The 115,343-nt window shown below is 40.0% G+C and carries 110 protein-coding genes and 1 other RNA gene (2 of these 111 running past the window's edge); 89 read left to right on the plus strand and 22 right to left on the minus strand.

Annotation, left to right across the window (positions count from 1 at the left end; all coding sequences use genetic code 11):
- Positions 1-162, plus strand: the 3' end of a protein-coding gene (locus HMPREF2957_RS01555; RefSeq protein ID WP_004251962.1) for an SPFH domain-containing protein. It extends 735 nt beyond the left edge of the window; only the last 162 of its 897 coding nucleotides appear in the window; its start codon lies off the left edge, out of view; the stop codon is at positions 160-162.
- A 105-nt stretch (positions 163-267) separates the two neighbouring features.
- Positions 268-483: a capsule biosynthesis transcriptional regulator gene (locus HMPREF2957_RS01560; RefSeq protein ID WP_004251963.1), complete on the plus strand. Its 216-nt coding sequence runs from the start codon at positions 268-270 to the stop codon at positions 481-483.
- A gap of 85 nt (positions 484-568) precedes the next feature.
- Here HMPREF2957_RS01560 and HMPREF2957_RS01565 read toward each other — a convergent pair whose 3' ends face one another.
- Both HMPREF2957_RS01565 and HMPREF2957_RS01570 read right to left on the minus strand, forming a co-directional pair.
- On the minus strand, positions 569-1,309 hold the full coding sequence (locus HMPREF2957_RS01565; RefSeq protein WP_004251965.1) for an amino acid ABC transporter ATP-binding protein: 741 nt from the start codon (positions 1,307-1,309) through the stop codon (positions 569-571).
- Entirely contained in the window at positions 1,309-2,874 is a 1,566-nt protein-coding gene (locus tag HMPREF2957_RS01570; RefSeq protein ID WP_070677074.1) for an ABC transporter substrate-binding protein/permease, read from the minus strand. Before HMPREF2957_RS01570 ends, HMPREF2957_RS01565 begins: the two co-directional genes overlap by 1 nt.
- A gap of 130 nt (positions 2,875-3,004) precedes the next feature.
- Here HMPREF2957_RS01570 and HMPREF2957_RS01575 point away from each other — a divergent pair, with 130 nt between their 5' ends.
- Together HMPREF2957_RS01575 and HMPREF2957_RS01580 are read left to right on the plus strand one after the other, a co-directional pair.
- Complete coding sequence (locus HMPREF2957_RS01575; protein ID WP_070677075.1) at positions 3,005-4,900, plus strand: DUF2207 domain-containing protein; 1,896 nt, start codon at positions 3,005-3,007, stop codon at positions 4,898-4,900.
- 61 nt (positions 4,901-4,961) lie between these two features.
- Positions 4,962-5,807 carry an undecaprenyl-diphosphate phosphatase gene (locus HMPREF2957_RS01580; RefSeq protein WP_070677076.1) on the plus strand — a complete coding sequence of 282 codons (846 nt, stop codon included), beginning with the start codon at positions 4,962-4,964 and terminating at the stop codon, positions 5,805-5,807.
- 36 nt (positions 5,808-5,843) lie between these two features.
- On the opposite strand, the gene dinB is transcribed toward HMPREF2957_RS01580, so the two are convergent.
- Positions 5,844-6,905: a DNA polymerase IV gene (gene dinB, locus HMPREF2957_RS01585; protein WP_070677077.1), complete on the minus strand. Its 1,062-nt coding sequence runs from the start codon at positions 6,903-6,905 to the stop codon at positions 5,844-5,846.
- A 238-nt stretch (positions 6,906-7,143) separates the two neighbouring features.
- On the opposite strand from dinB, the gene pflB reads away from it, so the two are divergent.
- On the plus strand, positions 7,144-9,459 hold the full coding sequence (gene pflB, locus HMPREF2957_RS01590; protein WP_004251975.1) for a formate C-acetyltransferase: 2,316 nt from the start codon (positions 7,144-7,146) through the stop codon (positions 9,457-9,459).
- A gap of 405 nt (positions 9,460-9,864) precedes the next feature.
- Positions 9,865-11,967 carry an AAA family ATPase gene (locus HMPREF2957_RS01595; RefSeq protein WP_070677078.1) on the plus strand — a complete coding sequence of 701 codons (2,103 nt, stop codon included), beginning with the start codon at positions 9,865-9,867 and terminating at the stop codon, positions 11,965-11,967.
- A 59-nt stretch (positions 11,968-12,026) separates the two neighbouring features.
- Here HMPREF2957_RS01595 and HMPREF2957_RS01600 read toward each other — a convergent pair whose 3' ends face one another.
- A complete protein-coding gene (locus tag HMPREF2957_RS01600) occupies positions 12,027-12,509 on the minus strand; it encodes an S-ribosylhomocysteine lyase (RefSeq protein ID WP_004251981.1) in 483 nt (160 codons plus the stop codon).
- A 205-nt stretch (positions 12,510-12,714) separates the two neighbouring features.
- On the opposite strand from HMPREF2957_RS01600, the gene HMPREF2957_RS01605 reads away from it, so the two are divergent.
- A complete protein-coding gene (locus tag HMPREF2957_RS01605) occupies positions 12,715-14,691 on the plus strand; it encodes a peptide ABC transporter substrate-binding protein (RefSeq protein ID WP_070677079.1) in 1,977 nt (658 codons plus the stop codon).
- Between the two features lie 76 nt (positions 14,692-14,767).
- On the opposite strand, the gene pbp1a is transcribed toward HMPREF2957_RS01605, so the two are convergent.
- Both pbp1a and recU read right to left on the minus strand, forming a co-directional pair.
- Entirely contained in the window at positions 14,768-16,897 is a 2,130-nt protein-coding gene (gene pbp1a, locus HMPREF2957_RS01610) for a penicillin-binding protein PBP1A (RefSeq protein ID WP_070677080.1), read from the minus strand.
- Positions 16,894-17,490, minus strand: coding sequence for a Holliday junction resolvase RecU (gene recU / locus HMPREF2957_RS01615; protein WP_006150093.1), 597 nt, complete (start codon positions 17,488-17,490; stop codon positions 16,894-16,896). The genes pbp1a and recU overlap by 4 nt, the downstream gene beginning before the upstream one ends.
- A 67-nt stretch (positions 17,491-17,557) precedes the next feature.
- Between recU and HMPREF2957_RS01620 the strand changes: the two genes are divergently transcribed.
- The 16 genes from HMPREF2957_RS01620 to tig all read left to right on the plus strand — a co-directional run bounded on the left by HMPREF2957_RS01620 (position 17,558) and on the right by tig (position 32,543).
- Positions 17,558-18,085 (plus strand): SLOG family protein, encoded by a 528-nt coding sequence (locus HMPREF2957_RS01620; RefSeq protein ID WP_006147973.1) that lies wholly within the window; start codon positions 17,558-17,560, stop codon positions 18,083-18,085.
- A gap of 69 nt (positions 18,086-18,154) precedes the next feature.
- On the plus strand, positions 18,155-18,490 hold the full coding sequence (gene gpsB / locus HMPREF2957_RS01625; protein WP_070677081.1) for a cell division regulator GpsB: 336 nt from the start codon (positions 18,155-18,157) through the stop codon (positions 18,488-18,490).
- Between the two features lie 18 nt (positions 18,491-18,508).
- Positions 18,509-18,890: RNase P RNA component class B (rnpB, locus tag HMPREF2957_RS01630), an RNA gene on the plus strand.
- 82 nt (positions 18,891-18,972) lie between these two features.
- Positions 18,973-20,151: a THUMP domain-containing class I SAM-dependent RNA methyltransferase gene (locus HMPREF2957_RS01635; RefSeq protein ID WP_070677082.1), complete on the plus strand. Its 1,179-nt coding sequence runs from the start codon at positions 18,973-18,975 to the stop codon at positions 20,149-20,151.
- Positions 20,144-21,583, plus strand: a complete 1,440-nt coding sequence (locus tag HMPREF2957_RS01640) for a cell division site-positioning protein MapZ (protein ID WP_070677083.1) — start codon at positions 20,144-20,146, stop codon at positions 21,581-21,583. The genes HMPREF2957_RS01635 and HMPREF2957_RS01640 overlap by 8 nt, the downstream gene beginning before the upstream one ends.
- A gap of 76 nt (positions 21,584-21,659) precedes the next feature.
- A complete protein-coding gene (gene gndA, locus HMPREF2957_RS01645; RefSeq protein ID WP_045614364.1) occupies positions 21,660-23,084 on the plus strand; it encodes an NADP-dependent phosphogluconate dehydrogenase in 1,425 nt (474 codons plus the stop codon).
- Positions 23,085-23,095: 11 nt separating this feature from the next.
- Positions 23,096-23,785, plus strand: a complete 690-nt coding sequence (locus HMPREF2957_RS01650) for a response regulator transcription factor (protein WP_049510160.1) — start codon at positions 23,096-23,098, stop codon at positions 23,783-23,785.
- Between the two features lie 95 nt (positions 23,786-23,880).
- Positions 23,881-24,798: a PspC-like choline-binding domain-containing protein gene (locus tag HMPREF2957_RS01655; RefSeq protein WP_070677084.1), complete on the plus strand. Its 918-nt coding sequence runs from the start codon at positions 23,881-23,883 to the stop codon at positions 24,796-24,798.
- A 122-nt stretch (positions 24,799-24,920) separates the two neighbouring features.
- Positions 24,921-25,799, plus strand: coding sequence for a mevalonate kinase (mvk, locus tag HMPREF2957_RS01660; RefSeq protein ID WP_070677085.1), 879 nt, complete (start codon positions 24,921-24,923; stop codon positions 25,797-25,799).
- A complete protein-coding gene (mvaD, locus tag HMPREF2957_RS01665; protein WP_070677086.1) occupies positions 25,781-26,734 on the plus strand; it encodes a diphosphomevalonate decarboxylase in 954 nt (317 codons plus the stop codon). The genes mvk and mvaD overlap by 19 nt, the downstream gene beginning before the upstream one ends.
- Positions 26,721-27,734, plus strand: coding sequence for a phosphomevalonate kinase (locus tag HMPREF2957_RS01670; protein ID WP_070677087.1), 1,014 nt, complete (start codon positions 26,721-26,723; stop codon positions 27,732-27,734). The genes mvaD and HMPREF2957_RS01670 overlap by 14 nt, the downstream gene beginning before the upstream one ends.
- Entirely contained in the window at positions 27,712-28,713 is a 1,002-nt protein-coding gene (gene fni / locus HMPREF2957_RS01675; RefSeq protein ID WP_070677088.1) for a type 2 isopentenyl-diphosphate Delta-isomerase, read from the plus strand. The genes HMPREF2957_RS01670 and fni overlap by 23 nt, the downstream gene beginning before the upstream one ends.
- A gap of 98 nt (positions 28,714-28,811) precedes the next feature.
- A complete protein-coding gene (liaF, locus tag HMPREF2957_RS01680; protein ID WP_070677089.1) occupies positions 28,812-29,510 on the plus strand; it encodes a cell wall-active antibiotics response protein LiaF in 699 nt (232 codons plus the stop codon).
- Positions 29,507-30,496, plus strand: coding sequence for an envelope stress sensor histidine kinase LiaS (locus tag HMPREF2957_RS01685; protein WP_070677090.1), 990 nt, complete (start codon positions 29,507-29,509; stop codon positions 30,494-30,496). The genes liaF and HMPREF2957_RS01685 overlap by 4 nt, the downstream gene beginning before the upstream one ends.
- Before the next feature lie 18 nt (positions 30,497-30,514).
- The gene (locus HMPREF2957_RS01690) at positions 30,515-31,147 is read left to right on the plus strand and encodes a response regulator (protein WP_070677091.1); all 633 of its coding nucleotides are present in this window, start codon (positions 30,515-30,517) and stop codon (positions 31,145-31,147) included.
- Between the two features lie 112 nt (positions 31,148-31,259).
- On the plus strand, positions 31,260-32,543 hold the full coding sequence (tig, locus tag HMPREF2957_RS01695) for a trigger factor (protein ID WP_070677092.1): 1,284 nt from the start codon (positions 31,260-31,262) through the stop codon (positions 32,541-32,543).
- A 44-nt stretch (positions 32,544-32,587) separates the two neighbouring features.
- Here the strand turns inward: tig and HMPREF2957_RS01700 are convergent, their stop codons facing one another.
- From HMPREF2957_RS01700 to rnhC, 3 genes are all read right to left on the minus strand, one after another.
- Positions 32,588-34,954 carry an SF1B family DNA helicase RecD2 gene (locus tag HMPREF2957_RS01700; protein ID WP_070677093.1) on the minus strand — a complete coding sequence of 789 codons (2,367 nt, stop codon included), beginning with the start codon at positions 34,952-34,954 and terminating at the stop codon, positions 32,588-32,590.
- 88 nt (positions 34,955-35,042) lie between these two features.
- Positions 35,043-35,657 carry a signal peptidase I gene (lepB, locus tag HMPREF2957_RS01705; protein WP_070677094.1) on the minus strand — a complete coding sequence of 205 codons (615 nt, stop codon included), beginning with the start codon at positions 35,655-35,657 and terminating at the stop codon, positions 35,043-35,045.
- A 3-nt stretch (positions 35,658-35,660) separates the two neighbouring features.
- Positions 35,661-36,542, minus strand: a complete 882-nt coding sequence (gene rnhC / locus HMPREF2957_RS01710) for a ribonuclease HIII (protein WP_070677095.1) — start codon at positions 36,540-36,542, stop codon at positions 35,661-35,663.
- A gap of 86 nt (positions 36,543-36,628) precedes the next feature.
- On the opposite strand from rnhC, the gene zapA reads away from it, so the two are divergent.
- The 4 genes from zapA (at position 36,629) to HMPREF2957_RS01730 (ending at position 41,017) form a co-directional block, all read left to right on the plus strand.
- Positions 36,629-36,931 (plus strand): cell division protein ZapA, encoded by a 303-nt coding sequence (zapA, locus tag HMPREF2957_RS01715; protein ID WP_004252047.1) that lies wholly within the window; start codon positions 36,629-36,631, stop codon positions 36,929-36,931.
- Positions 36,928-37,476: a CvpA family protein gene (locus HMPREF2957_RS01720; RefSeq protein WP_006147991.1), complete on the plus strand. Its 549-nt coding sequence runs from the start codon at positions 36,928-36,930 to the stop codon at positions 37,474-37,476. Before zapA ends, HMPREF2957_RS01720 begins: the two co-directional genes overlap by 4 nt.
- A 109-nt stretch (positions 37,477-37,585) precedes the next feature.
- Entirely contained in the window at positions 37,586-39,922 is a 2,337-nt protein-coding gene (locus tag HMPREF2957_RS01725; RefSeq protein WP_070677096.1) for an endonuclease MutS2, read from the plus strand.
- 198 nt (positions 39,923-40,120) lie between these two features.
- Positions 40,121-41,017, plus strand: coding sequence for a TDT family transporter (locus HMPREF2957_RS01730; RefSeq protein ID WP_070677097.1), 897 nt, complete (start codon positions 40,121-40,123; stop codon positions 41,015-41,017).
- 85 nt (positions 41,018-41,102) lie between these two features.
- Here HMPREF2957_RS01730 and HMPREF2957_RS01735 read toward each other — a convergent pair whose 3' ends face one another.
- The 5 genes from HMPREF2957_RS01735 to HMPREF2957_RS01755 form a co-directional block, all read right to left on the minus strand.
- A complete protein-coding gene (locus HMPREF2957_RS01735; protein ID WP_049494196.1) occupies positions 41,103-41,642 on the minus strand; it encodes a DUF3278 domain-containing protein in 540 nt (179 codons plus the stop codon).
- Between the two features lie 26 nt (positions 41,643-41,668).
- Entirely contained in the window at positions 41,669-41,995 is a 327-nt protein-coding gene (locus HMPREF2957_RS01740; protein ID WP_049494195.1) for a hypothetical protein, read from the minus strand.
- 10 nt (positions 41,996-42,005) lie between these two features.
- On the minus strand, positions 42,006-42,548 hold the full coding sequence (locus HMPREF2957_RS01745; RefSeq protein WP_049494194.1) for a DUF3278 domain-containing protein: 543 nt from the start codon (positions 42,546-42,548) through the stop codon (positions 42,006-42,008).
- 15 nt (positions 42,549-42,563) lie between these two features.
- A complete protein-coding gene (locus tag HMPREF2957_RS01750; RefSeq protein WP_001082478.1) occupies positions 42,564-42,758 on the minus strand; it encodes a helix-turn-helix transcriptional regulator in 195 nt (64 codons plus the stop codon).
- Between the two features lie 121 nt (positions 42,759-42,879).
- Positions 42,880-43,689: an amino acid ABC transporter substrate-binding protein gene (locus tag HMPREF2957_RS01755; protein WP_070677098.1), complete on the minus strand. Its 810-nt coding sequence runs from the start codon at positions 43,687-43,689 to the stop codon at positions 42,880-42,882.
- Between the two features lie 231 nt (positions 43,690-43,920).
- On the opposite strand from HMPREF2957_RS01755, the gene HMPREF2957_RS01760 reads away from it, so the two are divergent.
- The 5 genes from HMPREF2957_RS01760 (at position 43,921) to brnQ (ending at position 48,350) form a co-directional block, all read left to right on the plus strand.
- The gene (locus HMPREF2957_RS01760) at positions 43,921-44,526 is read left to right on the plus strand and encodes a nitroreductase family protein (protein ID WP_004252083.1); all 606 of its coding nucleotides are present in this window, start codon (positions 43,921-43,923) and stop codon (positions 44,524-44,526) included.
- A 9-nt stretch (positions 44,527-44,535) separates the two neighbouring features.
- A complete protein-coding gene (gene pepV / locus HMPREF2957_RS01765) occupies positions 44,536-45,936 on the plus strand; it encodes a dipeptidase PepV (RefSeq protein ID WP_070677099.1) in 1,401 nt (466 codons plus the stop codon).
- 53 nt (positions 45,937-45,989) lie between these two features.
- On the plus strand, positions 45,990-46,580 hold the full coding sequence (locus HMPREF2957_RS01770; RefSeq protein ID WP_004252092.1) for a uracil-DNA glycosylase family protein: 591 nt from the start codon (positions 45,990-45,992) through the stop codon (positions 46,578-46,580).
- Positions 46,577-46,858: a rhodanese-like domain-containing protein gene (locus tag HMPREF2957_RS01775; protein WP_004252096.1), complete on the plus strand. Its 282-nt coding sequence runs from the start codon at positions 46,577-46,579 to the stop codon at positions 46,856-46,858. Before HMPREF2957_RS01770 ends, HMPREF2957_RS01775 begins: the two co-directional genes overlap by 4 nt.
- Positions 46,859-47,024: 166 nt before the next feature.
- Positions 47,025-48,350 carry a branched-chain amino acid transport system II carrier protein gene (gene brnQ / locus HMPREF2957_RS01780; RefSeq protein ID WP_004252098.1) on the plus strand — a complete coding sequence of 442 codons (1,326 nt, stop codon included), beginning with the start codon at positions 47,025-47,027 and terminating at the stop codon, positions 48,348-48,350.
- Between the two features lie 37 nt (positions 48,351-48,387).
- On the opposite strand, the gene HMPREF2957_RS01785 is transcribed toward brnQ, so the two are convergent.
- Complete coding sequence (locus tag HMPREF2957_RS01785) at positions 48,388-48,924, minus strand: DUF1307 domain-containing protein (protein ID WP_004252101.1); 537 nt, start codon at positions 48,922-48,924, stop codon at positions 48,388-48,390.
- A 132-nt stretch (positions 48,925-49,056) separates the two neighbouring features.
- Here HMPREF2957_RS01785 and HMPREF2957_RS01790 point away from each other — a divergent pair, with 132 nt between their 5' ends.
- The 12 genes from HMPREF2957_RS01790 to HMPREF2957_RS01845 all read left to right on the plus strand — a co-directional run bounded on the left by HMPREF2957_RS01790 (position 49,057) and on the right by HMPREF2957_RS01845 (position 62,805).
- Positions 49,057-50,094 (plus strand): M42 family metallopeptidase, encoded by a 1,038-nt coding sequence (locus tag HMPREF2957_RS01790; RefSeq protein ID WP_004252105.1) that lies wholly within the window; start codon positions 49,057-49,059, stop codon positions 50,092-50,094.
- 1 nt (position 50,095) lies between these two features.
- Positions 50,096-50,557 (plus strand): HIT family protein, encoded by a 462-nt coding sequence (locus HMPREF2957_RS01795; protein WP_004252106.1) that lies wholly within the window; start codon positions 50,096-50,098, stop codon positions 50,555-50,557.
- Between the two features lie 11 nt (positions 50,558-50,568).
- Entirely contained in the window at positions 50,569-51,285 is a 717-nt protein-coding gene (gene ldcB, locus HMPREF2957_RS01800) for an LD-carboxypeptidase LdcB/DacB (protein ID WP_070677146.1), read from the plus strand.
- Positions 51,286-51,562: 277 nt separating this feature from the next.
- Positions 51,563-52,609: a phenylalanine--tRNA ligase subunit alpha gene (gene pheS, locus HMPREF2957_RS01805; protein WP_070677100.1), complete on the plus strand. Its 1,047-nt coding sequence runs from the start codon at positions 51,563-51,565 to the stop codon at positions 52,607-52,609.
- The gene (locus HMPREF2957_RS01810; RefSeq protein ID WP_070677101.1) at positions 52,609-53,118 is read left to right on the plus strand and encodes a GNAT family N-acetyltransferase; all 510 of its coding nucleotides are present in this window, start codon (positions 52,609-52,611) and stop codon (positions 53,116-53,118) included. Before pheS ends, HMPREF2957_RS01810 begins: the two co-directional genes overlap by 1 nt.
- Before the next feature lie 76 nt (positions 53,119-53,194).
- Positions 53,195-55,600 (plus strand): phenylalanine--tRNA ligase subunit beta, encoded by a 2,406-nt coding sequence (gene pheT / locus HMPREF2957_RS01815; RefSeq protein WP_070677102.1) that lies wholly within the window; start codon positions 53,195-53,197, stop codon positions 55,598-55,600.
- A gap of 196 nt (positions 55,601-55,796) precedes the next feature.
- Positions 55,797-56,690 (plus strand): ABC transporter ATP-binding protein, encoded by an 894-nt coding sequence (locus HMPREF2957_RS01820; RefSeq protein ID WP_070677103.1) that lies wholly within the window; start codon positions 55,797-55,799, stop codon positions 56,688-56,690.
- Positions 56,687-57,886, plus strand: coding sequence for an ABC transporter permease (locus HMPREF2957_RS01825; RefSeq protein WP_070677104.1), 1,200 nt, complete (start codon positions 56,687-56,689; stop codon positions 57,884-57,886). The genes HMPREF2957_RS01820 and HMPREF2957_RS01825 overlap by 4 nt, the downstream gene beginning before the upstream one ends.
- Positions 57,887-58,063: 177 nt before the next feature.
- Positions 58,064-58,639, plus strand: coding sequence for a DNA-directed RNA polymerase subunit delta (gene rpoE, locus HMPREF2957_RS01830; RefSeq protein WP_004252124.1), 576 nt, complete (start codon positions 58,064-58,066; stop codon positions 58,637-58,639).
- A 267-nt stretch (positions 58,640-58,906) separates the two neighbouring features.
- Positions 58,907-60,466 carry a CTP synthase gene (locus HMPREF2957_RS01835; RefSeq protein ID WP_070677105.1) on the plus strand — a complete coding sequence of 520 codons (1,560 nt, stop codon included), beginning with the start codon at positions 58,907-58,909 and terminating at the stop codon, positions 60,464-60,466.
- Between the two features lie 144 nt (positions 60,467-60,610).
- Positions 60,611-61,564, plus strand: a complete 954-nt coding sequence (locus HMPREF2957_RS01840) for a class I SAM-dependent methyltransferase (protein ID WP_070677106.1) — start codon at positions 60,611-60,613, stop codon at positions 61,562-61,564.
- Between the two features lie 50 nt (positions 61,565-61,614).
- Positions 61,615-62,805, plus strand: coding sequence for an acetate kinase (locus HMPREF2957_RS01845; protein ID WP_049494173.1), 1,191 nt, complete (start codon positions 61,615-61,617; stop codon positions 62,803-62,805).
- A gap of 62 nt (positions 62,806-62,867) precedes the next feature.
- Here HMPREF2957_RS01845 and birA read toward each other — a convergent pair whose 3' ends face one another.
- On the minus strand, positions 62,868-63,803 hold the full coding sequence (gene birA / locus HMPREF2957_RS01850; protein ID WP_049494172.1) for a bifunctional biotin--[acetyl-CoA-carboxylase] ligase/biotin operon repressor BirA: 936 nt from the start codon (positions 63,801-63,803) through the stop codon (positions 62,868-62,870).
- A 212-nt stretch (positions 63,804-64,015) separates the two neighbouring features.
- On the opposite strand from birA, the gene HMPREF2957_RS01855 reads away from it, so the two are divergent.
- A complete protein-coding gene (locus HMPREF2957_RS01855) occupies positions 64,016-65,206 on the plus strand; it encodes an O-antigen ligase family protein (protein ID WP_049494171.1) in 1,191 nt (396 codons plus the stop codon).
- Positions 65,207-65,248: 42 nt separating this feature from the next.
- Here HMPREF2957_RS01855 and HMPREF2957_RS01860 read toward each other — a convergent pair whose 3' ends face one another.
- Positions 65,249-65,797, minus strand: a complete 549-nt coding sequence (locus HMPREF2957_RS01860) for an NADPH-dependent FMN reductase (protein WP_049494170.1) — start codon at positions 65,795-65,797, stop codon at positions 65,249-65,251.
- A 268-nt stretch (positions 65,798-66,065) separates the two neighbouring features.
- Between HMPREF2957_RS01860 and HMPREF2957_RS01865 the strand changes: the two genes are divergently transcribed.
- From HMPREF2957_RS01865 to HMPREF2957_RS01885, 5 genes are all read left to right on the plus strand, one after another.
- Positions 66,066-66,554 (plus strand): cell wall elongation regulator TseB-like domain-containing protein, encoded by a 489-nt coding sequence (locus tag HMPREF2957_RS01865; protein ID WP_070677107.1) that lies wholly within the window; start codon positions 66,066-66,068, stop codon positions 66,552-66,554.
- The gene (locus HMPREF2957_RS01870; protein ID WP_004252146.1) at positions 66,551-67,729 is read left to right on the plus strand and encodes a pyridoxal phosphate-dependent aminotransferase; all 1,179 of its coding nucleotides are present in this window, start codon (positions 66,551-66,553) and stop codon (positions 67,727-67,729) included. The genes HMPREF2957_RS01865 and HMPREF2957_RS01870 overlap by 4 nt, the downstream gene beginning before the upstream one ends.
- Positions 67,730-67,877: 148 nt before the next feature.
- Entirely contained in the window at positions 67,878-69,221 is a 1,344-nt protein-coding gene (gene asnS, locus HMPREF2957_RS01875) for an asparagine--tRNA ligase (RefSeq protein ID WP_070677108.1), read from the plus strand.
- A gap of 224 nt (positions 69,222-69,445) precedes the next feature.
- Positions 69,446-70,645, plus strand: coding sequence for an MFS transporter (locus HMPREF2957_RS01880; RefSeq protein ID WP_070677109.1), 1,200 nt, complete (start codon positions 69,446-69,448; stop codon positions 70,643-70,645).
- A gap of 67 nt (positions 70,646-70,712) precedes the next feature.
- Positions 70,713-71,480, plus strand: a complete 768-nt coding sequence (locus HMPREF2957_RS01885) for an epoxyqueuosine reductase QueH (RefSeq protein ID WP_006150335.1) — start codon at positions 70,713-70,715, stop codon at positions 71,478-71,480.
- Between the two features lie 70 nt (positions 71,481-71,550).
- On the opposite strand, the gene HMPREF2957_RS01890 is transcribed toward HMPREF2957_RS01885, so the two are convergent.
- From HMPREF2957_RS01890 to HMPREF2957_RS01900, 3 genes are all read right to left on the minus strand, one after another.
- Entirely contained in the window at positions 71,551-72,084 is a 534-nt protein-coding gene (locus HMPREF2957_RS01890; protein ID WP_004252157.1) for a nucleoside tri-diphosphate phosphatase, read from the minus strand.
- Between the two features lie 87 nt (positions 72,085-72,171).
- Entirely contained in the window at positions 72,172-72,948 is a 777-nt protein-coding gene (gene recX, locus HMPREF2957_RS01895; protein ID WP_070677110.1) for a recombination regulator RecX, read from the minus strand.
- Positions 72,949-72,958: 10 nt separating this feature from the next.
- A complete protein-coding gene (locus HMPREF2957_RS01900) occupies positions 72,959-73,735 on the minus strand; it encodes an aminoglycoside 3'-phosphotransferase (RefSeq protein WP_070677111.1) in 777 nt (258 codons plus the stop codon).
- A gap of 55 nt (positions 73,736-73,790) precedes the next feature.
- Between HMPREF2957_RS01900 and rlmD the strand changes: the two genes are divergently transcribed.
- The 12 genes from rlmD (at position 73,791) to whiA (ending at position 86,339) form a co-directional block, all read left to right on the plus strand.
- Positions 73,791-75,158 carry a 23S rRNA (uracil(1939)-C(5))-methyltransferase RlmD gene (rlmD, locus tag HMPREF2957_RS01905; protein WP_070677112.1) on the plus strand — a complete coding sequence of 456 codons (1,368 nt, stop codon included), beginning with the start codon at positions 73,791-73,793 and terminating at the stop codon, positions 75,156-75,158.
- A gap of 117 nt (positions 75,159-75,275) precedes the next feature.
- On the plus strand, positions 75,276-76,034 hold the full coding sequence (gene tpiA, locus HMPREF2957_RS01910) for a triose-phosphate isomerase (RefSeq protein WP_070677113.1): 759 nt from the start codon (positions 75,276-75,278) through the stop codon (positions 76,032-76,034).
- 230 nt (positions 76,035-76,264) lie between these two features.
- Complete coding sequence (locus HMPREF2957_RS01915) at positions 76,265-78,001, plus strand: ABC transporter ATP-binding protein (protein WP_036757118.1); 1,737 nt, start codon at positions 76,265-76,267, stop codon at positions 77,999-78,001.
- Positions 78,002-78,011: 10 nt separating this feature from the next.
- A complete protein-coding gene (locus HMPREF2957_RS01920; protein ID WP_070677114.1) occupies positions 78,012-79,793 on the plus strand; it encodes an ABC transporter ATP-binding protein in 1,782 nt (593 codons plus the stop codon).
- 149 nt (positions 79,794-79,942) lie between these two features.
- Positions 79,943-80,461, plus strand: a complete 519-nt coding sequence (locus HMPREF2957_RS01925) for a Dps family protein (protein ID WP_070677115.1) — start codon at positions 79,943-79,945, stop codon at positions 80,459-80,461.
- Between the two features lie 127 nt (positions 80,462-80,588).
- A complete protein-coding gene (locus HMPREF2957_RS01930; protein ID WP_070677116.1) occupies positions 80,589-81,095 on the plus strand; it encodes a dihydrofolate reductase in 507 nt (168 codons plus the stop codon).
- A 201-nt stretch (positions 81,096-81,296) separates the two neighbouring features.
- Complete coding sequence (gene clpX, locus HMPREF2957_RS01935; RefSeq protein ID WP_007555413.1) at positions 81,297-82,529, plus strand: ATP-dependent Clp protease ATP-binding subunit ClpX; 1,233 nt, start codon at positions 81,297-81,299, stop codon at positions 82,527-82,529.
- 8 nt (positions 82,530-82,537) lie between these two features.
- A complete protein-coding gene (gene yihA, locus HMPREF2957_RS01940; protein ID WP_070677117.1) occupies positions 82,538-83,125 on the plus strand; it encodes a ribosome biogenesis GTP-binding protein YihA/YsxC in 588 nt (195 codons plus the stop codon).
- A gap of 9 nt (positions 83,126-83,134) precedes the next feature.
- Positions 83,135-83,515: a RidA family protein gene (locus tag HMPREF2957_RS01945; RefSeq protein ID WP_001140424.1), complete on the plus strand. Its 381-nt coding sequence runs from the start codon at positions 83,135-83,137 to the stop codon at positions 83,513-83,515.
- 51 nt (positions 83,516-83,566) lie between these two features.
- Entirely contained in the window at positions 83,567-84,457 is an 891-nt protein-coding gene (gene rapZ, locus HMPREF2957_RS01950; protein WP_070677118.1) for an RNase adapter RapZ, read from the plus strand.
- A complete protein-coding gene (locus HMPREF2957_RS01955) occupies positions 84,454-85,431 on the plus strand; it encodes a YvcK family protein (RefSeq protein ID WP_070677119.1) in 978 nt (325 codons plus the stop codon). The genes rapZ and HMPREF2957_RS01955 overlap by 4 nt, the downstream gene beginning before the upstream one ends.
- Positions 85,428-86,339, plus strand: a complete 912-nt coding sequence (gene whiA / locus HMPREF2957_RS01960; RefSeq protein ID WP_070677120.1) for a DNA-binding protein WhiA — start codon at positions 85,428-85,430, stop codon at positions 86,337-86,339. Before HMPREF2957_RS01955 ends, whiA begins: the two co-directional genes overlap by 4 nt.
- Positions 86,340-86,371: 32 nt before the next feature.
- Here the strand turns inward: whiA and HMPREF2957_RS01965 are convergent, their stop codons facing one another.
- Complete coding sequence (locus HMPREF2957_RS01965) at positions 86,372-87,340, minus strand: NAD(P)/FAD-dependent oxidoreductase (RefSeq protein ID WP_070677121.1); 969 nt, start codon at positions 87,338-87,340, stop codon at positions 86,372-86,374.
- Positions 87,341-87,472: 132 nt separating this feature from the next.
- Here HMPREF2957_RS01965 and cdaA point away from each other — a divergent pair, with 132 nt between their 5' ends.
- The 12 genes from cdaA to HMPREF2957_RS02025 all read left to right on the plus strand — a co-directional run bounded on the left by cdaA (position 87,473) and on the right by HMPREF2957_RS02025 (position 99,043).
- Positions 87,473-88,330, plus strand: coding sequence for a diadenylate cyclase CdaA (gene cdaA, locus HMPREF2957_RS01970; RefSeq protein WP_070677122.1), 858 nt, complete (start codon positions 87,473-87,475; stop codon positions 88,328-88,330).
- Positions 88,317-89,096, plus strand: a complete 780-nt coding sequence (locus tag HMPREF2957_RS01975) for a CdaR family protein (protein ID WP_070677123.1) — start codon at positions 88,317-88,319, stop codon at positions 89,094-89,096. Before cdaA ends, HMPREF2957_RS01975 begins: the two co-directional genes overlap by 14 nt.
- Positions 89,097-89,128: 32 nt before the next feature.
- Positions 89,129-90,478 (plus strand): phosphoglucosamine mutase, encoded by a 1,350-nt coding sequence (gene glmM, locus HMPREF2957_RS01980; RefSeq protein WP_070677124.1) that lies wholly within the window; start codon positions 89,129-89,131, stop codon positions 90,476-90,478.
- 66 nt (positions 90,479-90,544) lie between these two features.
- Positions 90,545-90,919 (plus strand): DUF1149 family protein, encoded by a 375-nt coding sequence (locus HMPREF2957_RS01985; RefSeq protein WP_004252208.1) that lies wholly within the window; start codon positions 90,545-90,547, stop codon positions 90,917-90,919.
- 4 nt (positions 90,920-90,923) lie between these two features.
- A complete protein-coding gene (locus tag HMPREF2957_RS01990) occupies positions 90,924-91,772 on the plus strand; it encodes a DegV family protein (RefSeq protein WP_070677125.1) in 849 nt (282 codons plus the stop codon).
- A 373-nt stretch (positions 91,773-92,145) separates the two neighbouring features.
- Positions 92,146-92,913 (plus strand): 4-hydroxy-tetrahydrodipicolinate reductase, encoded by a 768-nt coding sequence (dapB, locus tag HMPREF2957_RS01995; RefSeq protein WP_006148044.1) that lies wholly within the window; start codon positions 92,146-92,148, stop codon positions 92,911-92,913.
- Positions 92,910-94,109 (plus strand): CCA tRNA nucleotidyltransferase, encoded by a 1,200-nt coding sequence (locus HMPREF2957_RS02000; RefSeq protein ID WP_006148045.1) that lies wholly within the window; start codon positions 92,910-92,912, stop codon positions 94,107-94,109. Before dapB ends, HMPREF2957_RS02000 begins: the two co-directional genes overlap by 4 nt.
- Positions 94,106-95,974, plus strand: a complete 1,869-nt coding sequence (locus HMPREF2957_RS02005; protein ID WP_070677126.1) for an ABC-F family ATP-binding cassette domain-containing protein — start codon at positions 94,106-94,108, stop codon at positions 95,972-95,974. The genes HMPREF2957_RS02000 and HMPREF2957_RS02005 overlap by 4 nt, the downstream gene beginning before the upstream one ends.
- Entirely contained in the window at positions 95,974-96,567 is a 594-nt protein-coding gene (locus HMPREF2957_RS02010) for a hypothetical protein (RefSeq protein WP_070677127.1), read from the plus strand. The genes HMPREF2957_RS02005 and HMPREF2957_RS02010 overlap by 1 nt, the downstream gene beginning before the upstream one ends.
- A gap of 141 nt (positions 96,568-96,708) precedes the next feature.
- The gene (locus tag HMPREF2957_RS02015) at positions 96,709-97,221 is read left to right on the plus strand and encodes an adenine phosphoribosyltransferase (RefSeq protein WP_001049312.1); all 513 of its coding nucleotides are present in this window, start codon (positions 96,709-96,711) and stop codon (positions 97,219-97,221) included.
- Between the two features lie 194 nt (positions 97,222-97,415).
- Positions 97,416-98,360, plus strand: a complete 945-nt coding sequence (gene metA / locus HMPREF2957_RS02020) for a homoserine O-acetyltransferase MetA (RefSeq protein WP_070677128.1) — start codon at positions 97,416-97,418, stop codon at positions 98,358-98,360.
- A gap of 8 nt (positions 98,361-98,368) precedes the next feature.
- The gene (locus HMPREF2957_RS02025) at positions 98,369-99,043 is read left to right on the plus strand and encodes a DnaD domain-containing protein (RefSeq protein ID WP_070677129.1); all 675 of its coding nucleotides are present in this window, start codon (positions 98,369-98,371) and stop codon (positions 99,041-99,043) included.
- 46 nt (positions 99,044-99,089) lie between these two features.
- On the opposite strand, the gene HMPREF2957_RS02030 is transcribed toward HMPREF2957_RS02025, so the two are convergent.
- The gene (locus HMPREF2957_RS02030; protein ID WP_070677130.1) at positions 99,090-100,541 is read right to left on the minus strand and encodes an alpha-amylase; all 1,452 of its coding nucleotides are present in this window, start codon (positions 100,539-100,541) and stop codon (positions 99,090-99,092) included.
- 261 nt (positions 100,542-100,802) lie between these two features.
- On the opposite strand from HMPREF2957_RS02030, the gene HMPREF2957_RS02035 reads away from it, so the two are divergent.
- The 15 genes from HMPREF2957_RS02035 to HMPREF2957_RS02105 all read left to right on the plus strand — a co-directional run.
- Positions 100,803-101,966 (plus strand): class I SAM-dependent rRNA methyltransferase, encoded by a 1,164-nt coding sequence (locus tag HMPREF2957_RS02035; RefSeq protein ID WP_004252227.1) that lies wholly within the window; start codon positions 100,803-100,805, stop codon positions 101,964-101,966.
- Positions 101,963-102,640, plus strand: a complete 678-nt coding sequence (gene aroD, locus HMPREF2957_RS02040; protein WP_070677131.1) for a type I 3-dehydroquinate dehydratase — start codon at positions 101,963-101,965, stop codon at positions 102,638-102,640. The genes HMPREF2957_RS02035 and aroD overlap by 4 nt, the downstream gene beginning before the upstream one ends.
- Positions 102,630-103,484: a shikimate dehydrogenase gene (locus HMPREF2957_RS02045; RefSeq protein ID WP_070677132.1), complete on the plus strand. Its 855-nt coding sequence runs from the start codon at positions 102,630-102,632 to the stop codon at positions 103,482-103,484. The genes aroD and HMPREF2957_RS02045 overlap by 11 nt, the downstream gene beginning before the upstream one ends.
- Positions 103,485-103,502: 18 nt before the next feature.
- Complete coding sequence (gene aroB, locus HMPREF2957_RS02050) at positions 103,503-104,570, plus strand: 3-dehydroquinate synthase (protein WP_070677133.1); 1,068 nt, start codon at positions 103,503-103,505, stop codon at positions 104,568-104,570.
- Positions 104,571-104,579: 9 nt separating this feature from the next.
- Positions 104,580-105,746, plus strand: coding sequence for a chorismate synthase (gene aroC, locus HMPREF2957_RS02055; protein WP_070677134.1), 1,167 nt, complete (start codon positions 104,580-104,582; stop codon positions 105,744-105,746).
- 9 nt (positions 105,747-105,755) lie between these two features.
- Positions 105,756-106,859 (plus strand): prephenate dehydrogenase, encoded by a 1,104-nt coding sequence (locus tag HMPREF2957_RS02060; RefSeq protein WP_070677135.1) that lies wholly within the window; start codon positions 105,756-105,758, stop codon positions 106,857-106,859.
- A gap of 11 nt (positions 106,860-106,870) precedes the next feature.
- Positions 106,871-107,209: a YlbF/YmcA family competence regulator gene (locus HMPREF2957_RS02065; RefSeq protein ID WP_070677136.1), complete on the plus strand. Its 339-nt coding sequence runs from the start codon at positions 106,871-106,873 to the stop codon at positions 107,207-107,209.
- 253 nt (positions 107,210-107,462) lie between these two features.
- Positions 107,463-108,623 (plus strand): TPM domain-containing protein, encoded by a 1,161-nt coding sequence (locus HMPREF2957_RS02070; RefSeq protein ID WP_070677137.1) that lies wholly within the window; start codon positions 107,463-107,465, stop codon positions 108,621-108,623.
- Between the two features lie 169 nt (positions 108,624-108,792).
- Positions 108,793-110,076: a 3-phosphoshikimate 1-carboxyvinyltransferase gene (gene aroA / locus HMPREF2957_RS02075; protein WP_070677138.1), complete on the plus strand. Its 1,284-nt coding sequence runs from the start codon at positions 108,793-108,795 to the stop codon at positions 110,074-110,076.
- Positions 110,069-110,545 carry a shikimate kinase gene (locus HMPREF2957_RS02080; protein ID WP_070677139.1) on the plus strand — a complete coding sequence of 159 codons (477 nt, stop codon included), beginning with the start codon at positions 110,069-110,071 and terminating at the stop codon, positions 110,543-110,545. Before aroA ends, HMPREF2957_RS02080 begins: the two co-directional genes overlap by 8 nt.
- Positions 110,542-111,390, plus strand: a complete 849-nt coding sequence (gene pheA, locus HMPREF2957_RS02085; protein ID WP_070677140.1) for a prephenate dehydratase — start codon at positions 110,542-110,544, stop codon at positions 111,388-111,390. The genes HMPREF2957_RS02080 and pheA overlap by 4 nt, the downstream gene beginning before the upstream one ends.
- Positions 111,387-112,706, plus strand: coding sequence for an LCP family protein (locus HMPREF2957_RS02090; protein ID WP_070677141.1), 1,320 nt, complete (start codon positions 111,387-111,389; stop codon positions 112,704-112,706). Before pheA ends, HMPREF2957_RS02090 begins: the two co-directional genes overlap by 4 nt.
- 142 nt (positions 112,707-112,848) lie before the next feature.
- Positions 112,849-113,694, plus strand: coding sequence for a LicD family protein (locus HMPREF2957_RS02095; RefSeq protein ID WP_070677142.1), 846 nt, complete (start codon positions 112,849-112,851; stop codon positions 113,692-113,694).
- Positions 113,675-114,646: a glycosyltransferase family 2 protein gene (locus tag HMPREF2957_RS02100; RefSeq protein ID WP_070677143.1), complete on the plus strand. Its 972-nt coding sequence runs from the start codon at positions 113,675-113,677 to the stop codon at positions 114,644-114,646. Before HMPREF2957_RS02095 ends, HMPREF2957_RS02100 begins: the two co-directional genes overlap by 20 nt.
- 20 nt (positions 114,647-114,666) lie before the next feature.
- Positions 114,667-115,343: the 5' portion of a LicD family protein gene (locus tag HMPREF2957_RS02105; RefSeq protein ID WP_004252254.1), read on the plus strand. It continues 1,480 nt past the right edge of the window; only the first 677 of its 2,157 coding nucleotides appear in the window; the start codon lies at positions 114,667-114,669; the stop codon falls past the right edge of the window.

The raw sequence follows: 115,343 nt of genomic DNA on the forward strand, positions 1-115,343 counted from the left end.
ACTGAAGAACAAATTATGTCAATCCTATTAACCAATCAGTATTTGGATACATTGAATAATTTTGCAGATAAACAAGGAAATAATACAATATTCTTGCCAGCAAATCCTAATGGAGTTGAAGATATTCGAACCCATATATTATCAGCTTTGAAAGCTAAATAATTATAATCTTAACGCAATAACTTTATTAATATATGTGTTTCAATTGACAAATACTATAAAAACATATAGAATGAAGTTGCGTAAAGAAAAAAATAGGAGAATAACATGGCTAAGTCTAACTTTGAAAAAGTAGAAGCAGTTGTTAGCTGGGTTCGTGATAAGAAGATCACAGGGTATCGTATTTCTAAGGAAACGAATGCGCGTGAGATGTCTATCATTGCTTTGGCTCAAGGACGTGCAAAAGTTAAAAACATTTCCTTTGAAACAGCCCTCGGCTTAATTGATTTCTACAATAAAAATCATGAAAAATTTGAAGATTAGTCTTTGGATATAGGCAGGTTCGAAAAGAATCTGCCTTTTCATTTTTTGGAATATAAAAAAAAGACTGCAATGGCAGTCTTTTCTCTTATCGAAGATAGCGTTGTAAAAATTCTCTTGTACGTTCTTCTTTGGGATTAGTAAATAGATCTTCAGGTTTTCCTTCTTCTGCAATGACACCCTTATCCATAAAGATGACACGGTGTGATACATCGCGAGCAAATTCCATTTCGTGGGTTACGACGATCATGGTTAAGCCTTCTTGAGCTAAATCTTGCATGATTTTGAGAACTTCACCGACCATTTCAGGGTCAAGGGCTGAAGTAGGCTCATCAAAGAGAATAGCATCAGGATTCATGGAAAGTGCACGAGCAATAGCAACACGCTGCTTTTGCCCACCAGAAAGTTGTTTAGGTTTGGCTTGCCAGTAACGTTCTCCCATGCCAACTTTTTCAAGGTTCTCTTTAGCTACTTTCTCTGCTTCTGAGCGATCACGTTTGAGTACAGTTGTTTGGGCAACGATTGTATTTTCAAGCACGTTTAGATTTTCAAAAAGGTTGAAGGACTGGAAGACCATTCCTAGTTTTTCTCGATAGTGAGTGAGGTTATATCCTTTTTCGAGGACATTTTCACCGTGATAAAGGATTTTACCTTCAGTTGGTGTTTCAAGTAAGTTGATTGAACGTAGGAAGGTTGATTTACCACTACCGGAACTTCCAATGATAGAAATAACTTCTCCTTTATGGATAGTAAGGGAGATATCTTTTAGAACCTCGTTTTGTCCATAGGATTTTTTGAGGTGTTTGATTTCAAGAATGGGTTGATTCATTATTTCAAATCCTCCGTTTGCATTTGGTTAGCACCTGTAGTGTAAGTATCCATATCCATCCGTTTTTCAATGTAGCGTAGGATACGTGTTACTGTAAAGGTGAGGACAAAGTAGATAACTGCGATAATAGTAAAGGTTTGGAAGTACTGGTAAGTCTGTGTTGCTACTGTATTTCCTGAGAAGTAAAGTTCTACAACAGAGATAACATTCAATACAGAAGTATCCTTGATGTTGATGACGAACTCATTACCAGTAGCAGGTAGGATATTTCGAACTACCTGAGGTAAAACAATCTTACGCATGGTTTGATTATGAGTCATACCAAGTGCAGTAGCTGCTTCAAATTGTCCCTTGTCAACAGCCAGGATACCACCACGAACGATTTCGGTCATGTAGGCACCGGTATTGATAGAAACGATAAAGATAGCAGCCAGAGTACGGTCTAGGTTGATTCCGAAAGCTTGGGCAGTTCCATAGTAGATAACCATAGATTGTACAATCATAGGAGTTCCACGGAAAATTTCGATATAGATATTGAGAATCCAACCAACTATATTTTGAATGACGTAGACAAATTGATTTTCAGATTGAGGCGCAGTACGGAAAACACCGATAGCCAGACCAATAACGAGACCTACGATAGTACCGATAATTGAAATTAAAAGTGTGATTCCAGCACCACGCAAGAGTTGTTGCCAGTTTTCAGTTAGAATTTTAGCAACTTGGCTAAAGAAATTACTGCTGTTTTCTTCAGTAGTTGTAGCTTCTACAGGTTGCTCTTTAATCATACGATCCATTAGGGCAACTTGTTCATCTTTAGAGATGGTTTCGATGCTAGCATTGATTTGGCTGATACGTTCGTCATCCTTACGAAGACCGATAGCGATAGAGGTATCTTCTTCCCCAGTTTTAAAACCAGGTTCAGGCTGAATCATTTTGAACTTTGCATTTGCTGACTCAGCAGTTAGAGCTTCTGGTCGTTCAGAAACATAAGCGTCAATGACACCAGCTTCAAGAGCTTGACGCATTTGAGCGAAATCACCCATGGCAGTTTCTTTTTTAGCGCCTGGAATTTGAGAAATCAAGTCATAAAGGTAAACCCCTTGTTGAGAAGTGATTTTTGCATCTTTAAAATCATCTAGTGTTTTGGCGTTTGCATAGGCTGAATCTTTTTTGACTAAAAGTACTGGTTCACTAGTATAGTAACTGCTTGAGAAGGCAATTTCTTGCTTACGTTCAGCGGTTGGACTCATACCTGCAATAATCATATCAATCTTTCCAGAAGTCAGAGCTGGAACGAGTCCTTCCCATTTTGTTTTTACAATGAGTGGTTCTTTACCCAGATCTTTAGCGATTTTTTTTGCAATTTGAACATCGTAACCGTTAGCATATTGGTTTGTTCCATCAATCTTGACAGCGCCGTTACTGTCGTCATCTTGAGTCCAGTTAAATGGTGCGTAAGCTGCCTCCATTCCGATGCGTAAATATTCATCGGCTTGGACCTGGCTAACTAGTCCTAGACTAAGGGCTAAGCTAGCAAGGATAGATAAGCATAATTTTTTCATGTTTTCTCCTATTTCTAGTCTAAAAATGGCTCCCTCTATTGTATCTAAAAATGGTAAGATTTTCAATACAAGTAAACCTTAACTTCTAAAAAATGATATAATAGTGAAAAAACATGAAAGGGAATGTAAAATGAAAAAGAGATGGGTTCTTGCTCTGGTATTTACCTGTTTGCTATTTGTGCCTCGTCTAGTTTTTGCAGTAGACTTCGATATTCTATCCTATAAGGGTGATTTGAATATTCATGCAGATAATACAGCGGTTTTCAAAGAAACAATCACCTACCACTTTAATGATGATTTTAATGGTCAATTGATTGGACTCGGAAAAGCAGGGAAAATGCCGAAGGGATTTGAAATTGATGACGAACCAACTGTCTTAGTATCTAAAAATGGCCAGATTGTTCAAGACGTCCTCTCATATACTAAGGAAGAAGAGGATGGCTACAAGGTCACCATTTTTAATCCGGGAAACGCAGGAGATACTGTTCGTGTGACTGTTACTTGGCAACTTAAAAATCTTCTTTTCTTATATCAGGATATTGCTGAGCTTAATTGGCAACCACTGACAGATAGTTCAGGGGATATCAAAGATCTGGAATTTCGAGTAACTTCAGACAGTCCGGCAGAGGAACTCTTTTTCCATACTGGTGAACTCCTCAATGAGGGAAGTGTCGAAAAAGTCAATGATATCTACTGGGTTAAGATGAAGGATCTTCCTAAAAAACGTCAAGTTGAACTACATGCCTATTGGCCGATAGAAGCTTTCTCGAGTGCTCCAAGTCAAGGGTTGAATGAAGATGATTTAAGTAACTTTAAAAGAGTTGAGATAGAAATAAAGGCTGATAAAGTGCACGCCAAGGTCATGATAAAATGGATTTTTCCAATCTTCTTTATGGCTCTCTTACTACTAACGTTCTACTATTATAGAGAATTTCGTCAGCATACGACTCTTAAAAAGGTATATCCAAAGAATCATCGTCTCTACGAACCCCCAATGAACCTACCTCCAATGGTTTTGGCAGAAGCAATCTATTCAACATCTTTAGAGGAAATTAGCCCTCTAAATAAGCAGAAGTTTGGTAAATTCACCTTTGAACAACTAATCCAAGCAACCTTGTTAGATTTAGTCGATCGAGGGCATTTATCCATTTTTCAAGGTGAAGAAGAGCCTTGGATCAAAATTAACAGTGAAAAAGGTTTGTCTAATTTTGAGAAGGAGTGCCTGCGGATGACTCTTTCTACAAATAAAGAATTGGCTCTTTCAGACCTTTTCCCTGAATATCAGGTTTCTTCTGGATTGTTCCACGGAGCTAAGGAAGCTGATGAGAAGCATATTCGAGAATTCGGCATGCACCTCAAGCGTTCCTTTGAGAGACGACTTGAACGCATGCAAAGTTGTGTTCGAGACAAGGTGAAAATTTTACGAATTCCAAGTTATTATCGACCTTTAACGGAAAAAGAAAATAATCTTGTGAAAAAAATGAAAGTCTGTTCAGCTGTAACAGGTGTTGTCGGACTTATCATTTTCTACTATAGCTTTCGAACACATGGCTATTTCTCGCTTCCTTTACTTGCCTTAGATTTAATTGGTTTACTAGCGAGCGGTTTGATTCATTTAGTAACTCGAGGACCTTCTCGTGATGGAGTCTTAAATGAAGAAGGGGCAGAAGTTGTTTATCTCTGGACAAGTTTTGAAAATATGCTTCGGGATATTGCTCATCTTGATAAGGCTGAACTAGAGAGTATTGTTGTTTGGAATCGTCTTTTGGTCTATGCAACTCTCTATGGATACGCTAAGAAGGTAAATAAAATCATGAAGCTTCACAATATTCAACTTGAGAATGCTGCTATGAATCTTTATGTATCTTGTGGGTGGGATAAACAATTTCACACATCTGCTACTCAAATCAATCTATACACCTCGGTCGCAAATACAGCAAGTACCTTTTCTGTAACATCCGGAAGCGGTAGCTCTGGTGGTGGTTTCTCAGGTGGTGGCGGTGGTGGAAGTGTTGGTGCTTTCTAAAGAAAACTCAACACAGCCTTTAAAAGTATGATATAATGGAGGATAGAAAAAGGAGTAATCTATGTATTTTTTTGAAATTTTAAAATCAATCTTTTTTGGTATCGTTGAAGGAATTACGGAATGGTTGCCGATTTCAAGTACGGGTCACTTGATTTTAGCAGAAGAGTTTATCCAGTATAAAGACCAAACTGAAGCTTTTAAGTCTTTGTTTAATGTAGTCATTCAACTTGGTGCCATCTTTGCAGTTGTGGTTATCTACTTTAATAAACTTAATCCTTTCAAACCAGGTAAGGATAAAGTTCAAGTTCGTAGAACTTGGCAGTTATGGTCCAAAGTTTTTGTGGCGACTCTTCCTCTTCTCTTAGTCTTTAAGTTTGATGATTGGTTTGATACCTATTTCCATAACAAGGTTTCAGTAGCCATTATGTTGATTGTTTATGGGATTGCCTTTATCTTTCTTGAAAAACGTAACAAAGCGCAAGCAATTGAGCCAACGGTTACTGAGTTAGATAAATTACCTTATAAAACAGCCCTCTATATTGGATTTTTCCAGGTTTTGTCCCTTTTACCAGGAACTAGTCGTTCTGGTGCCACAATCATTGGTGGTTTGTTAAACGGTACTAGTCGTTCAGTGGTGACAGAATTCACCTTCTATCTAGGAATTCCAGTTATGTTTGGAGCCAGCGCTTTGAAGATTTTTAAATTCATCAAGGCTGGAGAAGTCTTGAGTTTTGGTCAATTCTTCTTGCTCTTGGTAGCCATGGTAGTGGCTTTTGTAGTCAGCATGGTTGCCATTCGTTTCTTGACCAGCTATGTCAAAAAACACGACTTTACAATGTTTGGTAAATACCGTATTGTCCTTGGTAGTGTGTTACTACTTTATAGCTTTGTTCGATTATTTGTATAAGAAAAGAAACCTTGAAGGAAGATTCCTTCAAGGTTTTTAAAATCCAGTCACAGTGACACCTAATAAACGGACCCTCTTGTCTTTATCACTCAGTGTTTCGTAGAGTTGGATAATACTTTGAGCAATTTCTTCAGAGTCTTGTGTTTGTTGATTCAGTGTTTTTCGTTTTGTCAAAGTAGAAAAGTCAGCATAGCGGATTTTCAAAATGACGATCTTACCACTTTTTTCATATTTTTGAAGACTAAGAGCAACTTTTTCCGAAAGGAGAGTTAGCTCTTTTTTAATATCTTCATCTAGACTTAGAATCTTACTGTAAGTTTTTTCTTTACCAATAGACTTACGGATACGATTTGATTTGACGGGAGAGTTATCTATACCTCGAGCCTTACGATATAGATCAAAGCCGAGTCTTCCGAAACGATCAATGAGAGTGATTTCAGAAATCTCTAAAAGGTCAGTACCCGTATATACACCCATTTGATGGAGTTTTTCAACTGTTTTCTTGCCCACACCGTGGAACTTAGCAATATCCATTTGCTTGAGGAAAATTTCAGCTTCATCAGGAAGAATGACTGTCAAACCACGAGGCTTTTGATAGTCACTTGCCATTTTAGCTAAAAATTTATTGTATGATACACCAGCAGAAGCTGTTAATTGTAATTCATTCCAGATATCCTGCTGAATTAAACGAGCAATTTTAACAGCAGATTTGATACCAAGCTTGTTTTCGGTTACATCTAGATAAGCTTCATCGATACTCATGGGTTCAATTTTATCCGTATATCGTTTAAAAATAGCTCGAATCTGTTGGCCAACAGTAGTATATTTTTCATAGTTCCCAGAAATAAAAATAGCTTGAGGACAGCGTTCATAAGCCTCTTTGGAACTCATAGCTGAGTGAATGCCGAATTCTCTGGCTTCATAACTACAGGTTGAAACAACACCTCGACCACCTGTTTTCCTAGGGTCGCTACCAATAATAACGGGTTTCCCTTTAAGTTTAGGATTGTCACGAATTTCTACAGCAGCAAAAAAGGCATCCATGTCAATATGGATAATTTTACGGGATAAATCATTCATCAGTGGAAATATCAGCATGAAATGGCCTTTCTTTAGTAGTTTTTCTAGCCTTATTATACCTTTTTTCTGAAAAAATAGGAAATAGCTAATTACTTTTCAAAAATATACTACAGTTTGCACTGAAATAACAACTGTATTATAAAAGAAAGTGTCTAAAAAGTGTGATTTCACTTGTTGAAATCGTTTACTGTGTGTTATACTGAATATATGAATGTAACAGATTGCTGTTACTAGAAAGATAAAAGAGGACATTAACATGGTTGTTAAGACAGTTGTTGAAGCACAGGACATTTTTGACAAAGCCTGGGAAGGCTTTAAAGGTGTTGACTGGAAAGAAAAAGCAAGTGTATCACGCTTTGTACAAGCTAACTACACACCTTATGATGGAGATGAAAGCTTCCTTGCAGGACCAACAGAGCGTTCACTTCACATCAAAAAAATCGTAGAAGAAACTAAAGCACACTACGAAGAAACTCGTTTCCCAATGGACACTCGTCCAACGTCTATCGCTGACATCCCTGCAGGATTCATCGACAAAGAAAACGAAGTTATCTTTGGTATCCAAAATGACGAACTCTTCAAATTGAACTTCATGCCAAAAGGTGGTATCCGTATGGCTGAAACTACTTTGAAAGAAAATGGATACGAGCCAGACCCAGCTGTTCACGAAATTTTTACAAAATATGTAACAACTGTTAACGACGGTATCTTCCGTGCTTACACTTCAAACATCCGTCGTGCTCGCCACGCTCACACTGTAACTGGTCTTCCAGATGCATACTCACGTGGACGCATCATCGGTGTTTATGCGCGTCTTGCTCTTTACGGTGCAGACTACTTGATGCAAGAAAAAGTAAACGATTGGAACTCAATCGAAGAAATCGATGAAGAAACAATCCGTCTTCGTGAAGAAATCAACCTTCAATATCAAGCATTGCAACAAGTTGTACGCTTGGGTGATCTTTACGGAGTTGACGTTCGCAAACCAGCGATGAACGTTAAAGAAGCTATCCAATGGGTAAACATTGCCTTCATGGCTGTCTGCCGTGTTATCAACGGTGCAGCTACATCTCTAGGACGTGTGCCAATCGTATTGGATATCTACGCAGAACGTGACCTTGCTCGTGGTACATTTACTGAATCAGAAATCCAAGAATTTATTGATGATTTCGTTATGAAACTTCGTACAGTTAAATTTGCTCGTACAAAAGCTTATGACCAATTGTACTCAGGTGACCCAACCTTCATCACAACTTCTATGGCTGGTATGGGTAACGACGGTCGTCACCGTGTTACTAAAATGGATTACCGTTTCTTGAACACTCTTGATAACATCGGTAACTCTCCAGAACCAAACTTGACAGTTCTTTGGACTGACAAATTGCCATACAACTTCCGTCGCTACTGTATGCACATGAGCCACAAACACTCTTCAATCCAATACGAAGGTGTTACAACAATGGCTAAAGATGGATACGGTGAAATGAGCTGTATCTCATGTTGTGTGTCTCCACTTGACCCAGAAAACGAAGAACAACGTCACAACATCCAGTACTTCGGTGCTCGCGTTAACGTTCTTAAAGCTCTTCTTACTGGTTTGAACGGTGGTTACGACGATGTTCATAAAGACTATAAAGTATTTGACATCGAACCAATCCGTGACGAAGTTCTTGAATTCGAATCAGTTAAAGCAAACTTTGAAAAATCTCTTGACTGGTTGACTGACACTTACGTAGATGCTTTGAACATCATCCACTACATGACTGATAAGTACAACTACGAAGCTGTTCAAATGGCCTTCTTGCCAACTAAACAACGTGCTAACATGGGATTCGGTATCTGTGGATTTGCTAACACTGTTGATACATTGTCAGCTATCAAGTACGCTACAGTTAAACCAATCCGTGACGAAAATGGCTACATCTACGATTACGAAACAATCGGTGAATACCCACGTTGGGGTGAAGATGACCCACGTTCAAACGAATTGGCAGAATGGTTGATCGAAGCTTACACAACTCGTCTACGTAGCCACAAACTTTACAAAGACGCAGAAGCTACTGTATCACTTTTGACAATCACATCTAACGTTGCTTACTCTAAACAAACTGGTAACTCACCAGTCCACAAAGGTGTATACCTCAACGAAGATGGTTCTGTGAACTTATCTAAACTTGAATTCTTCTCACCAGGTGCTAACCCATCTAACAAAGCTAAAGGTGGATGGTTGCAAAACTTGAACTCACTTGCTAGCCTTGATTTTGGTTATGCAGCTGATGGTATCTCATTGACAACTCAAGTTTCACCACGTGCTCTTGGTAAAACTCGTGACGAACAAGTTGATAACTTGGTAACAATCCTTGATGGTTACTTCGAAAACGGTGGACAACACGTTAACTTGAACGTTATGGACTTGAACGATGTTTACGAAAAGATCATGTCAGGTGAAGACGTAATCGTACGTATCTCTGGATACTGTGTAAACACTAAATACCTTACTCCGGAACAAAAAACTGAATTAACACAACGTGTCTTCCACGAAGTTCTTTCAATGGATGATGCATTGAGCTAAGATTTATAAATAGTAAATCAAAAACCAGTCACTCTGACTGGTTTTTTTGTTATAAAAATTTTTTTAAAAAAATTAGTCAAATTTGGTCAAATATGTTGACTAAAACTGACCAAAGTGATATACTAAGAACATAAGGATAATGAAAGTCCTTAGAAAACCTTGATTTTAAGGTGATTACATATACTATCTTAAGATCAAAGTATGGGTAAAACCTAGAAAAGAGGTACAACCTATGGTTAACATTAGTATTTTTAGAAGTCCAATCGAAAAAACTGTATTGGATAAAGAAAAACCTGAAATTATACGTAGAGTAGCAAATAGCTAGTCTAAATTTTTTAAAACAAAGGTCAGAGAAAGTCAAACTATTTTGACTAAGTGAATTTGAAAACAAACGAGGTATGAAATATGAATAACAACTTTAATAACTTTAACAACATGGATGATTTATTTAACCAATTGATGGGTGGTATGCGTGGATACAGTTCAGAAAACCGTCGTTACTTGATTAACGGCCGTGAAGTAACGCCTGAAGAATTCGCTATTTACCGTCAAACTGGTCAACTTCCAAGCGAAGGAAGTGAACAAGCTCAGTACGTTCAAGGTAAAGATATGAAACAAGATGGGATTCTTGCAAAACTTGGACGTAACTTAACAGCAGAAGCACGTGAAGGTAAGTTAGATCCGGTTATTGGACGTAATAAAGAAATCCAAGAAACTTCTGAAATTCTTTCTCGTCGCACAAAGAATAATCCGGTTCTCGTCGGTGATGCTGGTGTTGGTAAAACTGCAGTAGTAGAAGGATTGGCCCAAGCTATCGTGAACGGTGACGTTCCTGCAGCAATCAAGAACAAAGAGATCATTTCTATTGATATTTCTGGACTTGAAGCTGGTACTCAATACCGTGGTAGCTTTGAAGAAAACATTCAAAACTTGGTAAACGAAGTCAAAGAAGCTGGAAATATTATCCTTTTCTTCGACGAAATTCACCAAATCCTAGGTGCTGGTAGCACAGGTGATGGTCAAGGGTCTAAAGGTCTTGCTGATATCTTGAAACCAGCTCTTTCACGTGGAGAATTGACAGTGATTGGCGCAACTACTCAAGATGAATACCGTAATACTATCTTGAAAAATGCAGCCCTTGCTCGTCGTTTTAATGAAGTAAAAGTTAATGCTCCATCTGCTGAAGATACCTTCAAGATTCTTCAAGGTATTCGAGATCTTTATCAACAACACCACAATGTTATTTTGCCAGATGAAGTCTTGAAAGCTGCCGTTGATTACTCTGTTCAATATATTCCACAACGTAGCTTGCCGGATAAGGCTATTGACCTTGTGGATGTGACAGCTGCTCACTTGGCAGCACAACACCCAGTGACAGATGTACATGCAGTTGAGCACGAAATTCAAGCGGAAAAAACTAAACAAGAAGAAGCTGCGGCTAAAGAAGATTACGAAGCAGCTCTAAATGCAAAAGTCCGTATCGAAGAGCTTGAAAAGCAAATTGCTAATCATACAGAAGATCACAAGGTTACAGCTACTGTAAATGATGTAGCTGAGTCTGTCGAACGGATGACTGGAATCCCAGTATCACAAATGGGTGCAACCGATATCGAACGATTGAAAGATATGGGTCACCGTTTGCAAACGAAAGTTATCGGTCAAGACAAAGCTGTTGAGGCAGTAGCAAAAGCTATCCGTCGTAACCGTGCTGGTTTTGATGAAGGTAACCGTCCAATCGGTAGCTTCCTCTTTGTAGGTCCTACTGGTGTTGGTAAGACTGAGTTGGCTAAACAATTGGCTCTTGATATGTTCGGAACGAAAGATGCTATCATCCGTTTAGATATGTCAGAATATAGCGACCGTACAGCCGTATCTAAATTGATTGGTACAACAGCTGGTTATGTTGGTTATGATGACAATAGCAATACTTTGACAGAACGTGTTCGCCGTAACCCATATTCAATCGTCCTTCTCGACGAAATTGAAAAGGCTGACCCTCAAGTTATCACACTTCTCCTCCAAGTTTTGGATGATGGTCGTTTGACTGATGGTCAAGGTAACACTGTAAACTTCAAGAATACTGTGATTATCGCAACTTCAAACGCAGGCTTTGGCTATGAAGCTAACTTGACAGAAGATGCTGATAAACCAGAACTTATGGATCGTTTGAAACCTTACTTCCGTCCAGAATTCCTTAACCGTTTCAATGCTGTCATCGAATTCTCACACTTGAGCAAAGAGGATCTTTCTAAGATTGTAGACCTTATGTTGGTTGAAGTTAACAAGACTCTTTCTAAGAAAGACATTGACTTGGCAGTTAGCGAAGCTGCTAAAGAATACATGACTGAAGAAGGCTACGATGAAGTCATGGGTGTTCGTCCACTCCGTCGTGTGGTTGAACAACAAATCCGAGATAAAGTGACAGATTTCCACTTGGATAATCTTGATGCTAAACACCTAGAAGCTGACATGGAAGATGGTGTTTTGGTCATTCGTGAAAAAGACTAAATCAAGATTTAGAAAATAAAAAAAGGAACCAGTTCAAAAGCTGGTTTCTTTTTTTATTATTAGATGACATGACGTTCAAAAGCATCGTCTGAGATTCCTTGTTGGAGAATCAATTTTGCCCATTCCTTAGCAGAAAAGAGGCTGTGATCCTTGTAGTTTCCGCAAGATTCAATAGTTGTTCCTGGGACATCTTCCCAAGTTGTTGTTTCAGCGATTTCCTTCAGTGAATCCTTGATGACAGCTGCGATTTCAGCGCTAGAATGACGTCCCCACATAATCATATGGAACCCTGTACGACAACCAAATGGTGAACAATCAATCATACCGTCGATGCGAGTACGGATTAACTTAGCCAAGAGGTGCTCAATAGTATGAAGTCCAGCAGTAGGGATAGAATCCTCATTTGGTTGAACCAAGCGAATATCAAAGTTAGAAATGATATCCCCCTTAGGACCTGTTTCTTCTCCAATCAAGCGGACATAAGGAGCTTTTACAATCGTATGATCTAGTTCAAAACTTTCAACAATAACTTCTTTTGACATGGTATTTCCTTTCAACTTTCTTCTTTCATTATATCATAAAGATATAGTTGATAAACGGCTATAATAGAATTTTTCCTAAAAAGATTTTTATATTAGAAATAGAGGAAGAAAATATTTTCAAATCAATTGGAAAAATTCTGAAAATTGTATTGACACTTGGCGAAAAAGGGATTATAATGTATAAAAAGTCATAAAGGAGTTTATTATGAAATTTTCAAAAGTAATGGCCCTAGCAGGAGTGACTCTGTTAGCGTCAGGTGTTTTGGCGGCTTGTTCAGGTTCGAGCGCAAAAGGTGAGAAAACTTTTTCTTACACGTATGAAACCGACCCAGACAACCTCAACTATTTGACAACTGGTAAAGCAGCAACTGCTAATATCACTAGTAACGTCATTGACGGTTTGATGGAAAATGACCGCTACGGAAACTTTGTGCCATCAATGGCAGAAGATTGGTCTGTATCTCAAGATGGTTTGACTTACACTTACACAATCCGTAAAGATGCTAAATGGTATACTTCTGAAGGTGAAGAGTACGCAGCTGTGAAAGCTCAAGACTTTGTAACAGGTCTTAAATATGCAGCTGACAATAAATCAGAAGCACTTTATCTCGTTCAAGATTCTATTAAGGGTCTTGATGCATATGTGAAAGGTGAAGTTAAAGACTTTTCTGAAGTTGGAATCAAGGCAATTGATGATCAGACAGTTCAATACACTTTGAACAAACCTGAAAGCTTCTGGAACTCTAAAACAACTATGGGTGTTCTTGCACCGGTCAATGAAGAATTCCTTACTTCACAAGGAAGTAATTTTGCCAAAGCAACTGATCCAAGTACTATCCTTTATAACGGTCCTTACTTGTTGAAATCATTGGTAGCTAAATCTTCAGTAGAATTTGAAAAGAATCCAAACTACTGGGATAAGGACAATGTTCATATTGATAAAGTAAAACTATCATTCTGGGATGGTCAAGATACAAACAAACCTGCAGAAACCTTTAAGGCTGGTGGTTTCTCAACAGCTCGTCTATTCCCAACAAGTGCAAGTTATCCTGAAACTGAAAAAGAGTTTAAAGACAATATCGTTTATACACCACAAGATTCTTCAACTTACTTAATTGGTACTAATATTGACCGTCAGTCTTATAAATATACTTCTAAGACTACAGATGAGCAAAAAACTTCAACTAAGAAAGCACTCCTTAACAAAGACTTCCGTCAATCGATTGCCTTCGGTATTGATAGAACAGCTTATACTTCTCAAATCAATGGAGAAAGTGGAGCAACAAAACTTCTTCGTAACTTGTTCGTACCACCAACATTTGTTCAAGCAGATGGTAAAAACTTTGGTGAGTTAGTTAAGGAAAAATTGGTGACCTATGGTGATGAGTGGAAAGATGTTAACCTAGACGATGCTCAAGACGGTCTTTACAGTCCAGAAAAAGCAAAAGCAGAATTTGCTAAAGCTAAGACAGCTCTCCAAGCAGAAGGTGTTCAATTCCCAATTCACTTGGATATGCCGGTTGACCAAACAAGTACTACAAAAGTACAACGTGTTCAATCATTGAAACAATCACTTGAAGCAACATTAGGAACTGATAACGTAGTCGTTGATATCCAACAACTTCCAAAAGATGAAGTTCTCAATGTCACTTACTTTGCAGAATCAGCTGCTGGGGAAGATTGGGATCTTTCAGATAACGTTGGTTGGACTCCAGACTTTGCAGACCCATCTACTTACCTTGATATCATCAAACCATCAGTCGGTGAAAACACTAAAACTTACCTAGGATTTGATGCAGGAACAAATAATGCTGCTGCCAAACAAGTTGGTTTGGAAGACTACGAAAAGATGGTTGTTGAAGCTGGAAATGAAAACACTGACGTTTCAAAACGTTATGACAAATATGCTGCAGCTCAAGCTTGGTTGACAGATAGCGCTTTGATTATTCCAACATCTTCTCAAACTGGACGTCCAATGTTGTCTAAGATGGTACCATTTACGCTTCCATTTGCTTACTCAGGTAACAAGGGAACAACTGAACCTCTCTTGTACAAATACCTTGAACTTCAAGATAAACCAGTAACTGCTGATGAATATCAAAAAGCTCAAGATAAATGGAAGAAAGAAAAAGAAGAATCTAATAAAAAAGCGCAAGAAGATCTTGCAAACCATGTCAAATAAAAGAAAGTGGAGTTAGTGATTAACTCCACTTTTTTACGCTAAAAAACCTAGGAAACTATTCCTAGGTCTTTTTTGATTATTGTTGTCCTTGAGGATTTGGGTTTTGTTGAGGATTTGTATTTGGAGTATTTGTATTCTGTGCTGTATTTGGACTAGTAGTTTCAGCTACTGTAGTATGATTTTCAGTAGTCGTACTAGCAGGTGTTTCTGTTGTTGTAACCTGCTGGGTTGTTTGAGGAACCCAGCTGTTACGAGCACCGTTTTTAAAGACGTATTCACCATTGCGATACAAACCTTCAGGCATTGTCCAATCACCTGGGTTATCATCCTCTGAGAGATATGCCATCATTGAGCGGTAGATATTTGCAGCGACTCTAAATCCATCTCCTACGATTGGAGTGAGACGGTTTGAATAACCGGTCCAAACGGCCATTGAATATTTACGGGTATATCCTACAAACATTTCATCAGGTGTAACATAATCGTATCTCTTAATGTAATTTTCAATTTCATCATCTGTATAGTTTGATGTACCAGTCTTACCTGCTTGTGGAAGCCATGATATATAGGCGTCTGTACCAGAGTATAATACAGTTTTCATCATTTCGGTCATCATGTAGGCAGTTGTTTCTTTCATAGCGCGTGAACCTGGGTCAGAGAATTCTTTCGAAGTTCCGTCACTAAAGACAACTTTATTGATATACATTGGTTTGTGGTAGATACCACCATTAGCAAAGGCAGCATAAGCAGCAGCCATTTTCTCACTACTTGCTCCGTACTTTTTGTTTGACTCAGTCGTGTTACTTGAAATTGCGTTTGCATATACCATGGTTGGATAATCAATGCCAAGTCCGTTTAAGAATTTTTTGGCTTTATCGAGTCCAACTCTATCGAGAGTTTCAACTGCTGGTACGTTACGAGATTGTTGGATAGCAGTTTGAAGAGTGATGTTACCATAATAGCCACGATCCCAGTTGTAGACTGGAGTGCTGGTGCCTGGGAAGTTATATGGTACATCCTTGAGCATGTAGGCAGTAGAGTCATAAATGTCATACTCTAATGCGGGGGCATAGTCTGTGATTGGTTTCATGGTAGAACCCCAGTCACGGTTTGTTTCCACTGCTTGGTTAGTACCAAAGGATACATTGCTAGCTTGGTGACGAGATCCGAGTTGGGCAATAACTTTACCATTTGATACATCAACGATAGTAGAAGCTGCTTGGATATCATCATCAGGATAGTTTACGTATTGATCAGTGTTATAGACGTCCCAAAGGTGTTTTTGTACCTCTTGGTCGACGTTGGTATAGACTTCCATACCTGTTGTTAATAGATTATAACCTGTCTCTTGTTCTACTTGGTCAATAACCTCTTTAAGATAGTTATCCATGTATTGTGGATAGCTATTAAGAGATTTTAGACTTTGAAGACCATCTGTGATTGGAGTATTGATGGCTGTTTCATATTGCTCGGCTGTAAGGTAACCTTGTTTTTGCATTTCTGACAAAACGAGGTTTCGTCTTTCAAGAGCTGCTTCAGGGTGAGAATAAGGATCGTATTGGTTTGGAGCCTGTGGCATACCTGCTAAGAGTGCTAGCTGAGGGATGGATAAGTCTTTTAGATCTTTACCATAATAGTTTTCCGCAGCTGTCTGCATACCATAGTTACCATTTGACATGTACACTTTATTGATGTAATATGTCAAAATTTCTTGTTTGGTTGCAGTTCTTTCTAACTGAATAGCTAGCCAAGCTTCTTGGGCTTTACGTGAGATTGTTTGGTCTGACGAAGAAGTTGAAAAGTAAGTTAATTTTATCAACTGTTGCGTCAATGTTGAACCACCTTGGAGGCCACCTCTACTAGTTAAGTTTCGCAGGAAAGCTCCAGCTATTCGAATGCTATCGATTCCTCTATGGTTAAAAAAGCGGTGATCCTCGATAGAGACAATTGCATTGACCAATTCAATTGGAACTTCATTGCTTTGAGCATTGACACGACGCTCGGCTCCTAAGTCAGCGATCAATTCGTTTTTACTGTCGTAAATTTTACTTGAAGTTGTTGCGACAAGTTTGCTTTCAGAAAGTTCTGGTGCTTTAGATACATAGTAGAAGAAGACACTTCCACCAATCAATATTGCAGCGATAAAGGCTGCTAAAAATCCAATTCCTAGATATTTAGCAATGCGCCAGATAAGTTGTTTGTTCATATTGTTTTACCACCTAGTAAATGTTGTTTGACGATATCGAGATAAGGTATTTGAGGGAAGGCTTGTTGTTCAATCACATAACCATGCTCTCGAATATAATCAAGCGGCATTGATTTTTTCCCCATATCCTGTTGATAAAAACGGATAAGGTCAATCGCCGGTAATAAATATGTTTCCTGATAAGAAGAAAAATGGATTAGGACGAAGCAAATTCCCTTTTGTTCAAGAACCTGTTCCATATGCTGTATCTGATGAGAATGGAAGTTCTTCATCGGGAAAGCATTTTTTTGTCTGGTTTCCTTTGCCTCGAAATCGATGTAAAATCCTTCATAAACACCCGAGTAGTCAGTAGTTGAAGCTTGTCTAAAATAGGCTTCAACAATTTTAGCGCGACTCCGTTGAGGGTAGTCGACCCGAACAATCTGAACTGGGGTTGGCTTTTTGTGAATGACTGCTATTCCATGTGATAGATAGTAGTCATTGGTAGCATTAATCATCTTTTCAAAGCTCATACCTCGATTTGCGAAATTTTTAGTTTGAGGTAGAGAAGTTTTGCTTGGTTTAGATGAAAGTTTATGTGGATAGTTGACCATAGTCCTCCTTATTGGTACAATAACATCACTCTATTATACCACAAAGGTTTTCAGAAAGGGTGAAAAAATGCATACAGCCTTGGTTTTGGGATACTCAGCTTTTGATTTAGGAGTGTTTAATGAAAAGGACATTCGCTTAAAAATTATCAAAAAAGCTATTCGTAGAGATTTGGAAAGAATGGTTGAGGAAGGGTTGCAATGGCTAGTGTTTACAGGTTCTCTTGGTTTTGAACATTGGGTTTTAGAAGTCGCCAAGGAAATGAAAGATGACTATGGATTCCAACTAGCGACTATTTTTGATTTTGAAACACATGGATCGAATTGGAATGAAGCAAATCAGATCAAATTGAGTGATTTTAAACAGGTCGATTTTATCAAGTATGCCTATCCGGCTTATGAGCATAAAGGTCAATTGAGAGATTACCAGATTTTTTTACTTGAAAATACAGATGGAGCCTATCTTTTTTATGATCAAGAAAACGAAACAAAATTGAGATTTTTTTACGAACTGATGAAAAAGAAAGACAACTATATTACAAAAAGATTAACATTTGAGGATTTAAACGAAATAGCCGAAAATTTTTCCGAAAATTGAGGCTTTGACCTTGCTTTTTGTTTGCCTTTTTTTATATAATAATACTAGTAACTGAGAATGGAGAGAGACATGGCAAGTATTATTTTTACAGCAAAGGATATTTTTGAGCAGGATTTCGGAAGAGAAGTACGTGGATACAGTAAAGCAGAGGTAGATGAATTCTTAGATGACGTTATCAAGGATTATGAAACTTATGCAGCGTTGGTTAAATCATTGCGCTTGGAAGTCGCAGAATTGAAAGAACAATTGGCGGACAAACCTCAAGTGGCACCTGTATCTGTAACGTCTGAGCCAGCTGAACTTGGAAGTACGACTTCTATGACTAACTTTGATATCTTGAAACGCTTGAATCGTCTTGAAAAAGAAGTATTTGGCAAACAAATCGTAGAAAATTCTGATTTCTAAGAATCATACAGTTGTGCAATTTTTGGATAATCGCGTGAAGAGTTTATCTTTTCATGAGGAAAGTCCATGCTAGCACAGGCTGTGATGCCTGTAGTGTTTGTGCTAGGCGAAACCATAAGCCTAGGGACGAGAAATCGTTACGGCGAGTGAATAGACTAAGTTTTCGGATATGTTTTAGTAGCTCTGAAAGTGCCACAGTGACGAAGTCTCTCTGGAAACAGAGAGAGTGGAACGCGGTAAACCCCTCAAGCTAGCAACCCAAATTTTGGTCGGGGCATGGAGTGCGCGGAAACGAACGTAGTACTCTGACTACTAGCAGTTTTTAGCTGTTAGTGGTAGACAGATGATTATCGAAAGAAGTGGTCCTAGTCACTTCTGGAACAAAACATGGCTTATAGAAAATTGCATATAGGTTGGGGCTGAGAAATTTTCTCAACCTCATTTTTTAAAGGTGAACAAGAGAAAGGTCTTTAAAGACTGACATGAAACAAACATTTAACTTAATAGCGACTGCTGCAGCAGGCTTAGAGGCTGTTGTAGGTCGGGAAGTGCGTGCACTTGGCTATGACTGTCAAGTTGAGAATGGTCGCGTTCGCTTTGAAGGAGATGTAAAGGCAATTATTGAAACCAATTTGTGGTTACGAGCTGCAGATAGGATTAAGATTGTTGTTGGAACTTTTCCCGCAAAAACATTTGAAGAACTTTTTCAAGGAGTTTTTGCCTTAGATTGGGAAAACTATTTACCACTTGGAGCGCGTTTTCCAATTTCAAAGGCTAAGTGTGTCAAATCAAAACTTCATAATGAACCTAGTGTTCAAGCTATTTCTAAAAAAGCAGTTGTGAAGAAGTTGCAGAAACATTATGCTCGACCAGAAGGTGTTCCCTTGATGGAAAATGGCCCAGAGTTTAAAATAGAGGTTTCAATTCTTAAAGATGTTGCGACTATCATGATTGACACAAGTGGTTCTAGTCTTTTCAAACGAGGTTATCGTACTGAAAAAGGTGGTGCTCCTATTAAAGAGAACATGGCAGCAGCAATTCTGCAATTATCAAACTGGTATCCAGATAAACCTTTGATTGATCCAACCTGTGGTTCAGGAACCTTCTGTATTGAGGCAACTATGATTGCTCGTAATATGGCGCCAGGCTTACGCCGTTCCTTTGCTTTCGAAGAATGGAATTGGGTTAGTGATCGTTTGATTCAGGAGATTCGTACGGAAGCTAGCAAAAAGATTAATCGTGAGATCGAGCTAGACATCATGGGCTGTGATATCGATGGCCACATGGTGGAAATTGCTAAGGCAAATGCTCAGGCTGCGGGGGTTCCTAAGGATATCCACTTTAAGCAGATGCGCCTGCAGGATTTGCGAACAGATAAGATTAATGGAGTTATTATTTCGAATCCACCATATGGGGAACGCTTATCAGATGATGCAGGAGTAACAAAGCTCTATGCAGAGATGGGAGACGTATTTGCACCACTTAAAACCTGGAGTAAATTTATCCTGACCAGTGATGAAGCTTTTGAAAGTAAATACGGTAGTCAGGCAGATAAAAAACGGAAACTCTATAATGGTACTTTGAAAGTTGATTTATATCAATATTTTGGTCAACGAGTGAAAAGACAAGATGTCGAAATAGAAAGGAATGCAAATGAGTAAGAAAAGACGCAATCGCCATCACAAGGATGAGCAAGAATCTAAATTTGAATTTGAAGAGGCTAAAGATTTAACGGTTGGTCAGGCTATTCGTAAGAACGAAGAGGTTGAAGCAGGTGTGACTCCAGATGATACCATCTTAGATAAATATATCAAGCAACACCGTGAAGAAATCGAAGCAGACAAATTTGAAAATTTACAAACGAAAAAAGAGGAGTCTACTCAAAGCTTGGATGATATGATCCAAGAAGTGAGAGAAACTACTGAACAAGAAAATGTGATAGGTCCGGAAGAGGATGCAATTGCTCTTGCGGTAGCCACAGAGACAACTGAAATCGTTGCCCAAGAAGCCGAAGAAGAGGAAACGAGAGTTCTCGAGCAACCTTTTAAGCATGAATTGGAAGCTGTTGAAAAGGCTCAAGTCGATTCTTCTCAAGTGTCAGTAGTCGATGAGGAAAATGAAGATCAACTTCAACCCTTGTCTCGTTCTGCTCAAGCGGATGATGAACCACAAAATAAAAAGAAATGGGCAATTTTGTCAGCCATTATTTTGCTATTCCTCTTGATTTTTGGAGGTGGCTATTACGTTTATCGTCAGATTACGCGTTCTTCTCAAGAGCTTCAAACGAAGGCGGCGGATTCAGGTTTGGTAAGCAATCAGTCGGTCTATGAACAATTTAATACGCTCTACGACACGTTTTATACTGATGAAAACAAAACAGCTCTTAAAAATAGCCAGTTTAGTCAACTGAATCAATTGAAAGAACTTCTAGATAAACTAGAAGGAGCGAGAGAACATACTCTAGCCAAATCAAAATATGATAGTCTAGAAACCCAAATAAAGGCTATCCAAGAAGTGAACTCTCAATTTGAAACTCCAGCTATTACAGATGGTGTCTTGGATACAAATGCAAAAATCAAAGCGGATGCTAAATTTACAGATATCAAGACTGGTAATACAGAAATTGATAAACTGCTTGATAAAGCAATCAGCCTTGGGAAGAGCCAACTAGCAAGTACAACAACAGCCTCAACAACAGCAGCGAGCCAGGAAGCGTCAAGCCCAACAACAGAAAGCAGTCCATCTACTTCAACAAGTGATACTGCGGCATCTACTAATAGTGGCTTTTCAAGCGAAGGGGTTAATTTGCAAAGAAGCGCTAGCCGAGTACCGTATAATCAATCTGCTGTAAACGATAGTAGTAATCCTGCCTGGACCTTTGCAGATGGTGTTCTTGAACAAATCCTTGAGACATCTCGTGCGCGTGGATATATCACTGGAAACCAATATATCTTGGAACGTGTAAATATTGTGAATGGCAATGGATATTACAATCTTTACAAACCAGATGGAACTTATCTCTTCACTCTAAACTGTAAGACAGGATACTTTGTTGGGAATGGTTCTGGCCATGCGGATGATTTAGACTACTAGTCAAATTGTTATAAAATTCTTTCTTTTCACAGATAAACGTGATAAAATAAAACATATTAAATAAGAGGAGTGTCACATGACAAAAGCAAACTTTGGTGTTGTTGGTATGGCCGTAATGGGTCGTAACCTTGCCCTTAATATTGAATCTCGTGGATACACAGTTGCTATCTATAACCGTAGTAAAGAAAAAACAGAAGATGTTGTTGCTTGCCATCCTGAAAAGAACTTTGTGCCAAGCTATGATATTGAAAGCTTCGTAAATTCAATTGAAAAACCACGTCGGATCATGCTCATGGTTCAAGCAGGACCTGGTACAGACGCAACCATCCAAGCCCTTCTTCCACACTTGGATAAAGGCGATATCTTGATTGACGGAGGAAACACGTTCTACAAAGATACTATCCGTCGTAATGAAGAGTTGGCGAACTCTGGTATCAACTTCATTGGTACAGGTGTTTCTGGTGGTGAAAAAGGTGCCCTTGAAGGTCCTTCTATCATGCCTGGTGGACAAAAAGAAGCTTATGAATTGGTAGCAGATGTTCTTGAAGAAATCTCTGCAAAAGCACCAGAAGATGGTAAACCATGTGTGACTTACATCGGTCCTGATGGAGCTGGTCACTATGTGAAAATGGTCCACAATGGTATCGAGTACGGTGATATGCAATTGATTGCAGAAAGCTATGACTTGATGCAACACTTGCTTGGACTTTCTGCAGAAGACATGGCTGAAATCTTTACTGAGTGGAACAAAGGCGAATTAGACAGCTACTTGATCGAAATCACTGCGGATATTCTTGGACGCAAAGACGACGAAGGTCAAGATGGTCCAATCGTAGACTACATCTTGGATGCTGCAGGAAACAAGGGAACCGGTAAATGGACTAGCCAATCAGCTCTTGACCTTGGTGTGCCATTGTCACTGATTACTGAGTCAGTATTTGCGCGCTACATTTCAACTTATAAAGAAGAACGTGTACACGCTAGCAAGGTACTTCCAAAACCAGCCGCTTTCAAATTTGAAGGAGACAAGGCTGAGTTGATTGAAAAGATCCGTCAAGCCCTTTACTTCTCAAAAATCATCTCTTACGCACAAGGTTTTGCGCAATTGCGTGTAGCTTCTAAAGAAAATAACTGGAACTTGCCATTTGCAGATATCGCATCTATCTGGCGCGATGGATGTATCATCCGTTCTCGTTTCTTGCAAAAGATTACAGATGCTTACAACCGTGATGCAGACCTTGCTAACCTTCTTTTGGATGAGTACTTCTTGGATGTAACAGCTAAGTATCAACAATCAGTTCGTGATATCGTAGCTCTTGCTGTTCAAGCAGGTGTACCAGTACCAACCTTCTCAGCTGCCATCACTTACTTTGATAGCTACCGTTCAGCTGACCTTCCAGCAAACTTGATCCAAGCACAACGTGATTACTTTGGTGCCCACACTTACCAACGTAAGGATAAAGAAGGAACATTCCACTACTCTTGGTATGACGAAAAATAAGTAGGTCAGCCATGGGGAAACGGATTTTATTACTTGAGAAAGAAAGAAATCTAGCTCATTTTTTAAGTCTGGAACTCCAAAAAGAGCAATACCGAGTTGATCAGGTAGAAGAGGGACAAAAAGCCCTCTCCATGGCTCTTCAGACAGACTATGACTTGATTTTACTGAATGCTCATCTAGGGGATATGACAGCCCAGGATTTTGCAGATAAGTTGAGTCGAACCAAGCCAGCTGCGGTGATCATGGTCTTGGACCATCGAGAAGAATTGCAAGACCAACTTGAAACAATCCAGCGTTTCGCTGTTTCATACATCTATAAACCAATCATTATCGATGATTTGGTCAGTCGTATTTCAGCTATCTTCCGAGGTCGAGATTTCATCGACCAACACTGTAGTCAGATGAAAGTTCCGACAGCTTATCGCAATCTGCGTATGGATGTAGAACATCATACCGTCTATCGTGGCGAGGAGATGATTGCTCTGACACGTCGTGAATATGACCTCTTAGCTACCCTTATGGGAAGTAAGAAGGTTTTGACTCGTGAACAATTGCTGGAAAGTGTTTGGAAGTATGAAAGTGCGACCGAAACCAATATAGTGGACGTTTATATCCGTTATCTACGTAGTAAACTTGACGTCAAAGGTCAAAAGAGCTACATTAAAACCGTGCGTGGTGTTGGTTACACCATGCAAGAATAGAAAAGCAGTTGCAGTTTTGTAACTGCTTTTTTTTAGTCGTTGAAATGTTGACATATGATTTGATTTTTGCTACAATCATTTTGGAGGAAACAAGAATGAAATTTTTGAAAAAAATGATGCAAGTTGGACTAGCAGTATTTTTCTTTGGTCTGTTAGCAACAAATACAGTATTTGCGGACACTACAGGTGGACAGTTTGTCGATAAGGACAATAGAAAATATTATATAAAAGATGACCATAAAGCAATCTATTGGCATAAAATAGACGGTAAAACTTACTATTTTGGTGATAAAGGAGAAATGGTAGTTGGCTGGCAATATATAGAAATTCCTGGAACAGGTTATCGTGATGATTTGTTAGATAACCAACCAGTTAATGAAATCGGTCTTCAACACAAGTGGTACTATTTTGATAAAGATGGCGTACTACAAGAGTTTGTTGGCTGGCAACAATTAGAGGCTAAGTATTCGTTAACTGTTGGCAAAAAGCATGGTGAAGGCTTTGAAGGCCCAGAAGTTCTTAAATTAGCAAACTACTACTTTGATCAAGATCACTCATTAAAAACAGGTTGGCTTTATGATCAGTCTAACTGGTATTACCTAGCAAAAACAGGTTCTTCAGGAAAAGACTACCTTGGTGGAGAAAGACGTGCTGGTTGGATTAACGACAATTCGACTTGGTACTATCTCGATCCAACAACCGCTGCAATGCAAACTGGTTGGCAGTATCTTGGTAACAAGTGGTACTATCTCCGTTCATCAGGTGCTATGGCGACCGGTTGGTATCTAGATGGTTCAACTTGGTATTATTTAGATGCTCAAAATGGTGATATGAAAACTGGCTGGATTTATGTCGATAATACTTGGTATTATCTTCGTTCGTCAGGAGCTATGGTGACAGGCTGGTTCCAAGTTAATGGGAAATGGTACTATGCTTATAGTTCAGGTGCCTTGGCTGTGAATACTACTGTAGGTGGCTACTACGTCAACTATAATGGTGAGTGGGTTCAGTAATGAAAACAAGCGATTGTGAAGGAAACAATCGCTTTTTTTGTGAAAATATAATAAAATAGAAAGGAATAAAGTTCTAAAATTTTATCTAGAAACAGACGCTTTTCGTCTGATAGTAGGATTAAATGACAAAAGAAGTTGGTGTCGGTCAGGCACATAGTAAAATTATTTTAATAGGAGAGCATGCAGTGGTTTACGGCTATCCAGCCATCTCTTTGCCTCTTTTAGAGGTTAAAGTGACTTGTCGGGTGGTTCCAGCAGCGACACCATGGCGTCTTTTTGAAGAGGACACCTTGTCCATGGCAGTTTATGCTTCCCTAGAGTATCTGAATATCAAAGATGCATACATCCGTTGCCAAATTGACTCTGCTATTCCAGAAAAACGTGGAATGGGTTCTTCGGCAGCCATTAGCATTGCGGCTATTCGCGCTGTATTTGATTATTACCAAGCAGAACTACCGCGATATGTGTTAGAAATTCTGGTCAATCGCGCTGAGATGATTGCCCATATGAATCCTAGTGGATTGGATGCTAAGACCTGCCTTAGTGACCAGCCTATTCGTTTTATCAAGAATGTTGGTTTTGAAGAACTAGCCATGGACTTGTCGGCTTATCTGGTCATTGCAGATACAGGAGTCTATGGACACACTCGTGAAGCTATTCAAGTTGTAGAGAGCAAGGGTAAGGAAGCTTTACCTTTCTTGTATGCACTTGGAGAGTTGACCCAGCAAGCAGAAGAAGCAATAAAAACAAAAGATGTCGTGAAGCTGGGAGAGATTCTTACCAAAGCACATGGAAATCTAAAGGAAATTGGAGTTAGTAGCTCTGAGGCAGATGCCTTGGTTGAAACTGCTCTCGAACATGGCGCTTTAGGTGCCAAGATGAGTGGTGGTGGTCTAGGAGGCTGCATCATCGCCTTAGTAGCCGACTATCACCAAGCTCAAGATTTAGCTGAAAGATTAGAAGAGAAAGGAGCTGTTCAGACATGGATCGAAAGCCTGTAACAGTACGTTCCTATGCCAATATTGCTATTATTAAATATTGGGGAAAGAAAGCAGAAAAAGAGATGGTTCCTGCGACTAGCAGTATCTCTCTAACCTTAGAAAATATGTATACGGAGACGACCCTTTCTCCTTTACCAGCAGATGCAAAGGCGGATGCTTTTTACATCAATGGTCAGTTGCAAAATGAAGCTGAACATAAAAAGATGAGTAAAATCATTGACCGCTACCGTCCTGAAGGAGCAGGGTTTGTTCGTATCTATACCAAGAACAATATGCCAACAGCAGCAGGCCTTTCTTCAAGTTCCAGTGGTTTATCTGCCTTGGTCAAAGCTTGTAATGCCTATTTCCAACTTGGGCTGAATCGCAGAGAATTGGCCTTGGAAGCTAAGTTTGCGTCGGGTTCTTCATCTCGTAGTTTTTATGGCCCCTTGGCAGCCTGGGACAAGGATAGTGGAGAGATCTATCCAGTTGAGACTGACTTGAAACTAGCTATGATTATGTTGGTCTTGGAAGACCAGAAAAAACCAATTTCCAGTCGAGATGGGATGAAGCTTTGTGTCGAAACTTCTACGACTTTTGATGAGTGGATTCGTCAATCTGAACAAGATTACAAGGATATGTTAGTCTACCTCAAGGAAAATGACTTTAAGAAAGTTGGAGAATTGACAGAGAAGAACGCCTTGGCTATGCATGCTACGACAAAAACTGCAACTCCATCCTTCTCTTATCTGACAGATGCTAGTTACGAGGCAATGGATTTTGTTCGTCAGCTTAGAGAAAAAGGAGAATCTTGCTACTTTACCATGGATGCAGGGCCTAATGTAAAGGTTCTTTGTTTAGAAAAAGACTTGGAACACTTATCAGAACTTTTAGGTCAACGCTATCGCTTAATCGTTTCAAAAACAAAGGATTTGAGCCAAGATGACGATTGTTAAAACTTGTGGGAAGCTCTATTGGGCTGGGGAGTATGCCATTTTAGAACCAGGACAGTTGGCGCTAATCAAGGCTATTCCCATCTATATGACGGCTGAGATTAAAGCGTCTAATAATTATCGACTCTACTCAGATATGTTTTCCTATAGTGTAGACTTGCGACCGGATTCTTCTTATGCCTTGATTCAAGAAACAGTTGCCTTGGTGGAGGAGTATCTAACTGCCCAAGGAGTTGAACCGCAGCCTTTTTCTTTAGACATTCGTGGGAAAATGGAGCGTGAGGGGAAGAAATTCGGCTTGGGTTCTAGTGGCAGTGTGGTTGTTTTGGTCATAAAGACCATGCTTGCCTTCTATGAAAGATTAGCTGACAGAGAACTCTTGTTTAAATTGGCGAGTGCTGTACTTCTTAAACGTGGGGACAATGGCTCCATGGGGGACATTGCCTGTATCGTATCAGAAAACCTCGTCCTCTATCAGTCATTTGACCGCGAGAAAGTGGCACAATGGCTAGAAAAGGAAGAACTGCAAGCTGTATTAGCACGTGACTGGGGCTTTTCTATTAGGAGTGTTGAACCGGTCTTGACATTTGACTTTCTGGTTGGTTGGACCAAGGAAGTGGCTGTATCAAGTCACATGGTCAAGCAAATCAAGGATAATATGAACTCTAGCTTTTTACAGACTTCAAAAGAAACAGTAGCCAACTTGGTAAAGGCTTTGGAGGTAGGTCAAGAAGAAACCATTATTGACTTGCTGGAACAAGCCAGCCAACTTTTAGAAGGCTTGAGTTCAGATATTTACACACCTTTGCTAATGCAATTAAAAAATGCCAGCCGAGACTTGAAAGCTGTTGCTAAGAGTAGTGGTGCTGGTGGAGGAGACTGTGGGATTGCACTTAGCTTTGACCAAGATTCAACCACATTACTGAAAAAACGCTGGGCTGATCTTGGGATTGAGCTCTTGTATCAAGAAAGGATAGGACATGACGATAAATCGGAAGGATGAACACATCCGCTATGCCCTTGAACAAAACAGTACTTATAATAGTTTTGATGAAGTTGAACTGATTCATTCTTCGCTACCCTTATATGACTTAGATGAAATTGATCTTTCGACAGAATTTGCAGGACGAAAATGGGATTTCCCATTTTATATAAATGCCATGACAGGCGGTAGTGACAAGGGCAGAGAAATCAATCAAAAGCTGGCTCAGGTGGCTGAAGCTTGTGGGATTTTATTTGTAACGGGTTCCTACAGTGCTGCTCTTAAGGATCCTTCAGATGACTCTTTTTCAGTCAAAACTAGTTACCCTGACCTCCTTCTTGGAACCAATATTGGCTTAGACAAACCTGTAGAACTAGGATTACAAACAGTGAAAGAGATGAATCCCCTCCTCTTGCAAGTTCATGTTAATGTCATGCAGGAATTACTTATGCCAGAGGGTGAACGTCAATTTAGATTATGGCAGCATAATCTGAAAGATTATGTTGAGCAAATCTCTGTGCCACTTGTTTTAAAAGAAGTCGGCTTTGGCATGGATGTGAAAACCATTGCTAAGGCTTATGAGATGGGAATACGAACCGTTGATTTGTCTGGTCGTGGGGGAACGAGCTTTGCCTATATCGAAAACCGTCGCAGTGGACAGCGTGACTACCTAAATGACTGGGGTCAATCGACCATGCAAGCTCTTCTGAATGCCCAAGACTGGAAAGACAAGATGGAACTTTTGGTTAGTGGAGGAGTTCGCAATCCACTAGATATCATCAAATGCTTAGTGTTTGGAGCCAAGGCAGTTGGTCTATCACGCACTATGTTAGAGCTGGTTGAAAATTACTCTGTTGATGTCGTTATTTCCATTATTGAAAGCTGGAAGGAAGACCTACGCTTGATTATGTGTGCCCTTAATTGTAAAAAAATTGAGGATTTGCAAGAGGTCGACTATCTCTTATATGGAAAATTAAAAGAAGCAAAAGACCAAATGTAAAGAAAGAGGTCGGGATTTTAGTCCCGACCTCTTTATCATTCCTCAGACTGATGTGACTTTTGGGATTTGTGATACAATTAAATGGAGAGGACGGATACATGCGAAAATTTCAAATTTTTCTATTTATTGAAGCTTGTTTATTGACAGGAGCTCTGATTATGATGGTATCAGAGCATTTTTCCCGTTTTCTACTTATGTTGCTCTTGTTTTTACTCCTGATTCGATACTATACTGGTAGACAGGGCAATAATTTCATTTTAGTGGCAGTGAGCATCCTATTTTTCTTTATTATCATGCTAAATCCCTTTGTCATTTTAGCTATCTTTGTGGCCTTGATTTATAGTCTGTTCTTGCTTTATCCTATGATGAATCAGGAAAGGGAAGATACCAACTTGGTCTTTGAAGACGTTGTGATAGTAAAGAAGGAGAAAAATCGCTGGTTTGGAAATCTTCATCACTTCTCAAGCTATCAGACCTGCCGTTTTAACGATATTAATCTCTTTCGTCTCATGGGGAAAGATACCATTCATCTAGAACATGTCATTTTAAGTAATCATGACAATGTCATTATTTTGAGAAAGATAGTTGGTACGACAAGAATTATTGTTCCAGTAGACGTAGAAGTCAGTCTCAGTGTTAATTCTTTGTATGGGGATTTAACATTTTTAGATCTACCAAAGCGTGCATTACGCAATGAACAATTTCATCAAGAAACGAGAGACTATCTCAAGAGCCCTAAAAGTGTTAAGATTCTTTTGACAACTATGGTTGGAGATGTTGAGGTGGTTAGAGGATGAAAAAACAACCCTATATTTTAATTGGTCTCACCTCTTTTCTCTTTGTCGCTTTTCTATTTCGAAGTGTTTTTAAGGTCTTAGATTTGGAGTGGACTTCTCTTTTTCAAGATATAGAGAAAACAGAAAAAATCCTATTTCTAGCTTTGATGTTTAGCCTTGCTCTAGCCTTTTTATTAGTCTTGTTTTGGACAATGGTTGACGAAATTTTACGCAGAAAAATCCAAGCTAATCTTAAGAATCTGCTGGCTGGTAAAGAGATTAAAAGTTTAGGGGATGCCGACTTAGACGCAAGTTTTAAAAATTTATCAGGCAAGCTCGGTTTGTTGACAGAAGCCATTCAAAAAGCTGATAACCAGGTGTTGCTCAAAGAAGAACAGATTATTGAAAAGGAGCGCAAGCGAATCGCGCGTGACTTACATGATACAGTCAGCCAAGAAATTTTTGCTGCCCATATGATGTTATCCGGACTTAGTCAACAAGCTTCCAAGTTAGACAAAGAGAAGATGAAAACCCAACTCCAGAGTGTGACAGCTATTTTGGAGACAGCCCAGAGAGATTTGCGTATCCTACTCTTGCATTTACGACCAATCGAACTGGAACAAAAGAGTCTGGTTGAGGGGATTCAGTTGCTTCTGAAAGAATTGGAAGAAAAAAGTGAACTCAAAGTCAGCTTTAAATATGAGGTAGATGAATTACCTAAAAAGATTGAGGAACATATCTTCCGTATCGTCCAAGAATTGATTAGTAATACTCTCCGTCATGCTCAAGCTTCCTGTCTGGATGTTTATCTTTATCAAACAGAAACAGGTTTGCAATTGAAGGTAGTAGACAATGGTCGCGGTTTTCAGATAGATGAAGTTGATGAACTAAGCTATGGACTACGGAATATCAAAGAACGAGTGGAAGATATGGCAGGGAGCATACAACTATTAACAGCACCCAAGCAAGGTTTGGCAGTGGATATCCGCATCCCCTTGCTTGATTGACGAACAAAAGGAAATAAAATGAAACTATTATTAGTAGATGACCACCAAATGGTGCGTCTTGGTTTAAAAAGTTATTTTGAACTACAAGATGATGTAGAGGTTGTTGGAGAAGCAACTAATGGAGCCGAAGGGATTTCCATGGCTTTGGCTCTTCGCCCTGATGTGATTGTGATGGATATTGTGATGCCAGAAGTCAACGGGATTGACGCAACTCTAGCTATTCTCAAAGAATGGCCGGAGGCTAAGATCTTGATTGTATCATCTTATCTAGACAATGAAAAAATCATGCCAGTCTTGAATGCTGGGGCTAAAGGTTATATGCTCAAGATATCAAGTGCTGATGAATTGTTCCATGCTGTTCAAAAGGTAGCAGCTGGAGAGCTAGCCATTGAACAAGAGGTAAGCAAGAAGGTGGAATACCATCGAAATCACGTTGAACTACATGAAGACCTGACTGCGCGTGAACACGATGTCCTTCAACTGATTGCCAAGGGCTATGAAAACCAGCGCATTGCTGATGAATTGTTTATCTCCCTCAAGACTGTTAAAACTCATGTTTCTAATATTCTTGCCAAACTTGAGGTCAGTGATCGTACCCAGGCAGCTGTTTATGCTTTTCAACATCATTTGGTGGGTCCTGATGAATTTTAGGGAACATAGGATGTTACTTAAGCATGGACGAAAAGCGCATCCATTACTTGAAAAAATTCGCTACTATATGTTATAATGGACTGTATTAAAAATTTTAAGGAGAAATGACAGAATGTCTGTATCATTTGAAAACAAAGAAACAAACCGTGGTGTCTTGACTTTCACTATCTCTCAAGACCAAATCAAACCAGAATTGGACCGTGTATTTAACTCAGTAAAGAAAACTCTTAACGTTCCAGGTTTCCGTAAAGGTCACCTTCCACGTCCTATCTTCGACCAAAAATTTGGTGAAGAAGCACTTTACCAAGATGCAATGAACGCTCTTTTGCCAGACGCTTATGAAGCAGCTGTTAAAGAAGCTGGACTTGAAGTAGTTGCTCAACCAAAAATTGACGTAACTTCTATGGAAAAAGGTCAAGATTGGGTTATCACTGCTGAAGTTGTTACAAAACCTGAAGTAAAATTGGGTGAATACAAAAACCTTGAAGTATCAGTTGATGTAGATAAAGAAGTAACTGACGCTGATGTTGAAGAGCGTATCGAACGTGAACGCAACAACTTGGCTGAATTGGTGATCAAAGAAGGTGCTGCTGAAAACGGCGACACTGTTGTTATCGATTTCGTTGGTTCTATCGACGGTGTTGAATTTGACGGTGGAAAAGGTGAAAACTTCTCACTTGGACTTGGTTCAGGTCAATTCATCCCTGGTTTCGAAGACCAATTAGTTGGACATTCAGCTGGTGAAACTGTTGACGTTATCGTAACATTCCCAGAAGACTACCAAGCAGAAGATCTTGCTGGTAAAGAAGCTAAATTCGTAACAACTATCCACGAAGTTAAAGCTAAAGAAGTTCCAGCTCTTGACGATGAACTTGCAAAAGATATCGACGAAGAAGTTGAAACTCTTGACGAATTGAAAGAAAAATACCGTAAAGAATTGGCTGCTGCTAAAGAAGAAGCATACACTGATGCCGTTGAAGGTGCAGCAATCGATAAAGCAGTTGAAAATGCTGAAATCGTAGAACTTCCAGAAGAAATGATCCACGAAGAAGTTCACCGCTCAGTAAATGAATTCCTTGGAAACTTGCAACGTCAAGGTATCAACCCTGACATGTACTTCCAAATCACTGGAACTACTCAAGAAGACCTTCACAAACAATACGAAGTAGAAGCTGAGTCACGCACTAAGACTAACCTTGTTATCGAGGCAGTTGCGAAAGCTGAAGGATTTGACGCTACTGAAGAAGAAATCCAAAAAGAAATCGAGCAATTGGCTGCAGATTACAACATGGAAGTTGCCCAAGTACAAAGCTTGCTTTCAGCAGACATGTTGAAACACGATATCACAATCAAGAAAGCTGTTGAATTGATCACAAGCACTGCAACAGTAAAATAATCTGAAAAGATAAAAAACCACCGGATTGGTGGTTTTTTTGTGCTTTATTTTCCGAAAAACTCATCAAGGTCATCTTGGCTAATCCCAATCATGGCTGGGATACTAGTCCAGTTTTCTTCAGTCAGAATGTAAGGTTGATGAGGGTTAATCTGATTTGTGGGTTCGAGAATAGGCTCGTTTAGTTCCTCAGAGATTTCAGTTAAGTTGCTGAAACGTTCAATCAGATAGGTTTTTCGAGCTGTTCCGATATGTTTAGTTGCATAATCAAAGGCTTGAAGTTCACCGAGTAGGATGAGTTTGCTTTTAGCCCGAGTAATAGCAGTGTAGATGAGATTACGCTCTAGCATGCGCTTGCTAGCACTGGTGATGGGAAGAAACACAACTGGGAATTCACTTCCTTGAGATTTATGGATACTCATGGCGTAGGCAAGACGAATCTTGTACCATTCGTTGCGTGGATAGACGACTTCGTTCCCATCAAAATCAATCATCATTTCATCTTGTTTAGATTCAGTGTATTTAGCAGGAATGAGGTCCGTGATGTAGCCTAGATCTCCGTTAAAAACGTTGACTTCTGCATCGTTAACCAAATGAATGACCTTATCTCCACTACGATACTGAAACTGACTTGCTTCAAAACTAATCTGTCCCTTTTGAAGAGGATTGAGCAGTTCTTGCATGAGTTGATTGATGGCATCGATTCCTGCTGCTCCACGATACATAGGAGCTAGAACTTGGATGTCTCGTGCAGGGATGCCACTTCTGATGGCAGCGTCTAGGATTTTTTCAATGGTCGCTGGGATCTGGTTACTAGCGATTTCAAAGTAGGAACGGTCTGCTTTTTTCTGAGTGAAATCTGCAGGTAAAATTCCCTGACGAATCTGACTCGCAAGTGTGACAATGGTTGATTCTTCGCTCTGGCGGTAGATTTGTTCCAAGCGTGTTTGCGGAATACTTGGAATCTGGAGCAAATCAGCTAGAACTTGACCTGGGCTAACCGAAGGCAACTGATCACTATCTCCTACGATGAGAATTTTACTAGTAGAGGAAATATTTGAGAAGAGTTGATTGGCTAGCCAAGTATCTACCATTGAGAACTCATCTACGATGATAAAATCAGCATCTAGATAATCTTCTAAATGGCTAGTGTCGTCATCTCCAGTCATACCCAAGTGGCGGTGAATGGTTGCACTTGGCAAGTCTGTTAGCTCATTCATGCGACGAGCCGCACGACCAGTTGGAGCAGCAAGGAGAATCGGTAGATTACTTTTATTTCGAAGGTCCAGTCCTTCTAATAGAGCATAGACGGCAATAATCCCATTGATAACAGTGGTTTTTCCAGTACCAGGTCCGCCGGTCAGGATAAAGACCTTGTTTTGGATAGCATCGCAGATTGCCTGTTTTTGAATGGCATCGTATTGGATGCCTAATTCTTCCTCAACAATTGCGATCTGCTCCTGGATGATTTCTGTTTCTTGTTTATCGGTTTCTTCTTTTTCAAGGATACGAATGAGGTGATTGTGAATCCCTTCTTCTGCAAAAAAGAGACTGTTATCAAAGATTTTAGTGTCAACCTGTTGGACTTTTTCTTCTTCAATGAGATTGGACAATTCTTGAGCAAGTTGACTTGGTTCCAGTTCTACAGGACGTGAGGATTCCAGTAGATTTAGAGTCTTTTCTAATAAGTCTCTAGCTTCAACATAAGTATCCCCACTTTCCATACAAGCGTTTAAAAGGCTATGAATGAGTCCTGCTCGGAAACGTTCAGGTGCTTGGCTTTCAATGCCCAATTCTTGTGCTAATTGGTCAGCGATGGTAAAGCCTAAGCCCTTGATATCTTCTACCAACTGGTAGGGATAATTTTCAACGATATCAATAGTTTCCTCTTTGTAGGTATCCTGAATTTGAATAGCTAATTTATTAGGAATGCCATAGTTGGCAAGCTTGGCCAAGATCATTTCAGTCCCGTAGTTGAGACGGAGTGAAGATACAAAGGCCTCACGACTTTTAGAAGACAGCCCTGAGATAGTCTCAAGTTTTTCAGGATGTTCCAGAATTTCATCGATAGTATTTTCCCCATAGAGTTCCACAATCTTTTGGGCAGTTTTGAGACCAATCCCTTTGAAATGGCTACTTGAGAAATACTTGACTAAACCCTTACTAGTTGGTTTTGCTCTTTCGTAACGGGAAATCTGCAGTTGTTCTCCGTATTTGGAGTGTTGGACAATCTGCCCCCAGAAAGTGTATTCTTCTCCCTCGATAACATCAGCCATGGTCCCTGTAACAATGATCTCGAAATCATCAAAGTCCTCAGCATTGGTATCCTCTATATCTAAAAGGAGAATACGGTAAAAGTTGCTGACATTTTCAAAAATAATACGTTCAATCGTACCTGTAAAATAGACTTCCATATAATTCCTTTACATTCCTGAATGAAATTTATCATTCAGAATAGAATGAGAAGAGGCTGAGATTAGTATTCTCGGCCTCTTAGTGATATTAGACTGTTCCAATACGTTTGAGTGGCCAAAAACGGAATTTTGCCTCTCCAATGATATCTTTTGCTTTAAAAGTACCAACATGTCGGCTATCACTAGATACCAGACGGTCATCACCAAGTAGGAGGTATTGCCCCTCTGGAACAGTGAAGGTGAAGCTAGTGTTGTAATTTACATCTAACGTGAAAGCTTGAGCTTTTTCAGCAATGCTTCTGAAATACTCGCCTTTTTTTCCATCCCAACCTTCTCCAGTATAGGTAGATTGGAGTTTATCCTCTTTAAATCGTTTGAGGTATTCTGCCAAATATGGTTCATCAGTTTCTTGACCATTGATATAAAGTTTGTCGTTTTCAAAACGTACGGTATCACCCGGTGTACCGACAACACGCTTAACGATATCCTTGTTTCCGTCGTCCTCATGGGCAACTACGATATCGAAGCGATTGATAGGGAGGTGTTTGACAACAAAGAGGATTTCTCCATCAGCTAGAGTAGGGTCCATAGAGTGTCCTTCTACACGCACATTACTCCAAAGAAAGATACGACTAAGCCCTACTAGTGCGATAAGTAGGAAGATAATTCCCCATTCTTTTAAAAAAATTATAATGTATTTCATAATTTACCTTTCTAGCATTTTTTTTGCTTTTTCAGTATTTTTAAAGTGTAGTTTGGCGCAGAAATTGAGTCCCTGCATACCGTAAGCTTGAAGAACTTGGCTAGCTATCTTGTCGGAAGCCGTTCCAGCCCCACTTGGAAGTTGAAAACCAAGTTCTCGGCCTAGATTTTCAAGATTTTCTAGGAAGAGATCACGCGCAATAATGGAGCTAACTGCAACAGCCAAGTACTTGCCCTCAGCTTTTTCCTCTAGCGTGACTGGATTAGGAAAATGATTGGCTTCATTTTTTAGATACTTTTCATAGTTCTGTGAGCTTGTAAAGGCGTCAATAACAATTTTTTCAGGCTCAACTCCCTTTTGAAGGAGGAGAAAGATTGCTTGATTGTGAAGAGCTACCTTAACAGAAACAGCGTTGTAGCGTTCACCAATGACTTCGTTATATTTACTTGGCGAAAGAAGGAGTGCTTGATGCTGAATCTTCTCCTTAAGAATGGGAGCAATCTGACGAATCTTTTGGTCAGTTAGTGTTTTAGAATCTCCAACCCCAAGTTTTCGTAACAAGTCATGCTGATCAGGAGTTACAAATGACGCCACTACAGCCAGACCACCGAAGTAGGAACCATTTCCGACTTCATCTGTTCCAATTAAGGGGAAATTTTGCCCGCTAACTACTTGTGCTACCTGATAACCAAAAAAGCTAGCATAGCTTTCAGCAGCTTCCCCTTGCAAGAGGACTTTCCCAGATGTATAGACGGAAACACTGGCTTGAGGAAGTTTTAAAAAGTAGCGAATATAAGGATTTTTACTAGGAGTGAGTGCATGTTCATGCTTTTGAACAAAAGTCTGAATTTCCTTTTCACTCGGAGTTAATGTGATACTTGCCATAGTCTCTATTGTACCATAAAAGCGCTAGAATTGGTAAAAACTGACAAACTTAGTGAAATTTGGTATAATATCGTGAGGTGAATTTTATGGCAAATTTAAATCGATTCAAGTTTACATTTGGGAAAAAAACATTAACGCTGACAACTGAACATGACAATCTTTTCATGGAGGAGATTGCTAAAGTTGCGACGGAAAAGTATGAAGCAATCAAAGAACAAATGCCTGGAGCTGATGATGAGACAGTAGCTATTCTCTTAGCGGTTAACTGCTTGTCAACACAGCTCAGCCGTGAGATTGAATTTGATGATAAGGAGCAAGAGTTAGAATCGCTCCGTTATAAAGTGGTTGCGGCTAAACAAGAGCAGAGTAAGATTGAGGATTCCCTATGATTTCCATTCTACTCTTATTAATCCTTGCTTGGAGCTTTTATATTGGCTACCGCAGAGGAATTATTTTACAAGCATATTATCTTGTAGCAACGATTGTCTCAGCTTATTTTGCAAGCAAATATTACCTAGCTTTAGGACAGAAGTTCAATTTATTAATCCCTTATGCTAATCCGCAGGAAGGACAGGGAACTTTCTTTTTCCCACCCAATCAACTTTTCCAACTAGATAAAGTTTTTTATGCAGGTGTCGGCTTCCTCTTAGCCTTTACGATTTTTTACTGCATTGGCCGTTTGTTTGGTCTTTTTCTAAACCTAGTACCAAGTGAGATACTTGATGGGAAATACTACCGTATCGGTGCGGGTGTGCTATCAATCGGTGTGACCTTGTTTGTCCTCCAGATGATGCTAACGATTCTCGCGACTGTGCCATTACAAATTGTTCAAAATTCACTTGAAAATAGCTTTGTAGCTAGACATATCATCCAAAGCATTCCATTCACAACTAATTTTATTAAACATCTTTGGGTTACTAAAATAATCGGTTAAAAAGGGCGGGAACTATTCCTAGCCTTTTGTTTACAATTTCGAAAAGTAAGAGATTGATTTAAAGAGTTGAAAATAAGAAAAGCCATAACTTTTATACTAAGGAAATAAGATGAATACAAAAATACTAGAAACGTTAGAATTTAACAAGATTAAGGCTTTATTTGAACCTCATTTTTTGACGGAACAAGGACTAGAACAGTTAAAAGAGCTAGTCCCAACAGATAAAGTTGATAAAATTAGACAGGCCTTTGCAGAGATGAAGGAGATGCAAGAACTCTTTGTTGAGCATCCTCATTTTAGCATTTCGGCAACAAAAGATATTGCGGCTACCTGTAAACGTTTGGAGATGGGTGCTGATCTCAACATAGAGGAATTTCTCCTTCTCAAACGTGTCATATTTGCCAGCCGTGAACTGAAAAATTTCTATGATAATCTTGAAAATGTACGCTTGGACCACTTGGCAAATTGGTTTGAGAAACTTCATGATTTCCCACATCTACAGGGCAATCTCCAGGCCATCAATGAAGCTGGATTTATTGAGAATTTTGCTAGTGAGGAACTAGCACGAATCCGTCGTAAAATCCATGATAGCGAGAGCCAAGTTCGTGACGTCTTGCAAGACCTTCTCAAACAAAAGGCTCAGATGTTGACTGAAGGCATCATCGCTAGTAGAAATGGTCGCCAGGTTCTTCCTGTCAAAAACACCTATCGTAATAAGATTGCCGGTGTGGTTCATGATATTTCTGCCAGCGGGAACACTGTCTATATCGAACCGCGTGAAGTAGTCAAGCTGAGTGAGGAAATCGCCAGTCTTCGTGCAGACGAGCGCTATGAAATGATGCGTATCCTGCAAGAACTCTCTGAGCGAGTGCGACCTCATGCGGCTGAAATTGCTAATGATGCATGGATTATTGGGCATTTGGACTTGATTCGGGCTAAGGTTCGCTTTATCCAAGAGACAGGAGCAGTAGTGCCACAAGTCTCTGAAGGACAGGAGATTCAACTCCTTCATGTTCGTCATCCCTTGGTGCAAAATGCTGTTGCTAATGATGTACACTTTGGTAAGGATCTAACAGCCATCGTTATCACTGGTCCCAATACGGGTGGTAAGACCATTATGCTTAAAACCTTAGGTTTGACGCAATTGATGGCTCAGTCAGGTTTGCCGATTTTGGCGGATAAGGGAAGTCGTGTGGGGATTTTTGAGGAAGTCTTTGCGGATATTGGAGACGAACAATCCATCGAACAAAGTCTTTCAACCTTCTCTAGTCACATGACTAATATTGTTGATATTCTTGGTAAGGTCAATCAAAACTCGCTTTTGTTGCTAGATGAGCTTGGAGCAGGAACAGATCCCCAAGAAGGTGCAGCCCTTGCCATGTCTATCCTAGAAGACTTGCGTTTGCGTCAGGTCAAGACTATGGCAACCACTCACTATCCTGAACTCAAGGCCTATGGGATTGAAACGGCTTATGTTCAAAATGCCAGCATGGAGTTTGATACAGCTAGCTTGCGCCCGACCTATCGCTTTATGCAAGGCGTACCTGGTCGAAGCAATGCCTTTGAGATTGCTAAACGTCTCGGCTTGTCAGATGTCATCGTAGGTGACGCTAGCAAGCAGATCAATCAAGACAATGATGTCAATCGAATTATTGAGCAATTGGAAGAGCAGACGCTTGAAAGCCGTAAACGTCTTGAGAATATTCGCCAAGTTGAGCAAGAAAACCTCAAGATGAATCGTGCCCTCAAAAAACTTTACAATGAGCTTAATCGTGAGAAGGAAACAGAACTCAATAAGGCGCGTGAGCAAGCTGCTGAGATTGTTGACTTAGCTCTGGCAGAAAGTGATGATATTCTTAAAAATCTTCACAGCAAATCTCAACTAAAACCACATGAAATTATCGAAGCCAAGGCCAAACTCAAGAAGTTAGCACCTGAAAAAGTAGATCTTTCTAAAAACAAGGTCCTCCAAAAGGCTAAGAAAAAACGAGCTCCAAAAGTTGGGGATGATATCATCGTTTTAAGCTATGGTCAACGAGGTACCTTGACCAATCAACTCAAGGATGGTCGCTGGGAAGCTCAAGTTGGCTTGATTAAGATGACGCTTGAAGAAAAAGAGTTTGATTTGGTTCAGGCTCAGCAAGAAGCACCAGTCAAGAAAAAACAAGTTAATGTGGTCAAACGTGCTGCTGGTAAAGCACCACAGGCTCGACTGGACCTTCGTGGCAAGCGCTATGAGGAAGCTATGGAAGCCTTGGATGTCTTTATCGACCAAGCCCTGCTCAACAACATGGCCCAAGTGGACATCATCCATGGTATCGGTACAGGAGTCATCCGTGAAGGAGTAACCAAATATCTCCAAAGAAACAAGCAAGTCAAGAGCTTTGGCTATGCACCTCAAAATGCAGGTGGTTCTGGAGCAACTATCGTAACCTTTAAAGGCTAACCAAGCTATAGAATGAAATGTCAAAAGAGTACCTATCAAGTGATAGGTACTTTTTTGATGAATTTATTTTAATCATTATTGTTAGTGAGTATTTTAAAAGGGGACAATCGTTTTATAGCCAAAAAAAATTGATGAAGGCTTGTCTAGCTGAGCTTTATTTATGCTATACTGATAGTAAAGTCATTTTCGGAGGTTGGTATGAAAAAACTCCCCTTAGCCTTTTCAGGTTGCTTATTGGGATTGGCTGGCGCAGGAAATCTCATCTTGGATATTTTTCCGCTTTTATCACACATCTTTAGTTTGTCAGGCTTGATTTTATGGTTTTATTTTTTGGTGAGCCACATCAATAACTGGCGTGAAAGTAAGCAAGAATTAAAGAAAGCCCCTGTTTTGTCAGGAATGGCAACCTTTCCCATGGCAGGGATGATTTTATCGACGTATTTATTACGAATCTTACCCCCGGACATGAGCATTGTTGCACAGATTCTCTGGTGGTTTGCTTTTCTTCTAGATGTTTACCTCATCTTATACTTTACAAAGAACTATGCCTTGGTTAAACAAAGGGCCAGTGCAACACCAACTTGGACGGTTCTTTATGTAGGAATAGCAGTAGCAAGTTTGACCTACCCAGTGGTGGGCATTGTTGGGATTGCCTATGGAGCTTGGATTTTTGGTTTTATCTTAACCCTTATCCTTTACCCTCTAATTTATCAAGATTTAAGGAAAAATCCATTACCGCTCGCTTTGCTGGGGCAAGAAGGAATCTATTGTGCTCCATTTTCTCTCCTTTTGGCAGCATTAGTGAGAGTAGGAGGATACAGTCTTCCTAGTTGGATTTTACTAGTTATGATCCTTGCATCACAGACCTTCTTTTTCTTTGTCCTTAGTCGCTTGCCAAGGATTTTAAAACAAGGTTTCCAACCAGCCTTCTCAGCCCTAACCTTTCCAACCATCATCACAGCAACTTCATTGAAAATGTCCCAAGGCATTCTGCAGTTTCCGGTCCTCAACCTCGTCGTTTGGTTAGAGATTATCATTTGTTTAACAATCCTCATCTACGTATTAGTAGAGTATATACGATATTTAAGGAACTAAAAGATCCCCTAGCACTGAGAAGTGTTAGGGGTTTGTTCTTTCTGTTAGGTTCAAATCTATTATAACCAACAATCCAAGTAGTTTCTTACTTTTCCTTATGTAGTGATAAAAAGCTGTAGACCATAGTCCCAAAGATGGCTCCAATACTAAGACCAAAGACAAGTAAGGGAATCATTATCTCTGTTTGGATGATTTTTTCCAAGAAAGTTGAAAGGGACATCTGTTGAACGAAGAGTTTATGAAAGAGCAACAGAGCAAATAAGCCAATCTCAATACTTATAAATACCAACCAACTACGAACTTTTATTTGGCGTTTGCTGTAGGTTTTGTAGATGATTTCTGATTTGTCATCCTTTTCAAGATGAAGCTCTTGTACGGCTCTTTGAGCTTTTATACTCATGAACAGAATGAGTCCAAAATAGAGGTAGGGCATAAGCGATCGAACAATTTCTATAAAGCGTCCGAACAAAATATAGAACAGGAAGAGAAAGAAGGAAGAGTAAAAGATTTGGACCATGGAACGGGCGCAAGCCTTGTAGATAACCTCTTGACGGCATTCGTCAAAAGGCCCTTGTATATGAAAGAAATTTCGAAGTAAGCGAGTTGTTAAGTCTTCTTTTTGCATGGATAATTTCTCCTAAATGAACGATGTTACTTTGTTGCTTTTACGAATTGATAGAGATAATAAAGATAAGTGGTAGAAGAAAGGCTAGCGATAATTAATAATAAATAATATTTCCAATCGCTTGAAATAACCGTCAGTTGTGGCAAGGATATAATCATAAAGCATAGTGCTAAGTTGAGTATGCGCGTTTTTTGGGAATCTATCTTTAGATAAGTCAGTCCTTTGTTGAGTGCTGGAACAAAGACAAGAACAAGGACTATTTCGTAGATGGGCAAGTTCCCTGAAATGATGATGAAGGCGAGTAGAGAACTGAACAAAAGATGATAGGTAAGTAACGTTACTAGTGATTTCATAAGGTACCTCCTAATCCTCATCCGGATCTTTCTTAGTTTTTGCAATGCGACGGGAGATGAGGAACTGTATGCTTGCTCCGAAGAAGATAGAACCGAGAATGCTTGATACACCATTTCTTATAGTGAGAAGAGAATTAAAATAGTCCGGACTTTCACCTATGAGTATACTGAGAAGAGGAGTTATAAAAAACATCCATAGACCAAAGAACAAACCTGCTTTAAGACCTGGGTAGTGTAGTTGCTTACTTTCTTTCTCACTCAGCATATCTGGTTCAATAGTTGTAATCCCTGTTTTTTGCATTTGATAGGTGAGATAGCTAGCAGCGATGAGGGCAATCACTAAAATCAGAGGAGGATAGACCAGAGCCACTAGTTGAGGAAATTTATAGGCTAGAAGGAGTGGAATAAGATTTCCGAAAATCATCAGATAAAAGAGGATGATAAAGACTTGGTTACCGATACGATCGGCCTCGCGCCGTTTGTATTCGTCAAGGGGCTCAGAAATGCCGTATGTGCGTTTGATCAGTTTTTCAGTAAAGGTTTCTTTTTTCATGAGTTTGCTCCTTTTTTAAAAATCATCCTCCCAAAAGAGACTGTTGAGGTCAGTTTGGAGGCTGCGGGCGAGATTGAGACAGAGTTCCAGGGTTGGATTGTACTTGTCGTTTTCAATCATATTGATGGTTTGTCTCGAGACACCGATATCCTTGGCGAGCTCAAGCTGGGACATGCCCAGTTCCTTGCGGAATTCTTTCACACGATTCATGCTTCCTCCTTTTTAGATTGTGTCACATATATTTGACTATAGTATATTCTTTTGAAAATAAAATGTCAACTATTTTTGACATATTTTTTGCTAGAAAAAAAGATTGGCCTAGCCAATCCTTTTATTTTAATTCTGATGCATCTGGTAGGTAGGAACCACCGAGATAGGTTTTGCTAAGTTTTTCAAGGGTTCCGTCTTGGTAGAGATCTTTGAGAACCTTGTCAAATTGTTCTTTAAATTCTTTTTGGTCGCTTGAGAAGATGATGTAGTTGTTTGGATTGTCATTGCTTTCCAAGTCGACTACGTTCAAGTCTAAACCTCGGTCTTGGATAATTTTTTGAACAGAGATTTTATCAAAGATTAGGAAATCAAATTCACTGTTGGCGAGGTCAGTCAGACGCTTAGCCAAATCTTCGCCAGAATATTGGATGGTAGCAGGATTGTCGGAGTGGCTTTGATTCCAGTCTGTAACAACCTTGGCAGTAGAAGTTCCAGTGTCATCCTGAGTAGTTTTACCAGCGATGTCTTGAAGAGAGGTAAGAGCCTTGTCTTTTCTGCTCACGAGAACCAAAGGATTTTTTGCGATAGGTAGGGAGTAGAGGTATTTGTCGGCTCTCTCTTTGGTGTAGCTCAAGTTGTTGGCAGCAGCTTGGTAACGACCAGCATCAACTCCAGGGAAGATACTCTCCCAAGCAGTTTTTTGAAATTCAATCTTGTATTGACCCAGTTTTTCATCAACCGCTTTTAAAACTTCAACATCATATCCAGTCAAATTACCATCTTGTTCAAAGTCAAAAGGTGGGATGTCTCCGGCAGTGGCTACGACAATGGTTTTAGGGCTAGCAGTGGAAGTTGAAGTACTATCCTGTTTAGATTGTCCACAGGCCACCAACAAGGGACTAATGGCTAATAATAAGAATAATTTTTTCATGTGTGTCTCCTTTACTTAATGGTATCTAGCTTACCAGACAATCAATTAGATATCCAATATATATTTTTTATGGAAGTGATAGAAAAATATTATAATTTTCAGTTTGAGTTTGTAATCTAAAATTTAAATCAGAAAAGAAAAAGATAATTTAGGCCACTAATGAAAAATCTCTGCAAGCTCTTTCAGAATGTGGTAAAATGGAAGCAATAGAAATAGAAAAGGAAATCAATTATGAAATTTCTTGAGTTAAATAAAAAACGTCATGCGACTAAGCATTTTATTGATAAACCAGTTGATCCCAAGGATGTTCGAACAGCTATTGAAATCGCAACCTTGGCACCGAGTGCTCACAATAGTCAGCCTTGGAAGTTTGTTGTAGTTCGTGAGAGAAATGCTGAACTAGCAAAATTGGCTTACGGTTCAAACTTTGAGCAAGTAGCATCTGCCCCTGTAACCATTGCCTTGTTTACAGATACTGACCTAGCTAAACGAGCTCGCAAGATTGCCCGTGTTGGTGGAGCAAAGAACTTCTCAGAAGAACAACTTCAGTACTTTATGAAAAATCTTCCAGCTGAGTATGCACGTTACAATGAACAACAAATCAGTGACTACCTAGCCCTCAATGCTGGTTTAGTTGCGATGAACTTAGTCCTTGCATTGACTGACCAGGGAATTGGTTCAAACATTATCCTTGGTTTTGACAAATCAAAAGCTAATGAAGTTTTGGAAATTGAAGAACGCTTCCGTCCAGAACTTTTGATCACAGTAGGATACACAGACGAGAAGTTGGAACCAAGCTACCGCTTGCCAGTAGATGAAATTATCGAAAAAAGATAGGAAGTAAAAATGACAGTTATTGATTTTACAGCAGAAGTAGAAAAACGTAAAGAAGCCCTCTTGGCTGACTTGTTTAGCCTTTTGGAAATCAACTCAGAACGTGATGACAGTAAGGCAGATGCGGAGCACCCATTTGGACCTGGTCCAGTAAAAGCTTTGGAGAAATTCCTTGAAATCGCAGACCGTGATGGTTATCCAACAAAAAATGTCGACAACTATGCAGGACATTTTGAGTTTGGTGAAGGTAAGGAAGTTCTTGGAATCTTTGCCCACATGGACGTAGTACCAGCAGGTAGCGGTTGGGACACTGATCCTTACACTCCAACTATCAAAGATGGCCGTCTCTATGCGCGTGGTGCTTCTGATGATAAGGGACCAACTACAGCATGTTACTATGGTTTGAAAATCATTAAGGAGCTTGGACTTCCAACTTCTAAGAAAGTTCGCTTTATTGTCGGAACTGATGAAGAATCAGGTTGGGCTGACATGGACTACTATTTTGACCATGTAGGACTTGCGAAGCCAGACTTTGGTTTCTCTCCAGATGCTGAATTCCCAATTATCAATGGTGAAAAAGGAAATATCACAGAATATCTCCATTTTGCCGGTGACAACAAGGGGGTAGCTCGTCTTCACAGCTTCACAGGTGGTTTGCGTGAAAATATGGTTCCTGAGTCAGCAACAGCAGTCGTTTCAGGTGACTTGGCTGACTTGCAAGCGAAACTAGATGCCTTTGTTGCAGAGCACAAACTTAGAGGAGAAATCCAAGAAGAAAACGGTCAGTACAAGGTAACTGTAATTGGTAAATCTGCCCACGGTGCTATGCCTGCTTCAGGTGTCAATGGTGCGACTTATCTTGCTCTCTTCCTTAGCCAGTTTGCATTTGAAGGACCTGCAAAAGACTACCTTGACATTGCTGGTAAGATTCTCTTGAATGACCATGAAGGCAAAAACTTGAAAGTGGCTCATGTGGATGAAAAGATGGGTGCCCTTTCTATGAATGCTGGTGTCTTCCGCTTTGACGAAGCAAGTGCTGACAATACCATTGCCCTCAACTTCCGTTATCCAAAAGGAACAAGTCCAGAGCAAATCAAGTCAGTTCTTGAAAACTTGCCAGTTACTTCAGTTAGCTTGTCAGAACACGGACATACACCTCACTACGTACCAATGGAAGATCCACTTGTACAAACCTTGTTGAGCGTGTATGAAAAACAAACAGGTCTTCAAGGGCATGAACAAGTTATCGGTGGTGGAACTTTTGGTCGTCTCTTAGAACGTGGTGTAGCCTATGGTGCTATGTTCCCAGACTCTATCGACACTATGCACCAAGCCAACGAATTTATCGCCTTGGACGATCTCTTCCGTGCAGCAGCTATCTATGCTGAAGCTATCTATGAATTGATCAAATAATGCTATAGAAGTCTGAGATTTTATGCTTAGACTTCTTTTTGGAGGGAGAGTAGATGTCTCAAATCGAAAGAATCAAGCAAGCCATCATGGCTGACCCACAAAATCAACACTATACTGAGCAAGGAATCGAACCTCTCTTTGCAGCACCAAAAACAGCCCGTATCAATATCATTGGGCAAGCACCTGGTCTTAAAACTCAGGAAGCGGGGCTTTACTGGAAGGATAAAAGTGGCGACCGCTTGCGAGAGTGGATGGGTGTGGACGAAGATACTTTTTACAAGTCAGGTTATTTTGCAGTTATGCCAATGGATTTCTATTTTCCAGGGCATGGAAAATCCGGTGACTTACCGCCTAGACCTGGTTTTGCAGAAAAGTGGCACCCTAAACTTTTAAAAGAATTACCAGATATTCAATTGACGCTTTTGATTGGTCAGTATGCTCAGGCTTACTATCTGCATGAGAAAGTTAGTGGCAAGGTAACAGACCGTGTGCATCGCTTTAAGGATTATTTGCCAGATTATTACCCTTTGGTTCACCCGTCACCTCGGAACCAAATCTGGATGAAAAAGAATCCTTGGTTTGAAGCAGATGTTTTGCCTAACTTGAAAGAAAGAATTCAAAAAATTCTCGGAGAAGAAAAATGAAAGAAATTACTTTTAATGATTTTTACCAACTATACCAGAAAGAGTCGCTTTCTGTATTAGATGTGAGAGAAGTAGAGGAATTTGAGGCTCTTCATTTAGAAGGCGCTCGTAATTTACCTCTCAGCCAATTAGCTGATACTTATAAACAACTAGATAAGGATAATCTTTACTACGTGATTTGTAAATCAGGAATGCGTTCAGCACGCGCTTGTCAATTTTTAGCAGAACAAGGATATGAGGTTATCAATGTCCAAGGTGGCATGGATGCCTTAGAATAAGAAAAAAACTCCCTTTAAGACCGAAAATAAGAAAGGTTTTAAAGAGAATTTATTTTCTCTAAAAATCAGAAAATTGAAAACATTTTAAAATTTTTCCGAGATAGCCTTTTCAAGCCTTTAATCATGTTATACTAAGAAAGTATTTTATTTTTTATAAGGAGAGTTTATGGCTAAAAAAGGTGCTTTAACAGGATTACTCCTGTTTGGAATATTTTTTGGTGCGGGTAATTTGATTTTCCCCCCTACCCTAGGTGCTCAATCTGGGGAACGCTTTCTCCCTGCCATTGCAGGATTTGTACTTTCGGGTGTCGGACTTGCGGTCTTGACCTTGATCATCGGGACCTTAAATCCTAAGGGATATATCTATGAGATTTCTACAAAGATTTCCCCTTGGTTTGCAACGATTTATCTAGCAGTTTTGTACTTGTCGATTGGTCCATTTTTTGCCATTCCACGTACTGCAACAACTTCTTATGCAGTAGGGATTAGTCCCCTCTTGGCAGATGCTGACAAAGGTCTAGGCTTGATTGTCTTTACCCTTATCTACTTTGTAGCAGCATACTTAATCGCGCTTAATCCTTCAAAGATTTTGGATCGTATCGGTCGGGTTTTGACACCAGTTTTTGCCCTCTTAATTATCATCTTGGTAATTCTTGGAGCCTTTAAATATGGTGGGAATGCTCCACAAGTAGCTACAGCAGCTTATCAAGCTTCAGCATTTGGAGCAGGATTCCTTGAAGGATATAATACTCTAGATGCTCTCGCATCTGTTGCCTTTAGTGTAATCGCGGTTGAAACCTTGAAACAACTTGGATTTTCGAGTAAAAAAGAGTACATCTCAACCATTTGGGTAGTCGGAATTGTCGTAGCACTTGGCTTTAGTGCCCTATACATTGGCCTAGGTTTCCTTGGAAATCACTTCCCAATGACAGAAGAAGCGATGAAGGGTGGAACTCCAGGGGTTTATATCTTGTCACAAGCGACCCAAGAAATCTTTGGTTCAACAGCTCAATTATTCCTAGCAGCCATGGTAACAGTAACTTGCTTCACAACGACTGTAGGTTTGATTGTTTCAACTGCGGAGTTCTTTAACGGACGTTTCCCACAACTCAGCTATAAGGTTTATGCGACTGTCTTTACCTTGATTGGTTTTGCAATTGCCAACCTTGGTCTTGATGCAATCATCAAATATTCTATCCCTGTCCTAGTTATCTTGTATCCAATTACCATTGTGATTGTTATGATTGTGATTGTGAACAAGTTTGTACCACTTTCAAAACCAGGCATGCAATTGACGATGGGTCTTGTTACAGCTATTGCCGTAGCTAGTGTCTTAGGAAGTTCATTTGAAGTGACCTTCCTTGCAAACATTGTGAATGCTCTACCATTTGCTAAGGCTTCCTTACCATGGTTAGTACCAGCGATTATTGGGATTTTACTTTCCCTTGTTCTTCCAAATAAGCAAAAGAGTGAAGCTTTTGAGATGGAATAAAAAAACTTGGCGTTGGCCAAGTTTTTTTCTATTACTCTTAGTTCGTTTTTTCCTTATAACCAAGGTCTGTTAACATTTTCTTAGAGGCTTTAAAGCTAACGTTTTTCCCAACACCTGAGTATTCTTCTGGTAAAGCTTTTCTAAGTTCGTCAATGCTTGCAACTGAAAGGTCAATCTCAAGATCTTGTACGACTTTACCATCTTTAATCTCGACAGATAAAGTTACCCCCTTGAGGCCCTTATATCCTTTGTAGGTTTCTTCGACAAGATTTTTTAAATCATCTGCAGTATTGTTTAGGACTTCGGGGTCAGCGACATTGTGAGCAGTTTGTTTCACAACGTTATCACCGTCAACTGTATAGGTCAATGTTGACTGGACACCAGGCTGAGAATCGTTTACAAAAGTTACAGTTTTTAGCTCTGATTTCTTTTCACTTGTTTCAGCCTCAGTGGTTTTTACCTCAGTTGACTCTACTTTTGAAGAGTTAGAAGTTGTTGATGACTGTTTTGAACATCCCAACAAGAATGCCAGCGGTAGAGTTAAGAAAAGCGTCATTTTGAAAAATTTATTCATATTTTTTCCTTTCTTCCTAAGAACTGCTCTTATTATACCATAAAATACTTTTGTATTCAAATTATCCTAGTTTTCTATTTTCACACATACTAAGATGTAAAAAATGATATAATGGTAGCAAGAGGTGAAGAAATGAATCAAACTGTAGAATATATCAAAGAACTAACTGCTATCGCATCGCCAACAGGTTTTACGCGTGAAATTACGAATTATTTGGTTGAGACTCTTGAAAAACTAGGTTATCAACCAATCCGTACTGCCAAAGGTGGTGTCAACGTTACTGTCAAAGGAAAAAATGACGAGCAACAGCGCTATGTGACTGCCCATGTGGATACTTTGGGAGCTATCGTTCGTACTGTTAAAGTAGACGGTCGTCTCAAAATGGATCGTATCGGTGGTTATCCTTGGAACATGATTGAAGGCGAAAACTGTACAGTTCATGTGGCTAGTACAGGTAAGACTATTTCAGGTACCATTTTGATCCACCAGACTTCTTGTCATGTATACAAGGACGCTGGCACTGCTGAACGCACGCAGGACAATATGGAAGTACGTTTGGATGAAAAAGTGACCAATGAAAAAGAAACACGCGCACTTGGTATTGAGGTTGGTGACTTTATCAGCTTTGACCCACGAACTGTCGTAACTGAGACAGGCTTTATCAAATCGCGTCATTTGGATGATAAGGTCAGTGCAGCTATCCTTCTAAATCTCCTTAAAGTCTATAAGGAAGAAGGGATTGAACTTCCTGTCACTACGCATTTTGCCTTCTCAGTCTTTGAAGAAGTGGGGCATGGTGCTAACTCAAGTATCCCAAGTCAAGTTGTTGAATATCTAGCAGTAGATATGGGAGCAATGGGAGATGACCAGCAGACGGATGAGTACACAGTGTCTATCTGTGTCAAAGATGCTTCAGGCCCTTATCACTATGAATTCCGTCAACATCTGGTTGCCCTAGCAAAAGACCAAGACATTCCATTTAAACTCGACATCTATCCATTTTATGGTTCAGATGCTTCTGCAGCTATGTCAGCTGGAGCAGAAGTCAAACACGCCCTTCTCGGAGCTGGTATTGAATCTAGTCACTCTTATGAGCGTACTCATATCGATTCTGTAGTTGCTACTGAGCGTATGGTGGATGCTTATCTCAAGAGTGGATTGGTAGACTAAGATGTGCTTGATTTGCCAACGAATTGAATTGATTAAGGCAGGGGAAAATCCCTACTTTGTAAAAGAACTGGAAACAGGCTATGTTGTCATCGGAGACCACCAGTATTTTGAAGGCTATACTTTATTCCTGGCAAAAGAACATGTGACAGAATTACATCATCTGCATCCAACTGTCAAATTCCGCTTTTTAGAGGAAATGAGCTTAGTTCAGGAAGCTGTCTCTAAGGCCTTTTTTGCTGAAAAGATGAATGTAGAGTTGTTGGGAAATGGAGATGCCCATGTCCACTGGCATATTTTTCCGAGACGAGAGGGTGATATGAAGGGACATGGTCTTAATGGTCGTGGTCCAGTTTGGTGGGTCCCATGGGAAGAAATGGTTGCTGAGGAATATCACGTTAAAGATCGGAGACTGGAAAACTTGATTGCGACATTATCAGAAACTTTAAACCAGATAGTAAAATGAAAGGATTAAAGATGAAGAAAAGATATCTTGTATTATCAGGATTATTAGCCTTGACATTAGCGGCTTGCTCACAAGAAAAGCCAGCAACTTCAGAAACTCAGACTTCAACGGAAGAAAAAACTGTCCAAGAAGGAACTGCGGGAAGTAAGTCTCAGGCAGCTAGTCAAAAGAAAGCAGAAGTAGTAGACAAAGGAGATCACTACAGCATTCAAGGCAAGTACGATGAGATTGTTGTCGCTAATAAGCATTATCCTATGTCAAAAGACTATAATCCAGGGGAAAATCCTACCGCTAAAGCAGAACTGTTGAAACTCATTGCAGCTATGCAACAAGCAGGATTCCCGATTAGCGACAACTATAGTGGTTTTAGAAGTTATGAAACTCAAACTCAGCTTTATCAAAACTATGTAGATAAAGATGGCAAGGCTGAGGCTGACCGTTATTCTGCAAGACCTGGTTACAGTGAACACCAAACTGGCCTTGCCTTTGACCTAATAGGAACAAATGGAGATTTAGTGACAGAAGAAAAGGCTGCTCAATGGCTTTTAGACCACGCCGCAGACTATGGCTTTGTCGTTCGTTACCTTAAAGGTAAGGAAAAAGAAACAGGCTATATGGCTGAGGAATGGCATCTTCGCTACGTCGGGAAAGAAGCCAAGGACATCGCTGCAAGTGGCCTCAGTTTGGAAGAGTATTACGGCTTTGAAGGTGGAGACTATGTTGATTAGTCGCAAAACACCTTGCAAGAATGCTTGAAATTTGATAAAATGAATAATAATTAAATAGGAATCTGCAAGACTAGTATCTCAGGGGAAGTATATCAGGGAGGAGAGCCGTGACTGAAAGCTCTCTATATGAAAGCTGGGTGAATTCACTTGCCTATGGATTCAGAAATAAAGGTCTGGCTTGTCAGATAAAAACGGATGGTACCGCGTGTCAACGCTCCGAGTGGAGTTTTTGACATGTGGTTTTCTTTTTATCTTACGAGTGACTGATGGAGGAATTATGTCAACTATTGAAGAACAATTAAAAGCGCTTCGTGAAGAAACGCTAGCTAGCTTGAAGCAGATTTCTGCTGAAAATGAAAAAGAGCTGCAAGAATTGCGCGTCTCTGTCCTTGGTAAAAAAGGTTCCCTTACTGAAATCCTGAAAGGGATGAAAGATGTTTCTGCAGAAATGCGTCCTGTTATCGGGAAACACGTCAATGAAGCTCGTGATGTTTTGACAGCTGCATTTGAAGAATCAGCTAAGCTCTTGGAAGAAAAGAAAGTGGAAGCTCAACTAGCAAGTGAGAGCATTGATGTTACACTTCCAGGTCGTCCAGTTGCGACTGGTCACCGTCACGTCCTCACACAAACTAGTGAAGAAATAGAAGATATCTTCATCGGGATGGGTTACCAAGTAGTGGATGGTTTTGAAGTAGAACAAGACTACTACAACTTTGAACGTATGAACCTTCCAAAGGATCACCCAGCTCGTGATATGCAGGACACTTTCTATATCACAGAAGAAATCTTGCTTCGTACTCACACGTCTCCAGTTCAGGCGCGTGCTATGGATGCCCATGATTTTTCAAAAGGTCCTTTGAAGATGATCTCACCAGGACGTGTATTCCGCCGTGATACGGATGATGCAACCCACAGTCACCAGTTCCACCAAATCGAAGGTTTGGTTGTTGGGAAAAACATCTCTATGGCTGACCTTCAAGGAACCCTCCAGTTGATTGTGCAAAAAATGTTTGGTGAAGAGCGTCAAATCCGTTTGCGTCCATCTTACTTCCCGTTCACAGAGCCATCTGTTGAGGTGGATGTTTCATGCTTTAAGTGTGGAGGAGACGGCTGTAACGTATGTAAGAAAACTGGTTGGATCGAGATTATGGGTGCCGGTATGGTTCACCCACGTGTCCTTGAGATGAGTGGCATCGATGCAACTGTTTACTCTGGTTTTGCCTTTGGTCTTGGTCAAGAGCGTGTAGCTATGCTTCGTTACGGAATCAACGATATCCGTGGATTCTACCAAGGAGATATCCGCTTCTCAGAACAGTTTAAATAATGATTAGAAAAGTGGAAATAGCAGATGTTGAGGTGTTGGCAAAAATTGCCAAACAAACCTTTCGTGAAACATTTGCTCATGATAATACGGAAGAGCAGTTACAGGAATACTTTGAAGAGGCTTATAATCTGAGAGTTTTGTCAACTGAGTTGGAAGATCCTGACTCTGAAACCTATTTCATTATGCATGAAGAGGAGATAGCTGGTTTTCTCAAAGTCAACTGGGGAAATGCTCAAACTGAGAGAGAATTAGAGAACGCTTTTGAAATTCAACGTCTCTATGTGCTACAAACATATCAAGGATTTGGACTTGGTAAGCAACTATTTGAATTCGCTTTGGAACTTGCAGAAAAAAATGGTTTTTCCTGGGCTTGGCTAGGTGTTTGGGAGCATAATACAAAAGCTCAAGCATTTTATAATCGATATGGTTTTGAAAAATTTAGCCAACATCGTTTTATGGTTGGGCAAAAGGTAGATACGGATTGGTTACTGAAAAAGAAATTAAGGTAAGAAGATAATTCTTCTAATGAAATGATAGGAAAGGAAAAAAACTAGAGTGACAACTGTCATTCTGGAGAATTAAATTATGCTTGTATCTTATAAATGGTTAAAAGAATTGGTGGACATTGATGTACCATCACAAGAGTTGGCTGAAAAAATGTCAACTACAGGGATCGAGGTAGAAGGTGTGGAATCACCTGCTGCTGGTCTCTCAAAAATTGTCGTTGGTGAGGTCTTGTCTTGTGAAGATGTGCCCGAAACACACTTGCATGTCTGCCAAGTCAATGTGGGTGAAGAAGAAGCCCGTCAAATCGTCTGTGGAGCACCAAATGTGCGTGCAGGCATCAAGGTCATGGTGGCTCTTCCAGGTGCTCGCATTGCGGACAACTACAAAATCAAAAAAGGGAAAATCCGTGGCTTAGAGTCACTAGGGATGATCTGTTCACTTGGTGAGTTGGGTATTTCTGACTCTGTTGTACCGAAAGAATTTGCAGATGGAATCCAAATCTTGCCAGATGATGCAGTTCCAGGTGAGGAAGTTTTCTCCTATCTAGACTTGGATGATGAAATCATCGAACTTTCCATCACTCCAAACCGTGCAGATGCCCTCTCTATGCGTGGCGTGGCGCACGAAGTAGCAGCTATCTATGACAAGTCAGTCAATTTTAAAGAATTTACTTTAACAGAAACAGACCAAGTTGCAGCGGATGCTCTTTCTGTCAGCATTGATACGGACAAGGCTCCTTACTATGCAGCTCGTATCTTGGACAATGTGACTATCGCACCAAGTCCACAATGGTTGCAAAACCTCCTCATGAACGAAGGTATTCGTCCTATTAACAATGTCGTCGACGTGACCAACTATATCCTGCTTTACTTTGGTCAGCCTATGCATGCCTTTGACTTAGATACCTTTGAAGGAAACGACATCCGTGTGCGTGAAGCACGTGCTGGTGAGAAATTAGTGACCTTGGATGGGGAAGAGCGTGAGTTGGAAACAACTGACTTAGTCATTACTGTTGCTGATAAACCTGTTGCCCTTGCAGGTGTCATGGGCGGACAAGCTACGGAAATCTCTGAAAAGTCTACTCGTGTAGTTCTTGAAGCTGCTGTCTTCAATGGCAAATCTATCCGTAAGACAAGTGGTCGCCTCAATCTTCGCTCAGAATCATCTTCTCGCTTTGAAAAGGGAATCAACGTGGCAACCGTTAATGAAGCCCTTGATGCGGCAGCAAGTATGATTGCGGAATTGGCTGGTGCGACCGTGCGGAAGGGTATCGTTTCAGCAGGCCACTTGGATACATCTGATGTGGAAGTTTCTTCAACTCTTGCAGACGTTAACCGTGTCCTTGGTACTGAGCTTTCCTACGCGGATGTAGAGGATGTCTTCCGTCGTCTAGGATTTGGCCTTTCTGGAAATGCAGAATCCTTCACAGTTAGCGTTCCACGTCGCCGTTGGGATATCACTATCGAAGCAGACCTCTTTGAAGAAATCGCTCGTATCTATGGATATGACCGTTTGCCAACCAGTCTTCCAAAAGACGATGGTACAGCAGGTGAATTAACAGCGACACAAAAATTGCGCCGTCAAGTTCGTACCATTGCAGAAGGGGCAGGCTTAACTGAAATCATCACCTATGCACTGACAACTCCTGAAAAAGCGGTTGAGTTTACCATTCAACCAACTCATTTGACAGAGCTCATGTGGCCAATGACTGTGGATCGTTCGGTCCTCCGTCAAAATATGGTTTCAGGTATTTTAGATACAGTTGCCTACAACGTAGCGCGTAAGAATAAAAACTTGGCTCTTTATGAGATTGGAAAAGTCTTTGAACAAACAGGTAACCCAAAAGAAGACTTGCCAAATGAAATCAACAGTTTCGCCTTTGCTTTGACTGGTTTAGTCGCTGAAAAAGACTTCCAAACAGCAGCTGTTCCTGTTGACTTCTTCTATGCTAAGGGAATCCTTGAAGCACTCTTTACTCGTTTGGGTCTTGTAGCGACCTATACAGCAACGCAAGAGATTAAGAGTCTTCACCCAGGACGTACAGCCTTGATCTCACTCGGCGACCAAGTTCTTGGTTTCCTTGGGCAAGTGCATCCAGTCACTGCTAAGGCTTATGATATCCCTGAAACTTATGTAGCCGAGCTTAACCTTTCGGCTATTGAGGCAGCCCTTCAACCAGCAGAAGCCTTTGTGGAAATTACTAAATTCCCAGCAGTCAGCCGTGATATCGCCCTTCTCCTCAAAGCAGAAGTGACTCACCAAGATGTGGTAGACGCCATCAAAGCTGCTGGCGTGAAACGTTTGACAGATATCAAACTTTTCGATGTCTTCTCAGGTGAAAAACTAGGACTTGGTATGAAGTCCATGGCCTACAGCTTGACCTTCCAAAATCCAGAAGATAGCTTGACCGACGAAGAAGTCGCACGCTACATGGAAAAAATCCAAGCATCACTTGAAGAAAAAGTGAATGCAGAAGTGCGTTAACAGTCTAAAATCCATCCTGAGGGATGGATTTTTTTGTCTTTGTAAATACCGAATATTGGAAAGAATAATGAAGTTGAATCTTATTCGTTTTGATATAAAAAACACCTAGTAAATTCTACTAATAAAAATGTACATAAATCCTTGTAATGACTAAAAAAAGGAGTATAATGAGGGTAAGATTAGTAGGAGGTGGATTATGTTAGAAGTCCGCAATCTTGAAAAAAGTTTTGGTTCCAAACAAGTCTTGTTTGGCGTTGACTTTCAAGCTCAGCCTGGAAGAATTTTAGGTCTAGTTGGGAAAAATGGAGCTGGGAAAACAACCATTTTTCACAGTATTTTGAAATTTTTGGATTATCAAGGAGAAATTCAGTTTGATGGCCAGGAAATTCGTCAGGAAACCTATGCTCGGATTGGCTATCTACCCGAAGAACGTAGTCTCATGCCTAAGTTGACAGTTCTAGAGCAAGTTCGTTACCTAGCAATGTTAAAAGGCATGGATGCCAAAGAAGTCAAAGAAAAACTCCCTCAATGGATGGAGAAGCTGGAAGTCAAGGGAAAATTGACAGACAAGATTAAGAGTCTCTCAAAAGGGAATCAACAAAAGATTCAGCTGATCATTACTTTAATGCATGAACCAGATCTGATCATTCTAGATGAACCTTTTAGTGGCCTGGATCCAGTCAATACTGAATTGCTCAAGCAGGTTATCCTCAAAGAAAAAGAACGTGGTGCAACCATTATCTTTTCAGACCACGTCATGACCAATGTCGAAGAGCTATGTGATGATATCCTTATGATTCGTGATGGGCGTGTCGTCTTGCATGGACCAGTCCAAGATGTTCGTAATCAATACGGCAAAACGCGACTCTTTGTTGCAAGTGAAAGGAGCCAGGAAGACTTGGAAAAACTCCCACATGTCATTCATGCTAGCTTGACCAAGCAGGGAATTTGGAAGCTCATCCTAGATGACGAAAATGCTGGACAGGAGCTCTTTGCTATCTTGACTCAAGGACACTATATCGCGACCTTTGACCAGCAAGCTCCGACAATTGATGAAATCTTTAAACTAGAATCAGGGGTGGAAGTATGAGAAATATGTTGGTTGTAATCAAAGAAACTTATCTACGTCATGTCAAATCCTGGAGTTTCTTCTTTATGGTAATCTCGCCCTTTCTCTTTATCGGCTTATCTGGAGGAATTGGCTATCTTCAAGGTTCCTCTCTGGCTCAGAATAATAAGGTGGCTGTAGTTAGTTCGGTGCCTGCTGTAACAGAGAGTCTTAAATCGACCAATGGCATTAATGTTGACTATAAGGATGAAGCAAGCGCCCAAGAAGCCATCAAGGATGAAAAAATAAAAGGTTATTTGACCATTGATCAAGAAGGTAGTATTCTCAAGGCAGTCTATCACGGTGAAACTTCACTAGAGAGTGGCATTAAGTTAGCTGTGACAACTAAGTTGAATGAGCTTCAATACCAACTCAATCGTTCGGAGGTACATTTATCTCAGGAACAGGAACAGCACTTGGCACAAACGATTCAATTCTCAGAGCAGATTGATGAATCTAAGGAAAGTAAAAAGATGGTCCAAACCTTTGCGGCAGCAGGACTAGGCTTCTTCCTCTATATGATCTTGATTACTTATGCCAGTGTCACTGCTCAAGAGGTAGCCAGTGAAAAAGGGACAAAAATTATGGAAGTGGTCTTCTCAAGTATTCGTGCTAGTCACTACTTTTACGCACGTATGATTGCCTTACTTCTTGTCATTTTGACTCATATTGGTATCTATGTTGTAGGCGGACTTGGAGCTATCTTATTCTTTAAGGATATGCCTTTCTTGGCTAATTCAGGTATTCTAAGTCATTTGGGAGAAGCTTTTTCTCTGAACACCTTGTTGTTTGTCTTGGTTAGTCTTTTCATGTACGTTGTCTTGGCTGCCTTCTTAGGTTCTATGGTTTCTCGACCTGAAGACTCTGGTAAGGCCTTGTCTCCTTTGATGCTCTTAATTATGGTAGGTTTTATAGGGGTAACCGCCTTAGGGGCTTCTGGGGATAATTTGGTTTTGAAAATTGGATCTTATATCCCATTCATCTCAACCTTCTTTATGCCTTTCAGAGCTATTAATGGTTATGCAAATAGTATCGAGGCTTGGATTTCTCTTGCGATAACAGTTGTATTTGCTGTGACTGCAACAGCCTTTATCGGACGTATGTATGCCAGCCTAGTCCTTCAAACAGATGATTTAGGTATCTGGAAAACCTTTAAACGAGCTTTAAGCTATAAATAAAGTAAGGGACCTGTGAGTGTATCTCCCAGGTCTTTTTATTCGCTGAAATATTTCACATTAATTTCTTCTAAACCTTTGACTAATAAAGAAAATTATCGTACAATAAAGAGTACATGATAAAATGAGACCAGAGTTTATATACTCTGGCATTAGTAGTAAAAAAAGAGGAGAAACGCTTTGGAATTAGAAGTATTTGCTGGGCAAGAAAAAAGTGAACTATCTATGATTGAGGTGGCTCGTGCCATCTTGGAACAACGTGGTCGCGACCACGAGATGCATTTTAGCGATTTGGTCAATGAAATCCAAAACTATCTTGGTACCTCTAATAGCGATATTCGCGAAGCACTACCTTTGTTCTATACAGAGTTGAACTTTGATGGTAGCTTCATCTCTCTTGGAGATAACAAGTGGGGCCTTCGTTCATGGTATGGAGTAGATGAAATTGACGAAGAAATCATTGCTCTTGAAGAAAGTGACGATGAAGAAGTAGCACCTAAGGCTAAGAAAAAACGTGTTAATGCCTTTATGGATGGAGATGCTGATGCCATTGATTACGGTGCAGATGATCCAGAGGATGAGGACGCCTACGAAGAAGATCCAGCTCTTTCTTATGATGATGAAAATCCAGACGATGAGAAGAACGAAGTAGAAGCCTACGACGCCGAAATCAACGAAATCGCACCAGATGATCTTGGGGAAGATGTTGATCTTGTTGAAGAAGATGACGAGGATTCTGAGGAAGAAGAAGAATAATACCAAACAACAAGGAAATCTCCTTGTTGTTTTCTTTTCTGCAGTAGAACTATAAATCTAGTAAAGAATGACATTTGACAAATGTACCAAATTGAGGTAAGATATTGTTCGGGCACCTCTTTTAGAGGTCGGAGCTCCCTAGTTATTAGGGAGCTATTTTTGTTTTTCCGGGAACTTTTATCTTGGATTGTAGTATTTGATGAAGATCTTGTTTCCGATCTCCCCTTCTAGGAAACAGGGTTTTGAGCATTTTAGAAAGAGGAATCTATGTCTACGAAATATATTTTTGTAACTGGTGGTGTGGTGTCGTCTATTGGAAAAGGGATCGTTGCGGCGAGCCTAGGACGGCTCTTGAAAAATCGTGGTTTGAAGGTAACCATTCAAAAGTTTGACCCTTATATCAATATCGATCCGGGAACCATGAGTCCTTATCAGCACGGGGAAGTCTTTGTGACAGATGATGGGGCTGAGACAGATTTGGACTTGGGTCACTACGAACGTTTCATCGATATCAATCTCAACAAATATTCCAACGTGACAACTGGTAAAATCTACAGTGAAGTTCTTCGCAAGGAACGTCGTGGAGAGTATTTGGGAGCAACTGTCCAAGTCATTCCTCATATTACAGATGCCTTGAAAGAAAAAATCAAGCGTGCCGCTCTAACGACGGACTCTGATGTTATTATTACAGAGGTTGGTGGAACAGTTGGCGATATTGAGTCCCTTCCATTCTTAGAGGCGCTTCGTCAGATGAAGTCTGATGTGGGTGCAGAAAATGTCATGTATATCCATACAACCTTGCTTCCTTACCTCAAGGCGGCTGGAGAAATGAAGACCAAGCCGACTCAACACTCTGTCAAAGAATTGCGAGGTTTGGGAATCCAGCCAAATATGTTAGTCATTCGTACAGAAAAACCAGCAGGACAAGGGATTAAAAACAAACTAGCCCAGTTCTGTGATGTGGCACCAGAAGCAGTTATCGAGTCCTTAGACGTAGATCATCTTTACCAAATTCCGCTTAATCTGCAAGCTCAAGGCATGGATCAAATCGTCTGTGACCATTTGAAGATTGATGCACCGGCAGCAGATATGACAGAGTGGTCAGCTATGGTTGATAAGGTTATGAATCTAAAAAAACAAGTCAAAATTGCTCTTGTTGGTAAGTATGTCGAGTTGCAAGATGCCTACATTTCTGTCGTAGAGGCCTTGAAACACTCTGGTTATGCCAATGATACAGAAGTCAAGATTGATTGGGTCAATGCTAACGATGTGACAGCTGATAATGTAGCGGAACTATTAGATGACGCTGATGGAATTATCGTTCCAGGTGGTTTTGGTCAACGTGGGACAGAAGGTAAGATTCAAGCGATTCGCTATGCTCGAGAAAATGATGTACCAATGTTGGGAGTCTGCTTGGGAATGCAATTGACTTGTATCGAGTTTGCCCGTCATGTTTTGGGACTTGAAGGGGCTAATTCAGCAGAGCTTGATCCTGATACAAAATATCCGATCATCGATATCATGCGTGATCAGATTGATGTTGAGGACATGGGGGGAACCCTTCGTTTGGGACTTTATCCTTCTAAGTTGAAACGTGGTTCTAAGGCAGCAGCAGCTTATCATAACAAAGAAGTGGTCCAACGTCGCCACCGCCACCGTTATGAGTTTAACAATGCCTTCCGTGAACAGTTTGAAGGTGCAGGATTTGTCTTCTCGGGTGTTTCACCAGACAATCGCTTGGTCGAAATTGTGGAAATCCCAGAAAACAAATTCTTTGTGGCTTGTCAGTACCATCCAGAACTTTCAAGTCGTCCAAATCGTCCTTAAGAACTTTACACTGCTTTTGTAACAGCAGCTGTTGAAAATAGTAAATAGTAGAATAAACCTTTGAGAGTCATCTCAGAGGTTTTTATTTGTTTTCAGTATTATGAAAATCTGGAAAATCGGCTCTGAATTTGGTAAGATAAGATTATGGATTTTGAAAAAATTGAACAAGCATATACCTATTTACTAGAAAATGTCCAAATCATTCAAAACGATTTGGCGACAAGCTTTTATGATGCCTTGATTGAACAAAATGGGATCTATCTCGATGGTCAAACCGCTCTGGAGCAAGTCAAAAAAAATAACCAGGCCTTAAAACGTTTGGCACTTCGAAAAGAGGAGTGGTTACGGACCTATCAATTTTTGTTAATGAAGGCAGCGCAAACAGAGCCTCTTCAAGCAAATCACCAGTTCACACCGGATGCGGTTGGTCACTTGATGATTTTTATCATTGAACAACTTTTCCCTGCTGAAAATGTGAGCTTATTGGAATTGGGATCTGGGATGGGAATTCTTGGAGCTAGTTTCTTAACGTCTATGAACAAAAAGATAGATTACCTGGGAATAGAACTTGATGACATCTTGATTGACTTGGCGGCAAGCATGGCAGAAGTAATGGATCTTCAAATGGGCTTTGTCCAAGGAGACGCAGTGCGTCCACAAGTATTAAAAGAAAGTGACATCATTGTGAGCGACCTGCCTGTCGGTTACTATCCAGATGATCAGACAGCCTCACGTTATCAAGTAGCGGCTAAGAATGAACATACTTATGCTCATCATTTGTTAATGGAACAATCACTCAAGTATCTCAGGACAGGAGGCTATGCGATTTTTCTAGCTCCAACAGATCTCCTGACAAGTCCTCAGAGTGACCTTTTGAAATCATGGCTCACTGACCAGGCTCAACTAGTGGCAATTATTTCTTTACCAGAGGATCTCTTTGCCCAAGGCGCTCAGTCTAAGAGCATTTTTGTCCTACAAAAGAAGACAGGAGAAGGAGTTGAACCATTTGTTTATCCACTTACCAGTCTTCGTGACCCTGAAATTTTGATGGAATTTAAGGAAAATTTTCAAAATTGGTGTCAAGGGCATGAAATCTAGTGCAAATTTTGGTATAATAGTTGAAAACGCTTAAAAAGGGGAATAAATTTATGACAAAAACCATTGCAATTAACGCTGGAAGCTCTAGCTTGAAATGGCAACTATATCAAATGCCAGAAGAAAAGGTGCTTGCAAAAGGTTTAATTGAGCGAATCGGATTGAAGGATTCTGTTTCAACAGTTAAGTTTGACGGTCGTTCTGAAGAACAAGTTCTTGATATTGAAAACCATACCTTGGCTGTTAAGATTTTACTTGATGACTTGATTCGTTTTAATATTATTAAAACTTATGATGAAATTACTGGTGTCGGACACCGTGTTGTTGCAGGTGGAGAGTACTTCAAAGAGTCTACAGTTGTTGAAGGTGATGTCTTAGAAAAAATTGAAGAACTAGGCCTTCTTGCTCCATTGCACAACCCTGCAAACGCAGCTGGGATTCGTGCCTTCAAAGAATTGTTGCCAGATATTACAAGTGTAGCAGTCTTTGATACATCATTCCACACAACAATGCCAGAGAAAGCCTACCGTTATCCATTACCAACTAAGTACTATACAGAAAACAAGGTTCGTAAATACGGAGCACACGGTACAAGTCACCAGTACGTTGCTCAAGAAGCAGCAAAACTTTTGGGACGTCCACTAGAAAAGTTGAAATTGATCACTTGCCATATTGGTAACGGTGCTTCTATCACAGCTGTTAAAGGTGGTCAATCAATCGATACATCAATGGGATTCACTCCACTTGGTGGTGTTATGATGGGAACTCGTACAGGGGATATTGACCCAGCCATCATTCCTTATTTAATGCAATATACAGAGGACTTTAACAAGCCTGAGGACATCAGTCGTATTCTTAATCGTGAGTCAGGATTGCTGGGTGTTTCAGGGAAGTCTAGTGATATGCGTGATGTGATTGCTGCAATGGAAGCAGGGAATCATGATGCTGCTTTGGCATTTGAAATGTATGTTGACCGTATCCAAAAACACATTGGACAATACTTGGCTGTCCTAAACGGAGCAGATGCTATTATCTTTACTGCTGGTGTTGGTGAAAATGCAACTCTTGTGCGTGAGAAAGTTATTTCAGGTATCTCTTGGTTTGGTTGTGATGTAGACCCGGAGAAAAATGTCTTTGGAGTAACTGGAGACATCTCTACAGAAGCTGCAAAAATTCGTGTCCTTGTCATCCCAACGGATGAAGAACTTGTGATTGCGCGTGATGTTGAGCGTTTGAAAAAATAAATGAACAAAAAATCGACCTTCTCGAAAGAGAGGTCGATTTTCTTTATGTTATTGAGGAATGTTTACCATTTAGTTAGGGAGACTTCACCACTATTGAGCCAAATTTTTTCACCAGTAGCTAATTCTATCTGCAGTTGACCCTGGTCAGAGATATCACAAGCTTTTCCTGAGATGATTTCTTGATCTTTCTTAAAGGAAATTTCTTTGCCTAAAACAATTGATTGTTTTTTATAAAGGTAAAGCAGCTCATCGGCCTCAGTTTCGTAGAAACATTTCCAGATTTCTGCAATCAGCTCGTTGCGAGTGATTGGGCTATTTTGAGAAAAGAGACTTCCAGCTTTCCCTTGTAGGTTTTTTGGAAAATCAGCGATAGAAAAGTTGATACCAACACCAATAATAACATCTGTGACAAGGCCGGTTTCGACAGAAGTGATGGCTTCAGTTAGAATACCGGCTATTTTTTTCTGATTTAGGTATAAATCATTTACCCATTTGATATCTAAATCAATCAGACAAAGGTTTTTAACAGCCTTATAAATTGCAGCTGCAGTCAGGAGTGTATAGGCTGGCAAATCTAGATAAGAGAGATTTGGCTTGAGGTGGAGAGACATGTAAATTCCACCTTGTTCTGGAGAATAGTAGGGGCGTTGAAATCGACCACGTCCCATAGTTTGGCCTGTTGATAGGTAGAGTGTATCTCCTTTGGCACCAGCTTCCATGGCCTCCTTAGCATCACTCTGGGTTGATTTGGTGATAGGTTTAAATTGAACTGAGATTGGGCTGTTAGCTTCTATTTCTTGAGGTAAGATTAGGTCACCGTGAAGAAGTTTGTAGCCACGGTTTTTGATGCTGTCAATTTCTAAACCTTCCTGCTGGAGGCGTTGGATAGCCTTCCAAACAGAGGTGCGAGAGAGGTTTAATATTTCAGCGATTTTCTCTCCGCTTAAATAATCTGTTTCATGAGCTAAGATTTTGTAAACTTCTTGGTAGGATTTCATAGTAGAGCCTTTCCTGGGAAATTAATTTTATTGTACCACAATTTTACAAAAGATTGACTGCTTTTAGTGGAGGAATCCGGGTTCCCTATAAATTTTTACCAAGTTTTAGTTAGGATGAGAAGGACAAAGTGGTTTTCAAATCATTTGAAAAATGGTAAAATGTTTTAATAGCTTATATCTGGGCTATATAGCGCAGAAAGAAAGGATCTGTTGTGAAATCAATAGGTATCATTGAAAAATTGAAAGGCTTATCCAAGCAAGAGCTAGTCTTACTAGCTGTTATTCTAAGTATTTTCTTGCCTTTTTATATTTTCGTTATTATTTTTATCGCCTACTTAATAGGTCTAATATTTACAGGAGAGATGAAGGGGATATTAAAACGATTATCCCACCATTCTATCTTACTTTTATTTATCGGCTATAGTGGTGTTATCTCTCTTTTAGCTCAAAATGTGATGGGGATGGTTTCCACCTTAGGAATGTTCCTCTTTGCAATTTTCTTTTACTATTACCAAGCCCATTTAACCCCTAAGTTTTTCAGATTAATATTGCAATCGGTTATGTCGCTTAGTGTGCTAGCATCAGTTTTTGCAGCTTTAGAGCATTTTCAGATTGTAAAGAAATTTGATTATACTTTCTTATCACCTAAGATGCAGGTCTGGCATCAGAACCGTGCAGAAGTAGCCTTCTTTAATCCTAATTATTATGGGATTATCTGTTGCTTCTGTATTATGATTGGATTTTACCTAATTAGTACGACACGATTGAGATGGTTGAGAATTTTCTCTCTCATTGCAATCTTTGCGAATTTATTTGGTTTGAATTTCACCCAAAATAGAACAGCTTTTCCAGCCATTATCTTTGGTGCGATTATTTATCTTTTCACTACCATTAAGAACTGGCGTGCCTTCTGGCTCAGTATCGGAGTATTTGGTGTTGGTCTAGCCTTCCTCTTCTCGAGTGATTTGGGAGTTCGAATGGGAACGCTCGATTCGTCTATGGAAGAACGAGTGTCAATCTGGAATGCAGGTATGACCTTATTCAAACAAAACCCCTTCTGGGGTGAGGGGCCCCTAACCTATATGCACTCTTATCCTCGTATTTTTGCTCCTTATCACGAACATGCTCATAGTATATACATTGATACGATATTGAGTTACGGTGTGGTAGGAACGGTATTATTAGGGATTGCTTCTTCAGACCCAATTCGAAAATTAATTGATATGAGTCAGGAGTCGAGCAAGCGTCCAATTGTTGGTCTTTATCTTTCGTTCTTAACAGTAGTTGCTGTGCATGGGATTTTTGATTTGGCCCTCTTTTGGATTCAATCCTCCTTCATTTTCCTTTTAGTAATGTGTAGTTTGCCATTAAAACATAGTATGATTGGAGAATTTGTTGAATAGACAAAAAGATAGTAGAAATGAGATTTTCTACTATCTTTTTTATTATTGAATAGCTTGAAGTAAATCTTCAGCTTGTTTTTCTAGAGAAGCAGCGATACTATCTTCAAGGATTAATTGACCATCTGCCCAGGCAGAATCATTAACACGGGCTGCGGTAAAATCACCAACAACCTGTGTACGGATAAATGGCAAGAGGTCTTTGTAAATCGCAAAGAGTTGATCGTGTCCTGCATTTGCTACAGATGATACTGTAACAATCTTATCTTGAAGAGCAGATGCTCCACGAGTGTCAGACAAGTCAATGGCGCGTGAAAGCCAGTCAAGTAAGTTTTTCACAGTCCCTGGAATTGAGAAATTGTAGACTGGAGAGAAGATCCAGATTGCATCTGCAGCTTGAACAGCTTCTCGAGCCGCTGAAACAGCTGGAAGTGTAGGAACTTCAAGGTCTTGGCTAAAGAGAGGAATGGCTGAGTAGTCAAGGTAACTTACCTCGGCTTTGCCAGCAAGTGCCTTTTCAGCTTCTAGTGCCATTTGGTGGTTGAATGAACCTTCACGAAGTGAACCAACGATAAATAATACTTTTTTAGACATAGGGAGTCTCCTTTAAATTTCAATCTTTTAATCAGAATCACTCTGTTGTTATAATATATGTTACAACACGATAAAATCATTTGCAAGGGATATGCTCAGAAAATAAAATCAATAGAATCTAAGTTTTTAATTAAAAATGAAGACTGTAGAAAAGTCTATAAAAACACGGCTTGAAGTTATGTAATGATATCCTAAAAACGTATTGAAAATCCAGATTCCTCCCCTAACTTCACTTGTAATTCACTAGGATAGATGGTAAAATAGACGAGTGAAAAAGAGACAGAAAAAAGAAAAAAATTCCCTATTATTTCAGTACATTATTGGTATAACTTTGTTAACTCTAGTCATCACTTCTTCCTTTCTCTACTTGGTATGGCTCAGCATGAAGCCTTATCAAACTGCTAAGGTAGAAGGTGAAAGACTCGCTAAGCAGTATGCAAATCTAGAAACGGTTAGCCAGATTGATATCTTCAATGGTTTAGAAAGCTATTATAGTGTTCTTGGCCAAGATAAGAACCAGAAATCAGTTGCTGTCTTAATAGAGAAAAGTAGCAACAATATTTACGTATATCAACTAGAAAATGGTACTTCTCAAGAAAAAGCAGAAGCAGTTGTCAGAGAAAAAGGAGCAACTGAGATCGACAAGATTACCTTCGGACGGTACGCTGAAAAGCCTGTCTGGGAAATCAAGTCTGGAGGAGACTATTATCTAGTAGATTTTGAATCTGGTGCCTTAGTCGAAAAGGAGAAACAATGAAATTATCCAAACGAGTCTTAGAGATTGAAGAAAGCGTTACTCTGGCTAGTGATGCAAGAGCAAAGAAGTTAAAGGCTGAAGGAAAAGACGTTCTTTTCTTGACTTTAGGTCAGCCCGATTTTCATACTCCTGAAAATATTCAGGATGCTGCGGTTGCAGCCATTCGAGATGGTCGCGCGTCTTTCTATACGGTGGCTTCAGGTTTGCCTGAGTTAAAAGCAGCAGTCAATACCTATTTTGAACGATATTATGGATATTCTGTGGCAGCTAATGAGGTCACTTTTGCGACTGGTGCCAAGTTCTCCCTTTATACTTTCTTTATGGCTGTGATTAATCCAGGTGATGAGGTTATCATTCCAACACCATACTGGGTCAGCTATGGGGATCAGGTTAAGATGGCCGAAGGCCTTCCAGTCTTTGTCCAAGCCAAGGAAGACAATCACTTTAAAGTGACTGTGGAGCAATTAGAAGCTGCTCGCACAGATAAGACTAAAGTCTTGGTACTAAACTCACCATCTAATCCGACTGGGATGATCTATTCTCGTGAGGAATTGTTAGCCATTGGAAATTGGGCAGTTAAGCATGATATTCTTATCCTGGCCGATGATATTTATGGACGTTTGGTCTATAACGGGAATGAGTTCGTTCCAATCTCTAGTCTGTCAGAAGATATTCGCAAACAAACTATTGTCATCAATGGAGTGTCTAAGGCCTACGCTATGACAGGATGGCGTGTTGGTTATGCAGTAGGTGATCCAGAAATTATTGCTGCTATGAGCAAATTGACTGGTCAAACAACTTCAAACCTAACCGCTGTTTCACAATACGCAACAATCGAGGCCTTAACTGGTCCACAAGACTCCGTAGAAACCATGCGTCAGGCTTTCGAGGAACGTCTCAATACCATTTATCCTCTCTTGTGCCAAGTCCCTGGCTTTGAAGTAGTCAAACCGCAAGGAGCCTTCTACCTCTTCCCAAATGTTAAAAAAGCTATGGAGATGAAAGGCTATACAGATGTAACAGCATTTACAACGGCTATTCTTGAGGAAGTGGGTCTGGCCTTGATTACGGGAGCAGGATTTGGAGCACCAGAGAATGTCCGTCTCAGCTATGCGACAGACCTAGATACACTCAAAGAAGCTATTCGTCGCTTGCACCAATTTATGGAAAATTAGGAAGTAAAACCTCTGCCTCATTGGCGGAGGTTTTTGTTGTTAAAACTTATGAATTTCTATCAAACTAGCTAGCTATCAGGCATTATTTGTGGTACAATAATGAGTAATAATGTCTTTGGACAAGTTAAACAAAAAAGGAAGATAAAACATGACAAAACGTGTAACAATTATCGAAGTAAAAGACTACGTTGGTCAAGAAGTCACTATTGGTGCTTGGGTTGCTAACAAGTCAGGAAAAGGAAAAATTGCCTTCTTGCAATTGCGTGACGGAACTGCCTTCTTCCAAGGCGTGGCTTTCAAACCAAACTTTATCGAGAAATTTGGTGAAGAAGTAGGTCTTGAAAAATTTGATACGATCAAACGCCTAAGCCAAGAAACTTCTGTTTTCGTGACAGGGATTGTCAAAGAAGACGAACGCTCAAAATTTGGTTATGAGTTGGATATTACAGACATCGAAGTGATCGGTGAATCTCAAGATTACCCAATTACTCCAAAAGAACACGGAACTGACTTCTTGATGGACAACCGTCACTTATGGCTCCGCTCTCGTAAGCAAGTAGCGGTTATGCAAATCCGTAACGCTATCATCTATGCAACTTATGAGTTCTTTGACAAGAATGGCTTCATGAAATTTGATAGCCCAATCCTTTCAGGAAATGCTGCAGAAGACTCTACAGAACTTTTCGAAACAGACTACTTTGGAACACCAGCTTACTTGAGCCAATCAGGACAGCTCTATCTTGAGGCAGGTGCTATGGCTCTAGGTCGCGTCTTTGACTTTGGTCCAGTATTCCGTGCAGAGAAATCAAAAACTCGCCGTCACTTGACAGAGTTCTGGATGATGGATGCAGAATACTCATACTTAACACACGATGAATCACTTGACTTGCAAGAAGCTTATGTTAAAGCGTTGCTTCAAGGAGTTCTAGATCGTGCTCCTCAAGCCTTGGAAACCTTGGAACGTGATACAGAGCTCTTGAAACGCTACATTGCAGAGCCATTCAAACGCATTACTTACGATGAAGCGATTGATCTCTTGCAAGAGCATGAAAACGATGAAGATGCAGACTATGAACATCTTGAGCATGGAGATGATTTCGGTTCACCACACGAAACTTGGATTTCAAACCACTTTGGTGTACCAACCTTTGTGATCAACTATCCATCAGACATCAAAGCTTTCTACATGAAACCAGTTCCTGGGAACCCAAATCGCGTACTTTGTGCAGACTTGCTCGCACCAGAAGGTTACGGAGAAATTATTGGTGGCTCCATGCGTGAGGAAGACTACGATGCCCTTGTCGCTAAGATGGAATCACTTGGTATGGATCTTACAGAGTACGAATTCTACCTTGACCTTCGTAAATATGGTACAGTACCACACGGTGGATTTGGTATCGGTATCGAGCGTATGGTAACCTTCGCAGCAGGTACAAAACACATCCGTGAAGCTATTCCATTCCCACGTATGTTGCACCGTATCAAACCATAATAGCCATAAAAACGCCGTCTGGCGTTTTTATACTCTTCGAAAATCAAATTCAAACTACGTCAGCTTCACCTTGCCGTACTCAAGTACAGCCTGCGGCTAGCTTCCTAGTTTGCTCTTTGATTTTCATTGAGTATTACTTTAAATGAAAGAGGTGGAGAAAATGTAGGCAAATCTAAGTAAGTCTTTTAGAAATAATCATATTACATATTGAAAGAGAGAAAACAATGTTTAAAAGAACTTACAAACGCAATATTCCACTCCTAGCAGGTCTGGAATTTACATCTTATTTTGGGATTACCAGTTTTTGGATTTTATTTTTCATTCAAAATGGTCTTTCCTTACTTCAAATTGGTCTATTAGAAAGTATCTTTCATGGGACCAGTCTCTTGTGTGAAATCCCATCTGGTATGTTGGCAGATCGATTTAGCTACAAGGCCAATCTCTATTTGGCTCGCCTGGCCAGTATTGGATCCTCTATCTTGATCTTACTTGGTCAGGGGAATTTTTGGATCTATGCTCTTGCCATGATGGTCAATGCTTGGTCCTATAATTTTGACTCGGGAACCAGCACCGCTTTCTTATATGATTCTGCGGTAGAAGCGGGTCAAAAGGACCGATATCTTCAGATTTCTAGCTTTTTGTCTGGTGTGGCAGAAGTCACCCGAACCCTAGGTACAGTTGTGGCAGGCTTCTTTATTCATGGAGCATTGGCTTGGACCTATCTAATTGCTATTGGATTATCATTTCTTTCTATCATTTTGATTTATTTTATGAAAGAACCAATGGCTAAGAGAGGAAGAAATGAAGTCTTAACCTTTAAAATGATTGTCCAGCAAGTTCGTAAAGAATGGCAGGAAAAACCAGTACTCTTTTACTGGATGCTGACTTATCAGTTAGTCGGGACACTCATGTGCATGTTTTACTTTTACTATCAGCAGAAAATAAGTGACTTAGCAGGATGGCAGGTATCGCTGGTCATGCTGATTGGTAGTGGCTTAAATCTTATAGCAGTTTATGTAGCTAGTCAAATTGGTAAAAAATGGAATAGCAATCGAGTTTTTCCGACTCTTGTTGCACTAACAGGTTTGGCCTTGTTGTTGGTGTTTTCTGGGACACCCTTTGCCTTTCTTCTCGTATATCTTTTAACTGATACACTTTATGCAGTTTATCAGCCTATCTATTTCAATGACTTACAAGGTTATTTACCTTCCAGTGTAAGAGCAACTATGCTTAGTATCAATTCTATGCTCTTTAGTCTTTCCATGATTGTCATTTTCCCATTGACAGGTTGGTTGATTGATCGTTGGGGGCTTGTAGCTGTCTTTATAGTTCTAGGCCTTATCTTACTTTTAATTTATCCTATATTAATAATCAGTCTAAAAAGGATGGGTAAGCTATTAAATCAGAACTTAAAAACTGAATAAAGCACGAAACCCTATTTGCCCAAAGAGCCTTCTTGTGATAAAATAACAAGAAGAAAAGGAGAAGAGCATGATTGATGTAGAAGAAATTCTAAGTAAGATGAATCCCAATCAAAAGATCAACTATGACCGTGTCATGCAAAAGATGGTCCAAGTTTGGGAAAAAAATGAAGAAAGACCAACTATTCTCATGCACGTCTGTTGTGCTCCCTGCAGTACCTACACTTTAGAGTACTTGACTAAGTATGCCGATGTGACCATTTATTTTGCTAATTCAAATATCCATCCCAAAGCTGAATATCATAAGCGTGCATATGTGACAAAAAAGTTTGTCAGTGATTTTAATGAGCGAACTGGCAATAACGTCCAATATCTAGAAGCACCTTATGAACCCAATGAATACCGTAAACTGGTTCGAGGTTTGGAAGAAGAACCTGAAGGTGGCGATCGTTGCAAGGTTTGTTTTGACTATCGTTTGGATAAGACAGCTCAAGTAGCTATGGACTTGGGCTTTGACTACTTTGGCTCAGCCCTAACCATCAGTCCTCACAAAAATTCACAAACTATCAATAGTATCGGGATTGATGTGCAGAAAATCTACACCACTCATTATCTTCCAAGCGACTTTAAGAAAAATCAAGGCTATAAACGCTCTGTAGAAATGTGTGAAGAGTATGATATCTATCGTCAATGTTACTGTGGTTGTGTCTATGCTGCTCAAGCCCAGAATATCGACTTGGTGCAGGTCAAGAAGGATGCAACAGCCTTTATGGTAGATAAGGATATCGAAAAAGATTATTCCCACATCAAATTTACTGTTACAAAGTTAGATATTTAAAGGAAAACCTGCTTTAAGGCAGGTTTTTTGATTATAAAAAAACTAGGGCAGACACCCTAGTTTGACAACTTTACCGATTCTTTAGTTCTACGTAGCGTTTGTACCAAATGTTGACATAGGCTTCTGAGAAGGGGCCTCGTTCATTGTTAATCCAATCAACAAGAATCTTAACATGCTCTTTCAAAATATAGTCTAAATCATCAGGATAATTCATCTTGCGCTTGTGACGTTCATACTCTTCGACGTCCAAGAGGCGTTTTTCTCCATCTGTAAAAACTTTAACATCTAAATCATAGTCGATGTATTTTAAAGCTTCTTCGTCTAGATAGTATGGGCTAGCCATGTTGCAATAGTAGGAAATCCCATTATCACGAATCATGGCAATGATATTAAACCAATATTTTTTGTGAAAGTAAACAATAGCCGGCTCTCGAGTCACCCAACGACGACCGTCACTTTCGGTAACAAGTGTGTGGTCGTTGACGCCGATAATAGCGTTCTCTGTTGTTTTTAGTACCATGGTGTCTCGCCAAGTACGGTGAAGACTCCCATCATGCTTATAACTTTGAATTGTAATAAAGTCGCCTTCTTTTGGAAGTTTCATAACTAACCAACTTTCTACAATTTATAAGTTTATCGTTTACTATTGTATCATATTTTTGTTTAAAGTTCTTAGTTTTTCATGAAAAAATTAAAGATATTCTCTGAGAGCGCTGGCTATATCCGAAAAATCGTAGCCTTTTCGTGCTAAAACTTGGGTCAAACGCTGCTTGAGTTCGTATCCTTCATACTTACGCGAATATTTCCGATATTGCTTATCCAACTCTTTAAAGATTAGTTCCTGAACGGTTTCCTCTTCGATCTGGCTATCCAGTTGGTCAAAGGCTGTTTTAGATTCCGAGTAGGAAAACCCTTTGTTGGTAAGATTTTGGATTATCTTGTCTTGTAGAGCACGAGCAGGCAATTTACCCTGATATTTTTTCAGTAGTTTTTCGGCTGTACGCTCTGCGACTTCCGTCAGATCAAATTCTTGTAAGACGTCTTGGATAACAGCCTTAGCAACTCCTTTTTGAGAAATCTTTTGTATGAGCATGTAGCTTCCCTTGTCACCAGATAGCTGATTGGAATTGATGATCGCATAAGCATATTGACGGTCATTGATCCAGTTGTCATCCTTGAGGGCTTGGATGACTTGTGGTATGATTTTCTCATCAATCTCATGTTTAACTAAATAGTCTCTGACTTCTTTTTCAGTACGGGCCTTGAAGGATAAGTGATAGAGCGCCAAGTTTTTTCCGTAGGAAAATTGTGCAAAGATCTGAATACCTGAAAATTCTTGGGGACTAATTTCCTTATCCTTGGTCAACATAAAGCGAACAATGGTATCCTCTGTAATATAGCAGGTTTGGTCGCTATCAAGTTCTAGCAGATAGAGACGTTTTTTCTTTTCTAGTTTTGTGATTTTCATGGTTTTCCTTTTATCCAAACGCTTCAAAGGCAGCAACGAGTCGAAGTTTATTGCTATCAACCAGCTCTTTCCCGTAACAGTCAAGAAATAGTTCAGCGTATTTAGGGTCATGTAGGTTATAGTTGAGGGACCAAACTGCCCAAAAGAGATCGATATGTCGGTCACTGAAATCAGCTAAGCCAAGATCAATAAAGCAAGAGAAGTGGTCAGCATCCTTTAGAATAAAGTTCGGTAGACAGGCATCCCCGTGAATAAAGGCATCTGTCTTTAAAAGATGCCCTTGTTCTTGGATGAGTTGGAAGGCCTCTTCGCGGCTACTAATCCGGAATTGGGGTAGGAGGGCCTTGGCATAGAACTCACCTTTTTCGTAGTTTTTCAAGGCTCTTTCTTTATAGGCTTGTAAATGATTATCTGATGGAAAATTTTGCGGATAAAAACTGTGAAGCTTTTTAAGAGCCTCTGCCATGGTACGGCAGATTGTCTCTGGCTGGTCTAAAAAAGCGAGAGTATTATGACCAATTGCCTCTTTAGTCAGGAGGTAGTCTTTATCTGTAGATAGATAGTGGATGACTGGAGTTCCTATTCCCTCTTGTTCAAACCAACTCGCAATGCTAGCTTCTCGCTCTAATCTTCCCTTTTGATCTATTTTCAAATAGTAACCTGAATCAAGATAGAGAACCCTTGCGCATGAATGAGAAGAGCTGTCAGAAAGAGTTGCTCCCTCTATATAAGTTCGTAATTGATCAGGAAAATCCAATGGGGAAAAATGAGATATCTTTGTATTCATGGTTTTATTGTAACATATTCTTAAACATTGAGAAACTACGTGGTATAATAGACTTATGAGTCTTAAAGTCAAACAAAAAATTCCATTAAAAATTAAGCGTATGGGGATAAACGGGGAAGGTATCGGATTTTTCCAGAAAACCCTTGTTTTTGTTCCAGGCGCCCTCAAGGGTGAAGATATCTATTGTCAGGTGACTTCCGTTAAGCGTAACTACGTTGAGGCTAAACTCCTTGAGGTCAATAAAAAATCTAAGTTTCGAGTGGTACCAGACTGCACCATTTATAATGAGTGTGGTGGCTGTCAAATCATGCATCTGCATTACGACAAGCAGCTGGAGTTTAAAACGGACCTTCTCCATCAAGCTCTGAAGAAATTTGCACCCGCTGGTTACGAAAACTATGAAATCAGACCAACCATTGGTATGCAGGAACCCAAGTATTATCGAGCTAAATTGCAATTCCAAACTCGAAAGTTTAAAGGTCAAGTCAAGGCAGGTTTGTATGCTCAGAATTCCCACTATCTGGTCGAGTTAAAAGACTGTCTGGTTCAAGACAAGGAGACGCAAGCGATTGCTAATCGCATTGCCGAACTCTTGACCTATCATCAAATTCCGATTACAGATGAACGGAAAATCCTTGGAGTTCGGACCATCATGGTTCGTCGAGCACGGAAAACTGGGGAAGTTCAGATTATCATTGTGACCAATCGTCAATTAAATCTGACTCAATTTGTGAAAGATTTAGTCAAGGATTATCCTGAAGTAGTGACTGTCGCAGTCAATACCAATACTGCTAAAACTAGTGAGATTTACGGGGAAAAGACTGAGATTATTTGGGGACAGGATAGTATTCGTGAGGGTGTATTAAACTATGAGTTTTCTCTCTCACCACGAGCTTTTTACCAACTCAATCCTGAACAGACTGAAATCCTCTATAGTGAAGCCGTTAAGGCCTTGGACGTAACTGAGAATGACCATCTGATTGATGCCTACTGTGGTGTTGGAACCATTGGTTTTGCCTTTGCCAAAAAAGTTAAAAGTCTGAGGGGGATGGATATTATTCCTGAAGCTATCGAGGATGCTAAGGCAAATGCCCAGCGTATGGGGTATAGTAATACCCACTATGAGGCAGGTACAGCAGAAGAGATTATCCCTAGATGGTATAAGGAAGGCTATCGTGCGGATGCCTTGATTGTAGACCCGCCTCGTACCGGTTTAGATGACAAACTCTTGGATACCATCGTTAATTACGCTCCTGAAAAGATGGTCTACATTTCCTGCAATGTATCTACCCTGGCGCGTGATTTAGTTCGCTTGGTTGAAGTCTATGACCTGCATTATATCCAGTCGGTTGATATGTTTCCACACACTGCTCGGACGGAAGCAGTGGTCAAATTAACTAGGAGAAAGCCAGACTCTAAATAGAATTGACGACTGGAAAGTATTTGAAAAGAAGACTTCTAGTTACAGAGTAAAATTTGCAAGCTCCCTATATTTATGATAAAATAAGTAGAAAATAAAATGAAAAAAGAGGTATGTGAAATGTCACGTAAACCATTTATCGCTGGTAACTGGAAAATGAACAAAAACCCAGAAGAAGCAAAAGCATTCGTTGAAGCTGTAGCATCAAAACTTCCTTCATCAGACCTTGTTGAAGCTGGGGTTGCTGTACCTGCTCTTGACTTGACAACTGTTCTTGCTGCTGCTAAAGGTTCAAACCTTAAAGTTGCTGCTCAAAACTGCTACTTTGAAAATGCAGGTGCTTTCACAGGTGAAACTAGCCCACAAGTTTTGAAAGAAATCGGTACTGACTACGTTGTTATCGGTCACTCAGAACGTCGTGACTACTTCCACGAAACAGACGAAGACATTAACAAAAAAGCAAAAGCAATCTTTGCTAACGGTATGCTTCCAATCATCTGTTGTGGTGAAAGTCTTGAAACTTACGAAGCTGGTAAAGCAGCTGAATTCGTAGGTGCTCAAGTATCTGCTGCTTTGGCTGGTTTGACTCCTGAGCAAGTAGCTGCATCTGTTATCGCTTATGAGCCAATCTGGGCGATCGGTACTGGTAAATCTGCATCACAAGACGATGCACAAAAAATGTGTAAAGTGGTTCGTGACGTTGTAGCAGCTGACTTTGGTCAAGAAGTAGCTGATAAAGTACGTGTTCAATACGGTGGTTCAGTTAAACCTGAAAACGTTGCAGAATACATGGCTTGTCCAGACGTTGACGGAGCTCTTGTTGGTGGTGCATCACTTGATCCAGAAAGCTTCTTGGCATTGCTTGACTTTGTAAAATAAGCTTCAAATATCTGAGACAGACAGTTCCCTCCCTCGAGGTTAAGACTGCCTGTCTTCTTTTTAGTAAAAAGGCGTGCGAAAGCACGCTCTTTTCTGCATTTTATACTCAATGAAAATCAAAGAGCAAACTAGGAAGCTAGCCGCAGGCTGTACTTGAGTACGGCAAGGTGAGGCTGACGTGGTTTGAATTTGATTTTCGAAGAGTATTAGAAGAAAAAGAAAGGAGAATCATGCTTTACATTTGGTCTTATCTCAAACGTTATCCCAAGTGGTTAGTGTTAGACTTCTTCGGAGCTATTTTCTTTGTGATTGTCAATCTTGGGCTACCGACTGTTCTTGCTCGCATGATTGACCAGGGGATTAATCAAGGTAATGAAGAAAAGCTCTATTTTTGGGCTATCGTAATGTTGGTTATTATCGTCTTGGGGACATTTGGGCGGGTTGTTCTATCCTATGCTGCTAGTAAATTGACCACCAATATGGTTAAGGACATGCGAAATGATGTCTATGCTAAGCTGCAAGAGTATTCTCATCACGAATATGAACAAATTGGTGTTTCTTCATTGGTTACTCGTATTACCAGTGATGCCTTTGTCCTTATGCAGTTTGCTGAGCAGACGCTTAAGCTGGGTGTTATCACTCCCATGATGATGCTGTCGAGTATTCTCATGATTTTCTTAACCAGCCCCTCACTAGCCTGGATTGTTGCTTTTTCAGTTCCTTTTCTAGCTGTAGTAGTCCTTTATGTGGCAGTGAAAACGCGCCCCTTATCTGAAAAACAACAGAAAACACTGGACAAGATAAACCAATATGTCCGTGAAAATTTGATGGGCTTGCGAGTGATTCGTGCCTTTGCTCGTGAAGACTTCCAAGAAAACCGTTTCGAAGAGAAAAATGCGATCTATGCGGATAATTCAAATCGTTTGTTCAAATTGACTGGTTTGACGGAGCCGCTTTTTGTGCAAATCATTATTGCCATGATTGTAGCTATCGTTTGGTTTGCTCTAGATCCTCTCAAGCAAGGAAGTTTGCAGATTGGGGATTTGGTAGCCTTCATCGAGTATAGTTTCCACGCTCTTTTGTCCTTCCTTTTCTTGTCAAACCTCTTTACCATGTATCCACGTACAGCTGTGTCTAGTGAGCGTTTGAAGGAAATCATGGATATGCCTATTTCCATTGATCCAAATGAGGACGGAATTCAAGAAACAGAAACACATGGTTACTTAGAATTTGATAATGTGACCTTTGCCTATCCTGGTGAGACGGAAAGCCCTGTTTTGCATAATATTTCCTTTACTGCTAAACCGGGAGAAACCATTGCTTTTATCGGTTCGACTGGGTCAGGTAAGTCTACTCTGGTTCAGTTAATTCCTCGTTTTTATGATGTTACACTGGGGAAGATTAAGGTCGATGGTGTTGATGTCCGGGATTACCGTCTCAAATCACTCCGCCAAAAGATTGGATTTATTCCACAAAAAGCCTTGCTCTTTACAGGGACTATCGCAGATAACCTCCGTTACGGAAAAGAGGACGCCAGTCATGAGGACTTGCACCAAGCAGCTGATGTAGCCCAAGCCAAAGACTTTATCGAGAGTCGAGAAGAAGGTTTTGCAACTCATCTGGCTGAAGGGGGAAGCAATCTATCAGGTGGTCAAAAGCAACGCTTGTCGATTGCCCGCGCAGTCATCAAGGGTCCGGATATCTATATCTTTGATGATTCCTTCTCAGCCTTGGACTACCGTACAGATGCTATCTTGCGTCGTCGTCTCAAGGAAGTGACTCAAGACGCTACGGTATTGATTGTTGCGCAACGTGTTGGAACTATCATGGATGCGGACCAGATTATCGTCCTTGATAAGGGCGAAATAGTTGGCCGTGGTCGTCATGAAGAATTGATGGAAACCAATGACATCTATCGAGAAATTGCTGAGTCGCAGTTGAAAAATGCGTCTCTGACAGAAGAATAGGAGGTAAAGGATGAAACAACAATCTAGCCTAGCTCGTCTATGGAGTTATTTAAAAGCCTACCGTTTCTCTGTTTTCTTTGCAGTCTTCTTGAAAATAGTCAGCGTCATAATGAGTGTTATCGAGCCATTCATATTGGGGCTTGCTATCACTGAGTTAACCAGCAACCTCCTTGCCATGGCAAATGGTGTTGCAGGAGCAGGTATTAATACTAGCTATATCGCAGTAATTCTAGTGATTTATCTCTTGCGTGGGCTTTTCTATGAGTTGGGTTCTTATTACTCAAACTATTTCATGACCAATGCTGTCCAGTCTATGATACAGGATTTGCGAAATGAAATGAGCGAAAAAATCAACCGCATCCCTGTGTCTTACTTTGACAAGCACCAATTTGGAGATTTGCTGGGACGTTTTACTAGTGATGTAGAGACCGTATCTAATGCACTCCAACAATCCTTCTTACAGATTGTTAATGCAGTCTTTACCATTATTTTTGTTATGGGTATGGTCCTCTATCTAAATCTTCAGTTGGCTATCATTGTTATCTTGTCGATTCCAGTGACTTATTTTGGAGCCAAAACAATTCTAAATCGTTCGCAGCCATACTTTAAACAGCAGGCAGCTATATTGGGACGTATGAATGGATTTGTACAGGAAAACTTGACAGGTTTCAATGTTTTAAAACTTTTCGGACGCGAAGAAAACTCTCAAGAGAGATTTGAAAAGATTACGGATGAATTGCAACAAGTCGGATTTAAGGCGAGCTTTATTTCAGGTTTGATGATGCCTGCTCTTCACATCGTGTCTGATTTAACTTACTTAATTGTAGCTGTCTTAGGTGGATTGCAGGTTATTGCAGGGCGCTTGACGATTGGTAATATGCAGGCCTTCGTTCAGTATGTGTGGCAAGTCAGCCAGCCAATCCAAAATATTACTCAATTAGCAGGGCAAATGCAAAGTGCTAAGTCTTCGCTTGATCGTGTCTTCGAAGTTCTAGATGAACAGGAAGAAGTCCAAACTGCTGAAGTGAAAGAACTAGCACCATTGACAGGCCAAGTTAGTTTCAAAAATGTCGATTTCCAATATGTGGAAAACAAACCATTGATTCGCAATTTTAATTTAGATGTTGAACCTGGAGAGATGGTAGCTATCGTTGGACCTACTGGAGCAGGGAAAACAACCTTGATTAACCTTCTCATGCGTTTTTACGATGTGACAGCTGGTGCCATTTTAGTGGATGGCCAAGATATTCGTGACTTGTCTCGTCAGGACTATCGTCGACAGTTTGGTATGGTCCTACAGGATGCCTGGCTCTATGAAGGCAGTATCAAGGAAAATCTTCGCTTTGGAAATCTTGAGGCAACAGATGAAGAAATCGTTGAAGCTGCTAAGGCGGCCAATGTTGACCACTTTATCCGCACCCTTCCTGGTGGCTATAACATGGAAATGAACCAAGAGTCAAGTAATATTTCTCTTGGGCAAAAACAGTTGTTAACTATCGCGCGTGCTCTCTTGGCGGATCCTACAATCTTAATTTTGGACGAAGCGACCTCATCAGTCGATACTCGTCTAGAACTCTTGATTCAAAAGGCTATGAAACGTTTGATGAAAGGGAGAACAAGCTTTGTCATTGCCCATCGACTTTCGACTATTCAGGAAGCTGACAAAATTTTGGTGCTGAAAGATGGGCAGATTATCGAACAAGGAAATCATGAAAGTCTCCTAGCTGCAAAAGGTTTCTATTATGACCTTTATCAAAGTCAATTTTCTGGTAAAAACAGAGAAAATAGCTAGGGTAAATAGCCACTCATTTTCTTAAATTATCAGTCAATTACAACTTTTTTAATATGGGTTAATTTTCTTGCTTTTGTCTACTAGGTGTAGTATACTGAGGTAGTAATCAATAAATATGGTTACAAAAATAATATTATGAGGTGAGAAAAATGGTAGAATTGAAAAAAGATGCATTAAAAGATGTAGCAACATTAACTAAACCAGCAGCAGAAGCGCTAGTAAATACAAAGGAAGTTTTGAATCAAGCAGTAGCTGACTTGTACGTAGCACATATTGCTCTTCATCAAGTACACTGGTACATGCGTGGACGTGGATTTATGGTATGGCATCCAAAGATGGATGAATACATGGATAGTCTAGATGGTTATCTTGATGAAATCAGCGAACGCTTGATTACACTTGGTGGCAAACCATACTCTACTTTGACAGAATTCCTTCAACACAGTGAAATCGAAGAAGGTGTTGGAGAGTTCCGTAACGTAGAAGAAAGTTTGGAACGTGTCCTTGAAATTTATCGTTACCTCATCACACTCTTCCAAAAAGCATTGGATGTAACTGATGAGGAAGGTGATGATGTTACTAATGATATCTTCGTTGGTGCTAAGGCAGATCTTGAAAAAACTGTCTGGATGCTTGCAGCAGAGTTGGGTCAAGCACCTGGATTGTAAGATACTCTATTTTGTCAAAAATCCGTAGAAATTTTCTACGGATTTTTTCTATTTCGGAGGGCGTTCCAAAACAGTCTTTTTTGAAGATTTTTGATAAAATAGAACTATCAATGAAAAGGATGAAAGCATGACAAAGAAAATCGTAGCCATTTGGGCTCAAGATGAAAAGGGTGTAATCGGGAAAGAGGATCGTTTACCTTGGCATTTGCCAGCAGAGTTAAAACATTTTAAAGAAACAACCTTGAATCATGCCATTTTAATGGGTCGTGTAACCTTTGATGGGATGGGTCGACGATTGCTTCCAGGACGTGAAACCTTGATTTTGACGCGTAATCCCGAAGAGTCAATTGAAGGTGCTCTGGTCTTTCAAAATGTTGAGGATGTTTTAGAATGGTATCATCATCAGGATAAAAATCTCTACATCCTCGGTGGCAAGCAGATTTTTCAGCTTTTTGAACCTTATCTCGATGAGATTATTGTGACACAAATCCATGCTCAAGTTGAAGGGGATACTTTTTTTCCATCAGATTTCGACTTGACTGTTTTTGAGACTGTTGCAAGCAAATCTTATATCAAGGATGAGAAAAATGCCTATGATTTTACCATCGAATATAGAAAGAGAAAGGAAGTCTAATGGAGCGCAGTATTTTTGGATTTTTTACAGCTCTTTTGTGTGCTGTCTGTCTTGTGGCTGGATCACACGCTTTTCGTAAAAAGCGCTATGGACTTGCTACTCTGCTTTGGCTAAATGCCTTTACAAACTTGGTGAATAGCATTCATGCTTTTTATATGACCTTATTTTAGATAGAAAAATCATTTAGAACGGAAGGGAATCATGCCTACAAATAGGAAAAATGATATGATGGTTTATTGCTCGTTTTGTGGCAAAAGCCAAGAAGAAGTTAAAAAAATAATCGCTGGGAACAATGCCTTTATCTGTAATGAATGTGTGGAGTTGGCCCAGGAGATCATTCGTGAGGAGTTGGCTGAGGAAGTCTTGGCAGACTTGTCTGAAGTACCAAAACCAATCGAACTCCTAAACATTTTGAACCACTATGTGATTGGTCAAGATCGTGCCAAACGTGCTCTGGCAGTGGCTGTATATAACCACTACAAGCGCATTAATTTCCATGACACTCGTGAAGAGACTGAAGATGTTGATTTGCAAAAATCAAACATTCTAATGATTGGCCCAACTGGATCAGGGAAGACTTTCCTTGCTCAAACTCTTGCTAGAAGTTTGAATGTACCATTTGCCATTGCAGATGCAACAGCTCTTACTGAGGCTGGTTATGTAGGTGAGGACGTGGAAAATATCCTCCTCAAACTCTTGCAGGCAGCTGACTTTAACATCGAACGTGCAGAACGTGGAATTATCTACGTAGACGAAATCGACAAGATTGCTAAGAAGAGCGAGAACGTGTCTATCACACGTGATGTTTCTGGTGAAGGGGTGCAACAAGCCCTTCTCAAGATCATCGAGGGAACTGTAGCCAGCGTACCGCCTCAAGGTGGACGCAAACATCCACAACAAGAGATGATTCAGGTGGATACTAAAAACATCCTCTTCATCGTGGGTGGTGCCTTTGATGGCATCGAAGAAATCGTCAAACAACGTTTGGGTGAAAAAGTTATTGGTTTTGGCCAAAATAATAAAGCGATTGACGAAAACAGCTCATATATGCAAGAAATCATCGCAGAGGATATTCAAAAATTCGGTATTATTCCTGAGTTGATTGGACGCTTGCCTGTCTTTGCAGCCTTGGAGCAGTTGACCGTAGATGATTTGGTTCGCATCTTGAAGGAACCAAGAAATGCCTTGGTTAAACAATACCAGACCTTGCTTTCTTATGATGATGTAGAGCTTGAATTTGACGACGAAGCTCTCCAAGAAATTGCAAACAAAGCCATCGAACGTAAAACGGGTGCGCGTGGTCTTCGCTCAATCATCGAAGAAACCATGCTAGATGTTATGTTTGAGGTTCCAAGTCAAGAAAATGTGAAAACAGTTCGTATCACAAAAGAAGCGGTTGACGGAACGGCTAAGCCAATTCTAGAGACAGCCTAGAGGTGACTATGGAAATCAATACACACAATGCTGAGATTTTGCTGAGTGCAGCCAACAAGTCCCACTATCCGCAGGATGAACTTCCTGAGATTGCTCTTGCAGGGCGCTCAAATGTTGGTAAATCAAGTTTTATCAATACCATGCTCAATCGTAAAAATCTAGCTCGTACCTCTGGAAAACCAGGAAAAACACAACTACTCAATTTCTTTAACATTGATGATAAGATGCGTTTTGTGGATGTGCCTGGCTATGGTTATGCCCGTGTTTCCAAAAAGGAACGCGAAAAATGGGGACGTATGATTGAGGAGTACTTGACCACTCGAGAAAATCTTCGAGCGGTTGTTAGTCTCGTTGACCTTCGTCATGATCCGACGGCTGATGATGTGCAGATGTACGAATTTCTTAAGTATTATGAGATTCCTGTCATCGTCGTGGCGACTAAAGCAGACAAGATTCCGCGTGGCAAATGGAACAAGCACGAATCAGCTATTAAAAAGAAATTAAACTTTGATCCAAGTGATGATTTTATCCTCTTTTCATCTGTGACAAAAGCAGGAATGGATCAGGCTTGGGATGCTATTTTAGAAAAACTGTGAGGAATACAAATGGCAAAAACAATTCATACAGATAAAGCTCCAAAGGCAATCGGGCCTTACGTTCAAGGAAAAATCGTTGGCAACCTTTTGTTCGCTAGCGGTCAAGTCCCTCTATCTCCTGAAACTGGAGAAATCGTAGGAGAAACAATCCAAGAACAGACTGAACAAGTCTTGAAAAATATTGGAGCTATTTTAGCAGAGGCAGGAACAGATTTTGATCATGTTGTTAAAACAACTTGTTTCTTGAGTGATATGAACGACTTTGTTCCTTTTAATGAGGTTTACCAAACAGCCTTTAACAAGGAATTTCCAGCTCGTTCAGCTGTGGAAGTAGCTCGTCTTCCTCGCGATGTAAAAGTCGAAATTGAAGTCATCGCAGAGATTGGATAAGCTAGTAGAAGTTTGGTTCTTCCAAACTTCTTTTGATATAAGGAGACTATGATGACAATGAAACAACTTCACCTGGTGATTGTGACAGGGATGAGTGGTGCAGGAAAAACTGTAGCCATTCAGTCCTTTGAAGATTTAGGATATTTTACCATTGATAATATGCCGCCTGCTCTCTTGCCAAAGTTTTTGCAGTTGGTCGAGACCAAGGACGATGACCATAAGTTAGCCCTAGTGGTGGATATGCGTAGCCGTTCTTTCTTCTCAGAGATTCAGGCTGTCTTAGATGAATTGGAAAACCAAGATGATTTGGATTTCAAGATTCTGTTTTTGGATGCAGCTGATAAGGAATTAGTGGCACGCTATAAGGAAACAAGAAGAAGTCACCCACTAGCAGCAGATGGTCGTATCTTGGACGGGATCAAGTTGGAACGCGAACTCTTGGCTCCATTAAAAAATATGAGTCAAAACGTGGTTGACACAACAGAGTTAACTCCTCGTGAACTTCGTAAAACCATTGCAGAGCAATTTTCGGACCAAGAACAAACTCAGTCTTTCCGTATCGAGGTCATGTCATTTGGGTTTAAATACGGCATTCCAATTGATGCCGATTTGGTATTTGATGTTCGCTTTTTACCAAACCCATACTATTTGCCAGAACTTCGTAATCAGACAGGTGAGGACCAGGCAGTTTATGACTATGTCATGAACCATGAAGAATCTGAAGATTTTTACCGTCATTTGTTAGCCTTGGTTGAACCAATCCTACCAGGCTATAAAAAAGAAGGCAAATCAGTCTTAACTATTGCGATTGGTTGTACTGGTGGCCAACACCGAAGTGTTGCTTTTGCCAAGCGTTTAGCGAATGACCTATCTAAAAGTTGGCCTGTAAATGAAAGTCATCGTGATAAAGACCGAAGAAAGGAAACGGTAAACCGTTCATGAGAAAACCCAAAATTACGGTAATTGGTGGAGGAACCGGAATCCCTGTTATTTTAAATAGTCTACGGGAAAAAGACGTCGAAATTGCAGCCATAGTAACCGTTGCGGATGATGGTGGTTCTTCAGGTGAATTGCGTAAGAATATTCAACAGTTGACACCTCCAGGGGATCTTCGCAATGTCCTCGTAGCCATGTCTGATATGCCTAAGTTTTATGAAAAGGTCTTTCAATACCGTTTTTCAGAGGATGCTGGTGCTTTTGCTGGTCATCCATTAGGAAACATTATCATAGCTGGATTATCTGAAATGCAGGGTTCGACCTATAATGCCATGCAATTGCTGAGTAAATTCTTCCATACTACAGGGAAGATTTTCCCATCAAGTGACCATCCTTTGACACTCCATGCTGTCTTTAAAGATGGTTCAGAAGTAGCTGGGGAAAGTCACATTGCAGATCATCCAGGAATGATTGACCATGTCTATGTGACAAACACTCTGGATGATGAAAAGCCACAGGCAAGTCGCAGAGTTGTCAATACCATTCTTGAGAGTGATATGATTGTCTTGGGTCCAGGCTCCCTCTTTACTTCGATTTTACCTAATATCGTCATCGAAGAAATCGGTCAGGCACTTCTGGAAACTAAGGCAGAGGTTGCTTATGTCTGCAATATTATGACTCAACGTGGAGAAACGGAGCATTTCTCAGATAGTGATCACGTAGAAGTCTTGCATCGTCATTTGGGCCGTCCATTTATCGATACTGTCCTTGTTAACATCGAAAAGGTTCCGAGGGATTATATGGATACCAACCGTTTTGATGAGTATTTGGTTCAGGTTGAGCATGATTTTGAAGGTTTGCGTAAGCAAGTCCCACGTGTCATTTCATCCAACTTTCTACGCTTGGAAAATGGGGGAGCCTTTCACGATGGTGATTTAATCGTAGATGAGCTCATGCGGATCATACAGGTGAGAAAATGAGTTTTACAGTAGCAGTAAAAGAAGAAATTTTAAGTCAGCATCACCTGAGTCGTCATGAATTGTCAGCTATTATCAAGATGTCGGGTAGTATTGGTTTATCGAGCTCTGGTTTGACCTTGTCCGTCATTACAGAAAATGCTAAGTTGGCTCGTCATCTCTATGAATCTTTCTTGCACTTTTACGGCATCAAGTCTGAGATTCGTCACCACCAGAGAAGTAATCTACGGAAAAATCGCGTCTATACTGTATTTACGGATGAGCGAGTCCAGGAATTACTGGCAGATTTGCGTTTGGCTGATTCTTTCTTTGGTTTAGAAACAGGGATTGATCCAGATATTTTAGGAGATGAGGAAGCAGGTCGTGCCTATCTCTGTGGAGCTTTCTTAGCAAATGGGAGCATCAGAGATCCCGAGTCAGGGAAATATCAGTTGGAAATTAGTTCTGTTTATGTAGACCACGCCCAAGGACTCGCTTCGCTCTTGCAGCAGTTCTTGCTAGATGCAAAGGTTATCGAACGAAAAAAGGGGGCAGTGACCTATCTTCAGCGAGCGGAAGATATTATGGATTTCCTAATTTTAGTGGGAGCCATGGAGGCGAGAGATACTTTTGAAGGCGTCAAGATTCTCCGAGAAACTCGGAATGATCTCAATCGTGCTAATAATGCAGAGACAGCAAATATCGCTCGTACGGTTTCTGCGAGCATGAGAACCATCAACAATATCAGTAAAATCATTGATACCGTAGGTCTAGATAGCCTACCAGTAGATTTGCAAGAAGTAGCGCATTTGCGTATCCAACATCCGGACTACTCTATCCAGCAATTGGCAGACAGTTTGACAAATCCACTCACAAAAAGTGGTGTCAATCATCGACTGAGAAAGATTAATAAAATTGCTGACGAAATTTAAAACCACGAATCGTAAGATTCGTGGTTCTTTTCTTATAAACTTGTTGAGTGTTTTGGTTGCACTTTTTGTTGAGGGTCGATGTAGTTAATGGCATTGTTGACAGCAGTTGGTGCTTCACCAAGACCTGTTGCAATCAAGTCAATCTTACCATCGTAGTAGCAGCAGTCACCGATAGCGTAAATTCCAGCTTGGCTTGATTCTTGCTTGCTATTGACAATAATCTTATGGCGATTCAGTTCTAATCCCCAGTTTTTAAGATTACCAACTGATGATTTGAAGCCATAGTTGACAAAGAGGTGGTCGAGTTCAATAGTTTCGGTCTCATCGGATTTGACTTTTGTGATTTCAAGCTTGTCAAGAGTTTTTCCATCTCCAAGAACTTGACTTGGCACAAATGGTGTTTTGATGCTGACAGATGATTCTTGAAGGGCTTGGACACTATGTTCGAGGGCCCGGAAGTTGTCTCGACGGTGAACAAGTGTTGTTGGAGCAATCTTTTCAAAAGCTAAGGCCCAGTCCACAGCAGAGTCTCCTCCACCCAGGATGGTTACTTTCTTGCCGGCATATTGTTGAATGTTGGAAACGTGGTAGTGGATATTTTCGTAATCTTCAACATCTTCCAATTCAAGTGGACGCGGTTTAAAGGCACCTCCACCCATAGCGATAATGACAGCTTTACTACTATGAATACCTTTGGTAGTTGTTATCTTAAATACATCATTCTCTTTTTCAATGTCAAGAACAGTTTCATTGAGGTGGGCTGGTGTATCAAAACCTTTTAGTTGTTCTAAGAGGCGATTAGTTAGTTCTTCACCAGTGAGATTTGGGAAACCTGGGACATCAAGAATTTGTTTTTCAGGATAAAGAATGGCAGGTTGGCCACCTAATTGAGGAAGAGAGTCAATGATTTGTACTTTAGCTTGACGTAAATTTGCATAAAAGGCTGCGAAAAGACCAACTGGGCCACCCCCTATGATGGTGATATCATATAATTCAGACATGGTTTCTCCTTATTTCATTTTTATCATTTTATTCTATCATATTTTCTACCAATTTAAAATGAGGTAGGGGAGAGAAAATTTCCATTAAAAATGGTATAATGAAGAGAAGCTTTTTTGGAGAGGGGACACAGGATGAATTTTCAGCAATTATCTAATCTTCAATACTGGTCTAGTTTGTTTTCCAGTCCTTGGAGTATTGCGATAAATGTGATTGATATTCTAATCGTCGCTTATATCTTATATCAATTTACAAAATCAATTGCAGGAACCAAGATTATGATTCTGGTTCGAGGCGTTTTAGTTTTTATCTTAGCTCAGATTGCGGCTAATTTTTTAGGCTTGACGACTATTTCCTGGTTGATTAACCAATTGATTACCTATGGAGTTATCGCAGCGGTTGTTATCTTTTCTCCAGAAATTCGGACAGGTTTGGAACGATTAGGTCGAGCTACGGACTTCTTTTCAAATACTCCTATGAGTTCAGAGGAGCAGATGGTACAAGCTTTTGTAAAATCGGTTGAGTATATGAGCCCGCGAAAGATTGGAGCTTTGGTAGCTGTTCAACGTGTGAGAACCTTGCAGGAGTACATCGTTACAGGAATTTCTTTGGATGCTAAGATTTCTGCTGAGTTATTAATTAACATCTTTATCCCTAATACGCCTCTCCATGACGGTGCAGTCATTATCAGTGGAGATCGGATTGCAGTAACTTCTGCCTATTTACCACTGACTGAAAACACAGGTATTTCCAAAGAGTTCGGAACTCGTCACCGTGCAGCCATAGGTTTATCAGAAGTTTCAGATGCCCTTACTTTTGTTGTATCTGAAGAAACTGGAGGTATATCTATCACCTATAACGGTGTCTTCAAACATGATCTAAGTTTGGAAGAATTCGAGGAAGAACTACGTCGTATTCTGATACCTAAGGATGAACAAGAACTAAGCTTAAAAGAACGTCTATTAGGAGGCTGGAATAATGAAAAGAAATAGTCTTTATATCATCTCCTCACTCCTCTTTGCATGTGTCCTGTTTATCTATGCAACATCAATCAATTATCAAAACAATACCAACGCAAGACAAACTAAAACTGAAACCTATACCAATACAGTAGTCAATGTACCGATTGATATTCAATATGATAGTGAGCAATATTTTATCAGTGGTTTCAGCTCAGAAGTAACAGTGTTTCTAACGGGTTCAAATCGAGTCACCTTGGCTAGTGAGATGCAAGAGAGCACTCGTAAATTTAAAGTGACTGCTGATTTGACGCAAGCTACAGAAGGAACGATTGAAGTTCCCTTGACCATTGAAAATCTTCCAAGTGGTTTGACAGCTGTAGCAACACCTCAAAAGATCACAGTCAAGATTGGTAAGAAAGTTACTCGAGATAATGTACCTGTTGTACCTCAAATTGATTCTAGTCAAATTGATGAGAAGATTATAATCGAACGTGTGACTGTTTCTGATGAAAAAGTTTCAGTAACTAGTGATGCGGATACACTATCTAAGATTGATCGGATTGTTGCAGTTTTACCAACGAGTGAACAGATTACAGGGAACTATTCTGGATCAGTTCCTTTGCAAGCTGTTGATAAAAATGGGGCTGTCTTACCAACAGTGATTACACCTTTTGAAACTACTATGAAAGTAACGACCAAAGCTGTAAGAACAACAAGTAGCACAACCACAACAAGTAATACTTCATCTACTGAAAACTCTTCAACGACAGCAGCAGAAACGAAGTCAGAATCTTAAAATAAACATTAAACTAGAAAAGGAATGATAAAATGGGTAAATATTTTGGAACGGACGGAGTCCGAGGAGAAGCAAACGTAGAATTAACGCCAGAATTGGCCTTTAAATTGGGTCGCTTTGGAGGATATGTCCTCAGTCAACATGCGACAGAAGCGCCTAAGGTTTTTGTTGGACGCGATACACGTATCTCAGGTCAAATGCTAGAAGCAGCCTTGATTGCTGGTCTTCTTTCTGTGGGAATTCACGTTTATAAACTTGGTGTACTTGCTACGCCTGCAGTAGCATATTTGGTGAAAACTGAAGGAGCGAGCGCAGGTGTCATGATTTCAGCTAGCCACAACCCAGCCCTTGATAACGGGATTAAATTCTTTGGTGGCGATGGCTTTAAGCTAGACGATGAAAAAGAAGCAGAAATCGAAGCCTTGCTTGACGCCAGTGAAGATACTCTCCCACGTCCAAGTGCTGAAGGATTAGGTACTGTTGTTGATTACCCAGAAGGATTACGCAAGTATGAAGCCTACCTGGTTTCAACTGGAACAGCTCTTGAAGGGATGAAGGTAGCCTTGGATACTGCAAATGGAGCAGCTTTTACAAGTGCTCGTCAAATTTTTGCAGATTTGGGTGCTCAAATTACTGTCATTGGAGAAACTCCAGATGGTTTGAACATTAACTTTAATGTTGGTTCGACTCATCCAGAAGCCTTGCAAGAACTTGTAAAAGAAAGTAAATCTGCCATTGGTTTAGCCTTTGATGGGGACAGCGATCGTTTGATTGCAGTAGATGAAAATGGTGAGATTGTCGACGGTGATAAGATTATGTATATCATCGGTAAATACCTTTCTGAAAAAGGTCAATTGGCACAAAATACAATTGTAACAACAGTTATGTCCAACCTTGGTTTCCATAAAGCCTTGGATCGTGAAGGCATTAATAAAGCTGTCACTGCTGTTGGAGACCGCTATGTCGTTGAAGAAATGAGAAAATCAGGCTACAATCTCGGTGGAGAACAGTCAGGTCACGTTATCTTGATGGACTACAATACAACTGGTGATGGTCAGTTGTCAGCAGTTCAATTGACTAAGATCATGCAAGAAACAGGTAAGAGCTTATCTCAGTTGGCTTCAGAAGTAACAATTTACCCACAAAAATTGGTTAATATCCGTGTGGAAAACACCATGAAAGACAAGGCCATGGAAGTACCAGCTATCAAGGCTATTATCGATAAGATGGAAGCAGAAATGGCAGGCAACGGACGTATTCTCGTTCGCCCAAGTGGAACTGAGCCACTCTTGCGAGTCATGGCTGAAGCACCAACAACTGAAGAAGTAGATTACTATGTGGATACCATTGCTGAAGTTGTGAAAGCAGAAATCGGAATTTAGGAAAGTTAGCAGAAAATAAGAAAATATGTTACAATGTCAAAGTAAATTGTAACCATGGAGAATATGATGAATTTAAAACGTGAACAAGAATTTGTTAGTCAGTATCACTTTGATGCTCGTAACTTTGAATGGGAAAATGAGAACGGAATTCCTGAAACAAAGGTTGATGTGAACTTCCAACTACTTCAACATGACCAAGAAAATCAGGTGACTTCTCTCGTAGTTGTTTTGAGCTTTATGATTGTCTTCGATAAATTTGTTATCAGTGGTACTATTTCTCAAGTAAACCACGTTGAAGGTCGTATCGTAGATCAACCAAGTGATTTTAGTCAAGAAGAAGTTGAGACGCTTGCTCGTCCTTCTTTGGATATGCTAAACCGTTTGACTTATGAAGTAACGGAAATTGCACTAGACTTACCAGGAATTAATTTGGAGTTTTAAAAAAATGAAATTAGCGGTCATAACAGACTCATCTGCTTTTCTACAAGCGGAAACCTTGCGGAAAGAAGATTTATTTGTGCTTGACATTCCTGTGAATATCGACGGACAGGAGTATGTTGAAGGTGTAAATCTAACCGCTCAAGAATTTTATGAAAAAATGGCTCGTTCATCTGAACTACCTAAAACAAGTCAACCAAGTATTGCAAAGTTGGATGAAATTTTATCGTCATTAAAAGAAAAGGGCTATACTCATGTTTTGGGTCTCTTTCTATCTTCTGGAATTTCAGGGTTTCACCAGAACATCCAGTATATGACGGATGAGTTCGAAAGTCTAACCATCGCTTTTCCTGATACTCGAATTACAAGTGCACCACTAGGATTCATGGTGGAAAGTGTGTTTCAATGGTCTGAGCAGGGTGATGATTTCCAGTCTATACTAGATAAGTTAACCGAACAGATTGAAAATACTTCAGCCTTTATCATGGTAGATGACCTTGATCATCTGGTTAAAGGTGGTCGTTTATCAAATGGCGCAGCTATTTTAGGGAATCTTCTTAGCATTAAACCAATTCTATATTTCAATGACCAAGGTGTTATCGAAGTTTATGAGAAGGTTCGTACAGAGAAGAAAGCAACAAAACGTTTGGTTGAAATTGTTAAAGAAGCAACAGCTAATGGCAATTACCAGATTACTGTCATTCACGGGAATGCTCCTCAAAAAGCAGCTGATTTGCTTCAGCTTTTGTTAGACGGCGGAGTAGCTACAGACATTTCAATTGCAACCTTCGGTAGTGTTATCGGGACTCACCTTGGAGAAGGAAGTATTGCTTTAGGTTATACACCAATCGTCTAGATTGTTCTTACAGGCTTTGAATCTTAAAATTGAACACGGACTATCTGCCTCTTGAAAAAAGATGTCTGTCTTGCCTTTCGTGGAAAGTCAGCGCCATTCCCTATTTTTCATGGGCAGCTAACGTCCTTTGTATCTTAGAATTGAACACGCCTGGAACCCTATGTGAAAAAGATAGTTCTTCCAAGGAAAAGAAACTCCTTGATCAGAACTCCTATTTTCACTTTGTGTTCTTGCAGGCTTTGTATCTTAAAATTGAACACGGACTATCTGCCTCTTGAAAAAAGATGTCTGTCTTGCCTTTCGTGGAAAGTCAGCGCCATTCCCTATTTTTCATGGGCAGCTAACGTCCTTTGTATCTTAGATAGGAGTAAAGATGAGTATTCGAGTGATTATTGCTGGTTTTAAGGGAAGAATGGGCCAATCTGCTTGTCAGATGGTTTTGTCTGATCCTGAACTTGAACTAGTAGCTGTTTTGGATCCTTTTGAGTCTGCATCTGAATGGCAAGGAATTCCAGTATTCAATGATAAAAATGACTTAGCAGGCTTTGATGCCCATGTTTGGGTGGACTTTACTACACCAGCTGTCGCCTATGAGAATACACTCTTTGCTCTTGAACATGGCTTTGCTCCAGTAGTAGGAACGACAGGTTTCACCAGTCAAGAAATCGAAGAATTAAAAGAATTGTCTCGTTTCAAAGGCTTGGGTGGATTGATTGCTCCTAACTTTGCCTTGGGTGCTGTCTTACTGATGCAATTTGCAGCACAGGCAGCTAAATACTTCCCAAATGTGGAGATTATTGAACTTCACCATGATAAGAAAAAAGATGCTCCAAGCGGGACAGCTATCAAAACAGCTGAGTTGATGGCTGAAGTTCGTGAGTCTATTCAACAAGGTGCTAGCGATGAGGAAGAACTCATTGCGGGAGCACGAGGAGCTAACTTTGATGGTATGCGAATTCATTCGGTCCGTTTACCTGGTTTGGTAGCTCATCAAGAGGTCATTTTTGGAAATCAAGGAGAGGGATTGACTCTGCGTCATGACTCCTATGATCGTAGCTCCTTCATGACAGGGGTGAATTTGGGAATCAAAGAAGTTGTCAAGCGTCATGAGCTTGTCTATGGATTAGAACACTTACTATGAAATTAACAAAAATGCCTTCTGAATTTCAGAAGGCTTTACCAGTATTAGAAAAAATTAAAGAAGCAGGATTTGAGGCTTATTTTGTGGGTGGCTCTGTTAGGGATGCCATTCTTAACCGCCCCATCCATGATGTGGATATCGCGACTTCATCTTATCCAGAAGAGACCAAGCAGATTTTTCCACGCACAGCTGATATCGGCATTGAGCATGGGACCGTTTTGGTTTTAGATGGAGATGAAGAGTACGAAGTCACCACTTTTCGAACAGAGGATGTCTATGTAGACTATCGGAGACCAAGTTCTGTTTCTTTTGTTCGTTCACTCGAAGAAGATCTCAAACGCCGAGATTTCACAGTCAATGCCTTTGCCTTGGATGAGACAGGGAAAATCGTTGATTTATTTGATGGTCTCAGAGATTTAGAAAATCAAGTCCTGCGAGCTGTCGGTGTAGCTAGTGAACGTTTCAATGAAGACGCGCTACGCATCATGCGTGGCTTTCGTTTCCAAGCTAGTCTTGGTTTTGAACTCGAGCAAGAAACGTTTGAAGCGATGAAGGCCTTAACGCCACTCTTAGATAAAATTTCTGTGGAGCGCATCTTTGTTGAGTTTGATAAGCTTTTACTGGCTCCCTATTGGCGAGTAGGTTTATCTTCTATGATTGAGAGTCAAGCTTATGACTATCTTCCAGATATGGTAGGCAGTCAGGAGAAACTCCAGTCTTTGTTTGATTTAGAAAAAGATTTTACTTTTGAATCTTCTGAGCAAGCTTGGGCAGCACTTTTATGGGTTTTAGAAGTGGAAGATGCTCAACAATTTTTGAAACATTGGAAGACTTCACGCCAATTTGCTAAGCAAGTACAGAATTTGCTGTCTATTTTGGCTCTCCGAGAAGAAGGGGAACTAGGTAACCGTGATTGTTACCGTTTTGATTTGGACTTGCTTCTACAAGCTGAAAATCTTCGCAGAGCTCAAGGGAAGGAAGTCAATCCACAAGCAATCACAGAAACCTACGAGAGCTTGACTATTCATGATAAGAAAGAGATGCAAATTAATGGTGGCATTCTCATCAAGGAATATGGCTATCATCCAGGTCCAGAATTAGGAGATGTTTTAGAGGAAATTGAGTACGCTATTGTGGATGGTAATCTAGATAATGAAGTGGAAGCCATTCATGCATACTTAAGGGAGAGAAAATGAGTGATTTTATCGTTGAAAAACTAAGTAAATCAGTTGGTGATAAGACTGTTTTTAAGGATATTTCCTTTATTATCCATGACTTGGATAGAATCGGTCTTATCGGTGTCAACGGAACTGGGAAAACGACCCTTCTAGATGTGCTTTCAGGTGTTTCAGGTTTTGATGGCGATATTAGCCCTTTTTCAGCAAAGAGTGATTACAAGATTGGTTACCTGACTCAAAATCCCGAATTTGATGATAGCAAGACTGTATTGGATACTGTTTTATCCAGTGACCTCAAGGAAATCCAGTTGATTCGGGAGTATGAACTGCTTATGCTCAACTACAGTGAGGACAAGCAGGCGCGTCTAGAACGGGTCATGGCGGAGATGGATTCTCTCCAAGCATGGGAAATCGAAAGTCAGGTCAAAACGGTACTCAGTAAACTAGGTATTCAAGAATTATCAACTCCTGTTGGAGCTTTGTCGGGTGGTCTTCGTAGACGGGTTCAATTAGCGCAAGTGCTTTTAGGAAATCATAATCTCTTGCTTCTTGATGAGCCAACCAACCATCTGGACATTGCGACCATCGAGTGGCTGACACTTTTCTTGAAGAATTCCAAGAAGACCGTTCTCTTCATCACCCACGATCGCTATTTCCTAGATGCTCTTTCTACGCGAATTTTTGAATTGGATAGAGGTGGATTAACAGAGTATCAGGGGAATTACCAAGATTATGTCCGTCTCAAGGCTGAACAGGATGAGCGTGACGCAGCTCTTCTTCACAAAAAGGAACAACTTTACAAACAAGAATTAGCTTGGATGAGACGGCAACCTCAAGCTCGTGCGACCAAGCAACAAGCTCGTATCAATCGATTCCATGACTTGAAAAAGGAAGTTTCAGATACTAGCCTTGAGACAGACTTGAGCATGAATTTTGAAACCAGTCGCATCGGTAAGAAGGTCATTGAGTTTAAGGATGTTTCCTTTGCCTATGACGATAAACCGATTCTGAAACATTTTAACCTTTTAGTGCAAGCCAAAGACCGTATCGGAGTCGTCGGGGACAATGGTGTTGGGAAGTCAACCCTTCTTAACCTTATTGCAGGAAGACTTGAAGCTACTGAAGGACAAGTTATCATCGGTGAAACAGTTCGTATTGCTTATTTCTCTCAACAAATCGAAGGTTTAGATGAAAGCAAGAGAGTTATCAATTACTTGCAGGAAGTGGCAGAAGAGGTTAAGACTAGTGGTGGTACTACGACTTCAATCGCTGAGTTACTAGAACAATTTCTTTTCCCTCGTTCAACGCACGGTACCTTGATTGAGAAGCTGTCAGGTGGAGAGAAGAAGCGTCTGTACCTCCTCAAATTACTCCTTGAAAAACCCAATGTGCTTCTCTTGGACGAGCCGACAAATGATCTAGACATTGCGACCTTAACAGTTCTAGAAAATTTCTTACAAGGTTTTGCAGGACCAGTCTTGACAGTTAGTCATGACCGCTATTTCCTTGATAAGGTAGCAACTAAGATTCTTGCTTTTGAAGATGGAACCATCCGTCCTTTCTTTGGCCATTATACAGATTATCTAGATGAAAAGGCCTTTGAAGCAGAAGCAGTAACACAAAATCAAAAAGTTGAGAAGGAAAAAGTCGTCAAAGTACGTGAAGAAAAGAAACGGATGACTTACCAAGAAAAGCAGGAGTGGGCAAGTATTGAAGGTGATATCGAAGCCTTAGAAAACCGCATCTCTTCTATAGAGGAAGAAATGCTAGCAAATGGTTCTGACTTTGGGAAACTAGCTACCCTTCAAAAAGAGTTAGACGAGAAAAATGAAGACTTGCTGGAAAAATATGAACGCTATGAATATTTAAGTGAGTTAGTATAATGGAAGAAACAATTATTAAATGGAGTAGTAAGAAAATCGTCTTGAGCCTTATTCTTTATCTACTAGAATTGGCTCTTCTACTTTGGATCCTTTCGTTTTTGCTGAGCTATCCCGAAGAAGCACCTGCGGGATTGGTGGCTTTAATTCTCTTTATCGGTTTCTTGATCCTCATCGTTGGCTTCATTTTGTATCAACATTTGCGACGGCTTTTTTCTGATAAAGAGTATTTGAAATGTACGGCTCAAGGATTTTTCTATAAACCATTTCCAAAGAAAGACTGGCAGTTTTATTCCTGGGAACAGGTAGAAAAGTTTGCTCTCACGAGAATTAAGGGCAGTAGAAATGCAAGGGATTTTTATATGATTGAGGTTCAGTTTTATGACAAGGAACTTTTAAAATCCAACTTTTTCTGGTATCGTCTTCGAAGTAGATTTACAAGTTCAAAACATTCTAACGTTTTGAAAATCCCAATCTATTTGCTGGATGTTGGCTTACCAAAGAGAGTATTTGAAACCATGTCTTACTTTGAGCGAGAGTGGCGCATCCAACAAAATCGCGAGCGAAATCAAAGCTCTAAAAGCAAAAAGAAGTAAAGATTTCATTGAGCGAGTGAACCTCCGAATTTTATGAAGGACTGAGGGGCTTTGGAAGGATATTCCAAGGCTTCTTTCTATTTTGCTTTTCTAGGAATTATGGTATAATAGGGAGTAAAAACTTTAAAAGAAAGAAACGCTATGAACTTAAAAGATTACATTGCAAGTATTGAAAATTATCCACAAGAAGGAATTACATTCCGTGATATCAGCCCTTTGATGGCTAACGGCAATGCCTACAGCTACGCTGTTCGTGAAATTGTTCAATATGCTACTGACAAAAAGATCGATATGATCGTGGGGCCAGAAGCGCGTGGATTTATCGTTGGATGTCCAGTTGCTTTTGAGTTGGGAATTGGTTTTGCACCTGTTCGTAAACCAGGGAAATTGCCACGCGAAGTCATTTCAGCTGACTACGAAAAAGAATATGGTGTTGATACTTTGACCATGCACGCAGATGCTATCAAACCAGGTCAACGTGTTCTTATTGTAGATGACCTCTTGGCAACAGGTGGTACTGTTAAGGCTACAATCGAAATGATTGAGAAATTAGGAGGTGTCGTAGCTGGTTGTGCCTTCTTGATTGAGCTTGATGAGCTAAAAGGTCGTGAGGCAATCGGAGATTACGATTATAAAGTTTTGATGCATTATTAATGAAAAACAGTCCCTAGGGCTGTTTTCTCTTAATGATGATATAAAAAAAGGCTATATCTAGTTAGAGAAAAACTATAATTGAAAACTATATCTTCTTACAGTATAATAAAGGGAAGAAGTGTCATCTGCTGGATTTTTCCATTTGATGACAGTCAGGTTACTTGAGTCCAGTATGATACAGTTAGGAGATTTCCATGCCGATTCGAATTGATAAAAAATTACCAGCAGTTGAAATTTTACAAACAGAAAATATTTTCGTCATGGATGATCAACGGGCGGCTCATCAGGATATCCGACCCTTGAAAATTCTTATTTTAAATCTAATGCCGCAAAAAATTGTAACAGAGACTCAACTCTTAAGACATTTGGCCAATACTCCTCTGCAATTAGATATTGATTTCTTATATATGGAAAGTCACCAATCAAAAACAACTCGCTCAGAGCATATGGAGACTTTTTATAAGACCTTCTCGGAAGTTAAAGACCAGTATTTCGATGGCTTGATTATCACAGGGGCTCCAGTTGAGCACCTTCCATTTGAGGAGGTTGACTATTGGCAAGAGTTTACGCAAGTTATCGATTGGTCCAAGACCCATGTCTTTTCAACCCTGCATATTTGTTGGGGAGCACAGGCAGGTCTATACTATCGCTATGGCGTAGATAAATACCAGATGAACCAGAAGCTTTCTGGGATTTATCCTCAAGATGTTTTGAAAGAAGGTCATCTCCTATTGAGAGGGTTTGATGATTTATATGTATCTCCTCATTCTCGCCATACAGAAGTCCACAAAGAAGATATCCTGAATAAAACAAATCTAGAGATTTTAGCATCAGGAGAAGAGGTAGGAGTCTCTATCCTTGCGAGTCGAGATTTGAGAGAAGTCTATAGCTTCGGGCATTTAGAGTATGATCGTGATACGCTTGCAAAGGAATATTTTAGAGATCTAGATGCTGGTTTAGATCCACATATACCAGAAAATTATTTCAAAAATGATGACATTCATGAACTTCCATGTATGCGTTGGAGTTCATCTGCAGCCCTCTTTTTCAGTAACTGGGTAAATTATGCAGTTTACCAAGAAACGCCGTTTGAGTGGAAGAGTGTGGAAGATGACGTATCTCATTTTGGATATTTATAGGAGAAATTATGACATATTTAGATGCTTTCAAATCAGGAAACTTAGTGTTGCCGAGTGACCTGCTCTTACATTACAATCAACTGTTCTCGTCAAGCGATGATTTCTTGGTTTGGCAATTCTTTTACTTACAGAATACAACGGCTTTAGGTGAATTGTCTCCAAGTCAGATTGCTGAAAAAATCGGCAAAAGCGTCACTGAAGTCAATCAGGCTATTTCTCGCTTGACTGAGAAAGGGTTGCTTCAATACCGAACAATTGAATTTAATGGTGAAATAGAAGTAATCTTCGATGCAACCCTTGCCTTGGAGCGTCTAGATAACCTTTTTGAAAAACAAGTTCCAAACCAAGTGCGATCTGCTCCAAATGATTTAAAGAGCTTGGTAGAAGCTTTCCAACAGGAGCTAGGTCGTCTCTTAACTCCCTTTGAAATCGAAGACTTGGAAAAGAGTTTGAAAGAAGACGGAACTAGTGCAGACTTGATAAAGGAAGCCTTGCGTGAAGCTGTTTTGAATGGTAAACCAAATTGGAAATACATCCAAGCAATTCTACGAAACTGGCGTCGTGAGGGGATTAGGAGTGTAGCCCAAGTAGAGGCTAAACGTCAGGAGAGAGAAGCAACCAACCCTCAGAATGTACAAGTCTCATCTGATTTTAAAGATGCGATGTGGCTTTGGAAAAACTAATATTTAGCAATAAAAAAACTTGCCTATGGCAAGTTTTTTTGTGTTCTTAATAAGTAAGTCCCCAAACACTTACAGAACGTTCAGCAACTGGGAAATCACCATATCCTTCAGCATTAATGGTTACTTGGTCTGAATGGTTGCCAAGTAAATCAACAAAAGTATGATCAGCCCATTCTGGACCTACAAACATGGTTTTGTAATTCTCTTGAGCGTTTGAGATAAGAATGGCAAGAGGCGATTGGTTGTCAGCTCCAGAACGAACCCAACCGATACAATTAGGGTCATCAAAGTAGTCCGTCTGCTCTCCATAAGCCAAATCTTTTCGGATAGCTAGCAGATGGTCAAGAACTTCTTTAAAATCTTGCTGAGCATATTGACCAGAGATACCGTAGTAGTCTCCGTAAAAGACACAAGGGAGACCCTGCTCGCGCAACAGAATAAGAGCATAGGCTGCTGGTTTAAACCATTCTTCTACAGTAGATTCTAAAGCTTGTCCTCGTTGAGTATCATGGTTTTCGACAAAGGTTACAGCCTTATCTGGTTTGATTTGAACCAGACTATCATTAAAGATGGTACGCAAATCGTAGTCTGCACCAGCTTGGCTTGCTTCAAAGAGATTCATATGGAGTCGGACATCGACAAGGTCAAAGCGCTCTTCAATCTTTTCGAGATAGTCAAGGTTGGCATCCTTATCTGGATTCCAGAATTCTCCAAAGACATAGAAGTCTTGTCCATATTTCTCTTTGATGTCACGAATGAAATTACGCATAAAGAAGGAATCGATATGCTTGACAGCATCTAAGCGAAAACCAGCTACGCCAGTCGTTTCCATGAACCAATCAGCCCAATCGTAGATATTTTGTATCACTTCAGGATGTTTAAAATCTAAGTCCGCATACATGAGGTAGTCATAGTTACCATTTTCGTTATCGACTAATTCTTCGTGGGCCCACCCCTTATTATCTCCCTGGATAAGGTAGATACCAGACTTCCGTCTTTTAGCATCGTAGTCAGTTCCAGTGAAATGGTACCAGTGCCAGTGGAAGTCATTGTAGGTGTTTTGTCTTCCATCAAAAGTAAAGTTTGTCCAACCATTGATGGTAAAAGGTTCTCCAAGTTCAATTGTGCGATCTTCTGGGTCGACTTCAATAACCTGGAAGGATTCTAAACGGTCTGCAGCTGCCTTGTGGTTTAAGACGACGTCAGCCATAGGTTGAATCCCATGTGATTTAAGTGTTTGAATGGCTTGAAGATAGTCTTCTCTGAAACCGTACTTGGTACGCACAGTTCCTTTTTGATCAAATTCACCGAGGTCAAAAAGGTCATAGACACCATAACCGACATCTTTTTCGTTGGTAGCTTTAAAGGCAGGTGGCATCCAGACGTGGCTAATTCCTAGATTTGCAAGGCGCTCAGCATCATCGGTAAGTCGCGTCCAGTGTTGTCCATCGTGGGGAAGGTACCACTCAAAATATTGCATTAGGGTTTGATTTTTCATAGATAGTCCTCATACTTAACAATTTGAGAATCATTTTACCACAAAGCAAGCAAATGAGCAAAAGTTTGCGCTACAAAAATAGACCTCAGTATGTGAATGTCTATTTTTACGGTAATAGAATGAAATTTCTCAACACAAATGACCATTCTCATATAGTAATCAATCAAGCAGAAACGAAAAGCCTGGATAGTTCCTATGACATCAATGTAGAAATCACTTTCTATTTTGTGAATTTTCAACAAATTTGATATAATTGTATCTATGAATAAAGTATTCGTCAGTCGGCGTGTCGAAAAAAAGCTCCGCAAAGGTCAGGTTCTTTTGGAAGAAGTTGATTTTCCAGACTTATCTGAAACTGATCAGGAAGTTGAACTTTTCAGCCAAAGCAAAGAATTTTTAGGGAAGGCTTATTTATCTCGTCAAAATAAGGGAATTGGTTGGTTTGTAACCAACCAGAACATTTCTTTTAAACAAACCTTCTTTGAAAGCTTGTTTGAAAAAGCAAAACAAAAACGTTCTTCCTACTATCAAGATGAGTTGACAACTGCCTTTCGTTTGTTTAATCAAGAAGGCGATGGATTTGGTGGAATGACGCTGGATCTCTATGGAGATTATGTTGTCTTTTCCTGGTATAACTCCTATATCTATGGAATTCGCCAAGAGATTATTGCAGCCTTCTCTCAGGTATTCCCGGAAGTCTTAGGTGCCTATGAAAAGATTCGCTTTAAAGGTCTAGACTATGAGTCTGCTCATATCTATGGTCAAGAAGCAGCTGAATATTTCACTGTTCTTGAGAATGGAGTCTTGTACCAAGTATTTATGAATGATGGTCTTATGACAGGGATTTTCTTGGATCAGCATGAAGTTCGTGGGAGCTTAGTTGATGGTTTAGCAATGGGGAAATCCTTACTTAATATGTTTTCCTACACAGCAGCTTTCTCAGTTGCTGCAGCTATGGGGGGAGCTAGTGAAACGACTTCTGTGGATTTGGCCAAGCGTTCAAGAGAACTATCAGAAGCTCATTTTCATGCCAATGGTTTGAGTCTAGACAATCATCGACTACTTGTCATGGATGTCTTTGAATACTTTAAATATGCTAAAAGAAAAGGTTTAAGCTATGACGTGATTGTTCTGGATCCGCCTAGCTTTGCCCGAAATAAAAAACAAACATTCTCTGTAGCTAAGGATTATCATAAGTTGATTTCCCAAAGTCTAGAGATTTTAAACCCAGGTGGAATCATTATTGCTAGTACCAATGCGGCTAATGTTTCCCGTCAAAAATTCACAGAACAAATCGATAAAGGATTTGCAGGTAGAAAGTATCAGGTCCTTCATAAATATGGACTTCCAGCAGACTTTGTCTACAATGAAAAAGATGAAAGTAGTAATTACCTCAAAGTGATTACCATGAAGGTTAGTAAATGAAATTAATTGTTTCTGTCATGCCAAGAAGTATAGAAGAGGCTCAGGCCATTGATGTTATGCGGTATCATGATGCAGATATCATTGAGTGGAGAGCAGACTTCTTACCCAAGGAAGCTATCTTGCAGGTAGCGCCAGCTATTTTTGAAAAATTTGCAGGTCGTGAGCTTGTTTTTACTTTACGTACTCGTTCCGAGGGTGGTCAAATTGAGCTCTCTTCAGAAGAGTATGTTCAAATGATCAAGGAAGTGGCACAGCTTTATCAACCAGATTATATTGATTTTGAGTATTTTAGCTACAAGGATGTTTTTGATCAGATGTTGGACTTTCCAAATCTCGTCTTGAGCTACCATAACTTCCAAGAGACACCTGAAAATCTAATGGAAATATTGTCTGAGTTAACAAGTTTAAATCCTAAAGTTGTGAAAATAGCTGTTATGGCTAATACAGAACAGGATGTGTTGGATCTGATGAACTTTACACGTGGCTTTAAAACACTGAATCCTGAACAAGAATATGTAACGATTTCTATGGGAAAAGTGGGCAAGGTCTCTCGTATTACTTCAGATGTGACTGGATCTAGTTGGTCTTTTGCAAGTCTAGATGAAGCTAGTGCCCCAGGACAAATTTCACTATCTAGCATGAAAAAAATTAGGGAGCTTCTAAATGAAGATTGATGGCTACACACGTTTAGCAGCTGTAGTCGCAAATCCTATCAAACACTCCATTTCTCCCTTTATTCACAATAGCGCTTTTGAAGCAACCAATACCAATGGTGTTTATCTTGCTTGGGAAGTAGATGCGACTGAACTAGCAGAAACAGTTGCTAATATTCGTCGCTATCAGATGTATGGAATCAATCTTTCTATGCCTTACAAGGAACAAGTGATTGCTTATCTGGACCAGTTGAGCGCAGAGGCTTGTTTAATTGGTGCAGTTAATACAGTTGTGAATCGAGAAGGAACATTAATTGGATATAACACAGATGGCAAGGGATTCTTTAAGAGCTTGCCTTCTTTTAAAATATCAAAGAAAAGACTGGTTTTGTTAGGAGCAGGCGGTGCAGCCAAGGCAATTTTGGCACAGGCAATCTTGGATGGAGTGAGTCAGATTTCTGTCTTTGTTCGTTCTTCATCCATGGAAAAAACAAGACCTTATTTAGAAAAAATACAGAATGCGACTGGATTTAGAGTAGATTTATTTGCATTAGAGGATGTTCAAGATCTTCAAGACAGCATCACTAAAGCCGACCTCTTGGTTAATGCTACTAGTGTGGGCATGGATGAATCCTCTCATCCAATCCCGACCAGCATCGTTTTACCAGAGATGCTCTTGGTAGCAGATGTGATTTATCAACCCTTTGAAACACCGTTTTTAAAATGGGCAAGAAACCAGGGAAATCAATCTATCAATGGTCTTGGCATGCTACTTTACCAAGCTGCTGAAGCTTTTGAGTTATGGACAGGCAAGGAAATGCCAACAGATCAAATCTGGGAATTATTAAAACAAAAGTACCAATAAAGAAAAAGGAGACCTGCTATGAAAATTAGAATAGACCTTCCACATCATCCCTACGATATTCAGATTGAAAAAGGATGCTTGTCTCAAGCAGGAAAATGGTTGCGAGAACTTTGGCAACCACAAAAAATTGTTATCATAACGGATAACCGTGTGGCTTCACTCTATGCAGAAAAGGTTAAATTGAGCTTAGAGGATGCTGGTTTCCAAGTGGCAGTTTTTGACTTCCTAGAGGGTGAAGAGCGAAAAAATTTAACCACGGTTCAAAAGGCTTATGAATTCTTGGTCAAACAGGATTTGACTCGTAGCGATGGAATTGTGGCTCTAGGTGGCGGTGTAGTTGGTGATTTGGCAGGTTTCGTGGCCTCTACCTATATGCGCGGTATTCACTTTGTCCAAATTCCGACTAGTTTGACGGCCCAGGTGGATTCTTCAATCGGTGGTAAGACAGGTGTGAATACACCTTTTGCCAAGAATATGGTGGGAACTTTTGCTCAGCCGGATGGCGTTTTGATTGACCCAACTGTTCTTGAAAGCTTAGGAAAGCGAGAGTTGATTGAAGGAATGGGTGAAGTCATCAAGTATGGCTTGATCGAAGATCCTGAGCTCTGGGACCTATTATCTAATTTGGATGGTTCTGTGGAAAGCATTTTGGAACATTCAGAGAGTTTGATTGAGCATTCTTGCCAGGTCAAGCGCAAGATGGTAGTTGAAGATGAGTTGGATAATGGCATTCGTTTATATCTCAACTTTGGTCACACAATTGGCCATGCTATTGAAGCAACTGCTGGTTATGGAAAAGTCATGCACGGTGAGGCAGTAGCTATGGGAATGGTTCAGGTCTCTAAGGTAGCAGAAGAAAAAGGCCTCATGCCAATGGGAATCACTCAGTCCATCCGAGAGATGTGTCAGAAATTTGGCCTTCCTGTTGATTATGAAAACTGGGACCTTGACAAGCTCTATCAGGCTTTGACTCACGATAAAAAAGCGCGTGGGAATACCATGAAGTTAGTTTTGGTACCTGAGCTTGGTTCAGCGACGATTCACCCAGTTTCTCTCGAAGAAATGAAAGATTACTTAGTAAAATAAGGAGAATGTATGAGATATTTAACAGCAGGAGAATCACATGGTCCTCGTCTGACAGCAATTATTGAAGGAATTCCAGCGGGACTGCCTTTGACTGCAGAAGATATCAATGAGGATCTCAAACGTCGCCAAGGCGGTTACGGTCGTGGTGGACGCATGAAGATTGAGACTGATCAGGTTATCTTCACTTCTGGAGTTCGTCACGGAAAGACGACAGGGGCTCCTATCACCATGGATGTCATCAATAAGGATCATCAAAAATGGCTAGATATCATGTCTGCCGAGGATATTGAGGACAAACTCAAAAGTAAACGAAAAATCACACATCCTCGTCCAGGTCACGCAGACTTGGTTGGGGGCATCAAATACCGCTTTGATGATTTGCGAAATTCTTTGGAACGTTCATCTGCCCGTGAAACAACTATGCGGGTTGCAGTTGGAGCAGTAGCCAAGCGGCTTTTAGCTGAGCTTGATATCGAAATTGCTAACCATGTTGTTATCTTCGGTGGTAAGGAAATCAATGTTCCAGAAAATTTAACAGTCGCAGAGATTAAAAAACTAGCTGCCCAGTCAGAAGTTTCTATCGTCAACCAAGAACGTGAGCAGGAGATTAAGGACTATATTGACCAGATTAAGCGAGATGGGGATACCATCGGAGGTGTTGTAGAAACAGTTGTCGGAGGTGTTCCAGTTGGTCTGGGTTCATATGTCCAATGGGATCGTAAACTAGATGCAAGGCTAGCTCAAGCTGTTGTTTCTATCAATGCCTTTAAGGGTGTGGAGTTTGGTCTTGGTTTTAAAGCAGGCCATCTTAAGGGTAGCCAAGTCATGGATGAAATCCTCTGGTCATCAGAAGATGGCTATACTCGTCGGACTAATAACCTTGGAGGTTTCGAAGGTGGTATGACCAACGGGCAACCGATTATCGTTCGTGGAGTTATGAAGCCAATTCCGACTCTCTACAAGCCGTTGATGAGTGTCGATATTGAAACTCATGAGCCTTATAAAGCAACAGTAGAGAGAAGTGATCCTACTGCTCTTCCAGCAGCAGGTGTCGTTATGGAAGCAGTCGTAGCAACAGTTTTGGCTCAAGAAATACTTGAGAAATTCTCCTCTGATAATCTGGAAGAATTAAAAGAAGCTGTTGCGAAACATCGGGAGTATACAAAGAATTATTAAGGAGTTCTTATGGCAAAAACCATCTATATCGCAGGACTAGGTTTGATTGGTGCTTCCATGGCACTCGGAATCAAGCGGGATCATCCTGATTATGAAATTTTAGGATACAATCGTAGTCAAGCGTCTAGAGATATTGCCTTGGAGAGAGGAATGATTGACCGAGCGACGGATGACTTTGCCAGTTTTGCTCCACTTGCAGACGTCATCATTCTTACCCTGCCAATCAAGCAAACCATTACCTTTATTAAGGAATTGGCCAACTTGGACTTGAAAGAAGGTGTCATTATTTCCGATGCAGGGTCGACCAAGTCAGCTATCGTGACTACAGCTGAGAAGTGTTTTGCTGATAAGTCTGTTCGCTTTGTGGGGGCCCATCCTATGGCAGGAAGTCACAAGACAGGAGCTGCCTCTGCAGATGTTAATCTTTTTGAAAATGCCTATTATATCTTCACGCCATCTAGTCTGACAACTTCGGATACGCTCGAAGAAATGAGAGACTTGCTGTCAGGTCTTCATGCTCGTTTCATTGAAATCGAGGCTGAAGAGCATGACCGAGTGACTTCTCAGATTAGCCATTTTCCGCATATCTTAGCATCAAGCCTGATGGAACAAACTGCAAGTTATGCTGAAGAGCATGAAATGGCGCGACGCTTTGTGGCAGGTGGTTTTCGTGATATGACTCGGATTGCTGAAAGCGAGCCAGGCATGTGGACTTCTATCCTCTTATCTAATCGGGATACCATTATTGAACGCATCGAGGACTTCAAGGGCCGTTTGGACGATATTGGACAAGCTATCAGTAAGGGTGATGAAAACCAAATCTGGAGCTTTTTCAATCAAGCGCGTGAGCAACGTCAGGCTATGGAAATCCATAAACGTGGTGGTGTAGATAGCTCATTTGACCTTTATGTAGATGTTCCCGATGAGGAAGATGTGATTTTACGCATCTTGGAATTGCTACGTGGAACTTCTTTGGTCAATATCCATATCAATGAGGAAAACCGTGAGGATGTTCACGGGATTCTGCAAATTTCCTTTAAGAATGCTCAGGATTTAAAACGTGCTGAGCAAGTCATTACAGAAAATACAGACTACACAGTCGTTATTAAATAAGGAGGACAATTATGTCAAATGTTTATGATAGTGCAAATGCACTAAGTCGTGGACTACGCGAATTGCCTGAATACAAGGCAGTTAAAGAAGCTAGAGATGCCATCCAAGCGGATGTAGAAGCAAGCAAAATTTTTTCAGATTATATTGCTTTTCAACATGAAATCCAAATCATGGCACAAACTGGTCAAATTCCAGATGCTTCTTTCCAAGAAAAAATGGAAAGTTTTGGCAAGCAGATTCAAGGGAACTCTCTCTTGTCAGAATTCTTTGCCAAACAGAAACAACTTTCGATCTACCTTTCTGATATTGAAAAAATTGTCTTTGAACCAATTTCAGAATTGCTAAAATAAAAAAATTATTTTGTATATGATTTATTGACATTTTTTCAATCGTATTTTTATTATCGGTAACTACTGTGTAAGCTAGAATTATTAGCCCAGACTGTTTAATAATGACTGTGGGAATGATTGTCTATACTAATAAACAAAATGAAAAACAAATTTGAAGGTTTCTAACTATAGAGCTGAGTTATTTGGAACAGAGAAAGATGCAAAGTTTGTCCCTGAAATCAATTTAACTGATTAGTCTTTTGGGGGATCTCCTATGAAAAAGTTAATTTTACTCTTAATTATCCCTTTATTCTTTTTTATGCCTCTAGTGGCGGCTAATATAGCTGTTCCAGATCGGCCTTTAAATGGTATATACGATCCTAATGGTTATTTAACCACTAGTGTTGCAGAAACGTTAGAGAATATGAATGCTGGAAGTGAAACCCAAGTAGGTATTTACATTGTAGATACCCTGGACGGTTCCAGTATCGAAGAGGTAGCCAATGAGGTTGCACGCAAATGGAAAATTGGGAAACAAGATTCTAACAGTGGAATTTTAATCGCTATTGCTATAAAGGATAGGAAGTTTCGTATTGAAACATCCAACGAAGTAGCAATTTGGCTTACTGACTCGAAGGCTCGTTCTTTACTAAATGATTCGAAGCCTTACATGAAAGAAGGGAAATACACTGATGCTCTTAACAGAATTCTAGTAGGTATCTCTAAAGCCGAATCTGGAAAAGCTGAAATCATAAACAAGAAAGAGAATAAGAATAGTTGGCTTCCAAAAATCGATGAAAAATTATTAAAAAATAATGAAGGACTTAGTAAGTATTTCAATTACATTCCGTTTCCGATATTGTTCTATCTAATGTTCTTTCTTTTACTAAGTTTAGTAACGTGGTTCAGGTACTTAAAAAGATGTCGCTTTTCTAAGTATGAGTACGAGGGAAAGGGGAAACTGTATCCAGATTTTCCTGACTTTGTACCTAACGATACGTGGACTGAAGAACGTAAATCTTACTATAAAAAAAATAAGCGTTTAATTAGGTCTCAATATAACTACGCAGGATATAACAAACTCTATCCAGACTCAAAAGGTTTTCTGCCTAATGATACTTGGACTACATTACTGATAGAAGCATACTACGCAGAAGTTAAAAGAAAGCAACTAGATAGGCTGAACCGCTCTCAATACTCTTATAATGGGAAGGGAAAACTCTATCCAAACGATAAAGATTTTGTGAAGAATGATTCTTGGACTTCCGAGCTCAAAAAAAGCTACTATGCTTCACAAAGAGTACAGTCAAGTTCTTATGGTAGATTAGATTCTTCTACATCTAGATATGATACTGGTAGTTCTAGTTCATCTTGGTCTTCTGATGATTGGGATGGTGGAGGATTTGATGGTGGTGGCTCTTCAGATAGCTGGTAAATTGAAAGTGAAAAAGAATTGCTATTAAAAAGCTTCAGTTGAAATAAATCAAAAAGGTAAAAGTGTATTAAAAAAAATTTTATTAACTATCATAAAGTCAGGAATTTTTAAGAAATTTCTGACTTTTTATGATAAAATAAGAAAAAGTATTGTCAGTATGAGGGCTAGTATGAAGTTAAAAACAAACGTTAACCATTTGAATGGTAGTATTCGCGTACCTGGGGATAAGTCCATCAGTCATCGTTCTATCATTTTTGGAAGCTTGGCTGAGGGTGAAACGAAGGTTTATGATATCTTGCGTGGTGAAGATGTCTTGTCAACCATACAGGTATTTCGTGATCTCGGCGTAGAGATTGAGGACAAGGATGGTGTCGTTACCATTCAAGGTGTTGGGATGGACGGATTAAAAGCCCCTCAGAATGCCCTGGATATGGGGAATTCTGGGACATCTATTCGTTTAATTTCAGGTGTCCTTGCTGGTGCAGACTTTGAAGTAGAGATGTTTGGAGATGATAGTCTTTCTAAACGCCCCATGGATCGTGTGACCCTTCCTTTGAAAAAAATGGGAGTTAGCATTTCAGGTCAGACAGAGCGAGACTTGCCACCGTTGCACTTGAAAGGAACGAAAAACTTACGACCTATTCAATACGAATTGCCAATTGCCTCTGCTCAAGTCAAGTCAGCCTTGATTTTTGCAGCATTGCAGGCTCACGGCCAGTCAGTCATTATCGAGAAGGAGTGCACTCGTAATCACACAGAAGATATGCTCCAACAATTCGGAGGTGATTTGAGTGTCGATGGTAAGAAAATCACTGTTCAAGGACCACAGAAACTTAGTGGACAAACGGTTGTCGTACCAGGAGATATTTCTAGTGCAGCCTTTTGGTTAGTAGCAGGTTTGATTGTGCCAAATTCTCGAGTGGTACTTAAGAATGTCGGTATTAATGAAACACGTACAGGTATTATCGATGTTATCCGAGCTATGGGCGGGAAATTAGAGATTACTGATATGGATCCAATAGCCAAATCTGCAACCTTGACTGTTGAAACTTCAGATTTGAAGGGAACAGAGATTGGCGGAGCCTTGATTCCACGTTTAATTGATGAATTGCCGATTATCGCGCTCCTTGCTACCCAAGCTCAAGGGCAAACGGTCATCAAAGATGCAGAAGAACTCAAGGTTAAAGAAACGGATCGCATTCAAGTTGTCGCAGATGCTTTAAATAGCATGGGAGCAACTATTACTCCTACAGCAGACGGCATGATTATCAAAGGGAAATCTGCCCTCCATGGCGCTAGAGTCAATACCTTTGGAGACCATCGAATCGGCATGATGACAGCCATTGCAGCTCTCTTGGTTGCAGATGGAGAAGTTGAATTGGATCGAGCCGAAGCTATTAATACTAGCTACCCAAGCTTCTTTGATGATTTGGAGACTTTGATTCATGGCTAAGGTTTTACTAGGTTTTATGGGTTCAGGAAAAACTACTATTGCTAGAAAGCTGGATTCTGACTTCGTAGATATGGATGCCTTGCTGGAAGAACGATTAGGTATGTCGATTGCTCGTTTCTTTGAAGAAAAAGGAGAAGTAGCCTTTCGCCAGCTAGAAGAAGAAGTCCTAGCTGACTTGCTAAAGACAGATAAAGTTATTTCTACAGGCGGAGGGATTGTTATTTCGCCACGTAATCGTGCCTTGCTCAAGCAAAATCCAGACAACATTTACCTTAAAGCAGATTTTGAGACTCTTTACCAGCGAATTTCGGCTGATAAGGACAATCAACGTCCACTATTTTTAAAAAATAGCAAGGAAGAATTGCTTGCAATTTTTAACGAAAGACAGGCCTGGTATCAGGAAGTAGCTAGTAAAGTTATCGATGTGTCCAAGCTAAGTCCAGAGGAAATTATAGAGGAATTGACATGAAAATTGCCTATCTAGGTCCTAAAGGATCTTTTTCGCACCATGTTGTGCAAACGGCTTTTCCTCATGAGGAACTAGAGCCTTTTTCAAATATTACAGACGTTATCAAGGCCTATGAACAGGGATTGGTAGACTATTCAGTAGTGCCAGTTGAAAATTCCATTGAAGGTAGTGTTCATGAGACCTTGGACTATCTTTTTCATCAAGCTCGTATTCAAGCTGTGGCGGAGATTGTGCAGCCAATTCATCAACAGTTGATGGCGGTACCAGGGCAAGTTAAAATTGAGAAAATCTTTTCTCATCCGCAGGCCTTGGCTCAGGGAAAGAAATTTATCGATGAACATTTTCCAAATGCTCAATTAGAGGTCACTGCCAGTACAGCATACGCTGCGCGCTATGTTTCCGAGCATCCAGATCAGCCTTTTGCGGCCATTGCTCCCAAAAGTTCGGCTGGAGAATATGGTTTGGAATTAATTGCTCAAGACATTCAAGAAATGGAAGCCAATTTCACTCGCTTTTGGGTGTTAGGTCCCAAGGTACCGCAAATGCCCTTGAATGCAAATGCTAAGAAAATGAGTCTGGCATTGACCTTGCCAGATAATCTTCCAGGAGCTTTATATAAAGCACTTTCTACCTTTGCTTGGCGCGGGATTGACCTAACTAAGATTGAGAGTCGCCCCTTAAAAACAGCACTAGGTGAGTACTTTTTTATCATTGATGTGGACTATGCTGATAAAGAATTGGTCCATTTTGCTCAAAAAGAATTAGAAACGATTGGGATCCACTATAAAGTACTAGGAGCTTACCCTATCTATACCATACAGGATAAAGGGAAGGAGAAGGAATGACTAGAGAGAACCCTCTGACACACCATGAGAAACTACGCTACGACTATCTATTAAAAAACATCCACTATCTAAATGATAAAGAAAAGAGAGAGTTTGCTTTTTTACAAGCTAAGCTGGATGGTCAACAAGAAGCTCGTTCAGTTGTCGTAGAAGAAGCAGAAAACCGAGACTATACGGAACCTAACACAGGTCTTCCGAGTTATACTAATCGAAGTCGTGCTAGTCGACGTAGTAATCTACCGCAACCAAAAGCTAAGGTTCCTAAGCAGAAGAAACCAAAGAAAAAAAGAGTCTTTCGTTTTAAACGCATACTTGCGTGGTTAGGAATGCTGTTGCTTTGTGCTGCAGTAGGAATGATTTTCATGTTCTTGAAAGGTTTCCAGTCAGCCAATCCGAATGGCTCAAGCGGGTCGAAAGATGCCAAGGCTGCCCAAGTTGAAGTTTTCAATGGACAGGATACAAGAGATGGTGTCAATATTCTTATTTTAGGGACAGACGGCCGTATTGGACAGAATAGTGCAGAAACACGGACAGATTCTATTATGGTTTTGAATGTAAGTGGTAAGGATAAAAAGCTTAAGCTTGTAAGTTTTATGCGAGATAACCTAGTTTATATTGATGGTTATAGCCAAGTTATTAACGGACAAAAACAAACTGACCACAAGTTGAACTTAGCCTACGAATTAGGTGAACAAGAAGGAAACCAAGGTGCTGAAATGGTGCGTAAGGTCCTTAAAGATAATTTTGACATAGATATTAAATACTATGCTCTTGTAGATTTCCAAGCCTTTGCGACTGCTATTGACACGCTTTTCCCTGACGGGGTGACCATTGATGCTCAATTTTCAACCCTAAATGGAGTTCCAGTTACAGAAGCTACAGTTGGTGATGACTTGCATGCAACAGAGACAGAATCACCAACACAGACTATTAAAGTTGGGACGCAACAAATGAATGGTTCAACTCTTCTCAACTATGCACGTTTCCGCGATGATGATGAAGGGGACTATGGACGTACTCGTAGACAGCAACAAGTCATGACTGCTGTTTTACAGCAAATTAAAGATCCTACAAAACTTTTCACAGGTTCAGAAGCACTTGGTAAAGTATTCGCCATGACATCTACAAACCTTCCGTATACCTTCTTATTGACCAACGGTTTATCCGTCCTCGAAGGAGGTCAGAACGGTATTGAAAGACTAACAGTACCGGAACTTGGAGACTGGATAGATGACTATGATGTCTATGGAGGCCAAGCACTTCGAGTGGATCAAAAAGCTTATCAGAATAAGCTAGCCCAAATGGGATTTAGATGATAAAAACATTAAAATCAAAGCTTGAAACACCTCATTAAATGGGTGTCTCAGGCTTTGATTTTTCACATGGTTAGATGGATTTTTTGACCATTTTTATGGTATAATGAAATAATATAATTCTATAGAAGAGGATGAGAATGAGATGAGTGATTTAAAGGCAATTCAAGCCCGTAGCTTAGAGATGGCTGAATATTTTGTCGCCTTTTGTAAAGAACATGACTTGCTCTGTTATTTGTGTGGTGGTGGAGCAATTGGAGCTTTACGAAATAAAGGTTTTATCCCTTGGGATGATGATTTGGACTTTTTTATGCCACGAAAGGACTATGAAAAACTAGCAGAGTTATGGCCTCTATATGCGGATAAGCGTTACTTCCTATCAAAGAGTTCTAAAGACTATGTAGACCGTAACCTCTTTATCACCATTCGTGATAAGGAGACGACTTGTATCAAGCCTTATCAACAAGATTTGGACCTTCCCCACGGCTTGGCTTTGGATGTTCTTCCCTTGGACTACTACCCTAAAAATCCAGCAGAGCGCAAGAAACAGGTCCATTGGGCTTTGATTTATTCTCTATTTTGTGCACAAACCATTCCAGAAAAACATGGAGCTCTCATGAAGTGGGGTAGTACCATTTTATTAGGGTTGACTCCTAAATCGCTTCGCTATCGTATCTGGAAAAAGGCTGAGAAAGAAATGACCAAGTATGGGCCAGCCGAAAGTGATGGCATTACAGAATTATGTTCAGGGCCAGGATACATGAAGAAAAAGTATCCAATTCAGGCCTTTGAAGACAACGTTTTCCTACCATTCGAGGGAACAGAAATGCCTATTCCGGTTGGTTATGACGCTTATCTTAGCACAGCTTTTGGTGACTATATGACACCACCGCCTGCAGACAAGCAAGTACCTCACCACGATGCCATAATAGCAGATATGGATAAGAGCTATACAGAATATAAGGGAGAATATAATGCAAGAAAAAATTAGTATCATTGTTCCTGTATACAACGTAGAAAATTATCTTGAACGATGTGTTGAGTCGATTTTAAAGCAGACTTATACCAATTTTGAATTGCTACTTATTAATGATGGTTCGACAGACCAGAGTGGTGACTTGTGTGATCAGCTGGCTTCTAAAAATGAGAATATCAAGGTTTTTCATCTTGAGAATGCTGGAGTCTCCAATGCTAGAAATGTAGGTATTCAAAACTCAACCGGAGAATGGATAACTTTTGTTGATAGTGATGATTTTATTACGCCAGATTATTTGGAAACTTTGATAAGCGCAGTAAGAACAGATATTTCTGTTGGTTTCTCAGTTGCTCGTTTGCATCATGTAAAAAATGGACAAGTGACAGATTTGCCTGATTTTTCAGGTCAAGAGTCAGTATGGTCTGCTGAGCAAACCATGAAAGAACTATTGATGACTGCTCGAACTTCTTTTTTCCCTGTTGCAAAATTATTTAAAAAGGAATTAATTGAAGATTTTAAATTTAGTACAGATTATCATTTAGCAGAAGATGCTCTATTCTTAACAGAAGTTTTGCTTGAAACAAAATGTAATAGTGTTTTTATAGATAAACCAATATACTATTATGATCATAGAGAGGGAAGTGCAACTACATCTGTGAATAATCATGTTTTTGATACTATAGAAGTATATAAAATCATTATTCCTAAAGTTTATCAATGTTTCCCTCAATTAAAACCCGAATTAGTAAATAGAGAATCTTGGTCTTATATTACAGTCTACGATAAAATAATCTTCACAGATTCGACAGAATATAAAAAAGAGAAAACTCAATTGAGAAAGTGGATATTTAGTCATACCTCACAAATATTGAGAGATCCTTATTTTACTAGTTTTCGGAAAATAGCCATTTTGTCACTAAGAATTTCTCCATGGATTTATAGACAAATTGTAGGCTTGAATAAATAATGTTATTAAAGGAGTTGAAGATGAATTTTTCAAAAACGAATGAATGCTTTGAAAAATCAAAACTGTGGATTTCTTATCTTTTTATTTTCATTTCGATTTTAAGTATGAGTTCGCTAATTTATAAAGTAACCAATCCGATTTATAAGGGACTTTCAGCAGTTGTTGTTCTGTCAATTTGTTTAACTTTATTTTTTAATTGGAAACGAATAGAGATAGATAAGAAGTTTCTTACCCTATTTGGTCTTTTAGTGGGCAGTCACTTTTTATCAGCGCTCATTAATAGATCTGGACACCTGCTCGGAAATATGGTTGAAATTTTCTTTATGCTGGCTTATGTTTTATTATTTACCATGGTAAAACCTAATCAGCTAAGGAAGTTGTTAGGTATGATTGCAGGAACCATACAGATTGTCTCATTTGCTTCGGCTATATTTGCTTTTGCTTTATTACTTTCAAGAGTTTTAATTCTATTTCAGATTGGAGAGAACTCTTATTATTACGGAGTAATGAATGGCCGATTATGGGGACTTGTTAACCCTAACGCCAGTGCGATTTTCTCATACATTAGTATAGTTTTTGCTATGTATTTAATACATAAGGGAAGCAAATACTCTGTTTATTTTAAAATTAATAATATCATTCAGTTAGTTTATTTTGCAACTATGCAGAGTAGGGGCGCACTTTTATCAGTTCTTCT

Origin of the sequence: Streptococcus sp. HMSC062D07, assembly GCF_001814215.1 — a bacterium.
GTDB classification, from domain to species: domain Bacteria; phylum Bacillota; class Bacilli; order Lactobacillales; family Streptococcaceae; genus Streptococcus; species Streptococcus infantis_I.

Coding starts and splice junctions, on each gene's coding strand:
- HMPREF2957_RS01860 (WP_049494170.1), bottom strand. CDS start 65,797: ATGTCTAAAAAAGTATTATTTATCGTTGGTTCACTTCGTGAAGGTTCA.
- HMPREF2957_RS01900 (WP_070677111.1), bottom strand. CDS start 73,735: ATGAATACAAAGATATCTCATTTTTCCCCATTGGATTTTCCTGATCAA.
- HMPREF2957_RS01570 (WP_070677074.1), bottom strand. CDS start 2,874: ATGAAAAAATTATGCTTATCTATCCTTGCTAGCTTAGCCCTTAGTCTA.
- HMPREF2957_RS02060 (WP_070677135.1), top strand. CDS start 105,756: ATGGCAAAAACCATCTATATCGCAGGACTAGGTTTGATTGGTGCTTCC.
- mvk (WP_070677085.1), top strand. CDS start 24,921: ATGACAAAAGAAGTTGGTGTCGGTCAGGCACATAGTAAAATTATTTTA.
- HMPREF2957_RS01740 (WP_049494195.1), bottom strand. CDS start 41,995: ATGAAATCACTAGTAACGTTACTTACCTATCATCTTTTGTTCAGTTCT.
- HMPREF2957_RS01725 (WP_070677096.1), top strand. CDS start 37,586: ATGAATACAAAAATACTAGAAACGTTAGAATTTAACAAGATTAAGGCT.
- HMPREF2957_RS01700 (WP_070677093.1), bottom strand. CDS start 34,954: ATGGAAGTCTATTTTACAGGTACGATTGAACGTATTATTTTTGAAAAT.
- pheA (WP_070677140.1), top strand. CDS start 110,542: ATGAAAATTGCCTATCTAGGTCCTAAAGGATCTTTTTCGCACCATGTT.
- HMPREF2957_RS01880 (WP_070677109.1), top strand. CDS start 69,446: ATGTTTAAAAGAACTTACAAACGCAATATTCCACTCCTAGCAGGTCTG.
- birA (WP_049494172.1), bottom strand. CDS start 63,803: ATGAAATCCTACCAAGAAGTTTACAAAATCTTAGCTCATGAAACAGAT.
- HMPREF2957_RS01640 (WP_070677083.1), top strand. CDS start 20,144: ATGAGTAAGAAAAGACGCAATCGCCATCACAAGGATGAGCAAGAATCT.
- HMPREF2957_RS01775 (WP_004252096.1), top strand. CDS start 46,577: ATGAAAGAAATTACTTTTAATGATTTTTACCAACTATACCAGAAAGAG.
- aroC (WP_070677134.1), top strand. CDS start 104,580: ATGAGATATTTAACAGCAGGAGAATCACATGGTCCTCGTCTGACAGCA.
- HMPREF2957_RS01635 (WP_070677082.1), top strand. CDS start 18,973: ATGAAACAAACATTTAACTTAATAGCGACTGCTGCAGCAGGCTTAGAG.
- tpiA (WP_070677113.1), top strand. CDS start 75,276: ATGTCACGTAAACCATTTATCGCTGGTAACTGGAAAATGAACAAAAAC.
- HMPREF2957_RS02080 (WP_070677139.1), top strand. CDS start 110,069: ATGGCTAAGGTTTTACTAGGTTTTATGGGTTCAGGAAAAACTACTATT.
- HMPREF2957_RS01975 (WP_070677123.1), top strand. CDS start 88,317: ATGAAAAGAAATAGTCTTTATATCATCTCCTCACTCCTCTTTGCATGT.
- HMPREF2957_RS01925 (WP_070677115.1), top strand. CDS start 79,943: ATGGTAGAATTGAAAAAAGATGCATTAAAAGATGTAGCAACATTAACT.
- rlmD (WP_070677112.1), top strand. CDS start 73,791: ATGAGTCTTAAAGTCAAACAAAAAATTCCATTAAAAATTAAGCGTATG.
- asnS (WP_070677108.1), top strand. CDS start 67,878: ATGACAAAACGTGTAACAATTATCGAAGTAAAAGACTACGTTGGTCAA.
- HMPREF2957_RS01930 (WP_070677116.1), top strand. CDS start 80,589: ATGACAAAGAAAATCGTAGCCATTTGGGCTCAAGATGAAAAGGGTGTA.
- HMPREF2957_RS02065 (WP_070677136.1), top strand. CDS start 106,871: ATGTCAAATGTTTATGATAGTGCAAATGCACTAAGTCGTGGACTACGC.
- HMPREF2957_RS01885 (WP_006150335.1), top strand. CDS start 70,713: ATGATTGATGTAGAAGAAATTCTAAGTAAGATGAATCCCAATCAAAAG.
- HMPREF2957_RS02030 (WP_070677130.1), bottom strand. CDS start 100,541: ATGAAAAATCAAACCCTAATGCAATATTTTGAGTGGTACCTTCCCCAC.
- HMPREF2957_RS01845 (WP_049494173.1), top strand. CDS start 61,615: ATGACAAAAACCATTGCAATTAACGCTGGAAGCTCTAGCTTGAAATGG.
- HMPREF2957_RS01890 (WP_004252157.1), bottom strand. CDS start 72,084: ATGAAACTTCCAAAAGAAGGCGACTTTATTACAATTCAAAGTTATAAG.
- rapZ (WP_070677118.1), top strand. CDS start 83,567: ATGACAATGAAACAACTTCACCTGGTGATTGTGACAGGGATGAGTGGT.
- HMPREF2957_RS02095 (WP_070677142.1), top strand. CDS start 112,849: ATGAGTGATTTAAAGGCAATTCAAGCCCGTAGCTTAGAGATGGCTGAA.
- HMPREF2957_RS02090 (WP_070677141.1), top strand. CDS start 111,387: ATGACTAGAGAGAACCCTCTGACACACCATGAGAAACTACGCTACGAC.
- HMPREF2957_RS02035 (WP_004252227.1), top strand. CDS start 100,803: ATGAATAAAGTATTCGTCAGTCGGCGTGTCGAAAAAAAGCTCCGCAAA.
- HMPREF2957_RS01810 (WP_070677101.1), top strand. CDS start 52,609: ATGATTAGAAAAGTGGAAATAGCAGATGTTGAGGTGTTGGCAAAAATT.
- HMPREF2957_RS01685 (WP_070677090.1), top strand. CDS start 29,507: ATGAAAAAACAACCCTATATTTTAATTGGTCTCACCTCTTTTCTCTTT.
- HMPREF2957_RS01990 (WP_070677125.1), top strand. CDS start 90,924: ATGAAATTAGCGGTCATAACAGACTCATCTGCTTTTCTACAAGCGGAA.
- cdaA (WP_070677122.1), top strand. CDS start 87,473: ATGAATTTTCAGCAATTATCTAATCTTCAATACTGGTCTAGTTTGTTT.
- glmM (WP_070677124.1), top strand. CDS start 89,129: ATGGGTAAATATTTTGGAACGGACGGAGTCCGAGGAGAAGCAAACGTA.
- HMPREF2957_RS01620 (WP_006147973.1), top strand. CDS start 17,558: ATGCATACAGCCTTGGTTTTGGGATACTCAGCTTTTGATTTAGGAGTG.
- HMPREF2957_RS01795 (WP_004252106.1), top strand. CDS start 50,096: ATGTGCTTGATTTGCCAACGAATTGAATTGATTAAGGCAGGGGAAAAT.
- HMPREF2957_RS01755 (WP_070677098.1), bottom strand. CDS start 43,689: ATGAAAAAATTATTCTTATTATTAGCCATTAGTCCCTTGTTGGTGGCC.
- HMPREF2957_RS01790 (WP_004252105.1), top strand. CDS start 49,057: ATGAATCAAACTGTAGAATATATCAAAGAACTAACTGCTATCGCATCG.
- dinB (WP_070677077.1), bottom strand. CDS start 6,905: ATGCTGATATTTCCACTGATGAATGATTTATCCCGTAAAATTATCCAT.
- recX (WP_070677110.1), bottom strand. CDS start 72,948: ATGAAAATCACAAAACTAGAAAAGAAAAAACGTCTCTATCTGCTAGAA.
- HMPREF2957_RS01920 (WP_070677114.1), top strand. CDS start 78,012: ATGAAACAACAATCTAGCCTAGCTCGTCTATGGAGTTATTTAAAAGCC.
- lepB (WP_070677094.1), bottom strand. CDS start 35,657: ATGAAATACATTATAATTTTTTTAAAAGAATGGGGAATTATCTTCCTA.
- HMPREF2957_RS02015 (WP_001049312.1), top strand. CDS start 96,709: ATGAACTTAAAAGATTACATTGCAAGTATTGAAAATTATCCACAAGAA.
- clpX (WP_007555413.1), top strand. CDS start 81,297: ATGCCTACAAATAGGAAAAATGATATGATGGTTTATTGCTCGTTTTGT.
- gndA (WP_045614364.1), top strand. CDS start 21,660: ATGACAAAAGCAAACTTTGGTGTTGTTGGTATGGCCGTAATGGGTCGT.
- HMPREF2957_RS01785 (WP_004252101.1), bottom strand. CDS start 48,924: ATGAATAAATTTTTCAAAATGACGCTTTTCTTAACTCTACCGCTGGCA.
- HMPREF2957_RS01985 (WP_004252208.1), top strand. CDS start 90,545: ATGAATTTAAAACGTGAACAAGAATTTGTTAGTCAGTATCACTTTGAT.
- HMPREF2957_RS01945 (WP_001140424.1), top strand. CDS start 83,135: ATGGCAAAAACAATTCATACAGATAAAGCTCCAAAGGCAATCGGGCCT.
- yihA (WP_070677117.1), top strand. CDS start 82,538: ATGGAAATCAATACACACAATGCTGAGATTTTGCTGAGTGCAGCCAAC.
- HMPREF2957_RS01735 (WP_049494196.1), bottom strand. CDS start 41,642: ATGCAAAAAGAAGACTTAACAACTCGCTTACTTCGAAATTTCTTTCAT.
- HMPREF2957_RS01580 (WP_070677076.1), top strand. CDS start 4,962: ATGTATTTTTTTGAAATTTTAAAATCAATCTTTTTTGGTATCGTTGAA.
- gpsB (WP_070677081.1), top strand. CDS start 18,155: ATGGCAAGTATTATTTTTACAGCAAAGGATATTTTTGAGCAGGATTTC.
- HMPREF2957_RS01915 (WP_036757118.1), top strand. CDS start 76,265: ATGCTTTACATTTGGTCTTATCTCAAACGTTATCCCAAGTGGTTAGTG.
- HMPREF2957_RS02005 (WP_070677126.1), top strand. CDS start 94,106: ATGAGTGATTTTATCGTTGAAAAACTAAGTAAATCAGTTGGTGATAAG.
- HMPREF2957_RS01835 (WP_070677105.1), top strand. CDS start 58,907: ATGTCTACGAAATATATTTTTGTAACTGGTGGTGTGGTGTCGTCTATT.
- HMPREF2957_RS01595 (WP_070677078.1), top strand. CDS start 9,865: ATGAATAACAACTTTAATAACTTTAACAACATGGATGATTTATTTAAC.
- HMPREF2957_RS01730 (WP_070677097.1), top strand. CDS start 40,121: ATGAAAAAACTCCCCTTAGCCTTTTCAGGTTGCTTATTGGGATTGGCT.
- HMPREF2957_RS01650 (WP_049510160.1), top strand. CDS start 23,096: ATGGGGAAACGGATTTTATTACTTGAGAAAGAAAGAAATCTAGCTCAT.
- dapB (WP_006148044.1), top strand. CDS start 92,146: ATGAGTATTCGAGTGATTATTGCTGGTTTTAAGGGAAGAATGGGCCAA.
- HMPREF2957_RS02000 (WP_006148045.1), top strand. CDS start 92,910: ATGAAATTAACAAAAATGCCTTCTGAATTTCAGAAGGCTTTACCAGTA.
- HMPREF2957_RS01720 (WP_006147991.1), top strand. CDS start 36,928: ATGATTTCCATTCTACTCTTATTAATCCTTGCTTGGAGCTTTTATATT.
- rnhC (WP_070677095.1), bottom strand. CDS start 36,542: ATGGCAAGTATCACATTAACTCCGAGTGAAAAGGAAATTCAGACTTTT.
- HMPREF2957_RS01745 (WP_049494194.1), bottom strand. CDS start 42,548: ATGAAAAAAGAAACCTTTACTGAAAAACTGATCAAACGCACATACGGC.
- HMPREF2957_RS01600 (WP_004251981.1), bottom strand. CDS start 12,509: ATGTCAAAAGAAGTTATTGTTGAAAGTTTTGAACTAGATCATACGATT.
- HMPREF2957_RS01965 (WP_070677121.1), bottom strand. CDS start 87,340: ATGTCTGAATTATATGATATCACCATCATAGGGGGTGGCCCAGTTGGT.
- HMPREF2957_RS02070 (WP_070677137.1), top strand. CDS start 107,463: ATGAAAAAGTTAATTTTACTCTTAATTATCCCTTTATTCTTTTTTATG.
- HMPREF2957_RS01840 (WP_070677106.1), top strand. CDS start 60,611: ATGGATTTTGAAAAAATTGAACAAGCATATACCTATTTACTAGAAAAT.
- aroD (WP_070677131.1), top strand. CDS start 101,963: ATGAAATTAATTGTTTCTGTCATGCCAAGAAGTATAGAAGAGGCTCAG.
- HMPREF2957_RS01560 (WP_004251963.1), top strand. CDS start 268: ATGGCTAAGTCTAACTTTGAAAAAGTAGAAGCAGTTGTTAGCTGGGTT.
- HMPREF2957_RS01575 (WP_070677075.1), top strand. CDS start 3,005: ATGAAAAAGAGATGGGTTCTTGCTCTGGTATTTACCTGTTTGCTATTT.
- HMPREF2957_RS01605 (WP_070677079.1), top strand. CDS start 12,715: ATGAAATTTTCAAAAGTAATGGCCCTAGCAGGAGTGACTCTGTTAGCG.
- ldcB (WP_070677146.1), top strand. CDS start 50,569: ATGAAGAAAAGATATCTTGTATTATCAGGATTATTAGCCTTGACATTA.
- HMPREF2957_RS01750 (WP_001082478.1), bottom strand. CDS start 42,758: ATGAATCGTGTGAAAGAATTCCGCAAGGAACTGGGCATGTCCCAGCTT.
- HMPREF2957_RS02010 (WP_070677127.1), top strand. CDS start 95,974: ATGGAAGAAACAATTATTAAATGGAGTAGTAAGAAAATCGTCTTGAGC.
- pbp1a (WP_070677080.1), bottom strand. CDS start 16,897: ATGAACAAACAACTTATCTGGCGCATTGCTAAATATCTAGGAATTGGA.
- recU (WP_006150093.1), bottom strand. CDS start 17,490: ATGGTCAACTATCCACATAAACTTTCATCTAAACCAAGCAAAACTTCT.
- aroA (WP_070677138.1), top strand. CDS start 108,793: ATGAAGTTAAAAACAAACGTTAACCATTTGAATGGTAGTATTCGCGTA.
- HMPREF2957_RS01820 (WP_070677103.1), top strand. CDS start 55,797: ATGTTAGAAGTCCGCAATCTTGAAAAAAGTTTTGGTTCCAAACAAGTC.
- HMPREF2957_RS01670 (WP_070677087.1), top strand. CDS start 26,721: ATGACGATTGTTAAAACTTGTGGGAAGCTCTATTGGGCTGGGGAGTAT.
- HMPREF2957_RS01565 (WP_004251965.1), bottom strand. CDS start 1,309: ATGAATCAACCCATTCTTGAAATCAAACACCTCAAAAAATCCTATGGA.
- pheS (WP_070677100.1), top strand. CDS start 51,563: ATGTCAACTATTGAAGAACAATTAAAAGCGCTTCGTGAAGAAACGCTA.
- HMPREF2957_RS01760 (WP_004252083.1), top strand. CDS start 43,921: ATGAAATTTCTTGAGTTAAATAAAAAACGTCATGCGACTAAGCATTTT.
- metA (WP_070677128.1), top strand. CDS start 97,416: ATGCCGATTCGAATTGATAAAAAATTACCAGCAGTTGAAATTTTACAA.
- HMPREF2957_RS01825 (WP_070677104.1), top strand. CDS start 56,687: ATGAGAAATATGTTGGTTGTAATCAAAGAAACTTATCTACGTCATGTC.
- pflB (WP_004251975.1), top strand. CDS start 7,144: ATGGTTGTTAAGACAGTTGTTGAAGCACAGGACATTTTTGACAAAGCC.
- liaF (WP_070677089.1), top strand. CDS start 28,812: ATGCGAAAATTTCAAATTTTTCTATTTATTGAAGCTTGTTTATTGACA.
- HMPREF2957_RS01770 (WP_004252092.1), top strand. CDS start 45,990: ATGTCTCAAATCGAAAGAATCAAGCAAGCCATCATGGCTGACCCACAA.
- mvaD (WP_070677086.1), top strand. CDS start 25,781: ATGGATCGAAAGCCTGTAACAGTACGTTCCTATGCCAATATTGCTATT.
- HMPREF2957_RS01690 (WP_070677091.1), top strand. CDS start 30,515: ATGAAACTATTATTAGTAGATGACCACCAAATGGTGCGTCTTGGTTTA.
- HMPREF2957_RS01655 (WP_070677084.1), top strand. CDS start 23,881: ATGAAATTTTTGAAAAAAATGATGCAAGTTGGACTAGCAGTATTTTTC.
- pheT (WP_070677102.1), top strand. CDS start 53,195: ATGCTTGTATCTTATAAATGGTTAAAAGAATTGGTGGACATTGATGTA.
- zapA (WP_004252047.1), top strand. CDS start 36,629: ATGGCAAATTTAAATCGATTCAAGTTTACATTTGGGAAAAAAACATTA.
- HMPREF2957_RS02025 (WP_070677129.1), top strand. CDS start 98,369: ATGACATATTTAGATGCTTTCAAATCAGGAAACTTAGTGTTGCCGAGT.
- HMPREF2957_RS02045 (WP_070677132.1), top strand. CDS start 102,630: ATGAAGATTGATGGCTACACACGTTTAGCAGCTGTAGTCGCAAATCCT.
- fni (WP_070677088.1), top strand. CDS start 27,712: ATGACGATAAATCGGAAGGATGAACACATCCGCTATGCCCTTGAACAA.
- aroB (WP_070677133.1), top strand. CDS start 103,503: ATGAAAATTAGAATAGACCTTCCACATCATCCCTACGATATTCAGATT.
- HMPREF2957_RS01870 (WP_004252146.1), top strand. CDS start 66,551: ATGAAATTATCCAAACGAGTCTTAGAGATTGAAGAAAGCGTTACTCTG.
- tig (WP_070677092.1), top strand. CDS start 31,260: ATGTCTGTATCATTTGAAAACAAAGAAACAAACCGTGGTGTCTTGACT.
- HMPREF2957_RS01955 (WP_070677119.1), top strand. CDS start 84,454: ATGAGAAAACCCAAAATTACGGTAATTGGTGGAGGAACCGGAATCCCT.
- brnQ (WP_004252098.1), top strand. CDS start 47,025: ATGGCTAAAAAAGGTGCTTTAACAGGATTACTCCTGTTTGGAATATTT.
- whiA (WP_070677120.1), top strand. CDS start 85,428: ATGAGTTTTACAGTAGCAGTAAAAGAAGAAATTTTAAGTCAGCATCAC.
- pepV (WP_070677099.1), top strand. CDS start 44,536: ATGACAGTTATTGATTTTACAGCAGAAGTAGAAAAACGTAAAGAAGCC.